Origin of the sequence: Pseudomonas fluorescens, assembly GCF_902498065.1 — a bacterium.
GTDB lineage: Bacteria > Pseudomonadota > Gammaproteobacteria > Pseudomonadales > Pseudomonadaceae > Aquipseudomonas > Aquipseudomonas fluorescens_BJ.
In genome coordinates this window covers 230069-343468 of the sequence record NZ_CABVIR010000006.1, presented here as the reverse complement: position 1 = coordinate 343468, position 113400 = coordinate 230069, and the positions used below count along the sequence as shown (strand labels likewise).

105 protein-coding genes, 1 tRNA gene and 1 pseudogene (1 of these 107 running past the window's edge) are annotated in these 113400 nt (G+C 59.9%); 54 read left to right on the top strand and 53 right to left on the bottom strand.

The genetic code is table 11. From position 1 onward, the window contains the following. From F8N43_RS21860 to F8N43_RS21845, 4 genes are all read left to right on the top strand, one after another. A protein-coding gene (locus F8N43_RS21860) for an HlyD family secretion protein (RefSeq protein WP_150654351.1) crosses the window boundary here: on the top strand, positions 1–167 show its end. Its footprint begins 895 nt before the window's first position; 167 of the gene's 1062 nt are visible here — the last part of the coding sequence; its start codon lies beyond the left edge, outside the window; its stop codon occupies positions 165–167. Between the two features lie 164 nt (positions 168–331). Then, the gene (locus F8N43_RS21855; RefSeq protein ID WP_412072596.1) at positions 332–1738 is read left to right on the top strand and encodes an efflux transporter outer membrane subunit; all 1407 of its coding nucleotides are present in this window, start codon (positions 332–334) and stop codon (positions 1736–1738) included. 114 nt (positions 1739–1852) lie between these two features. Further along, positions 1853–2443, top strand: a complete 591-nt coding sequence (locus tag F8N43_RS21850; RefSeq protein ID WP_150654349.1) for a hypothetical protein — start codon at positions 1853–1855, stop codon at positions 2441–2443. A gap of 466 nt (positions 2444–2909) precedes the next feature. Beyond that, positions 2910–3581 (top strand): hypothetical protein, encoded by a 672-nt coding sequence (locus tag F8N43_RS21845; protein WP_150654348.1) that lies wholly within the window; start codon positions 2910–2912, stop codon positions 3579–3581. On the opposite strand, the gene F8N43_RS21840 is transcribed toward F8N43_RS21845, so the two are convergent. Both F8N43_RS21840 and F8N43_RS21835 read right to left on the bottom strand, forming a co-directional pair. Next, positions 3578–4333 (bottom strand): slipin family protein, encoded by a 756-nt coding sequence (locus F8N43_RS21840; RefSeq protein ID WP_008034707.1) that lies wholly within the window; start codon positions 4331–4333, stop codon positions 3578–3580. The two genes, F8N43_RS21845 and F8N43_RS21840, sit on opposite strands and share 4 nt — an antisense overlap. A 2-nt stretch (positions 4334–4335) precedes the next feature. Beyond that, on the bottom strand, positions 4336–4866 hold the full coding sequence (locus tag F8N43_RS21835; protein WP_150654347.1) for an NfeD family protein: 531 nt from the start codon (positions 4864–4866) through the stop codon (positions 4336–4338). 259 nt (positions 4867–5125) lie between these two features. On the opposite strand from F8N43_RS21835, the gene F8N43_RS21830 reads away from it, so the two are divergent. The 9 genes from F8N43_RS21830 (at position 5126) to F8N43_RS21790 (ending at position 13648) form a co-directional block, all read left to right on the top strand. Further along, positions 5126–5587 (top strand): aminoacyl-tRNA deacylase, encoded by a 462-nt coding sequence (locus tag F8N43_RS21830; protein ID WP_150632935.1) that lies wholly within the window; start codon positions 5126–5128, stop codon positions 5585–5587. A 139-nt stretch (positions 5588–5726) separates the two neighbouring features. After that, positions 5727–5972 carry a DUF2789 domain-containing protein gene (locus tag F8N43_RS21825; RefSeq protein ID WP_150632934.1) on the top strand — a complete coding sequence of 82 codons (246 nt, stop codon included), beginning with the start codon at positions 5727–5729 and terminating at the stop codon, positions 5970–5972. 126 nt (positions 5973–6098) lie between these two features. After that, positions 6099–6527, top strand: a complete 429-nt coding sequence (locus F8N43_RS21820) for a MarR family winged helix-turn-helix transcriptional regulator (protein WP_150632933.1) — start codon at positions 6099–6101, stop codon at positions 6525–6527. Next, positions 6524–8596 carry an FUSC family protein gene (locus tag F8N43_RS21815; RefSeq protein WP_150654346.1) on the top strand — a complete coding sequence of 691 codons (2073 nt, stop codon included), beginning with the start codon at positions 6524–6526 and terminating at the stop codon, positions 8594–8596. Before F8N43_RS21820 ends, F8N43_RS21815 begins: the two co-directional genes overlap by 4 nt. Beyond that, positions 8593–8802, top strand: coding sequence for a DUF1656 domain-containing protein (locus F8N43_RS21810; protein ID WP_008034684.1), 210 nt, complete (start codon positions 8593–8595; stop codon positions 8800–8802). The genes F8N43_RS21815 and F8N43_RS21810 overlap by 4 nt, the downstream gene beginning before the upstream one ends. Next, positions 8799–9686, top strand: coding sequence for an HlyD family secretion protein (locus F8N43_RS21805; protein WP_150654345.1), 888 nt, complete (start codon positions 8799–8801; stop codon positions 9684–9686). The genes F8N43_RS21810 and F8N43_RS21805 overlap by 4 nt, the downstream gene beginning before the upstream one ends. Further along, complete coding sequence (locus F8N43_RS21800; protein WP_150654344.1) at positions 9683–11131, top strand: efflux transporter outer membrane subunit; 1449 nt, start codon at positions 9683–9685, stop codon at positions 11129–11131. Before F8N43_RS21805 ends, F8N43_RS21800 begins: the two co-directional genes overlap by 4 nt. Positions 11132–11224: 93 nt before the next feature. Then, the gene (locus F8N43_RS21795) at positions 11225–11860 is read left to right on the top strand and encodes an NADH:ubiquinone oxidoreductase subunit N (protein WP_150639960.1); all 636 of its coding nucleotides are present in this window, start codon (positions 11225–11227) and stop codon (positions 11858–11860) included. 282 nt (positions 11861–12142) lie between these two features. Continuing rightward, entirely contained in the window at positions 12143–13648 is a 1506-nt protein-coding gene (locus F8N43_RS21790; protein WP_150654343.1) for a YdgA family protein, read from the top strand. Between the two features lie 2 nt (positions 13649–13650). Here F8N43_RS21790 and F8N43_RS21785 read toward each other — a convergent pair whose 3' ends face one another. Next, on the bottom strand, positions 13651–15177 hold the full coding sequence (locus F8N43_RS21785; RefSeq protein WP_150654342.1) for an apoptosis inducing factor family protein: 1527 nt from the start codon (positions 15175–15177) through the stop codon (positions 13651–13653). Between the two features lie 139 nt (positions 15178–15316). Between F8N43_RS21785 and F8N43_RS21780 the strand changes: the two genes are divergently transcribed. From F8N43_RS21780 to F8N43_RS21760, 5 genes are all read left to right on the top strand, one after another. Beyond that, positions 15317–15877, top strand: coding sequence for a YbhB/YbcL family Raf kinase inhibitor-like protein (locus tag F8N43_RS21780; RefSeq protein ID WP_150654341.1), 561 nt, complete (start codon positions 15317–15319; stop codon positions 15875–15877). A gap of 87 nt (positions 15878–15964) precedes the next feature. Beyond that, on the top strand, positions 15965–17656 hold the full coding sequence (locus F8N43_RS21775; protein ID WP_150654340.1) for a vWA domain-containing protein: 1692 nt from the start codon (positions 15965–15967) through the stop codon (positions 17654–17656). A 1-nt stretch (position 17657) separates the two neighbouring features. After that, positions 17658–18224 carry an RNA polymerase sigma factor gene (locus tag F8N43_RS21770; protein ID WP_150632924.1) on the top strand — a complete coding sequence of 189 codons (567 nt, stop codon included), beginning with the start codon at positions 17658–17660 and terminating at the stop codon, positions 18222–18224. After that, positions 18221–18823, top strand: coding sequence for a hypothetical protein (locus tag F8N43_RS21765; RefSeq protein ID WP_150654339.1), 603 nt, complete (start codon positions 18221–18223; stop codon positions 18821–18823). Before F8N43_RS21770 ends, F8N43_RS21765 begins: the two co-directional genes overlap by 4 nt. A gap of 20 nt (positions 18824–18843) precedes the next feature. Beyond that, positions 18844–19110: a hypothetical protein gene (locus tag F8N43_RS21760; protein ID WP_224787847.1), complete on the top strand. Its 267-nt coding sequence runs from the start codon at positions 18844–18846 to the stop codon at positions 19108–19110. 139 nt (positions 19111–19249) lie between these two features. Here F8N43_RS21760 and F8N43_RS21755 read toward each other — a convergent pair. Next, positions 19250–19326: transfer RNA gene (locus F8N43_RS21755), tRNA-Arg, on the bottom strand. A gap of 348 nt (positions 19327–19674) precedes the next feature. Between F8N43_RS21755 and gabD the strand changes: the two genes are divergently transcribed. The 3 genes from gabD to F8N43_RS21740 all read left to right on the top strand — a co-directional run bounded on the left by gabD (position 19675) and on the right by F8N43_RS21740 (position 23936). Beyond that, positions 19675–21117, top strand: coding sequence for an NADP-dependent succinate-semialdehyde dehydrogenase (gene gabD / locus F8N43_RS21750; protein ID WP_150633171.1), 1443 nt, complete (start codon positions 19675–19677; stop codon positions 21115–21117). A gap of 185 nt (positions 21118–21302) precedes the next feature. Then, the gene (gene gabT / locus F8N43_RS21745) at positions 21303–22580 is read left to right on the top strand and encodes a 4-aminobutyrate--2-oxoglutarate transaminase (protein WP_090177104.1); all 1278 of its coding nucleotides are present in this window, start codon (positions 21303–21305) and stop codon (positions 22578–22580) included. A 141-nt stretch (positions 22581–22721) separates the two neighbouring features. Then, entirely contained in the window at positions 22722–23936 is a 1215-nt protein-coding gene (locus F8N43_RS21740) for a response regulator (protein WP_150654338.1), read from the top strand. A 38-nt stretch (positions 23937–23974) separates the two neighbouring features. On the opposite strand, the gene F8N43_RS21735 is transcribed toward F8N43_RS21740, so the two are convergent. Then, positions 23975–24964, bottom strand: coding sequence for a GGDEF domain-containing protein (locus F8N43_RS21735; RefSeq protein ID WP_150633169.1), 990 nt, complete (start codon positions 24962–24964; stop codon positions 23975–23977). Positions 24965–25107: 143 nt separating this feature from the next. Then, entirely contained in the window at positions 25108–26295 is a 1188-nt protein-coding gene (gene desA, locus F8N43_RS21730; RefSeq protein ID WP_150633168.1) for a delta-9 fatty acid desaturase DesA, read from the bottom strand. Positions 26296–26442: 147 nt separating this feature from the next. Between desA and dibA the strand changes: the two genes are divergently transcribed. The 6 genes from dibA to F8N43_RS21700 all read left to right on the top strand — a co-directional run bounded on the left by dibA (position 26443) and on the right by F8N43_RS21700 (position 32760). After that, positions 26443–28362 carry a phosphodiesterase DibA gene (gene dibA, locus F8N43_RS21725; protein WP_150633167.1) on the top strand — a complete coding sequence of 640 codons (1920 nt, stop codon included), beginning with the start codon at positions 26443–26445 and terminating at the stop codon, positions 28360–28362. A gap of 368 nt (positions 28363–28730) precedes the next feature. Then, on the top strand, positions 28731–28913 hold the full coding sequence (gene oscA, locus F8N43_RS21720) for a sulfur starvation response protein OscA (protein WP_007945260.1): 183 nt from the start codon (positions 28731–28733) through the stop codon (positions 28911–28913). A 69-nt stretch (positions 28914–28982) separates the two neighbouring features. Beyond that, positions 28983–29996, top strand: a complete 1014-nt coding sequence (locus F8N43_RS21715; protein WP_150633165.1) for a sulfate ABC transporter substrate-binding protein — start codon at positions 28983–28985, stop codon at positions 29994–29996. A gap of 70 nt (positions 29997–30066) precedes the next feature. Continuing rightward, positions 30067–30885 (top strand): sulfate ABC transporter permease subunit CysT, encoded by an 819-nt coding sequence (gene cysT / locus F8N43_RS21710; RefSeq protein ID WP_150633164.1) that lies wholly within the window; start codon positions 30067–30069, stop codon positions 30883–30885. A 12-nt stretch (positions 30886–30897) separates the two neighbouring features. Further along, positions 30898–31767 (top strand): sulfate ABC transporter permease subunit CysW, encoded by an 870-nt coding sequence (cysW, locus tag F8N43_RS21705; RefSeq protein ID WP_150633163.1) that lies wholly within the window; start codon positions 30898–30900, stop codon positions 31765–31767. 3 nt (positions 31768–31770) lie between these two features. Next, positions 31771–32760 carry a sulfate/molybdate ABC transporter ATP-binding protein gene (locus F8N43_RS21700; protein WP_150635953.1) on the top strand — a complete coding sequence of 330 codons (990 nt, stop codon included), beginning with the start codon at positions 31771–31773 and terminating at the stop codon, positions 32758–32760. Positions 32761–32864: 104 nt separating this feature from the next. Here F8N43_RS21700 and F8N43_RS21695 read toward each other — a convergent pair whose 3' ends face one another. Then, the gene (locus tag F8N43_RS21695; protein ID WP_150654337.1) at positions 32865–33383 is read right to left on the bottom strand and encodes a DUF962 domain-containing protein; all 519 of its coding nucleotides are present in this window, start codon (positions 33381–33383) and stop codon (positions 32865–32867) included. An 84-nt stretch (positions 33384–33467) separates the two neighbouring features. On the opposite strand from F8N43_RS21695, the gene F8N43_RS21690 reads away from it, so the two are divergent. Beyond that, positions 33468–34154: a Crp/Fnr family transcriptional regulator gene (locus F8N43_RS21690; protein WP_150635947.1), complete on the top strand. Its 687-nt coding sequence runs from the start codon at positions 33468–33470 to the stop codon at positions 34152–34154. A gap of 70 nt (positions 34155–34224) precedes the next feature. Then, positions 34225–34590 (top strand): response regulator, encoded by a 366-nt coding sequence (locus F8N43_RS21685; RefSeq protein WP_150633160.1) that lies wholly within the window; start codon positions 34225–34227, stop codon positions 34588–34590. Between the two features lie 153 nt (positions 34591–34743). On the opposite strand, the gene F8N43_RS21680 is transcribed toward F8N43_RS21685, so the two are convergent. Then, complete coding sequence (locus F8N43_RS21680; RefSeq protein ID WP_150635944.1) at positions 34744–35748, bottom strand: AraC family transcriptional regulator; 1005 nt, start codon at positions 35746–35748, stop codon at positions 34744–34746. A 100-nt stretch (positions 35749–35848) separates the two neighbouring features. Here F8N43_RS21680 and F8N43_RS21675 point away from each other — a divergent pair, with 100 nt between their 5' ends. The 5 genes from F8N43_RS21675 to F8N43_RS21655 all read left to right on the top strand — a co-directional run bounded on the left by F8N43_RS21675 (position 35849) and on the right by F8N43_RS21655 (position 41627). Then, a complete protein-coding gene (locus F8N43_RS21675) occupies positions 35849–36922 on the top strand; it encodes a fatty acid desaturase (protein ID WP_150635942.1) in 1074 nt (357 codons plus the stop codon). Between the two features lie 349 nt (positions 36923–37271). Then, positions 37272–37853: an alpha/beta hydrolase gene (locus tag F8N43_RS21670; RefSeq protein ID WP_150633157.1), complete on the top strand. Its 582-nt coding sequence runs from the start codon at positions 37272–37274 to the stop codon at positions 37851–37853. Between the two features lie 59 nt (positions 37854–37912). Continuing rightward, positions 37913–38842, top strand: coding sequence for a sigma 54-interacting transcriptional regulator (locus F8N43_RS21665; protein WP_150654336.1), 930 nt, complete (start codon positions 37913–37915; stop codon positions 38840–38842). Positions 38843–39102: 260 nt separating this feature from the next. Next, a complete protein-coding gene (locus F8N43_RS21660; protein WP_150633155.1) occupies positions 39103–39885 on the top strand; it encodes a MetQ/NlpA family ABC transporter substrate-binding protein in 783 nt (260 codons plus the stop codon). 608 nt (positions 39886–40493) lie between these two features. After that, positions 40494–41627, top strand: a complete 1134-nt coding sequence (locus F8N43_RS21655; protein WP_150654335.1) for an RHS repeat-associated core domain-containing protein — start codon at positions 40494–40496, stop codon at positions 41625–41627. A gap of 18 nt (positions 41628–41645) precedes the next feature. Here F8N43_RS21655 and F8N43_RS21650 read toward each other — a convergent pair whose 3' ends face one another. Continuing rightward, the gene (locus F8N43_RS21650) at positions 41646–42842 is read right to left on the bottom strand and encodes an AAA family ATPase (RefSeq protein WP_150654334.1); all 1197 of its coding nucleotides are present in this window, start codon (positions 42840–42842) and stop codon (positions 41646–41648) included. Between the two features lie 112 nt (positions 42843–42954). On the opposite strand from F8N43_RS21650, the gene F8N43_RS21645 reads away from it, so the two are divergent. The 3 genes from F8N43_RS21645 to F8N43_RS21635 are packed head-to-tail and all read left to right on the top strand — an operon-like array spanning position 42955 to position 48172. Continuing rightward, positions 42955–44058, top strand: coding sequence for an efflux RND transporter periplasmic adaptor subunit (locus tag F8N43_RS21645; protein ID WP_150633152.1), 1104 nt, complete (start codon positions 42955–42957; stop codon positions 44056–44058). Then, positions 44055–45122 (top strand): efflux RND transporter periplasmic adaptor subunit, encoded by a 1068-nt coding sequence (locus F8N43_RS21640; protein ID WP_150633151.1) that lies wholly within the window; start codon positions 44055–44057, stop codon positions 45120–45122. The genes F8N43_RS21645 and F8N43_RS21640 overlap by 4 nt, the downstream gene beginning before the upstream one ends. Beyond that, entirely contained in the window at positions 45119–48172 is a 3054-nt protein-coding gene (locus tag F8N43_RS21635; RefSeq protein WP_150633150.1) for an efflux RND transporter permease subunit, read from the top strand. Before F8N43_RS21640 ends, F8N43_RS21635 begins: the two co-directional genes overlap by 4 nt. A gap of 131 nt (positions 48173–48303) precedes the next feature. Here F8N43_RS21635 and F8N43_RS21630 read toward each other — a convergent pair whose 3' ends face one another. The 12 genes from F8N43_RS21630 to F8N43_RS21575 all read right to left on the bottom strand — a co-directional run bounded on the left by F8N43_RS21630 (position 48304) and on the right by F8N43_RS21575 (position 60700). Next, a complete protein-coding gene (locus F8N43_RS21630; protein WP_150635931.1) occupies positions 48304–48930 on the bottom strand; it encodes a class I SAM-dependent methyltransferase in 627 nt (208 codons plus the stop codon). 194 nt (positions 48931–49124) lie between these two features. Then, on the bottom strand, positions 49125–49769 hold the full coding sequence (locus F8N43_RS21625) for a methionine ABC transporter permease (RefSeq protein WP_150635929.1): 645 nt from the start codon (positions 49767–49769) through the stop codon (positions 49125–49127). Beyond that, positions 49759–50880: a methionine ABC transporter ATP-binding protein gene (locus tag F8N43_RS21620; RefSeq protein WP_150654333.1), complete on the bottom strand. Its 1122-nt coding sequence runs from the start codon at positions 50878–50880 to the stop codon at positions 49759–49761. The genes F8N43_RS21625 and F8N43_RS21620 overlap by 11 nt, the downstream gene beginning before the upstream one ends. Before the next feature lie 2 nt (positions 50881–50882). After that, on the bottom strand, positions 50883–51692 hold the full coding sequence (locus F8N43_RS21615; protein ID WP_150654332.1) for a MetQ/NlpA family ABC transporter substrate-binding protein: 810 nt from the start codon (positions 51690–51692) through the stop codon (positions 50883–50885). A 127-nt stretch (positions 51693–51819) separates the two neighbouring features. Next, positions 51820–53187 carry an LLM class flavin-dependent oxidoreductase gene (locus F8N43_RS21610; protein ID WP_150654331.1) on the bottom strand — a complete coding sequence of 456 codons (1368 nt, stop codon included), beginning with the start codon at positions 53185–53187 and terminating at the stop codon, positions 51820–51822. Then, entirely contained in the window at positions 53187–54380 is a 1194-nt protein-coding gene (locus tag F8N43_RS21605) for an SfnB family sulfur acquisition oxidoreductase (RefSeq protein ID WP_150654330.1), read from the bottom strand. The genes F8N43_RS21610 and F8N43_RS21605 overlap by 1 nt, the downstream gene beginning before the upstream one ends. A gap of 23 nt (positions 54381–54403) precedes the next feature. Continuing rightward, a complete protein-coding gene (locus tag F8N43_RS21600) occupies positions 54404–55645 on the bottom strand; it encodes an SfnB family sulfur acquisition oxidoreductase (protein ID WP_150635918.1) in 1242 nt (413 codons plus the stop codon). A 387-nt stretch (positions 55646–56032) separates the two neighbouring features. Continuing rightward, positions 56033–56797, bottom strand: coding sequence for a hypothetical protein (locus F8N43_RS21595; protein WP_150633142.1), 765 nt, complete (start codon positions 56795–56797; stop codon positions 56033–56035). Between the two features lie 468 nt (positions 56798–57265). Continuing rightward, on the bottom strand, positions 57266–58021 hold the full coding sequence (tcyN, locus tag F8N43_RS21590) for an L-cystine ABC transporter ATP-binding protein TcyN (RefSeq protein ID WP_150633141.1): 756 nt from the start codon (positions 58019–58021) through the stop codon (positions 57266–57268). Positions 58022–58025: 4 nt separating this feature from the next. Beyond that, a complete protein-coding gene (gene tcyL / locus F8N43_RS21585) occupies positions 58026–58691 on the bottom strand; it encodes a cystine ABC transporter permease (RefSeq protein WP_150633140.1) in 666 nt (221 codons plus the stop codon). Further along, positions 58691–59491, bottom strand: a complete 801-nt coding sequence (gene tcyJ, locus F8N43_RS21580; protein WP_150633139.1) for a cystine ABC transporter substrate-binding protein — start codon at positions 59489–59491, stop codon at positions 58691–58693. The genes tcyL and tcyJ overlap by 1 nt, the downstream gene beginning before the upstream one ends. A gap of 216 nt (positions 59492–59707) precedes the next feature. Continuing rightward, the gene (locus F8N43_RS21575) at positions 59708–60700 is read right to left on the bottom strand and encodes a D-cysteine desulfhydrase (protein ID WP_150633138.1); all 993 of its coding nucleotides are present in this window, start codon (positions 60698–60700) and stop codon (positions 59708–59710) included. A gap of 192 nt (positions 60701–60892) precedes the next feature. Here F8N43_RS21575 and epsC point away from each other — a divergent pair, with 192 nt between their 5' ends. Next, positions 60893–61819 carry a serine O-acetyltransferase EpsC gene (gene epsC, locus F8N43_RS21570; RefSeq protein WP_150633137.1) on the top strand — a complete coding sequence of 309 codons (927 nt, stop codon included), beginning with the start codon at positions 60893–60895 and terminating at the stop codon, positions 61817–61819. A 413-nt stretch (positions 61820–62232) separates the two neighbouring features. Beyond that, the gene (gene betT / locus F8N43_RS21565) at positions 62233–64188 is read left to right on the top strand and encodes a choline transporter BetT (RefSeq protein ID WP_191623730.1); all 1956 of its coding nucleotides are present in this window, start codon (positions 62233–62235) and stop codon (positions 64186–64188) included. Positions 64189–64190: 2 nt separating this feature from the next. On the opposite strand, the gene F8N43_RS21560 is transcribed toward betT, so the two are convergent. After that, a complete protein-coding gene (locus F8N43_RS21560) occupies positions 64191–64451 on the bottom strand; it encodes a hypothetical protein (protein WP_150633135.1) in 261 nt (86 codons plus the stop codon). Between the two features lie 137 nt (positions 64452–64588). Beyond that, a complete protein-coding gene (locus F8N43_RS21555; RefSeq protein WP_150633134.1) occupies positions 64589–65329 on the bottom strand; it encodes an SDR family oxidoreductase in 741 nt (246 codons plus the stop codon). Positions 65330–65456: 127 nt separating this feature from the next. On the opposite strand from F8N43_RS21555, the gene F8N43_RS21550 reads away from it, so the two are divergent. Both F8N43_RS21550 and mgrA read left to right on the top strand, forming a co-directional pair. Then, positions 65457–66347: a LysR family transcriptional regulator gene (locus F8N43_RS21550; protein ID WP_150654329.1), complete on the top strand. Its 891-nt coding sequence runs from the start codon at positions 65457–65459 to the stop codon at positions 66345–66347. 159 nt (positions 66348–66506) lie between these two features. Further along, positions 66507–67544: an L-glyceraldehyde 3-phosphate reductase gene (gene mgrA / locus F8N43_RS21545; protein WP_150654328.1), complete on the top strand. Its 1038-nt coding sequence runs from the start codon at positions 66507–66509 to the stop codon at positions 67542–67544. 164 nt (positions 67545–67708) lie between these two features. Here the strand turns inward: mgrA and tauD are convergent, their stop codons facing one another. The 7 genes from tauD to F8N43_RS21510 all read right to left on the bottom strand — a co-directional run bounded on the left by tauD (position 67709) and on the right by F8N43_RS21510 (position 76005). Next, positions 67709–68551, bottom strand: a complete 843-nt coding sequence (tauD, locus tag F8N43_RS21540) for a taurine dioxygenase (RefSeq protein WP_150654327.1) — start codon at positions 68549–68551, stop codon at positions 67709–67711. 54 nt (positions 68552–68605) lie between these two features. Further along, complete coding sequence (tauC, locus tag F8N43_RS21535) at positions 68606–69439, bottom strand: taurine ABC transporter permease TauC (protein WP_150633130.1); 834 nt, start codon at positions 69437–69439, stop codon at positions 68606–68608. Beyond that, complete coding sequence (tauB, locus tag F8N43_RS21530) at positions 69436–70230, bottom strand: taurine ABC transporter ATP-binding subunit (RefSeq protein ID WP_150654326.1); 795 nt, start codon at positions 70228–70230, stop codon at positions 69436–69438. The genes tauC and tauB overlap by 4 nt, the downstream gene beginning before the upstream one ends. A 16-nt stretch (positions 70231–70246) precedes the next feature. Next, entirely contained in the window at positions 70247–71224 is a 978-nt protein-coding gene (tauA, locus tag F8N43_RS21525) for a taurine ABC transporter substrate-binding protein (RefSeq protein ID WP_150654325.1), read from the bottom strand. A 217-nt stretch (positions 71225–71441) separates the two neighbouring features. Beyond that, the gene (gshA, locus tag F8N43_RS21520; protein WP_150633127.1) at positions 71442–73025 is read right to left on the bottom strand and encodes a glutamate--cysteine ligase; all 1584 of its coding nucleotides are present in this window, start codon (positions 73023–73025) and stop codon (positions 71442–71444) included. 272 nt (positions 73026–73297) lie between these two features. Beyond that, positions 73298–73681, bottom strand: coding sequence for a PaaI family thioesterase (locus tag F8N43_RS21515; protein WP_095127618.1), 384 nt, complete (start codon positions 73679–73681; stop codon positions 73298–73300). Further along, a complete protein-coding gene (locus tag F8N43_RS21510) occupies positions 73681–76005 on the bottom strand; it encodes a Tex family protein (protein WP_150633126.1) in 2325 nt (774 codons plus the stop codon). Before F8N43_RS21510 ends, F8N43_RS21515 begins: the two co-directional genes overlap by 1 nt. A gap of 360 nt (positions 76006–76365) precedes the next feature. On the opposite strand from F8N43_RS21510, the gene ompR reads away from it, so the two are divergent. Continuing rightward, positions 76366–77106 carry a two-component system response regulator OmpR gene (gene ompR, locus F8N43_RS21505; protein WP_008032260.1) on the top strand — a complete coding sequence of 247 codons (741 nt, stop codon included), beginning with the start codon at positions 76366–76368 and terminating at the stop codon, positions 77104–77106. 101 nt (positions 77107–77207) lie between these two features. After that, positions 77208–78521, top strand: coding sequence for an ATP-binding protein (locus F8N43_RS21500; RefSeq protein WP_150633125.1), 1314 nt, complete (start codon positions 77208–77210; stop codon positions 78519–78521). A gap of 156 nt (positions 78522–78677) precedes the next feature. On the opposite strand, the gene rimK is transcribed toward F8N43_RS21500, so the two are convergent. Genes rimK through F8N43_RS21485 form a run of 3 tightly spaced genes read right to left on the bottom strand, consistent with a single transcriptional unit; the run spans position 78678 to position 80855 of the window. Beyond that, positions 78678–79583 carry a 30S ribosomal protein S6--L-glutamate ligase gene (gene rimK / locus F8N43_RS21495; protein WP_007949201.1) on the bottom strand — a complete coding sequence of 302 codons (906 nt, stop codon included), beginning with the start codon at positions 79581–79583 and terminating at the stop codon, positions 78678–78680. Then, positions 79580–80041 (bottom strand): ATP-dependent zinc protease, encoded by a 462-nt coding sequence (locus F8N43_RS21490; protein WP_191623729.1) that lies wholly within the window; start codon positions 80039–80041, stop codon positions 79580–79582. The genes rimK and F8N43_RS21490 overlap by 4 nt, the downstream gene beginning before the upstream one ends. Positions 80042–80075: 34 nt before the next feature. Beyond that, the gene (locus F8N43_RS21485; RefSeq protein ID WP_150633180.1) at positions 80076–80855 is read right to left on the bottom strand and encodes an EAL domain-containing protein; all 780 of its coding nucleotides are present in this window, start codon (positions 80853–80855) and stop codon (positions 80076–80078) included. Between the two features lie 116 nt (positions 80856–80971). On the opposite strand from F8N43_RS21485, the gene F8N43_RS21480 reads away from it, so the two are divergent. Beyond that, entirely contained in the window at positions 80972–81379 is a 408-nt protein-coding gene (locus F8N43_RS21480; RefSeq protein WP_150633123.1) for an RNA-binding S4 domain-containing protein, read from the top strand. A gap of 112 nt (positions 81380–81491) precedes the next feature. Here F8N43_RS21480 and F8N43_RS29605 read toward each other — a convergent pair. Then, a pseudogene (locus tag F8N43_RS29605) lies at positions 81492–81719 on the bottom strand (phosphoesterase); the annotation flags it as partial. Between the two features lie 102 nt (positions 81720–81821). Here F8N43_RS29605 and hslO point away from each other — a divergent pair. Both hslO and F8N43_RS21465 read left to right on the top strand, forming a co-directional pair. Beyond that, a complete protein-coding gene (gene hslO, locus F8N43_RS21470; RefSeq protein WP_150633122.1) occupies positions 81822–82724 on the top strand; it encodes an Hsp33 family molecular chaperone HslO in 903 nt (300 codons plus the stop codon). A 182-nt stretch (positions 82725–82906) separates the two neighbouring features. Further along, a complete protein-coding gene (locus F8N43_RS21465) occupies positions 82907–84448 on the top strand; it encodes a phosphoenolpyruvate carboxykinase (protein ID WP_150654324.1) in 1542 nt (513 codons plus the stop codon). A 57-nt stretch (positions 84449–84505) separates the two neighbouring features. Here the strand turns inward: F8N43_RS21465 and F8N43_RS21460 are convergent, their stop codons facing one another. From F8N43_RS21460 to F8N43_RS21435, 6 genes are all read right to left on the bottom strand, one after another. Then, complete coding sequence (locus tag F8N43_RS21460) at positions 84506–85360, bottom strand: DMT family transporter (protein WP_150633179.1); 855 nt, start codon at positions 85358–85360, stop codon at positions 84506–84508. Between the two features lie 102 nt (positions 85361–85462). Continuing rightward, complete coding sequence (locus F8N43_RS21455; RefSeq protein WP_150654323.1) at positions 85463–86734, bottom strand: type II toxin-antitoxin system HipA family toxin; 1272 nt, start codon at positions 86732–86734, stop codon at positions 85463–85465. Next, positions 86731–87225 (bottom strand): helix-turn-helix domain-containing protein, encoded by a 495-nt coding sequence (locus tag F8N43_RS21450; protein WP_150635903.1) that lies wholly within the window; start codon positions 87223–87225, stop codon positions 86731–86733. Before F8N43_RS21450 ends, F8N43_RS21455 begins: the two co-directional genes overlap by 4 nt. 204 nt (positions 87226–87429) lie before the next feature. After that, the gene (locus F8N43_RS21445; RefSeq protein WP_150636417.1) at positions 87430–87783 is read right to left on the bottom strand and encodes a DUF1493 family protein; all 354 of its coding nucleotides are present in this window, start codon (positions 87781–87783) and stop codon (positions 87430–87432) included. 130 nt (positions 87784–87913) lie between these two features. After that, complete coding sequence (locus F8N43_RS21440; protein WP_150633118.1) at positions 87914–88210, bottom strand: hypothetical protein; 297 nt, start codon at positions 88208–88210, stop codon at positions 87914–87916. Between the two features lie 423 nt (positions 88211–88633). Next, a complete protein-coding gene (locus F8N43_RS21435) occupies positions 88634–88909 on the bottom strand; it encodes a hypothetical protein (protein ID WP_150633117.1) in 276 nt (91 codons plus the stop codon). Positions 88910–89204: 295 nt separating this feature from the next. Here F8N43_RS21435 and F8N43_RS21430 point away from each other — a divergent pair, with 295 nt between their 5' ends. Further along, positions 89205–89708, top strand: coding sequence for a polysaccharide deacetylase (locus tag F8N43_RS21430; protein WP_150633116.1), 504 nt, complete (start codon positions 89205–89207; stop codon positions 89706–89708). A 46-nt stretch (positions 89709–89754) separates the two neighbouring features. Here F8N43_RS21430 and F8N43_RS21425 read toward each other — a convergent pair whose 3' ends face one another. Continuing rightward, the gene (locus F8N43_RS21425; protein WP_150636415.1) at positions 89755–90819 is read right to left on the bottom strand and encodes a S8 family peptidase; all 1065 of its coding nucleotides are present in this window, start codon (positions 90817–90819) and stop codon (positions 89755–89757) included. Between the two features lie 272 nt (positions 90820–91091). On the opposite strand from F8N43_RS21425, the gene F8N43_RS21420 reads away from it, so the two are divergent. From F8N43_RS21420 to F8N43_RS21410, 3 genes are all read left to right on the top strand, one after another. After that, on the top strand, positions 91092–93026 hold the full coding sequence (locus F8N43_RS21420) for an ATP-dependent DNA helicase RecQ (RefSeq protein WP_150635896.1): 1935 nt from the start codon (positions 91092–91094) through the stop codon (positions 93024–93026). 220 nt (positions 93027–93246) lie between these two features. Beyond that, positions 93247–94473, top strand: a complete 1227-nt coding sequence (locus F8N43_RS21415; RefSeq protein ID WP_150635894.1) for a 3-hydroxyacyl-CoA dehydrogenase — start codon at positions 93247–93249, stop codon at positions 94471–94473. Positions 94474–94554: 81 nt separating this feature from the next. Then, on the top strand, positions 94555–94974 hold the full coding sequence (locus F8N43_RS21410; protein WP_150631863.1) for an acyl-CoA thioesterase: 420 nt from the start codon (positions 94555–94557) through the stop codon (positions 94972–94974). A gap of 69 nt (positions 94975–95043) precedes the next feature. Here the strand turns inward: F8N43_RS21410 and F8N43_RS21405 are convergent, their stop codons facing one another. From F8N43_RS21405 to F8N43_RS21390, 4 genes are all read right to left on the bottom strand, one after another. After that, the gene (locus tag F8N43_RS21405; RefSeq protein ID WP_150631862.1) at positions 95044–95529 is read right to left on the bottom strand and encodes a glycine zipper domain-containing protein; all 486 of its coding nucleotides are present in this window, start codon (positions 95527–95529) and stop codon (positions 95044–95046) included. 359 nt (positions 95530–95888) lie between these two features. Next, positions 95889–98237: an FdhF/YdeP family oxidoreductase gene (locus F8N43_RS21400; RefSeq protein ID WP_150635892.1), complete on the bottom strand. Its 2349-nt coding sequence runs from the start codon at positions 98235–98237 to the stop codon at positions 95889–95891. Further along, positions 98234–99073, bottom strand: coding sequence for a formate dehydrogenase accessory sulfurtransferase FdhD (fdhD, locus tag F8N43_RS21395; RefSeq protein ID WP_150631860.1), 840 nt, complete (start codon positions 99071–99073; stop codon positions 98234–98236). The genes F8N43_RS21400 and fdhD overlap by 4 nt, the downstream gene beginning before the upstream one ends. A gap of 94 nt (positions 99074–99167) precedes the next feature. After that, positions 99168–100055 carry a LysR family transcriptional regulator gene (locus F8N43_RS21390; RefSeq protein WP_150631859.1) on the bottom strand — a complete coding sequence of 296 codons (888 nt, stop codon included), beginning with the start codon at positions 100053–100055 and terminating at the stop codon, positions 99168–99170. Between the two features lie 137 nt (positions 100056–100192). On the opposite strand from F8N43_RS21390, the gene lysM reads away from it, so the two are divergent. Further along, positions 100193–100633 carry a peptidoglycan-binding protein LysM gene (gene lysM / locus F8N43_RS21385; RefSeq protein ID WP_150635889.1) on the top strand — a complete coding sequence of 147 codons (441 nt, stop codon included), beginning with the start codon at positions 100193–100195 and terminating at the stop codon, positions 100631–100633. Between the two features lie 126 nt (positions 100634–100759). On the opposite strand, the gene yrfG is transcribed toward lysM, so the two are convergent. Continuing rightward, a complete protein-coding gene (gene yrfG / locus F8N43_RS21380) occupies positions 100760–101422 on the bottom strand; it encodes a GMP/IMP nucleotidase (RefSeq protein WP_150631857.1) in 663 nt (220 codons plus the stop codon). A gap of 90 nt (positions 101423–101512) precedes the next feature. Between yrfG and nudE the strand changes: the two genes are divergently transcribed. Together nudE and cysQ are read left to right on the top strand one after the other, a co-directional pair. Next, positions 101513–102079 (top strand): ADP compounds hydrolase NudE, encoded by a 567-nt coding sequence (gene nudE, locus F8N43_RS21375; RefSeq protein ID WP_150631856.1) that lies wholly within the window; start codon positions 101513–101515, stop codon positions 102077–102079. Further along, positions 102076–102903 carry a 3'(2'),5'-bisphosphate nucleotidase CysQ gene (gene cysQ / locus F8N43_RS21370; RefSeq protein ID WP_150654322.1) on the top strand — a complete coding sequence of 276 codons (828 nt, stop codon included), beginning with the start codon at positions 102076–102078 and terminating at the stop codon, positions 102901–102903. Before nudE ends, cysQ begins: the two co-directional genes overlap by 4 nt. 111 nt (positions 102904–103014) lie before the next feature. On the opposite strand, the gene F8N43_RS21365 is transcribed toward cysQ, so the two are convergent. Genes F8N43_RS21365 through rfbB form a run of 7 tightly spaced genes read right to left on the bottom strand, consistent with a single transcriptional unit; the run spans position 103015 to position 110103 of the window. Then, complete coding sequence (locus F8N43_RS21365) at positions 103015–103470, bottom strand: thioesterase domain-containing protein (protein WP_150631854.1); 456 nt, start codon at positions 103468–103470, stop codon at positions 103015–103017. A gap of 40 nt (positions 103471–103510) precedes the next feature. After that, the gene (locus F8N43_RS21360) at positions 103511–104896 is read right to left on the bottom strand and encodes a sigma-54-dependent transcriptional regulator (protein WP_150635881.1); all 1386 of its coding nucleotides are present in this window, start codon (positions 104894–104896) and stop codon (positions 103511–103513) included. Next, the gene (locus tag F8N43_RS21355) at positions 104893–106701 is read right to left on the bottom strand and encodes a sensor histidine kinase (RefSeq protein WP_150631852.1); all 1809 of its coding nucleotides are present in this window, start codon (positions 106699–106701) and stop codon (positions 104893–104895) included. The genes F8N43_RS21360 and F8N43_RS21355 overlap by 4 nt, the downstream gene beginning before the upstream one ends. Positions 106702–106737: 36 nt before the next feature. Continuing rightward, positions 106738–107607, bottom strand: a complete 870-nt coding sequence (gene rfbD / locus F8N43_RS21350) for a dTDP-4-dehydrorhamnose reductase (RefSeq protein ID WP_150631851.1) — start codon at positions 107605–107607, stop codon at positions 106738–106740. Continuing rightward, the gene (gene rfbC / locus F8N43_RS21345; protein ID WP_150631850.1) at positions 107604–108152 is read right to left on the bottom strand and encodes a dTDP-4-dehydrorhamnose 3,5-epimerase; all 549 of its coding nucleotides are present in this window, start codon (positions 108150–108152) and stop codon (positions 107604–107606) included. Before rfbC ends, rfbD begins: the two co-directional genes overlap by 4 nt. Beyond that, positions 108149–109024, bottom strand: coding sequence for a glucose-1-phosphate thymidylyltransferase RfbA (gene rfbA / locus F8N43_RS21340; protein ID WP_150654321.1), 876 nt, complete (start codon positions 109022–109024; stop codon positions 108149–108151). Before rfbA ends, rfbC begins: the two co-directional genes overlap by 4 nt. Next, complete coding sequence (gene rfbB / locus F8N43_RS21335) at positions 109021–110103, bottom strand: dTDP-glucose 4,6-dehydratase (RefSeq protein ID WP_150635877.1); 1083 nt, start codon at positions 110101–110103, stop codon at positions 109021–109023. Before rfbB ends, rfbA begins: the two co-directional genes overlap by 4 nt. Positions 110104–110279: 176 nt before the next feature. On the opposite strand from rfbB, the gene F8N43_RS21330 reads away from it, so the two are divergent. Then, entirely contained in the window at positions 110280–113192 is a 2913-nt protein-coding gene (locus tag F8N43_RS21330) for an aminotransferase (RefSeq protein WP_150635874.1), read from the top strand. Positions 113193–113400 lie beyond the last annotated feature (208 nt).

The window sequence follows — 113400 nt, the reverse complement described above, 5'->3', positions numbered from 1 at the left end:
AACCGGACAACGCGACCGGTAACTTCACCAAGGTTGTGCAGCGGATTCCGGTGAAAATCGTCCTCGATCCGGGCCAGCCTCTGGCTGAGCGTTTGCGGGTGGGGATGTCGGTGGAGGCGAGTATTGATACGGCTGACACCGGTGAGCATGAGGTTGCTCAGCGATGAAAATGTTTGTTAACCGGGCTGGCCCCATCGCCGGCAAGCCGGTCTCGCTCCCACAGTGGATTTACGCAACGACCACAATCTCAGCACAAATGGAGATCCCCTGTGTGCGAACCTGCTCGCGAAGAGGCCGTCTGCCTCAACTGACCTTTTGTGCCTTGTTGGTCATGAGCCTCACCGCCTGCACAGTCGGCCCTGATTTTCAGAAGCCTCAAACCCGGCAAGTGGCCGGGTGGTCGAAACCGTCGAAAGCCGCCGCCAGCGAAGTGATAACCGCTGACATGGACGAACACTGGTGGGACGTTTTCCAAGACCCGAAACTGTCGGCCCTGACCCAGCGCGCACTGACCGACAACCTCGACCTGAAACTCGCCAGCAGCCGCTTGCAGCAAAGCCGCGCTGCGCGCCAGGTGATCACCGCCGAACGCTATCCCAACACCGCCGCCACCGGCAGCTACGGGCGCAAACGCAACAGCGGTGAAGGCCTGAGCGATCCGTCGGGGCACAACGGTGACTCGGCGTTTAACCTGTGGGACGCAGGTTTCTCGGCCTCCTGGGAACTGGATTTCTGGGGCCGTGTGCGGCGCGAAACCGAAGCGGCTGATGCCACCCTTGAGGTCGCGGAAAACGACCAGCGCGGTGTGCTGTTGTCGGTGCTCGCCGAAACCGCCCAGGACTACATTCAACTGCGTGGGGTGCAGAGCACACGAGCCGTCACCGAGCAGAACCTCGATGTCGCCCGCCATAGCCTGAAGCTGTCGCAACTGCGCCTGGCCGACGGTGTCGCCACCGACCTGGATGTCGCCGAAGCCGCCGCGCAAGTCGCGGCTATCGAATCGCGCTTGCCGGCGCTGGAGCAACGCCAATCGCAACTGATCAATGCCCTGAGCCTGTTAATGGGCGAACCGCCGCAAGCGCTGCACGTCGAGTTGTCCACCGACGCGCCAGTGCCACAAACCCCGCAGCAGGTCGCCATCGGCCTGCCGTCGCAACTGGCCGAACGCCGCCCGGACATTCGGCAGGCCGAAGCCCGTTTGCATGCCGCCACCGCGAACATTGGCGTGGCCAAGGGCGATTTCTATCCGCGTATCACCCTGTCGGGCAACCTCGGTTCGCAAGCCATGCAACTGAGCGATTTCGGCTCGTGGGGCTCACGTGCTTTTGGCATCGGCCCGCAATTCAGCCTGCCGTTGTTCGACGGCGGGCGCCTGCGCGGCGTGTTGAACCTGCGTGAAGCGCAACAACAAGAAGCCGCCATCGCCTACCAGCAAACCGTGCTGCGCGCCTGGCACGAAATCGACGATCAACTGAGCGCCTACAACGCCAGCCAACTGCGCCGCGACAGCCTCGCCGAAGCCGTGCGCCAAAACCGAATCGCCCTGCGCGCCGCGCAACAGCAGTACGTGGAAGGCGTGGTGGATTTCGTCAATGTCCTCACCGTGCAAGGCGAGTTGCTGGCGACGCAGCAGCAATGGGTCGAGAGCTCGACCGGGGTGTCGCTGGCGATGGTGGGGTTGTACAAGGCGTTGGGTGGGGGATGGGAGTCGGTGTATCCGCTGTCGGTGCAGCGCTGAGTGAAATAGGGAACCTGAAAGTAGGAATCGTCCTGTTTTTTTTGTGTGGGCATTGTCCAGGCCATTCGAGCGTTAGCATTTTCGCGAATTCCTTGAGCAAGGTTGCGCACTTCTATGATCGTCAGTTCCGGTAAGCCCTTTTCAGTTGAACTGCTGGAAACATCGCCAAAGCGTCCAGCCTTTTATGTCGTTGGCCAAAGCAAGTTTGCGCTGCTGTTTGTCTCGACATTCGGTTTGTACTGGACCTATTGGACCTATAAAAACTGGAGGCTTTACCGTGCTGCCACCGGCAATAAGGTTCTGCCATTGGTACGCACAGTTACGGGTGTTTTTTTTGTGTACTCGCTCTTTATGAAAGTCGACCGACGAATACTCGCTTCAGGCCGACAATACCGCTGGTATCCACGCAGCCTGGCGCTGGCTGTGATCCTGGCAGCGTGTGCGGGTGCAACGCGGGTATGGGTTCTGGACGCGCACGTCAGCTTCGCTTTGTTTCTATTGGTTTTGCTCTTGCTGACCTGTTGCCTCATGCGCGTGCAAGCGGCAATCAATTTCTCGGAGTATGGTGTTGAAGAGCCGGTTAACTCGACGCTGACGTTCGCTAACGGTATCTGGGTAGGTCTGGGATTGAGCTGGTGGGGGTTGGTGATACTCACCTTCTATTTTCTTGTGCAGGGCGGACCGTTAGAGGGTGCAACTCCGTGAAACTCCCTGAGGATGTGTGAACCTCGTGGGCAAGGAAGGGCGGATGGCTGCTGTGAGTCAGGTCAACTCGATGGCGCAGCGATGGCTCCGGTCGATGCGGGTTGTTGCCGATCCTGATCCTCGCCGCCGTCGTTCGTCTCTATGGCCTCACTGACTCGGCCATCTGGTGCGATGAAGGCTCCAGCCTGCTGTTGAGCCAATACTCACCCGCGCTGACCTGGTTTCACGCGCCCGGCGTGGTGGCTAGCCAACGTCGCCATCGTCGCGCTCTATATGCCGTGGATTCCCAGTCTGGTGGATCAACTGCAGCACCTGGAGCAACTCAAGCTCGGCGGGGATGTGGGCTGGATCGAGCCGGAAACCCTCACGTCGATGCCGTCGGTCCTCTGGCAATTTCTGACCTATGACGAAGGCCTTGGGCTCCCGGGGCTAGTCTTTGTCCTGTTGCCGCTGGTGGTGGGTGACGATGTTGATCCTTCGAGCGGACCGCAGCGAATACCGATTCAACGCACTGATTGCGGCGTACACGCTCGTCCCGTTGCTGGTGATTGCGCTGGCCTCGCTGGCGACCCCGCTGTTGGTGGATCGTTACCTGATGTTTGCGGCGCCGGGCTTGCCGATCATTCTGGCCATAGCGCTTGATCGGCTCGCCGAGCTCTACCGGGTGTGGGCGCTGGCGGGGTTGCTGCTGGTAATCGGCGTGCAAGGTGTCGGACTGAAGAACATTTACACCACCGCTCCGGATCGAATCGATCGAATGGTCGACTACGTGAACCAGCAGTACGTCGCCGGAGATCGCATCGTGGTCAGCGATCTGTTCTGGTACTTCAGTTACGTCTATTACAACCGCACGGCTGCTGCGCCGATGCTTTACACGCCGCCGCAGCCCGACGGACGCTCGGGTCGCCCCAATGCATACGGATTTGGCACGTTGGTCGAGGACAGTGGCGAAAAAATCTACCTCGATACACTGACGGACTTACCGCGTGGCACCGGGCGTGTCTGGCTGATCAGCAGCAGCGAAGCACCTTATGATTTCGCGCCGGTACCCAGTGGCTGGAAAGCCATCGATGAGCTGAAAGTCGACGACACGCTGGCGCGGCTGTACGCGATCTGTCCGGACGAGGGTTGTCCTTAAGGTTTCGACAAATCCGCCATGCCCTTGAGCAGCTCGATTGGCAGTGGAAAGACGATGGTCGAACTCTTGTCCCCGGCAATCGAGCTCAGGGTCTGCATGTACCGCAGCTGCATGGCGCCCGGCTGACGTCCGAGCATTTCGGCGGCCTGCATGAGCTTTTCCGAAGCTTGCAATTCGCCTTCGGCGTGGATGACCTTGGCCCGACGTTCACGCTCGGCTTCCGCCTGCTTGGCGATGGCGCGGACCATCGATTCGTTGAGGTCCACGTGTTTGATTTCGACGTTGGCGACCTTGATGCCCCAGGCGTCGGTCTGGGCATCGAGCACTTGCTGGATGTCGATGTTCAACCGTTCGCGTTCGGCCAGCAGTTCATCGAGTTCGTGTTTGCCGAGCACTGCGCGCAGGGTGGTCTGGGCCAGTTGGCTGGTGGCCATCAGGAAATCTTCGACCTGGATGATCGCTTTCTGCGGGTCGAGCACTCGGAAGTACAGCACCGCGTTGACCTTGACCGAGACGTTGTCGCGGGTGATCACGTCTTGCGGCGGCACATCGAGCACCACGGTACGCAAATCGACGCGAACCATTTGCTGCACCACGGGAATCAGCAGGATCAGGCCAGGGCCTTTGACTTGCCAGAAACGACCGAGCTGGAACACCACCCCGCGCTCGTATTCGCGCAGGATGCGAAACGTCGATCCCGCCAGCGCAATCACCAACAACAGCAGCGCGGCAAAACCCAATTGCAGGCCCATGGTTATTCTCCACCCGGCGCCGCGTCAGCCGCGGCCACTTTCAGCACTAATCCCTTGCGTGCCACCACCCGGACCTGTTGCCCGGGTTGCAGTGGCGTGGCGCTGAGTACTTGCCACTGCTCGCCTTGCAGATGCACCCAGCCGTTGCAGGCATTGCCCGGCTGCAACGACATCACCGGGGTCACGCTGCCAACCAGTCCGGCATCGCCGCTGACGGTCTGGCGCGGACGGGTCTTCAGCGCGTGGATGAGCAGGAAGATCAGCAGCAATGCACTGATCAGTCCCAGGCCGATCATCAATGGCACAGGCACCTCGGTGTTGGTCAGGATCACCGCGCCAATGACGAACATCACGATGCCACCCAAGCCGATCACGCCGTAGTTGGGCAAGGCAGCTTCGGCGATCAGAAACGCGACGCCGAAGGTGATCAGCCAGATCCCCATGGGGTTGGGAATCAGCACGATGGTGTCGGCCGCGAACGCCGATCCGCTCAAGGCCAACAGCAATGCAAGTGCACAGCAACGAATGTTCACTTGGCCCTCCTTGTAGGTGCGAGCTTGCTCGCGATGAACCTGAGAGCGCCTCGCCCATCCATTCAGTCCGCATTCCCGATAACGCCCATCGCTAAATACAGTCTAGTCGAGCAATGGGTTGTACGATTTTTAGTCAATTTTCGACATTGTTCCGGTGGGCAGATTTCCCACGCGGTGTCGTCATCAGGCCTAGACTTTTCAGTGGTGAGAAAAGGTTTATTCATCGTCCGCAACGTTGTCGCGGACACCGAGGTGCATCATGCGTATGGCAAGAACCGTGCAGAGAAGCCTGGAAAAGGCGCGCTGCGAATTTGACATCGTTACCCACCCTCACTCGGCCAGCAGCCTTGAAACGGCGCGTGTCGCGGGCATTCCTGCCGAACGGGTGGCCAAATCGGTGATTCTTGACGATCACCACGGCCATTACTTGATGGCCGTGCTGCCGGCGAGTCGTCACCTGGATCTGAGCAAAGTGCGCAGCAGCGGCGAATGGCAGGTCTCCCGGGAAAGCAATCTGCCGCACCTGTTCGATGATTGCGAACGTGGCGCGGTGCCGGCCCTGGGCGAGGCCTATGGGCTGGACGTGGTTATTGACCCACTGCTGACCCGGCAGAAAGACATTTATCTGGAAGCCGGCAACCACACCAACCTGCTGCACATGAACATGCCGGAGTTTCTGAAAATGGTGCCGCATGCCGAAGTGCGGGAGTTGAGCTATTAGTTTTTGCGGCGTCCGTTACATCGCCTTCGCGGGCAAGCCACGCTCCCACAGGGATCTCGCCATTCCTGTGGGAGCGTGGATTGCCCGCGATTGACTGCGCAGCAGTCGCCCATCCTTTGCCATTCCCAAGGAGCCCGACATGGAATCCCCAACCCACAGCCTCCCCTCCCTGTTCAAACAACTCGGCCTGCCGGATGACGCCGAAAGCATCGATAAATTCATCGCTACCCACTCACCGCTCAAACCGGAATTGCATTTGGCCGATGCTTTTTTCTGGAGCGAGAGCCAGGCGCAGTTTTTGCGCGACGATATTCTCGATGACGCGGATTGGGCGGAAGTGGTGGATCAGTTGGATGTGCTGTTGCGAAAAGGACGCGGTGGTTAAAAATCGATCATCTGCCTAAGAATTGTTTCAAAACTTGACCAACTTCCCCCTCCAATGACATATTGATAGTTAGCAAACTAACAGTGTGTCTTTTCTCTCGTGTCAAAAAACCTCGACGCTCTCCAGATGAACATCAGCAGCTCCATGGTGGTGGCCGCCCGGCATTGGCGGAAGATCTGCCAGACCACGCTGGTCAACTATGGAATCTCCGAAGCCTGCGCCGTCCCGTTGTTGATGATCGGCCGGTTAGGCGAGGGTGTGCGGCAGGTGACGGTGGCGCAGGCGGCCGGGATGGAGAGCCCGTCGCTGGTGCGGCTGCTCGATCAGCTGTGTCATGCCGGCTACGTTCGTCGCACCGAAGATGCGCAGGACCGCCGCGCCAAATGCCTGAGCCTGACTGACACCGGTCGGGAACTGGTGCAGGCCGTTGAAATCGAGTTGGTGCGCTTGCGCAATGAAGTGCTGGAAGGGATCGCCCCGAGTGATCTGGAAGCAGCGTTGCGGGTATTGAAAGCGTTTGAAGCGGCCGGTGCTCCGTCGTTGGTGAACCCTTGAGCGGATTTTTTACCGGCGTTCCTCCGGCGCGAGACTGGTTCTACGGTGTGCGCACTTTCGCGGCGTCGATGATTGCGTTGTACATCGCCATGCTCATGCAAATGCCGCGTCCGTACTGGGCGATGGCCACGGTCTACATCGTTTCCAGCCCCTTCGTCGGCCCGACCAGTTCCAAGGCGCTGTACCGCGCAGTCGGTACATTGATGGGCGCGGCGGCGGCGGTGTTTTTTGTGCCGATGTTTGTCCAGAGCCCTTATGTGCTGGTGGTGGTCATCGCGCTGTGGACCGGGATTCTGCTGTTCCTGTCGCTGCACCTGCGCACCGCCAACAGTTACGCATTGATGCTCGCCGGTTACACGCTGCCGCTGATCGCCTTGCCCGTGGTCGATAACCCCCTGGCGGTGTGGGATGTGGCTGAAGCGCGGACTGAGGAGATCTTCCTCGGCATCGCCGTCGCGGCAGTGGTTGGTGCGATGTTCTGGCCACGGCGGCTGGCGCCGGTGTTCAACGACTCGGTGAACAAATGGTTCACCGATGCCTCGACCTACAGTCTGCGATTCCTAAACCGCAACGTGCAGCCCGATGAAGTCAGCGCGCTGCGTTCGGCGATGGTTGCGACATTCAATACGCTGGAGTTGATGATCGGTCAGCTACCCCACGAAGGTGCGCGCCCGCAAACCGTGCGCAACACCAAGGAACTGCGCGGGCGAATGATTCATTTGCTGCCGGTAATCGATGCCCTCGACGATGCGCTCTACGCCCTCGAACGCCGCACGCCGGAGCTTGTGGATAAGTTCGCGCCGTTGCTGGCAGCGACCACTGAATGGCTCGACCACAAAGACGCCAGCCTCGACCGCTGGCAAACGCTGAAAGATCAACTCGAAGCGCTGCAACCGTCCGCCGAAGCGCTGGATGATCGCAAGCAACTGCTGTTCTCCAACGCGCTGTATCGCCTCGGCGAATGGATCGATCTGTGGCAAGACTGCCGCAGTCTGCAATGCGCGATTCAGTGCGAAAGCCAGGACAGCTGGCGCGCGGTGTATCGGCACTGGCGCCTCGGTCGCCTGTCGCCGTTTCTCGACCGTGGGCTGATGCTTTATTCGGCGACGTCCACCGTCACCGCGATCATCGTCGCCTCGGTATTGTGGATTCTGCTCGGCTGGACCGACGGCGGCGCTGCGGTGATTCTGGCGGCGGTGGCGTGCAGTTTTTTCGCCTCGATGGACGACCCGGCGCCGCAGATTTACCGGTTCTTTTTCTGGACGGCGATGTCGGTGCTGTTCGCCAGCCTTTACCTGTTTCTGGTGCTGCCTAACCTGCATGACTTCCCGATGCTGGTGCTGGCGTTCGCCGTGCCGTTCATTTGCATCGGCACCCTGACGGTCAAGCCGCAGTTTTACCTGGGCATGCTGCTGACGCTGGTCAACACCTCGTCCTTCATCAGTATTCAGGGCGCTTACGACGCGGATTTCCTGAGCTTCGCCAACTCCAACCTGGCGGGCCCGGTCGGTTTGCTGTTTGCGTTTGTCTGGACCCTGATCGCCCGGCCGTTCGGCGCGGAACTGGCGGCCAAGCGCCTGACCCGTTTCAGTTGGCGCGACATCGTCAGCCTGACCGAGCCGGCCTCCCTGGCCGAACATCGCCGCTTGGGTGTGCAGGTACTTGACCGTTTGATGCAGCATTTGCCGCGCCTGGCCATGACCGGCCAGGACACCGGCGTCGCGTTGCGCGAAGTGCGCGTGGCGCTGAACGTGCTCGACCTGCTGGCCTACACGCCGCGTGTGCTCGGCGTACCGCAAACATTGCTGCACCAAGTCGTGGCCGAGGTCGGCGAGTACTTCAAAGCCTGCCTCAAGGCCGGCGAGCGTTTGCCGGCACCGAGTGCGTTGTTGATGACGATGGACCGCGCGCGCCGCGCCCTGAACCCCGAGTGCGATGACGGCGCCCGTCTGCACCTGCTGCACGCCTTGAGTGGCTTGCGTCTGGCATTGCTGCCCGGGGTGGAATTCCTCGGCACCGGCGACCTCGAAGAACCGCTTCCCCATGGCATCGATGGAGCGCCTTTATGATCGGTGATCTGGATATCAGCGGGGTGTTCCTGCCTACGCTGCTGGTGCTGATGGGCATTACGTATGTGATTTACCTGCTGGTGCACGGGCTGCTGACGCGCCTGCACTTTTACCGTCTGGTCTGGCACCGGGCATTGTTCAACGTGGCTCTCTACGCCTTGCTGCTCGGCGCTGTGGACTCACTCAGTCGATACCTGATGACATGAAAAAACCTTTTTTGACCCTCGGCCGTGTGGTCCTGACCCTGTTGATCGTGACCTTCGGCGTGGTCGTGGTCTGGCGCATGGTGATGTATTACATGTTCGCGCCGTGGACCCGTGACGGGCACATCCGCGCCGACATCGTGCAGATCGCCCCGGACGTGTCCGGGCTGATTCAGCAAGTCGACGTGCGCGACAACCAATTGGTGAAACGCGGCCAAGTGCTGTTCAGCATCGATCAGGACCGTTTCAAACTCGCGCTGCGTCAGGCCAAAGCGGCGGTCGCCGACCGTCAGGAAACCCTGGCGCAGGCGCAACGCGAAGCCAAGCGTAACCGCGGCCTCGGCAATCTGGTGCCGGGCGAGCAACTGGAAGAGAGCCAATCACGAGTCGCCCGCGCCGAAGTGGCGTTGATGGAAGCGCAAGTGGCAGTGGATAGCGCCCAGCTCAACCTCGACCGCTCGACCATCCGCAGCCCGGTGGACGGCTACGTCAACGACCGGGCGCCCCGTACGCAGGAATTCGTCACCGCCGGGCGCCCGGTATTGTCGGTGGTGGACAGCAATTCGTTTCACATCGACGGCTATTTCGAGGAAACCAAACTGGACGGCATTCATGTCGGCCAGTCGGTTGATATCCGCGTGATTGGCGACCGCGCTCGCCTGCGCGGGCACGTGGAAAGCATCGTCGCCGGCATCGAAGACCGCGACCGCAGCAGCGGCAGCAACTTGCTGCCCAACGTCAACCCGGCGTTCAGCTGGGTGCGGCTGGCCCAGCGGATTCCGGTGCGGATCGCCTTCGATGACGTGCCGTCGGACTTCCGAATGATTGCCGGGCGCACCGCGACGGTGTCGATCATCGACGACCAGCAGCAGGAGCCGGGCAAATGAGCAGGGCCTCGGGTTTGGCGGTGGCCGGATTAGGCCTGCTGCTGTCGGCGTGTCAGGTGGTCGGGCCGGATTATCACCTGCCGGACGAGGCCGCCGTGCACCGGGAAGACGTTCAGGGTGACTTGGCGGTGAACGGCAAAAATGTCATTTCTGCGCCGGTGCCGAGCGATTGGTGGCGCCTGTATCAAGATCCGCGACTGGATCAGTTGGTGCAGCAAGCCATGGCGTCCAACACTGACTTGCGCGTGGCCGCCGCAAACCTGTCCCGCGCCCGCGCGCAGGTTGATGAAGCCCAGGCCGCAGGAGGCTGGAGTGGCGGCGTAAAGCTCGGCGCCCAGCGTTTGCAGGAGTCCGGCGAAGCCTTCCTGCTGCCGGAAAAAGTGCCGGTGGCTAACGTCGGCGACATCGGCATTACCACCTCGTACCAATTCGACCTGTTCGGCACCTTGCAGCGCGGGATCGAGGCCGCCAAGGCCAATGCCGATGCGACGCAAGCGGCGGCGGATACGGCGCGAATCACCTTGGTGGCCGACGTCGTCCGGGCCTACACCCAAGTGTGCGCGGCCAATGAAGAGCGGGAAATCGCACAGCATTCCCTCGACCTGCAAGCCCAAGGCACCTCGCTGATCCAGCGTTTGCGCGATGCGGGGCGTGGCGATGAAACCCAGGTCACCCGCTCGCAAACCCAATTCAAATCCCTGCGCGCCGACATGCCGCGTTATGAAGCGGCGCGTCAGGCGGGATTGTTCCGTTTGTCGATGTTGTTGGCCAAACCGGTCGACCAATTGCCGACCGGTACCGCCACGTGCGCCGAATTGCCGAAAATCGCGCAATTATTGCCGGTCGGTAACGGCGTTACCTTGCTCAAGCGCCGGCCCGATGTGCGTCAGGCCGAGCGCCGACTGGCCGCCGCGACCGCTGGTATCGGCATCGCCACCGGCGAGTTGTACCCGGACATCAGCATCGGCGCGACCGTCGGCACCGTCGGTATTCTGGAGAATCTCGGCAAACCCGCGACCAACCGCTGGGGCTTCGGTCCATTGCTGACCTGGACCGTGCCGTCCAATGGCTCCCGGGCGCGAATCCGCGAGGCAGAAGCGGCGACCCAAGGCGCCCTGGCGCATTTCGATGGCGTGGTGCTCAACGCCATTCGCGAGACACAAACCGGTCTGGCCCAGTATTCCGCGTTGCTGCAACGCCGCGATGCGTTGGCGGATGCCGAGCAGTCGGCGCAATTGGCTGCGGACCAGACCCACCGCTTTTTCACGGCCGGTCGCGAATCGTTCCTGGCCGATCTGCAAGCCACGCGCACCTACACCGATGTGCGGGCGCAACTGGCCTCTGCCAACACCCAGGTTGCCATGAGCCAGATCGATTTGTTCCTGGCTCTGGGCGGTGGCTGGGAAAGCGGACGAACGCAAGCGACGAACACCAGCAAACCCTGAGGCCGTTGCTATGCTTTGATGTGTTGGGCTGACGCGCTACGAGCCACGCCAGTCCGCAGATCAAGGCTCGCGTTGGTCATGGGGACTCTAATAATGAAAAACCCTTATGCTCCCGGCTTCTGGTGCGCTATTGCGGCGTTGGTGTTGCTGTCGGCCACCTATTTCTACGGCATCATGCTGGCTCACCAGATCGACAAGGCACTGGTGTTCCTCGACAGCGCATCCGCACTGATTGCCGTGATGGCCATCGTGGTGGTGGCCTGGGCTTCGTTCCAGGGCCAGCGCATCAAAAAAAGACATCTCGAACAAGGCAAGACGCTGGTGCTGATCTGGGACACCAAGGTCGCTCTGCGCCGGGTCGAAACGGTGTTCGATCGTTATTTCTGGGGCAGTTACTGGCAACCGGGGCGCACGTTCCAGGAAGTCATGGGCGAGCTCACCGGCACGCCGCTGGAAAAGAGCCTCGAAACGCTGAAGAAGCAATGTCTTGAGCTGGACAAGCAAATCGCCGAAGACGACTGGCACTGGCTGAACAACGCCCGAGAACTCTCTGATGTTGCCGCCGCCATGGCCCGCGAGCGCTATCAGCTGGATTTCTGCGACCCGCGCGCGGACGTGACGGGCGGGGCGGTGATCAATCGGGATTTCGAGGTGCTGGTGTATACGTGGACGGCGCGGCTGAAAAGCTTTGATCATCAGCTGGATGAGATGGAAGTGCAGTATTCCTGAATTGATGCCGTCGGCACTGACGCCATCGCGGGCAAGCCCGCTCCCACAAGGATCACGCTGAACCTGTGGGAGCGGGCTTGCCCGCGATGGCGATTTTATGTGCACCGAAACTCTCAACCCCTTCGCACGGTCCATAGACACTCTTTAACCTTTAAACATTGGGCCACCCGATGCGCCTGATGCTAATCTCCTTCGCACTTTCAGCGCAGTCGTGTCCGTACGCCGTCATGGGTTCAGGGAAGACGACCACACCTCAAACAACGGAAATTGAACGGGTCATTCATGAATAAATCAGCAGGCGTGCTTCTTGGAATTGTCGTGGCCATCGGTGCAATCAGCGCTGGCGGTGCCTGGTTCACCGGCACCAAACTTGAAGGGGTGCTGAACACCTCGATCGCCGACGCCAACAAAGAACTGCAAGCCGCGCTGGTCGGTTCCAACGGCACCGCGTCGCTGGAACTGGTGTCGCTTGAGCGCCACGTGTTCAGCAGCACCGCGCACTACCGCCTCAAGGGCGAGGGCGAGATGTTCGGCGAGGCGCCGGTCGAATTGCTCTTTGTCGATCACATCGAACACGGTCCGCTGCCGCTTTCGCGTCTGATGTCACTGAAGTTGTTGCCGGTCCTGGCCACCAGTCACTACGAACTGGAAAAGACCCCGATCACCGAGAAGTGGTTCGCCGCGGCCAAGGACAAATCGCCGCTCACCGGCGTGGTCAACATCGGTTACGACAACGCCACCAACGGCACCCTCGAATTGCTGCCGCTGGATGTGGCGCTGGACGACAAGTCCCACCTGAAATTCTCCGGCCTGAACCTCGATGTCTCGGCCAACGCCCAGGCGCAGAAAGTCAAAGCCAACGGCTACATGGACAGCTTCACACTCACCACCGTGGCTGAAGACCAGACACCGGTAAAAGTCGAATTGAGTGGCCTGACCCTGGCCAGCAATCTGGTCAAAAGCACCTACGGCTACTACACCGGCGAGAACACCGTCGAGCTGACCGACAGCAAAACCACGTTCGGCGCGCAACAGTCGGTGTTGGGCATCAAGAAATTCGAAATGAAGAACCAGACCGAGGAGTCGGGCACGAACGCTTCCGGGCGAGCCGATTACAAGATCGGCGAAGTGTCCTTGAACGGCAAGACGGTCGGCTCCGCGCAAATGGCCATGAGCCTGAAGAATCTCGATATTCCGTCGACGATGTCGTTGATGCAGATCTACCAGACCAAACTGCAACCCTACGAAAAAGCCGCCGCCGAAGCGGCTGCCGCTGGCGAGCCGGCACCCGAGCTGGTCTTGACCCCGGAGGAAGAGGCTCAGGTAAAAATGGGTCTGGAGAAACTGCTGGCCGCCGGCCCGCAAGTGGCTCTGGAAAACCTGTCGTTCACCACCGCCAACGGTGAAAGCCGCGCCAACCTGGTGCTCGACCTGACCAAACCACAATCCATGGACCTGCCGCCGGATCAACTGACCCAACAGCTGATCGCCCTGCTGGACGTCAACATCAAAGTGTCCAAGCCGATGCTGGTTGATTTGCTCAGCGTGCAGGGCCAAATCGACGGTCAGGCCGACGCCAAGGTCATTGCCGATCAAGCCACCGCCACCGCCGACATGTTCGGCGCCATGGCGGTCGGCACGCAATTCGCCAAAGCCGACGGCAATGACATCGTCAGCAAACTGCATTACGCCAACAATCAAGTGGAATTCAACGGCCAGAAAATGACCGTCGAAGAGTTTGTCGGCTTCGTGATGAGCAAACTCGGTGGTGCGGGCGTGGTCCAGTAACGCTAGACGTCCCGAATCAGCCGCCACGCCTCGTCAACCGGCAGCGGCTGTTTCATCCGCTCGGCCAGCATCGCCATCGCCCGCTCTTCATCGCAGGCGATGGCGGCGGTTACCACGCCATTCTTGCCAAACAGGCCGATAAAGGGTGGATGGTACGGATCGCCCTTGAACTCGACCTCGTCCCACGTTTCGGCATGACCGAGGTAGTCGTAGTTTTTGCCGAAGTGCCAGGTCCAGAAGTACGGCACATCCAGGTAGTGTTCATCACCGCCCAGCATGTTTGCCGCTGCAATCCGCGCTTGTTGTTGGGCCAGGCGCCAATGCTCGATTCGTTGCGGCTGGCCGTTGAGCGGGAAGGTCGCGATATCGCCGGCCGCCCACAGCCCCTCGGTCACGCGCATACCGCCATCGACCTTGAGTGAATGATCTTTTTCCAACGGCAGATCGTTGAACGGCCCGGTGGCCGGGCTGACGCCAATGCCGACCAATACCAGATCCGCCGGCAAACGCTGACCGTTATCCAGGCGCACCGCTTCGACTTTGTTCGAACCTTCGATTTGCGCGGCCTCGCCCTCCGTATGAAACACCACGCCGTGGGCCACATGGCGGGCAAGAATCGCTTTGCCGACCGTTTCGCCGAACTGCTTGGCGAAGGGCACCGCGTGGCGGGCCAAGACGGTGACATCCAGCCCGTATTCGCGTAAAGCCGCAGCGGATTCCATCGCGATAAAGCTGTCGCCGATGATCACTGCCCGCTGGCCGGGTTTGGCAGCGCTCAGAATTTTTTGTGCCTGATCTTTCGTGCGCAGCAAGAACACCTGCGGCAGGTCGGCGCCGGGCACGTCGAGGGCGTTCGGTGTGCCGCCCGTGGCGATCAGCGCGGCGTCATAGGTCAATGTTTGACCGTCCTTGAGCTGCAGGGTCCGGGTCTTGGCATTCAGGCTCGCCACTTCACCGTTGATGCGATCGATGCGCTGCTCGCGGTAAAAGCTGTCGTCACGCAGCGGTGGCACTTCGTCCGGCGGCATCTCCCCGGCAATCACGAATTTGCTCAACACGGTGCGGTCGTAACCGGCGTCAGCTTCGCGGTCGATCAGTAGCACGCGGCCACCGAAACCCTTTTCACGCAGCGCCGCTGCACCCGCCGTGCCTGCGGCGCCAGCGCCGATAATCACAAACGTGCGTTCATCATCGGCCGGGGGGGTGTGAGCATCCGCAAGCGGGTTTTCGTCGACCCAGACGTCGTCGTCGCGCACTTCCAGGGGATAGCGCTTGAGGCTGTCCAGCGACGGCGGTTCACACAACGCGCCGTCCTCGATCCGATATGCGGCCTTGTGCCACGGGCAAATCAGACGTCCGTGACACAGCGCGCCCTCCGCCAGCGGCGCCCCGGCGTGGGGGCATTCGCCCTGATAGGCGCGCAATTGCGCGCCGACCCGCAGCAAGACGATTTTGGTGTCCCCAATCCGAACTTCCAGGCCACGGTTATCGGGAACATCGGCAAAACGGGCAACGCGGTGCAGTGCCATGATCGCTCTCCAGGCAGGCGTTTCACTTAAGAGTTTGGCGCCTATCCCGTGGTTCAGCCAATTCCCACTGCCACCGCACGAACGGTTTGGCTATAGTTTGCACGCCGACCACGGCCTCACCCGCACAAGGTGCTCCGGTATGACCCGATTGACCTCTCTGAACCCTTGGCTGGCGGCCGTTGCCGTCGCCCTTTGCGTGCAGTTTCCGGCGCAGGCCGCAGAACGATTTACCGTCAGCATCCCCGGCGTTTCGGACAACCGGCTGTTCACTTCGGCGGCGGCCAGCGATGCTGCCGGTTGCGGCGGCAAGAACCAGTCTCCGGCCCTGAGCTGGACTGCCGCGCCGCCAGGCACCCAGAGCTTCGCCGTCGTCATGCATGACCCGGACGGCCAGAAAGGCCTCGGCGTCGATCATTGGGTTCACTACGGCATCAAGGCCGCAACCCGTCAGATTCCAGCCGGAGTGGGCGCCAAGTCCGCGTTCGAAGGCGTGGCTGGCAGCAACAGCAAAGGCACCACCGGCTACATCGGCCCTTGCCCGCCGGTCGGCGACAGCTCCCATCACTACATCATCCAGCTCTATGCCCTCGACCTGGCTCCGGACGCCTTGCCTGCCGGCCTGACCCGCGTGCAGTTGCTGGAAAAAATCAAAGGTCATGTGCTGAAAAACAGCAGCGTGGTGCGGCGTTATCACCGCTGAAGTTTTTTTCAGCGGGTTTAACCCGAACCGGTCGTGCTGCCCGTCTCAGAGGATGAATGGATCAATTTCCTCCTGAGGTCAGCCCCCATGTCCCTCCCTCTGCATGTCCTCCGCCCGGCCGCCCAGGGTTTCGCCGCCGGGTTGCTGCTGGCCGTTTCCGGTTGCGGTGTTTCGTCCAAGCCTGAATCTGCGGCGGTTCCGGTTTCGCCTCCGGCACAAAGTACGTTGGTGCGAAGTGAAGCCGTCATGGCCGATGCGACCCTGGCCAAACGCAGTGTAAGTCCGGCGCCCATGGCGGGTTTTGCCCCTGAATCTTCGCCCCCGGGTTATCAGGATGAACAGCGCGAGCAGTATCAAGCGCTGGCGGACAACCCGATTCACAGTGTCACCGAAGCGCCGGTCTCCACCTTCAGCGCCGACGTCGACACGGGCGCCTACGCCAACGTTCGCCGCTTGCTCAATCAAGGTCGCCTGCCACCCGAGGGTGCGGTGCGCCTGGAGGAGATGGTCAATTACTTCCCCTACGATTACGCCTTGCCTACCGATGGCTCGCCGTTTGGCGTGACCACGGAACTGGCACCGTCGCCGTGGAACCCGCACACCCGCTTGCTGCGCATCGGCATCAAGGCATCGGATCGCGCAGTGGCTGAATTGGCCCCGGCGAACCTGGTGTTTCTGGTGGACGTGTCCGGTTCGATGGACCGTCGCGAGGGGTTACCGTTGGTCAAAAGCACCCTGAAATTACTGGTCGATCAATTGCGCGAGCAGGATCGGGTGTCGCTGGTGGTCTATGCCGGCGATTCGCGTGTAGTGCTCGAACCCACTTCCGGACGGGAAAAGGCGAAAATTCGCACAGCCATTGATCAATTGACTGCGGGCGGCTCCACCGCCGGGGCATCCGGCATCGAACTGGCCTATCAAATGGCACAACAAGCCTTTATCCCCAAAGGCATCAACCGCATCCTCCTGGCCACCGACGGCGATTTCAACGTCGGCATCAGCGACTTCGACAGCCTCAAGCAAATGGCTGTGGATAAACGCAAGACCGGCGTATCCCTGACCACCCTGGGTTTTGGTGTGGATAACTACAATGAACACCTGATGGAACAACTGGCCGACGCCGGTGACGGTAACTACGCCTACATCGACAACCTGCGCGAGGCGCGCAAGGTGCTGGTGGATCAGCTCGGCTCGACCCTCGCCGTCGTGGCGAAGAACGTGAAACTGCAAGTGGAGTTCAACCCGGCGCAGGTCAGCGAGTATCGGCTGTTGGGGTATGAGAATCGCGCATTGAAGCGTGAGGATTTCAGCAACGACAAGGTCGATGCCGGTGAAATTGGCGCAGGGCATACGGTCACGGCGTTGTACGAAATCGTGCCGAAGGGTGAGAAGGGTTGGTTGGAGCCGTTGCGGTACGGCGGCGTCGAATCAACGGCTTCTGGTAAGTCTGGGGAATTGGCGATGCTGCGTGTGCGTTATCAACCGCCGGAAGGTGGGAATAGTCGGCTGATCGAGCGCCCGATTGCGGCTGGCTCTGAAGGCAAAGCCAGTGATGACCTGCGATTTGCCGCGGCCGTAGCGGCGTTTTCCCAGCAGCTCAAGGACGGGCGTTACACCGGTGATTTCAGCCTGAAGGACACTGAGGCATTGGCTCGCGGTGCGCGGGGTGATGATCGATTCGGTCTGCGTGCAGAATTCGTGCAATTGGTGGAGTTGGCGCAGAGCCTGCGAACCACGACCGCATCCAATAGTGAGCCGCATAAAGGAGGCTACAACTGACATGTCTGCTCCCGAATCGAGCGACGAAACTCTGCTGGCCCGCTATCGCTCAGGCGACGGCCCCGCGTTCGAGACGCTGTACGCCCGTCACCGGCAAGGTCTTTATCGGTTCCTGCTCGGCCTCAGCGGTAAGTCGGAACTGGCCGAAGAGGTTTACCAGGACACCTGGCTGAGCCTGATCCGCAGCACCAGTCAGCCACAAGGTCGGGCGAATTTTCGTACGTGGCTTTACCAGATCGCCCGCAATCGCCTGATCGATCACTGGCGCAAACACGGAATCCGCAGCCCCTTGCACGATAGCTATGACGAACAGACCCACGCCCTGGCCGATGACGCGGCCGATCCCGAGCAACTGCTGAGCTTGAGCCGCGATAACCAGCGCCTCGAGGCCGCCCTGCAAACCTTGCCCACCGATCAGCGCGAAGTATTCCTGCTACGCGCCCACGGCGATCTCGACCTGCCGCAGATCGCCACCCTCACCGAAACACCGCTGGAAACCGTCAAAAGCCGCTTGCGCTACGCCCAGCAAAAACTGCGTCGGCTGCTGGCCGAGGAGGTACTGACATGACTGACGCCCGCAAAACACCGGAAGACCAAGTGCTGAAGCACTTCCGCGAGCATTCGACCGGCGAACCACCGGCGCATCTCGATGCGTTCATCCTCGCTGCTGCACAGCGTGAAGTCTCCGCGCCGAAACCGAACCTGTGGCAGCGCTGGGTTCAGGCGTGCCAAAAACCCCGTTGGCAAGTGGCTTTCGCCAGCCTCGTCGGCGTCGCGTTGATGCTGGCGCTGGTGCAACGCACGCCGGAACAAGTGCCGAGCTATGACTTCGCTCCCAAATTGTCCGAGCCGGTCGCTAAAAAAGAGGCTGCACAAGCGCCGTCGTCGGTTGCGCGCTCTCTCGCGGCGCCAGCGCCGGCCGCACCGATGGCAGGTTTCACCGCCCCCGCGCAAAGCGAATCGATCAACGCCGAAATGGCCGATGAAGCAAAAGTCAGCAAACGTGCAACCGCCCCGGTGAAAACCCTGGATGAGCAATTGCTTGAAGTGATTCGCCTGCAGAACGCCGGTCAGACACACGCGGCGGATGGCTTGATGGCGACATTGCACAAACGCTTTCCCAAGGAAAACCTCAAAGCCCGACTCGAGGAATTGAAGAAAAACTGAGGACAACGGTGCTCCGCGATTTGGCATCAACACCTGAAAGCGCGCACTATCGACCCATAGCCGATGCGTTGGAGGATGCCGTGGCAAAAAAAATCGACCGCATCGCCCAAATGCTCAATTGCCCGGAAAAGGGTGAGGAACTTCGGCGAGCAGTGACGGAGAGTCGTAAGGAGTTTCTTCTGGCGAAGCAGGCGGAAGAAGCTCTGGAGGAGGACGTTCTTGATGATGAAGAGATTGAGGACGAAGAGGATGATGAGTACGACGAGTTTGATTGGACGACTGAATGAAAAAACCGCTTCGGCGGTTCTATCAGTGGAGTCGTTCGGTTAAACCGAACAACTGCATTTGTTGACTGCCCGTGACATAAAGAACAAGCACAAAAAAGCCCCAGACCCTAAGGCCTGAGGCTTTCTCGTTTCTACTATATGGTGCACCAGGCGGGATTCGAACCCACGACCCCTGCCTTCGGAGGGCAGTACTCTATCCAGCTGAGCTACTGGTGCAAGCGGGCGCCATGATACTCATATGCACTGCGGGCGTCCATGCTGCTGAATCGACAGCGCTTTTTCAAAGCGTAACCTGCATTTGCTACGTTGATCAGAAAAAAGCAGCAAATGCGGCGTTTTCGTTCTTTTTTTCGAACAGGCTATTGTCCTTTACCCCCTTTGATCCTAGGATTCGTTTGAGATTTCAAACGCTCTTGTCTGGGTGCTGAACCGCACGAGTTCATTCCGTGCGCTATTTATGTGCTTCAGCCCGGTGAATGATTTCCCTGACGGCAGCCTTTGAGGCGCCTTTCTACAATCATAATTTGCTCCGCGCCTGTCGCGGTGCTGTTAAGGAAAGCCGACATGCAGCTTAAAGACACCCAGTTGTTCCGCCAGCAAGCCTTTATCGATGGCGCTTGGGTCGATGCGGACAATGGTCAGACGATCAAGGTCAACAACCCGGCAACGGGCGAAATTCTGGGCACTGTGCCGAAAATGGGCGCTGCCGAAACCCGCCGTGCAATCGAAGCCGCTGACAAAGCGCTGCCGGCCTGGCGTGCACTGACCGCCAAGGACCGCGCCAACAAGCTGCGTCGCTGGTTCGAACTGATCATCGAGAACCAGGACGACCTGGCTCGCCTGATGACCCTCGAACAAGGCAAGCCATTGGCCGAAGCCAAGGGCGAAATCGTTTACGCCGCTTCCTTTATCGAGTGGTTCGCCGAAGAAGCCAAGCGCATCTACGGTGACGTGATTCCGGGCCACCAGCCAGACAAGCGCCTGATCGTGATCAAGCAGCCAATCGGTGTGACCGCTGCAATCACCCCGTGGAACTTCCCGGCCGCGATGATCACCCGTAAAGCCGGCCCGGCCCTGGCCGCCGGTTGCACCATGGTGCTCAAGCCTGCTTCGCAAACCCCGTTCTCGGCATTCGCTCTGGCTGAACTGGCCCAGCGTGCCGGCATTCCTGCTGGCGTGTTCAGCGTGGTGTCCGGCAGTGCCGGCGACATCGGTAGCGAGCTGACCAGCAACCCGATCGTGCGTAAATTGTCGTTCACTGGCTCGACCGAAATCGGTCGTCAGCTGATGGCTGAATGCGCCAAGGACATCAAGAAAGTGTCCCTGGAATTGGGTGGCAACGCGCCGTTCATCGTGTTCGACGACGCGGACCTGGATAAGGCCGTCGAAGGCGCGATCATTTCCAAATACCGCAACAACGGCCAGACCTGCGTCTGCGCCAACCGTCTGTACATTCAGGATTCGGTCTACGACGCGTTCGCCGAGAAGCTGAAGGTGGCTGTGGCCAAACTCAAGATCGGCAACGGTCTGGAAGAAGGCACCACCACTGGCCCGCTGATCGACGAAAAAGCCGTGGCCAAGGTTCAAGAGCACATTGCTGACGCGATCAGCAAAGGCGCTACCGTTCTGGCGGGCGGCAAGGTCATGGAAGGCAACTTCTTCGAGCCGACCATCCTGACCAACGTGCCGAAAAACGCTGCCGTGGCCAAGGAAGAAACCTTTGGTCCATTGGCGCCACTGTTCCGCTTCAAAGATGAAGCCGAAGTGATCGCAATGTCCAATGACACCGAGTTCGGTCTGGCGTCGTACTTCTACGCTCGCGACCTGGGTCGTGTGTTCCGTGTGGCGGAAGCCCTGGAATACGGCATGGTCGGCGTCAACACCGGGTTGATCTCCAACGAAGTCGCGCCATTCGGCGGCATCAAGGCGTCGGGCCTGGGCCGTGAAGGCTCCAAGTACGGCATCGAAGATTACCTGGAAATCAAATACCTCTGCCTGGGCATCTAAGCTCGGCAGACGGGAATGCAATAAGCGGAAAGGGCACGAGAGCGCTGACCCTTTCTGCGTTTCAAATGGAATTTTCTCTGCGGCCGGGAACGCTGTGGCAGTCGATCATCGCATGCTGCCGTAGTTGCCTCCCCGCCGCATTTTCCTTGAACCACGCCGCCCGATGAGCGGTGAATGAGGACTTTATGAGCAAGACTAACGCATCCCTGATGAAACGCCGCGAAGCCGCTGTACCACGCGGTGTTGGCCAGATTCACCCGATCTTCGCCGAGTCCGCGAAGAACGCCACCGTGACCGACGTTGAAGGTCGCGAGTTCATCGACTTCGCCGGCGGTATCGCCGTGCTGAACACCGGCCACGTGCACCCGAAAATCATCGCCGCCGTGACCGAGCAGCTGAACAAGCTGACCCACACCTGCTTCCAGGTCCTGGCTTACGAGCCGTACGTTGAAGTGTGCGAAAAAATTAACGCCAAGGTGCCAGGTGATTTCGCCAAGAAAACCCTGCTGGTCACCACCGGTTCCGAAGCGGTAGAAAACGCCGTGAAAATTGCCCGTGCCGCCACTGGCCGTGCTGGCGTGATCGCGTTCACCGGCGCTTACCACGGTCGCACCATGATGACCCTGGGCCTGACCGGTAAAGTCGTGCCTTACTCGGCCGGCATGGGCCTGATGCCAGGCGGCATCTTCCGCGCGCTGTACCCGAACGAACTGCACGGTGTGAGCATCGACGATTCGATCGCCAGCATCGAACGCATCTTCAAGAACGACGCCGAGCCGCGTGACATCGCTGCCATCATCATCGAGCCGGTTCAGGGCGAAGGCGGTTTCTACGTCGCGCCTAAAGAGTTCATGAAGCGTCTGCGCGCCCTGTGCGACCAGCACGGCATCCTGTTGATCGCTGACGAAGTGCAGACCGGCGCGGGCCGTACCGGTACTTTCTTCGCCATGGAACAGATGGGCGTTGCTGCCGACCTGACCACCTTCGCCAAATCCATCGCTGGCGGCTTCCCGCTGGCTGGTGTGTGCGGCAAGGCCGAATACATGGACGCCATCGCTCCAGGCGGCCTCGGCGGCACCTACGCCGGTAGCCCGATCGCTTGCGCCGCGGCCCTGGCCGTGATGGAAGTGTTCGAAGAAGAACACCTGCTGGACCGCTGCAAGGCAGTCGGCGAGCGTCTGGTCACTGGCCTCAAAGCCATCCAGGCCAAGTACCCGGTGATCGGCGAAGTCCGTGCCTTGGGCGCGATGATCGCGGTCGAGCTGTTTGTTGACGGCGACAGCCACAAGCCGAACGCTCCAGCGGTCGCTGCCGTCGTGGCCAAGGCTCGCGATAAAGGTTTGATCCTGCTGTCCTGCGGCACTTACGGCAACGTTCTGCGCGTCCTGGTACCGCTGACCTCGCCGGACGAGCAGCTGGACAAAGGCCTGGCGATCATCGAAGAGTGCTTCTCGGAGCTGTGATCTCCTGACTCTGATCGATCTGTGACCTGATTGACAAAAAAACCCGCTTCGGCGGGTTTTTTTTCGTGTCCGCGGAACACATGCACTGTTTCAAATGGCCTGCATTGACTAAGGTGCAAGCAGTGCGAATGGAGTATGCAGATGACCGCTGTCGTTTTACCCGCTGTACCGCGTGTACTGATTGCCGAAGCTGACCCTTGGTCTCGCGACTTGCTCAAGCAGGTGTTGTTGAGCGTGCGCTGCGATGCACGTCTGGATCTATGCGCCGACGGTCAGCAGGCGCTGGAGTTGCTGGCGGAAAATCCTTACGACCTGGTGATCGTCGATTGGGAATTGCCCGGCGTCGACGGTTTGAATATCTTGCGCTCTGTCCGCCAGCGCAAACGTAATCCGCCGTTGCCGTTTATTCTGATGAGCAGCCGCAACGACAGCGCCAGCGTGCGCGAAGCCTTGCCCCTGGCGCCCACGGCGTACCTGACCAAACCCCTGAACATGGAAAGCCTGACCCTCCGTCTGCAGGATCTGCTGCTGAACGCCGGTGAACAGGTTTCGTGTGACGTGCCGGCGTTGGCGCCCGGCATGACCTTGTCGGCGTACCTGGAGCGTTGTCGTGAATTTGCCGATGGTGCGCCGCTGATGACCGACGTGCAACTGGCGGTCAAGCGCAGCCTTAATCCCAACGGCCTCGACCTGAAACTGCTGGAAGAAGAAATCCGCGTTGATCCGCAGATCACCGCCGTCCTGATCGCCGCCGCCAACAGTGCGGCCCAGCATCACGGCGCGGCGGTACAAACCCTGGCCCAGGCGCTGCATCGGCTGGGCAGCGCGCAGAGCATGAATCTGATTCTGGGGTTGGCGCTCAAGCGCAGTGCGCGGCTCAGCGATCCGGCGCTGGCGGATTACGCCGAGCGTTACTGGAACCTGTCGCTGCACACCGCCGAATACGCCCGAACGCTGGCACGTCTGCTGGACCTGGACCAGGAGCGCTGTTACTGCGCAGGCATGCTGCACCGCTTGGGTGACCTCGCGTTGCTGCGGTGTCTGCAGGAATGGAAGCAGTCCGGCGGAGAGCTGGATGAGTGGGAGGAGGTCGGTGATGCACTGGCCGAGTTCGGCGCGGCCTATGGTTCGGCGCTGCGTACGCGCTGGCGCTTGCCCCTGGAGCTGCGAGAACTGATTGCGGCGGTCTTCCAGCTCGGTGGCGGGGTTTACTCACGCGAAGCGCTGGTGATGAACATGGCGGCGCAGATGGCGCGGTTGAATGAGCACGAAGGCCTCGAGGAACTGGCCAAGAGCCGGACGGCGCGGTTGCTCAAGATTGGTTTGCCGGAATTGATACGTTTGCGCAAAAAGTGAGTCCGACGCAGCCCCTTGTAGGCGCTGCGTTGATTGCATCAGCCGGAGATGATCCGGTTCTTGCCCTGGCGCTTGGCTTCGTACATCGCTGCATCCGCCCGGGAAAACAGACTGTCGACGTTTTCGTCCTCGGCAGTGAGGCTGGTCAGGCCCTGGCTGACGGTGATGCCGAACGTCTGGTCGGCATGGCTGAAGCTCAATCGCTGAATCTCCCGTTGCAGACGCTCCGCCACTTGCATGGCCATGTCTGGCGCGCAACCGGGGAACACGGCGGCAAACTCTTCGCCACCAATCCGTCCAAACACATCGCCGCGCCGTAAAGCCGCTTGCCCGCACTCGGCGATACGTTGCAGAACGTTGTCGCCTTCCGGATGGCCGTAGGTGTCGTTGATCAATTTGAAGTCATCGATGTCCAGCAACAGAAACGCCAATGGCGCGCCTTTTTGTCGCGCCTGTTCGAACTCAAGGCTGGCGCAGTCGAAGAAATGCCGGCGATTGCTGCTCTGGGTCAGGACGTCGGTAGTGGCCAGGCGATGCAACTCGCTTTCCATCTGCTTCTTGTCGGTGATGTCTTCGGCAATGCCGACGATGATCACCGGCTGCCCCGGCTCGGCTTGCCGGTTGATGAAGCACTTGTCGCTGAGCCAGCGCACCTGGCCGTCGGCGGCGATGATGCGGTACTCACGGTCTTCAACGGCACCTTTGACCAGCACTTCGGCGAGACTGCGCTCGGCGTACTCCAGATCGTCGGGGTAGATGCTGTCGCGCCACTGGTTGGCATCGGACAGCAACAGGCCGGCGGATCGGCCGAAAATCCGTTCGTAGGCGGGGCTCACGTAGAGCACTTGGCGGGTTTCCCAGTTGAACGCCCAAAGCACCGCGTTGACGCTCACCAGCAGCGAGCTGAATAGCTGTTCGCGTTCGCTCAGGCGCGCGACTTCGCCTTGGGCATGCATCAGCGCCATCAGGGTTTGCGCGGCTTCCGGCCACTGGGGCAGGGATGCGTCTTGCGGGTTCTTGTTGACCATCGACACAAATCTCAAGGACGTGCCGCGAGTTCGACAGCGGCCACAGCAAAGCCCGCCGTAGTGGCGAAGTGTCTTTGAGATAGGGGATTTGGAGCTAAGTTCCGAAGGGTGCGCCCGCAAACGGGGCGCACCGATCAACGGTGTCAGGCGGTAACGGCAGGTCGCAGGGAGTAGGTCTTCAATTGGTCAGCGAAGTCGCGCAGGGATTGAATTCCGCTGGCTTCGGCTTCGTGTACCCAATCCTTGATGGCGGCCAGCATGTCGTGACCATTTGAGCTGGTCTTGACCCAGATCTGCTGCAAGGCCAGTCGTTTCTCGTAAATTACCTTCAGCGCCTGACTGTGCTCGAGCATGGTCTGGATGCGCAGGTGGTGTTTGTCATCGAGCAGGCTGGTTTCCCGCGAGAGCAGGCGTTTGGCCCTGTGGAACTGGTGACGGACCGAGTGATCGACCTTTTCCAGCTCTTGCTTGACCAGCGGCGCGATCACCAATTTGCGGTACTGGGCCATGATCTGGAAGCGGTTGTTGAGGATGGCCATGGCGGTGTCCATGTCCAGGCTGCCTTTGCCTTCGACCCGGTGGGCAATCGGCGCAACCCGCTGAACCTTGGCCAGGCGCAGGAAGCTGAAGACCTGGATCCAGGCCCAGCCGAGGTCGAACTCCCATTTCTTCACCGACAGTTTTGCCGAATTAGGATAAGTGTGATGGTTGTTATGCAGTTCTTCGCCGCCGATCAGGATGCCCCAGGGCACCAGATTGGTCGCCGCATCGCGGCACTCGAAGTTGCGGTAGCCGACGGCATGGCCCAGGCCATTGACCACGCCGGCGGCCCAGACCGGGATCCACATCATCTGGATAGCCCAGATGGTGATGCCGATGGTGCCGAACAACAGCAGGTCGATGACGGCCATGATCGCCACGCCCAACAGCGGGTAGCGGCTGTAGAGGTTGCGTTCGATCCAGTCTTCGGGGCAATTCTTGCCGTAGATGCGCAGGGTCTCGGGGTTTTCCGCTTCGGCGCGGTACAGCTCGGCACCTTTGCGCAGAACGGTAGACAAGCCCTTGATCACCGGGCTGTGCGGGTCATCGACGGTTTCGCATTTGGCGTGATGCTTGCGGTGGATGGCGGTCCACTCGCGGGTGTTCTGCGCCGTGGTCAGCCACAGCCAGAAGCGGAAGAAATGTTTCAGGCCAGCATTGAGCTCAAGCGAGCGATGCGCCGAATAACGATGCAGATAGACCGTGACGCCGATAATCGTGACGTGGGTCATCAGCAGGGTGACTGCCACCAGTGACCAGGGCGACAAGCCGAGAAAACCTTCGTACCACATAGGCTATAGGGCCCTCGATAAAGAAAAAAACAGCCGTTGCATTATCACTAAGCCCACAGATAAAACCAGTCACCCTTTCAGATAAGAGTGGCCGGATGTTTCTTTACACTATAATTCCAACCCTTTTGTTGGGACATGGACGACCGAATGCCTGCCACCTATCGCGATGCCATGCGTGCAGCGCTGCTTTACCTGCTGCTTTCCGTCGTCTGGCTGAAGCTCAGCGGTTACTTATCGAACAGTTTCTTCGATAGCTCCGATGAGCGACTGCGATGGCAACTGATCAACGGTTACGTGTGGGTGGTGCTTAGCGCCGGGCTGATCTTTATTGCTCGGGCGCGATTGTTCCGTTGCCTGGGGATCGGCGCTGAATTGCGCGAGCGCAATGAAGACCGGGAACGTTTGCGTCAGGCGGCCGCTGTGTTCGATTGCACCCGCGAAGGCGTGTTGGTCACCGACCGTCATGGGATCATCGTCCATGTGAACCGGGCGTTCATGGAAATCACCGGCTATCAGACCGACGAAGTGCTGGGCAAGCAACCCAGTCTGTTCAAGTCCGGTCATCATCCGGCGAGTTTCTACCAGGCGATGTTCGCCACACTCACCCGTTGCGGCGAGTGGAGCGGTGAAATCTGGAATCGCCGAAAAAGTGGCGAAATCTATCCGCAATGGCAGACGATTCGCCTGATTCACGATGACCAGGGTCAGCTCAGCCACTACGTCGCGGTGTTCTCCGACATCAGCGCGATCAAGGATTCCGAGCACGAGCTCAAGTACCTGGCTCATCACGATCCGTTGACCGATCTGCCCAACCGCCTGCTGTTCACCGACCGTGCCGAGCAGGCATTGGCGTCGGCGCAAATCCACAAACGCGGCTGTGCGTTGCTGATGATCGATCTGGATCATTTCAAGATGATCAACGACAGCCTCGGACACACGGTCGGCGACCAACTGCTCAAAGCCGTGGCAGAGCGTTTGGAGGCCTTGCTTGGCCCGGAGATCACGTTGGCGCGACTGGGGGGGGATGAGTTCGCAGTACTCGCCGAAAGCTGTCCGCAGTTGATACAGGCTGCGGCGCTGGCGCAGCGGATCATTGACGGTCTCAAAGAGCCGTTCCTGATTGGCGGGCACCAACTGTTCATCAATACCAGCATCGGTATCAGCCTGTTCCCTGGCGATGCCTTGAGCGCTGAACAGCTATTGCGTAACGCTGACTCGGCGCTGTTCAAGGCCAAAAGCGCTGGTCGCGATGGCTACGCCCTTTATACCGAAGAGCTGACAGCCCATGCCCAGAATAGGGTCGAGACTGCTGTAGAGCTGCGCCAGGCGTTGGAACAGCAGGAGTTGCGCGTTTATTACCAGCCGGTTCATGACTTCAAGACCCGTCGCCTGGTTGGCGTCGAGGCGCTGGTGCGCTGGGAACATCCGAAGCGGGGGCTGGTGTCGCCGGCAGAATTCATTCCCATCGCCGAACGCACCGGATTGATCGCAGAAATCGATACCTGGGTGATGCGCCAGGCTTGTCAGCAAATGTGCTTGTGGCAGCAGGCAGGTGTCGCGCTGTCGTTTGTCGCAGTGAACGTCTCGTCACGATTGTTCGCTCGTCGTGAGCTCTTTCAGCAAGTGGCGAAAGTGCTGCACGAAACCGGGCTGGATCCGGCGTGTCTGGAGCTGGAAGTCACTGAGAGCGCGGTGATGGAAGACCCGGAGGTGGCGTTGGAGCAGATGCATCGACTGCGCGAGCTGGGTGTGCGGCTGGCCATCGATGATTTCGGTACAGGCTATTCGTCGCTGCTGCGGCTCAAGCGTCTGCCGGTGCAGAAACTCAAGATCGATCAGGGCTTCGTGGCCGGATTGCCTTGGGATGATGACGATGCGGCCATCGTGCGCGTGATCATCGCGCTGGCGCAAAGCATGGGCATGCAGGTGCATGCCGAAGGGATCGAGCAGGTCGAGCAGGCGCGGTTCCTGCTTGAGCAGGGTTGCGATCTCGGTCAGGGTTACTGGTTCGGCCGACCGGTGCCGGCGGAGCAGCTGGATTGGATGCGCACTCCGGAAATCCACTAATCCCCCCACTTTGTGCACAGCCAGCGCCCACAAGTTTGCGTACGAACAAACATCTCCGCCATGAACAGGCCTCTGTGGGAGCTGGCTTGCCAACGATGGCGGTCTCGAGTCCTGCGTAAATCTCAAGGGCCTCATCGCCCGCAAGCCCGGCTCCTGCAACGATTTCGCAGGGGCTGGAGAGGGGGCGATTTTTCGATCCCTGATCCGTCGCGCAGACGTAACTCCTCGCCCCGACAAATAATTTATTTTGGTTATATAAACATTCTTAAATAGTCTTTTTAAGAATATCCGCACCTATCTACTATTGGTCTCACGCCGCAAGCAGTGCCCCCTCTGCCAGGCAACCTCTCAGTCGAAGGAGCAGCACCATGAGCGCATCCCTACGTAGCGTTGACGGTCAAGACGAAGCCACCATTTTGCGTGAGATCCAGAGCGCCCTGCGCGATCTGCGGTTTGGCGCCGTGGAAATCACCGTGCACAACGCTCAAGTGGTCCAGATCGAACGTAAAGAGAAATTCCGTTTGCAGAACCCCAGCAACAAACCGAGCTAAGCAACCGGCAACCGATTCCAACACTCCATAAAAAAAGCCAACACACCAAGAATTCCAGGAGCTTTCACCATGTCGTCGATTCGTCATTTCGCTTTGGCCGCACTGGCCAGTGCCCTTTTTGCGGGCTCCGCGGTTGCCAAGGATTACGAGCTGCTCAACGTCTCGTACGACCCCACTCGCGAGCTGTATCAGGATTACAACGCTGAGTTCGTCAAGTTCTGGCAGAAAGACCATGCAGGCGACACCGTGAAAATCCAGCAGTCCCACGGTGGCTCGGGCAAACAGGGCCGTGCGGTGATCGACGGCCTGCGCGCCGACGTAGTGACCCTGGCGCTGGCCGGTGACATCGACGAAATCGCCAAGCTCGGCAAAACCCTGCCGGCGGACTGGCAGACGCGTCTGCCGGAAGCGAGCACGCCGTACACTTCGACCATCGTGTTCCTGGTGCGCAAGGGCAACCCTAAAGGCATCAAGGACTGGGGCGACCTGGTCAAGAACGACGTGTCGGTTATCACTCCGAACCCGAAAACCTCCGGCGGCGCTCGCTGGAACTTCCTCGCGGCCTGGGCCTACGGCCTGAAAGCCAACGGTGGCAACGAAGCCAAGGCCAAAGAATACGTACAAACCCTGTTCAAGCACGTGCCTGTGCTGGACACCGGTGCTCGCGGTTCGACCATCACTTTCGTCAACAACGGTCAGGGCGACGTGTTGCTGGCGTGGGAAAACGAAGCCTTCCTGGCGCTGAAAGAAGACGGCGGCGCCGACAAGTTCGAGATCGTCGTGCCTTCGCTGTCGATCCTTGCTGAGCCTCCAGTGGCGGTAGTCGATAAAAACGCCGAGAAGAAGGGCAACGAACAGATCGCCGAAGCGTACCTCAAGCACCTGTACAGCCCGGCCGGTCAGGAAATTGCTGCGAAAAACTTCTACCGCCCACGTGATAAGGAGGTCTCCGCCAAGTACGCTCAGCAGTTCCCGAAACTGGAGCTGGTCACCATCGACAAGGACTTCGGCGGCTGGAAAACCGCGCAACCGAAATTCTTTAATGACGGTGGCGTGTTCGACCAGATCTACCAGGCGCAGTAACCTGCTGTAGGTCATAAACGAGCCCCGATTTAACCGTCGGGGCTTTGCGCGTTCTCAACCAAGGACTTTTATGTCGCGTCGTATCTCCCCCGTCATACCCGGCTTCGGGCTGACGCTGGGCTACACCTTGGTGTACCTCAGCCTGATAGTGCTCATTCCGCTGGCGGCGATGTTTGTGCACGCCTCTCAACTCACCTGGGATCAATTCTGGGCAATCATCTCGGCGCCCCGCGTACTCGCGGCGTTGAAGCTCAGCTTCGGCACCGCGCTGTACGCCGCGATCATCAACGGCATCATCGGCACGCTGCTGGCCTGGGTGCTGGTGCGCTACACCTTCCCCGGTCGCAAGATCATCGATGCGATGATCGATCTGCCCTTCGCCTTGCCCACGGCCGTGGCCGGTATCGCGCTGACTGCGCTGTACGCGCCGAATGGTTGGGTGGGTCAGTTTGCGGCGGACCTGGGTTTCAAGATCGCGTATACCCCCCTCGGTATTACGCTGGCGCTGACGTTCGTAACCCTTCCATTCGTAGTACGTACCGTACAGCCAGTATTGGCCGATATTCCCCGTGAAGTCGAAGAAGCGGCGGCGTGCCTGGGGGCCAAACCCTTGCAGGTTTTCCGCCATATTCTGGTGCCCGCGTTACTGCCGGCGTGGTTGACCGGGTTCGCGCTGGCCTTTGCCCGCGGGGTTGGCGAGTATGGTTCGGTGATTTTCATCGCCGGCAACATGCCGATGAAAACCGAGATCCTGCCGCTGCTGATCATGGTCAAGCTCGACCAGTACGATTACACCGGCGCCACCTCCATTGGTGTACTGATGCTGGTGGTTTCTTTCGTCCTGTTGCTGCTGATCAATCTGCTGCAACGCCGTATTGAAACCCCATAAGGAGGCGCTGAAATGTCCCAATCATCTATTGCTGCTGCTTCCTCGAACGCTGCCCGCCGTGGCAGTGCCAGTTCACGGCGAATCCTGATCGGTCTAGGCTGGCTGGTGTTTGCCCTTTTCCTGTTGCTGCCGCTCGTGATCGTGGTGTCCCAGGGTTTGAAGAATGGCCTGGGTTCGTTCTTCACCGCGATCCTTGAGCCCGACGCGCTGTCAGCGCTGAAGCTCACGGTCATTGCCGTGTTGATTTCGGTCCCGTTGAACCTTGTGTTCGGCGTCAGCGCCGCGTGGTGCGTTAGCAAGTACTCGTTCCGCGGTAAAAGCATTCTGGTGACCCTGATCGACTTGCCGTTTTCGGTGTCGCCGGTGATCGCCGGTCTGGTCTACGTGCTGATGTTTGGCGCGCAGGGTTTTTTCGGCCCGTGGCTGCAGGATCACGACATCCAGATCGTCTTCGCGTTGCCGGGTATCGTGCTGGCGACGATCTTCGTCACCGTGCCGTTCGTGGCACGCGAACTGATCCCGCTGATGCAGGAACAAGGCACGCAGGAAGAAGAGGCCGCGCGTCTGCTCGGCGCCAATGGCTGGCAGATGTTCTGGCACGTCACCGTGCCCAATATCAAATGGGGCCTGATCTACGGCGTGGTGCTGTGTACCGCGCGGGCGATGGGTGAGTTCGGTGCGGTGTCGGTGGTTTCCGGGCACATTCGCGGGGTGACCAACACCTTGCCGCTGCACGTCGAGATCCTCTACAACGAATACAACCACGTGGCCGCGTTCGCTGTGGCGAGCCTGTTGCTGATCATGGCGCTCTTCATCCTGCTGCTGAAGCAGTGGAGCGAAAACCGTATTAACCGCCTGCGCGCCAGCGCCGCGGAGGAATAATTCATGTCGATCGAAGTGCGTAACGTCAGCAAGAATTTCAACGCGTTCAAGGCGCTCAATGACATCAGCCTGGACATTCAAAGCGGCGAACTCGTGGCGCTGCTCGGCCCGTCGGGTTGCGGCAAGACCACGCTGTTGCGGATCATCGCCGGGCTGGAAACCCCGGATCAGGGCAACATCGTGTTCCACGGTGAAGACGTGTCCGGCCACGATGTGCGTGATCGCAACGTCGGTTTCGTGTTCCAGCATTATGCGTTGTTCCGCCACATGACGGTGTTCGACAACGTCGCGTTCGGCTTGCGCATGAAACCGAAAAACCAGCGCCCGACGGAAAGCCAGATCGCGGTGAAAGTCCATGAGTTGCTGAACATGGTGCAACTGGATTGGCTGTCGGATCGCTACCCGGAGCAACTTTCCGGCGGTCAGCGTCAGCGTATCGCGCTGGCTCGCGCCCTGGCGGTAGAGCCGAAAGTCCTGCTGCTCGACGAACCCTTCGGCGCCCTTGACGCCAAGGTGCGTAAAGAGCTGCGCCGCTGGCTCGCGCGGCTGCACGAAGACATCAACCTGACCTCGGTGTTCGTGACCCACGACCAGGAAGAGGCGATGGAAGTGGCCGATCGTATCGTGGTGATGAACAAGGGCGTGATCGAGCAGATCGGCTCACCGGGCGACGTCTACGAAAACCCGGCCAGCGACTTCGTTTATCATTTCCTCGGCGACTCCAACCGTCTGCATCTGGGCGAAGACAACCACGTCCTGTTCCGTCCGCACGAAGTGTCGCTGTCGCGGCATGAACTGGACGATCATCACGCGGCCGAGGTGCGCGATATCCGTCCGCTGGGCGCGACGACTCGGGTGACGTTGAAGGTCGAAGGCCAGAGCGAGTTGATCGAAGCGGAAGTGGTGAAGGATCACGACAGCCTGATCGGCCTGGCGAAGGGCGAAACCTTGTTCTTCAAGCCGAAGGTCTGGCAGAAAGTCGCCAACATTTAAGAGCAAAAGCTTCGTCGGAACGCCGCCCGGGGCAAGCCCGCTCCCACAGTGATTTGCGTCGTTTACAAATTCCCTGTGGGAGCGGGCTTGCCCGCGATGGCGTCCTACGCCGCAGCGTTGTTCTGACGCAGACGTACCCCACCCACCCGCGCCTCGATCTGCTCCTTCAGATCCCGTCGCATCCCCAGCAAAAACGCCAGTTCAACCACTACAAACAACGGCCCGACAATCAACCCCGTCACATCATCGACAAACGCCGGTTTGCGTCCTTCGTAGTGATGCCCGACAAACTGAATCGCCCAACCGATCACGAACATCCCGATGCCGCTCGCCAGCCACACCAGCGTGCTTTGCTGTGCCAGCACGTGACCTGCCCAAACGCACAGACCCAGTAACGCAGTCATCAACACCCCGAGGCGTACTTCCAGGCGCACGTAAAACCACGCCGACGCCAGCGAGACCAGCACTGCCGGTGAAAGCCAGCCCCCGGCCCATTGCGGCCGCGACAGCAACACCGCGACAGAGACCACAATCAGCGGAATACCGATAAAGTGGCTGGCAATATTGCGTGGATCACGGTGGTAGGCGGCGTATTGACTGAGATGGTCAACGAGGCTTTTCATTGTTATTCCTCCTGTAGGGTGATTGATCATGCCCCGGGTTCACCGCTCGCTCTGTCAGCCAGGCGACAATCTCCAGGAGTTTTGATGGACAAGCAGGTTTGGCGTTCGCGCCTGGAAGCGGGGCAGTGGTTCAGTCATCTACCTGTTCCTTTACAGAATAGTCTGTTGGCCGGCGCCAAGGTGCGGCGCCTGGCGTCGGGGCAGCGGCTGTTCCAGCGCGGTGATCCGCCGTGTGGCCTGTACGCCGTGCTCGAAGGTGCGGTGCGCATTGGCGCCGTCAGTGAGCAGGGCAAGGAGGCGTTGTTGAGCCTCGTGGAGTCGCCGCACTGGTTTGGCGAAATCTGCCTGTTCGACGGCCAGCCGCGCACCCACGATGCGTTCGGCGTCGGCCAGTGCATCCTGCTGCACATCCCGCAAACCGCGTTGCTGGTCATGCTGGATGAGCAACCGGTGTACTGGCGGCAACTGGCATTGCTGATGAGCCAGAAACTGCGCCTGACCTTCATCAACCTCGAACAGTTGAGCCTGATGCCGGCGCCGGCTCGGTTGGCGCATCGTTTATTGATGATCGCCGACGGCTACGGCGAAATCGTCCCGCCGCGGCGTGTGCTGCAACTGCCGCAGGAACAGCTTGCTTCAATGCTGTCACTGTCGCGCCAGACCACTAATCAGCTCCTCAAGGAATTGCAGGGTCAGGGGATTTTGAATCTGAAGTACGGCGAGATCGAAATTCTCGATGCCGAACGGTTGCGGGCGTTGGCGATTTTTTGAAACACGGCGTTATTGATGGGCTTTGTCCGCGAAGGCGCCTAGCCTGTGACAACGACAATCGAGGTGTGCCATGCGTGTGCTGTTAGTGGAAGACGAACCGGAGACCGCCAAACTCCTGGCCAAGGGCCTGAACGAGGCGAGCTACTCGGTGGATGTGGCGCTCAACGGCATGGACGGCCGCCGCTTCATCGAGTCCGGCGAATATGAGCTGATCATTCTTGACGTCATGCTGCCGGGGTTGAATGGCTGGCAGTTGCAGCAACAGATCCGCAAGCTCGGCGAGACGCCGGTGCTGTTCCTCACCACCAAGGACGGCATCGAGGATCGCTTGCGCGGGTTGGAGCTGCATGAGGACGATTACTTGCTCAAGCCGTTTGCCGTGAGCGAGCTGGTGGCGCGGGTGCGCAAGTTGTTGCGGCGAGATCGCGGGCGTTAGGGATTACTGTGGTTTCTGGTCTGGCCCCATCGCGGGCAAGCCTGCTCCCACAGGTTCAGCGTCGTACACAGAATCATTTGCACACCCAAGATCCCTGTGGGAGCGGGCTTGCCCGCGATGGGGCCAGACCCGGCAACGGGCCTTCCGGACCTGTCACCGCAACCCATCCCGAAACTGCCCCGGCGTCATCCCCGTCCAGCGCTTGAACGCGCGGCTGAAGCTGCTCGTATCCGCAAACCCCAACAAATAACTGATTTCGCTCAACGAACATTGCGGGTCGCGCAGGTGCAGCAGCGCGAGGTTTTCGCGGCTTTCATTGAGCAGCGTGTCAAACCGGCAGCCCTCGTCTGCCAGATGCCGTTGCAAACTGCGCAAGCTCAGGTGCAAGGCCTTGGCGATGTGTTCGGCGCTGGGCTCGCCTTCGGGCAGTTGTTCTTCAATGGCGTCTCGGACTTTACGCTCCCAGGTCATGGGCTTGAGCTGCGCCAGCGTGCGTTTGAGCACGGTTTCGTTGTGTTCGGCCAGTTCCGGGTTGGCGTCGTCCAGGTGACTGTCGAAGTCCACCAGAGAAAACTCCAAGCGGTCTTCGTCGGCCGAAAAGTACACCGGTGAGCGGAAGACTTTGTGCCATTGATGGGCGTCGGCCGGTTCCGGGCGCCGCAGGTACACCGCCAGGGGCGCGTAGTCGCGGCCCAGTCGATTACGGCAGGTGCGCACGTAAATGGCGGCGAAGGCGTCGATGGCTTCGAACGCCGGCGCCGGGTTGCCTGGCGGGATTTTCAGGCGAAAGCGGTAGCGATCCTCGGTGCGGCTCAATTCAAGTTCCAGGGCATCGCTGACCACTTGGTGATATCGCACGATGCGTTCGAACACCTCGCGCAAACTGCCGCTGGCCACCAGTGCATAGCCGAGTGCGTGAAAGGTGGTCGGGCTGACGAATCGCGACACCCGCAAGCCGATCGCCGGATCGCCGCTGACCTGCACCGCGATTTCCCACAGCCGCGTAGTGCCCGACAACGGGTAACGGGCGTTCGGGTCGTCCATCAATTGCGGGTCGAGCCCCGCCTGGTGGCACAGGGCGGTGCTGTCGAGGCCCAGCGCATCGAGTTGCTTGCGCAGGGCGCGGGTCCAGCTGGCGAGGGAGGTCGGTTCAGTCATGCTGATTGGCGCTTCCGGTCAACAGGTTGGCGTCCACGGCTACCGCCTTGTGAGGGATCGCAAGGCAGGATGCGGACATCAATAACCAGAGGATGGAAGCATGGACGGTACTTCTGCAAGTCCCCAGCGACTGAATGCAGCTCAGCGAGCCGCGCATATTCGCGAAGTGGTGTTGGCCAAAGGGGTCGAACTGCGTAAACGCTACCCGATGCTCAACCATCAGGACGCCTTGGGCGCAGGCATTCTGGCCTTCGCTTTGGCGGGAATGATCGGGTCGGCAGCCCTGTACATCAGCGGGCACATGGCCTGGTGGGTGTGTCTGCTGCTCAACGCTTTTTTTGCGTCGCTGACCCACGAGCTTGAGCACGACCTGATTCATAGCATGTACTTCCGTAAACAACGCGTACCGCACAACCTGATGATGGGCCTGGTGTGGCTGGCGCGCCCGAGCACGATCAACCCTTGGATTCGACGGAATCTGCACCTCAACCACCACAAGGTGTCCGGCACTGAAGCCGACATGGAAGAGCGTGCGATCACCAACGGCGAGCCTTGGGGTTTTGCGCGGCTATTGATGGTCGGCGACAACGTAATGTCGGCCTTCATCCGCATGCTGCGGGCCAAGACCTGGGCTCACAAGTTCAGCATCATAAAACGCGCCTTGAAGGTCTATGCGCCACTCGCTCTGGTGCATTGGGGCGCGTGGTACGTGTTTCTCGGCTTCCACGCCGCCAATGGCATCGCGCATCTGCTGGGAGCGCCGATTGAATGGTCGGCGACCACGCTTTCGGTGATGCAGGTGATCGACATTGCGGCGGTGGTGATCATCGGCCCGAATGTGCTGCGCACGTTTTGCCTGCACTTCGTCAGCTCGAACATGCATTACTACGGTGATGTGGAGCCGGGGAATGTGATCCAGCAAACCCAGGTGCTGAACCCATGGTGGATGTGGCCGATGCAAGCGTTCTGCTTCAACTTTGGCAGCAGCCATGGAATCCATCATTTTGTGGTGAAGGAACCGTTTTACATTCGCCAGATGACCGTGCCGGTGGCGCACAAGGTGATGCGTGAGATGGGTGTGCGGTTCAATGATTTCGGTACGTTTGCACGGGCAAACCGCTTTGTTCGCAAGGAAACCGTCGAGCCGCAGGAAGTGCGCGCGGCTCGGGCGTGATCGATGCAGCCGGAAACTCAAACGCTGGTCATCAATTTGACCTAAAGGGACGCTAAGTTATGACTTGGTGAGTGAGCGGCATATGCGATTCAGGCCTAATAAGTTAATTAAATATTCTTTTATTAGATAACCGTTTCCGCCAATCATTGCGCTACAGATTTTGAGTTTCCGGGGCCGTCTCCTTGGCAGGGTGCGGCCCCTTTTTTATTCCTCAGGAAAAACACCAACCCTTTGTGGGAGCTACGCATATGCGATATTGGTCTTAATAAATAGCTTCTTATTCCTTAACGAATATAACTCTCCTCCCTATACTCGACCGGGAACAGACACGCAGCAGGAGAGCTCCCCCATGCGCAACGAATCAATTCGCTATCTGATTGTGCCGGGCTGGCAAGGATCGCCGGAAGATCATTGGCAAAGCCACTGGCAGAACAGCCTGCCGAACAGCGCGCGGGTGGAGCAGGCCGATTGGTTGACCCCGCGTCGTGAAGATTGGGTGGCGGCATTGGCCGAGGCGATTGCCGCCGACAGCACGCCGGTGATCTTGATTGCCCATAGCCTGGGTTGCATCACGGTCGCGCATTGGGCGGCCACTGCACCGCTGAATTTTCTGCGCCAGGTGCGCGGTGCCTTGCTGGTCGCGCCGGCGGACGTCGAGCGCCCGGCCTGCGCGCCGGCCCTGCGCAATTTTGCGCCGATTCCGACGAACCTTTTGCCGTTCCCGAGCCAGGTGGTCAGCTCCGACAATGACGCTGCTGTCAGCGCGCCACGTGCGTTGGAACTGGCACGTAACTGGGGCGCCGAGGCAGGCGTGCTGTCGGGTGCCGGGCACATCAACGTGAAGTCCGGTCATCAGCGTTGGGAGCAGGGTTTTGCTTATCTGTATCGCCTGCAAAACCGCATGGAACATCACGCCCTGCGCCGCGCTTGAACCTTTTTTCTTTTTAATATCGCCCCCCGTCTCCCGGCGGTTTTGGGCGGGAGTCTGCCATGAGTTTTGAAGCCTTCGGTCAGCCACTGCTGACCTTTCCCGACGCAGAAAAAAGTCCGCTGAGCATCCGCGCCAAGGCGCTGGTGTTCGTCGATCCGCGCTCGCGTCAATTGCGTGCCGAGCTGGAACAACTGGCCCCGCGTTCGATCTCCGTGTTGATCCGTGGCGAAACCGGCAGCGGCAAAGAACTGTTGGCGCGACACATCCACCGCGCCAGTGATCGCGGTGGGTTGTTTGTATCGGTCAATTGCGGCGCGATCAGCCCGACCTACGCCGACGCCGAATTGTTCGGCTATGCCGCCGGCAGTTACAGCGGTTCGGCGAGCAGTCGCGCCGGTTGGTTCGGTTCCGCCAATGGCGGCACGCTCTATCTGGACGAGATTGGCGACTTGCCGTTGCCGATCCAGATCAAGTTGCTCGCCGCACTGGAAAACCACGAAGTCACTCGCGTTGGCGCGCATCAACCGAGCCCGGTGGACGTGCGTCTCGTGGCTGCGACCAGCATTGATCTGGCGCAAGCCGTGGCTGCCGGTAAATTCCATGAGCGGCTCTATCACTACCTCAGCGAAGGTCAGCTGGAACTGCCGGCGTTGCGTGAGCGGGTGGGCGATATCCTGTCGTTGTCCGAGTACTTCCTGGGCATTTACAGCCAGCGCCTGGACCTGCCGGTGCCGCTGATCAGCGAGGCCGCGCAGCAGGTGCTGGAACAACACAGTTGGCCGGGCAACACCCGGGAACTGGAAAACGTCATTCACTTTGCGTTGCTGGTGAGCACTGGCGACGAGATCTTGCCCGAACATTTGAACCTGCCCGAAGCACCAGCGCCGCTGACGCAGATTGAGCAGCAACTTCAGCACATCCTCACCAAAGGCACTGCCAACGAACAAGCCGCCCTGAAACAACTCCTCAGAAACACCACGCTCTTGTAGGAGCGAGCTTGCTCGCGATCCAGGCCGCGCGGTGTGTCAGGGAAGACGCCATCGCCGGCAAGCCGGCTTCTACAGGGGGGGCAGGGGAAAGGGCGAGCTAGAGCTGTATGAACAAAATGGAATATGAAAGTGAATAAAAGATATTGTTCGGGAATAAAAAATCTCGGTATTGTCCGCATCACGCCAGCGATAGCACTTCACTGGCACTTGTACTCTTAGCCGTCGTCGATGACGACCGTGATTTTCGATAAGGACACTGCATGAAAAAGGTTCTGTTGTTCACCGCATTGGCGGCTGCCCTGGCCGCGGGCCTGGCCCAGGCTGGCGAGAAACTGGTGGTGGCGGCGACCCCGGTCCCACACGCCGAGATTCTCGAGCTGATCAAGCCAACCCTCGCCAAAGAAGGCGTGGACCTGGAAATCAAAGTCTTCACCGACTACGTTCAGCCAAACGTGCAAGTTGACCAGAAGCGTCTGGACGCCAACTACTTCCAGACCCTGCCATACCTGAAAAACTTCAACGAAGGCAAAGGCACCAATCTGGTGACCGTGATCGGCGTTCACGTTGAACCGTTCGGTGGCTACTCGAAGAAAGTCAAAAGCCTGGCTGAGCTGAAAGACGGCGCAACCATTGCAATCCCGAACGAAGGCAGCAACAGCGGTCGTGCTCTGCTGCTGCTGCAGAAGGCTGGCCTGATCGAGTTGAAAGACCCGAAAAACGCTCTGGCTACCCCGAAGGACATCGCCAAGAACCCGCACAACTTCAAGTTCAAGGAGCTTGAGTCCGCAATGTTGCCGCGCGTTCTGGACCAGGTTGACCTGGACATGATCAACACCAACTACGCACTTGAAGCCGGTCTGAACCCGGCCAAAGACGCGCTGGTAATCGAAGGTGCCGATTCGCCTTACGTGAACTTCCTGGTGGCTCGTCCGGACAACAAGGACAGCGTAGCCATCCAGAAACTGGCCAAGGCATTGACCAGCCCTGAAGTGAAGGCTTTCATCGAGAAGAAGTACAGCGGCGCGGTACTGCCGGCGTTCTGATTCGACGCAGCATCGAACCCTTCAAGGTTTCAAACGCCGACGGCTTGCAATAGCGTCGGCGTTTTTTATGACGCTTTGATCGCTCCCACGCTCCGCGTGGGAATGATCTACATCTCTCAGGCCACCCTGGCCTTCAACGCTCTGCGCAACGCCATCAGCAACTTCACGATGTCCTGTGGATCCAGTCGCTGCGGTACTTTTACGTCAGCCATGTTCTCTCCTTGTAATGGTTCGGCCGGGAGTCTGGCCAAAAGCTGTGGGTCCTTGGAGGGGCATTCTGAAAAAAAGATCCCTCCTACAGCGAAAAGGAAAATAGTCGTCATCCTCGGTCTCAGCAAATCCGCGGGATAGTTTTTTGCGTGATATCAATAGGCGTTATCGGTATTCAAAAACTTCTTTTTAAGCTTTTAAAGTCGGTGCCTGCCAGTGGTTATCACCGCCCATGGACTGCACCACCAAAAGCCAGCCAGACGCTGGGCGCCGAAGCGCCGATTGCACCGGCGATGAATAACTGCACATTGAAACCGCTCGTGCACCTAGCAGCTCTGCTAGGTGCACGACGCGCTGGATTGAGTGCAAGCTTGGCCTTCGATCAGGAGGCTTTATCCATGACAACTGCACCCACCCTTATGTGTCGGTATCACTATGACGCCCTGGACCTGATCGCAGGAATGGCGTGTGCCGGTCAGGCCAGCCTGCAACGCTTCTATCGCCGCCAGCATCTGGTAACGGAACGGCAGGGGCAGGCCAGTCAATCGGTTTTTCAGCACGGCGAGCAACTGCTCGCCGTGCAATCGAGCGAGAACGACATCCTCAAGAGCCAGTTGCTGGCCACCGATCAACAGCGCTCCGTTTTGCAGCTGATTGATTCGTTGGGGGCATTGCCAAAGGTCTACACACCTTACGGTCATCATCGGGCCGAAAGCGGTCTGAGCAGTCTTCTCGGCTTTAACGGCGAACGTCGCGACCCTGTCACCGGGTGTTACTTGTTGGGTAACGGGCGTCGGGGGTTCAACCCGGTGCTGATGCGTTTCAACAGCCCTGACCGGCTGAGTCCGTTTGGGCAGGGCGGGTTAAATTCGTATGCGTACTGTCTGGGGGATCCGCGGAATTTCAGTGATCCTACTGGCTCGTTTGCCGAAATAGGCCGATTAATCACAAGCATCCTGAGTGTGTCGAATACACGACTGGGCATGTCCCGTGCCATCCCTTCCTATAACTTGGCCAAGGACGCCTTGAGATTCGGTGCATTGAGGCATTTACCGGCCAGACAGTCCTTTGCGGCAGTAAGCACGGTAACGGCCAGTGGTGCGGTACTCACCACAGGCCTGGTTGGGGTTGCCAGTGCCGTGGTGGCAATCGTCGAGGATCCTGAGGCAGCCGCAATACTGGGGTATGTCGCTTTAGGGCTGACAACGTTGGCGATAGCCTCGAGAGTGGGCACTTACTGGGCTGTGAAAAAACCCGGGACTGAAGCTGCTTTGATGAGTTTTGTGAAGAACAAGGGGCAGATGAAAAGCGCGACACCGCCCTCGTCTTCCCGGCCTTCCTCGGCGTCTTCGATGTCTTTCGAGGCTTCGGCTCCGCCACAAACACCAGGTACGTTCAGGTCAGACCCAGTGACGATGGGCGGGAAGCGATCATACGACGAGATGATTGGAGTGGAGTTTGATCGGCCATTTCTGAAGGCCAGACGCCAGCGGGACCCCTTGAACTCGAACAAAAAAATTCGTAGGGCCTAAGAGCCCCATCAAGAAGTCCTAATCCGGCCAATACCACGCCGGCTCATCCAGCAGCCGCTGCCCGACAATCCCGGTCTGCCCAAGATTTTTTTCCAGCACGATGCAGTTGCATTCCGGGTCTTCCTGCAACGCCGAAATCAGCCGCCGCGCATGGGACACCACCCACACCTGACAGTGCTCCGACGCACGGATAATCAAGCGCGCCAACGCCGGCAACAGGTCCGGATGCAGGCTGGTTTCCGGCTCGTTCAGCACCATCAACGTCGGTGGTCGCGGCGTCAGCAAAGCCGCCACCAACAGCAAGTAGCGCAACGTACCATCGGACAACTCCGCCGCCGACAACGGCCGCAACAACCCTTCCTGATAAAACTCGATGGCGAACCGGCCGCCGGCCAGCGGCTCGATATGCAGCCGTGCACCGGGAAACGCATCGCTGATGGCGTTGCGCAAGGCGTCGGGGTCGCCAATTTCGATGATGGTCTGCAACGCCGCCGCCAGATCTCTGCCGTCGTGGTGCAGCACCGGAGTGCGGGTGCCCAGTTGTGGCTGACGCACCGGTGCGTCGGCGTCGCTGCGAAAGTGGTCGTAGAAGCGCCAGCGGCGGATGAACTCACGCATCTCCAGCACCTCCGGTGAGGTCCGCAAGCTGCCGACCTGATCGAACAGGCTGTCGAACGTCGGCGTGTGTTGAGCCAACACGTCCCAATTGCGGTTGGCTCGGGTGCGGATCATCGGACCGTCGCGATCAACCAGCAGACTTGCTGGACGATAGAACGCCCCGGCCCACAGGCATTCGCGCTTGATTTGCGGGTCGAGACTGAACCGTGACGGAATGGGTGAACTGTGCCCGGGTAACATGAAATGACCGTTGGAATCGGGCAGCCCCAGGCTGATCGAGTAACCGAAATCTTCGCCGGCAAACCCCAGGCGCAGGCGTTTGACGCCGTGACGCACCGTCGCCTCGATCGGTACTTCGCCGTTACGCATGCGCCGGGTGATGGTTTGCGGCCCGGCCCAGAAGGTCGAATCCAGCCCGCCTTCGCGGGCCAACGCATTGACCACGCCACCCTGAGCGGTTTCCGCGAGCAGGCGCAACGCGCGGTAGAGGTTGGATTTACCGCTGCCGTTCGGCCCGGTGATCAGGTTCAAACGACCCAGTGGGATCACCAGTTTATTGATCGAGCGGTAATTGGCCACCGCGAGGGTTTTGAGCATGGGAAGCTTCCTGATTGCTAAGCGTGCAGCAAACCTGTGCACCTGTTGAACCCTGTTCTAAGCTCACAGTCGTATCGACATTGGCACGTTCGTACAACGCAAAGGAGTCTGCATGGCTGGTCCCGGATTGAAAAGAGTGATTGGCCTGAGTCTTCTTGTGTTGCTGGGCGCCTGCGGGGAAAAACCTCAGGTCGAAAAGGATCGTCCGCGGGTGTTTGTGCAAGCGGTCAAAGCGGCGGATTACGCTGCGTCCGTGACCCTCACTGGTGATGTTCAGGCGCGCGTCCAGACCGAACTGTCGTTCCGCGTCGGCGGCAAGATCATCCAGCGCATGGTCGATGTCGGTGACCGGGTGTCAGCCAGACAAGTGCTCGCCAGACTCGATCCGAAAGACCTGCAGACCAGCCTCGACTCGGCCCAGGCACAGGTCGTCGCCGAACAGGCGCGGGTCAAACAGACCGCCGCCGCCTTCGTCCGCCAGCAAAAACTTCTGCCCAAGGGCTACACCAGTCAAAGCGAGTACGACTCGGCCCAGGCTGCGTTGCGCAGCAGCCAGAGTGCGTTGACTGCCGCCCAGGCGCAACTGGCCAACGCCCGCGAGCAACTGAGTTATACCGCGCTGATCGCCGACGCACCGGGGGTGATTACGGCCCGCCAGGCCGAAGTCGGCCAGGTGGTGCAGGCCACGATGCCGATTTTCAGCCTTGCCCGGGACGGTGAGCGTGACGCGGTGTTCAACGTCTACGAATCGCTGCTGGCAGAGGCACCGGGAGACAAAACGATCGTGGTCAGCCTGCTCGATAACCCGGCCATCAAGACCACGGGCACGGTTCGGGAAATCACCCCGGCCGTTTCCGCGCAGACCGGCACGGTTCAGGTCAAAGTCACCCTTAACGGATTGCCCGAAGGCATGCAGCTTGGCTCGGTGGTCAGCGCTACGGCGAAGACGCCGGGCAAATCGGCGGTTGAGCTGCCGTGGTCGGCGCTGACCAAAAACCTCAGCGACCCCGCTGTTTGGCTGGTGGACGACGAAGGCAAGGCGCAGTTGCGTACGGTCACGGTCGGTCGTTACCTGACCGGCAAAGTCATCATCAGTGATGGCCTGAAGGGCGGCGAAAAAGTCGTCATTGCCGGCGGTCAGTTGTTGCACCCCGGCGTCAAAGTGGAAATCGCCGAAAACACCTATAAAGACCTCGCCGAAGGAGCCCAGCCATGAAGCGCCTGTTGCTGGTGTTCGCTGGCGTGATGCTGGTGGCCTGTTCGGAAAAAGAGCCGCCACCGGAGCCGGTGCGCCCGGTTCTGTCGATCAAAGTGCTGGCGCTGGACGAGGAAGCTCTCGGCCGTTTCGCCGGCAGCATCCAGGCCCGCTACGAAACCAATGTCGGTTTCCGCGTGCCGGGGCGGATCGCCAGCCGTAACGTCGATGTCGGCGCCGAAGTCCAGAAGGGCGCCTTGCTCGCCACGCTCGATCCCACCGATCAGCAAAACCAGCTGCGCTCGGCCGAGGGCGATCTGGCGAAGGTTCAGGCGCAACTGATCAACGCCCAGGCCAACGCCCGGCGTCAGCAGGAACTGTTCAATCGCGGGGTCGGTGCGCAGGCACAGCTGGACATTGCCCAGACCGATCTGAAAACCACGCAGGCCTCCCTCGACCAAGCGAAAGCGGCGGTCGATCAAGCCAAGGACCAACTCGGTTACGTCGAACTGCGCACCGACCATAAAGCCATCGTTACCGCGTGGAGTGCCGAAGCCGGCCAAGTGGTGACCGCCGGCCAGCAAGTGGTGACGTTGGCGCAGCCCGACATCAAGGAAGCGGTGATTGACCTGCCCGATACGCTGGTCGATCAGTTGCCGGCAGACGTGGTGTTTCAGGTCGCCGTGCAACTGGACCCGAGCATCACCACCACCGCCATCGTCCGCGAAATCGAACCCCAGGCCCAAAGCGCTACCCGCACCCGGCGCGCCCGCCTGACCCTGACCGATACGCCCGCCGGTTTCCGACTGGGCACCGCCATAAGTGTGACCCTCAGCTCCGCCATCAAACCGCGTATCGAACTGCCCCTGACCGCGCTGCAAGAGGTCGATGGCAAATCGCGAATCTGGGTCATCGACCCACAGACCCAAACCGTTTCCCCGCGTGACATCAGCCTGATCAGCCGTACCGATTCCACGATGGTCCTGGCCAACGGCGTGAAATCCGGCGAGCGCGTTGTCAGTGCCGGTGTGAACAGCCTGAAACCAGGGCAGAAAGTGAAAATCGATGAGGACGGCCCACAATGAAAGGGAGTTTCAACTTATCCGAATGGGCCCTCAAGCATCAGTCGTTTGTCTGGTATCTGATGTTCATCGCGCTGCTGATGGGCGTGTTCTCGTACATGAACCTCGGCCGCGAAGAAGACCCCTCGTTCACCATCAAGACTATGGTGATCCAGACCCGCTGGCCGGGTGCGACCCAGGAAGAAACCCTCAAGCAAGTCACTGACCGCATCGAGAAAAAACTCGAAGAGCTCGACTCCCTCGACTACGTGAAAAGCTACACCCGGCCGGGCGAATCGACGGTGTTCGTCAACCTGCGCGACACCACCAGCGCCCAGGACATCCCGGAAATCTGGTACCAGGTGCGCAAGAAGATCAACGACATTCGCGGCGACTTCCCCAAAGGCCTGCAAGGGCCAGGGTTCAACGACGAGTTCGGGGATGTGTTCGGTTCGGTGTACGCCTTCACCGCTGACGGCTTGTCGATGCGCCAGTTGCGCGATTACGTCGAGCAGGTCCGCGCCGAGATCCGTGAAGTGCCAGGACTGGGCAAGGTCGAGATGGTCGGCGAGCAGGATGAGGTGATCTACCTGAACTTCTCCACCCGCAAACTGGCGGCGCTGGGCATCGATCAGCGTCAGGTGGTGGAGAGCCTGCAATCGCAAAACGCCGTGACGCCGGCCGGGGTCATCGACGCCGGCCCCGAGCGGATTTCCGTGCGCACCACCGGGCAGTTTGCTTCCGAGAAAGACCTGGAAAACGTCAACCTGCGGCTCAACGACCGTTTCTATCGCCTGGCCGACATTGCCGACATCAGTCGGGGTTACGTCGACCCGGCAACGCCGGAGTTTCGCTTCAACGGTCACCCGGGCATCGGCCTGGCGATTGCCATGAAGAAGGGCGGCAACATTCAGGTGTTCGGCAAGGCGCTGCACCAGCGCATGACCGACCTGACCGCTGATTTGCCGGTGGGCGTCGGCGTGCATACCGTTTCCGATCAGGCCGCCGTGGTGGAAAAGGCCGTCGGCGGTTTCACCAGCGCGCTGTTCGAAGCGGTGGTGATTGTGTTGGTGGTCAGTTTTGTAAGCCTCGGCGTGCGCGCCGGGTTGGTGGTGGCGTGCTCGATTCCGCTGGTGCTGGCGATGGTCTTCGTCTTCATGGAGTACAGCGGCATCACCATGCAGCGGATTTCCCTCGGCGCCTTGATCATCGCCCTCGGCCTGCTGGTGGACGACGCGATGATCACGGTCGAGATGATGGTCACCCGTCTGGAGATGGGCGAAACCAAGGAGCAGGCGGCCACATTCGCCTACACCTCAACCGCATTCCCGATGCTCACCGGTACGCTGGTGACCGTGGCCGGTTTCGTGCCGATTGGTCTGAACGCCAGTTCGGCGGGGGAGTACACCTTCACGCTGTTTGCGGTGATTGCCGTGGCGATGCTGGTCTCGTGGATCGTCGCGGTGTTGTTCGCGCCGGTAATCGGCGTGCACATCCTCAGCGCCAACGTGAAACCGCACAACGCCGAGCCCGGCCGCATCGGCCGAGCCTTCAATTACGGCATGCTCTGGTCGATGCGCAATCGCTGGTGGGCCATCGGCATCACCATCGCCTTGTTCGTGGCGTCGGTGTTTTCCATGCAGTTCGTGCAGAACCAGTTCTTCCCGTCTTCGGACCGTCCGGAAATCCTCGTCGACCTGAACCTGCCGCAAAACGCATCCATCAATGAAACCCGCAAGGCCGTGGACAAGCTCGAAGCGTCGCTCAAGGATGACCCGGACGTCGTGCGCTGGAGCAGCTACATCGGCGAAGGCGCGATCCGTTTCTACCTGCCGCTCGACCAGCAATTGCAAAACCCGTACTACGCGCAATTGGTCATCGTCAGCAAGGGCCTGGAATCGCGAGAAGCCCTGAGTCAGCGGTTGCGCGAGCGCTTGCGCAAGGATTTCGTCGGCATCGGCAGCTACGTCCAGGCGCTGGAAATGGGCCCGCCTGTCGGGCGTCCGATCCAGTACCGGGTCAGCGGCAAGGACATTGACCAGGTGCGCAAACAGGCCATCGCCCTGGCCACCGAGCTGGACAAGAACTCGCACATTGGCGAGATCATTTACGACTGGAACGAGCCAGGCAAAGTCCTGCGCATCGACATCGCTCAGGACAAGGCGCGGCAACTGGGGCTGTCGTCGGAAGACGTGGCCACCCTGATGAACAGCATCGTGGTCGGTGCGCCGGTGACGCAGGTCGATGACGATATCTACCTGATCAACGTCGTTGGCCGCGCCGTGGACGCGGAGCGCGGCACGCCGGAAACCTTGCAGAACCTGCAGATCGTCACGCCGAGCGGCACTTCGATTCCACTGCTGGCCTTCGCCACCGTGCGCTACGAACTGGAGCAGCCGCTGGTGTGGCGTCGCGACCGCAAGCCGACCATTACCATCAAGGCAGCGGTGCGCGACGAGATTCAGCCGACCGATCTGGTCAGGCAACTGAAGCCGACCATCGACAAGTTCGCCGCGGGTTTACCGGTGGGCTATCAGGTCGCCACCGGTGGTACGGTCGAGGAAAGCGGCAAGGCTCAAGGACCCATTGCCAAGGTTGTGCCGTTGATGCTGTTTTTGATGGCGACTTTCCTGATGATTCAGTTGCACAGCGTGCAGAAGCTGTTCCTGGTGGCGAGCGTCGCGCCGCTTGGTTTGATCGGCGTGGTGCTGGCGTTGATCCCGACTGGCACACCGATGGGCTTCGTGGCGATCCTCGGGATTCTGGCGCTGATCGGCATCATCATCCGCAACTCGGTGATTCTGGTGACGCAGATCGACGCCCTGGAGAAAGAGGGGTTGTCACCGTGGGATGCGGTGGCGCAAGCCACGGAACATCGGCGCCGGCCGATTCTGCTGACGGCCGCGGCGGCGAGCCTGGGGATGATCCCGATTGCGCGGGAAGTGTTCTGGGGGCCGATGGCGTACGCGATGATCGGCGGCATCATCATCGCGACGTTGCTGACGCTGCTGTTTTTGCCGGCGCTGTATGTGGCCTGGTACAAGATTCGCGAGCCGAAGAAAGAGGTGCATTGAGGCGAGCGCTGCGCGCTCATCGCTGGCAAGCCAGCTCCCACTTTCAACCGCGCTCATTCAAGAGAACACGGTCTACTGTGGGAGCGGGCTTGTCCGCGATGGCGTCAGTTCAAGCGCTACAAACCTGAGGTTTACGCTTTACGCCAGACACTCGCCAACCAGGGTTGCTGCTCCCGCGGCAGCCCCGCCGGCCGGTAGTAATGCTCCAGCTCCACAAACCCCGCCGCGGTCAGCAATTCCTGCCACGCCTGAAGATCGTGATACGCCCCATACCGCGGCCCATTCCAGCCTTCCTGATTCTCACCCCGCGGATTGGAACTGAACAACACACCACCCGGTTTCAAAGCTGCATGCAATTGCTTCAACACCCGAGGCAACTCCTGACGCGGAATGTGAAACAGCACGGCGTTGGCGAAGATCCCGTCAAAGCGCCCGGCCGGCAAATCCAGCTTGAGAAAGTCCTGCTGCCAGACCTCGCAACCACTGTCCTCACGGGCCATTTGCGCAAACTTCTCCGATCCGTCGAGGCCGACCGCGGTGTGGCCCATGCGCGTGAACGTCTGCAAATCCCGGCCCGGCCCGCAGCCAAAGTCGAGGATGTCGAACGGTGGTTCGCCCTGGATATGCCGCAGCAGCGCATCAATGTTCTGGCTGACATCGTGATCACGCGTGCCTTCGCGAAAATCTTCGGCCACCGAGTTGTAATGGCCCAGGGTGGTGGCAGTGATTTGCTTGAGGTCGTCGGGCGTTTGCTTCATGGTTGGCTGCATCGGTAATTGGGATTCGCCGAATATACGCCATCAGATCCGGGGCTGCTGCGCAGCCCATCGCGAGCAAGCTCGCTCTCACAGTTGATCTTCTGCGAACACAAAACTTGTGTACGACCCGATCATTGTGGGAGCGAGCTTGCTCGCGATGGCGGTATGACTGACGACCAATAGCTCAGATCTGCTTATCGCTTGTTCAACCCCCGAGCCAACCGATCCCCACCCAACTGAATCACCGCCACCAACACCACCAGCAGCACAATCACCGTGAGCATGATCTGGCTATCAAACCGCTGATACCCGTAGCGATACGCGATGTCGCCCAGCCCGCCGGCACCAATCGCCCCGGCCATGGCTGACGAGTTGATCATCGTCACCAAGGTGATCGTGAACCCCCCCACAATCCCCGGCAAAGCCTCAGGCAACAGCACATGCCAAACAATGTGCCAGCGCCGGCAGCCCATCGCCTGTGCCGCCTCGATCAAGCCGTAGTCCACCTCACGCAAACTGACTTCGGCGATGCGGGCAAAGAACGGCGTGGCCGCAATCGTCAGCGGCACCACGGCCGCCCAAACGCCATAGGTGGTGCCGACGATCAACCGTGTGAACGGAATCAACGCCACCATCAAAATCAAAAACGGAATCGAGCGGAACAGGTTCACGAATGCACCCAGGGCACGGTTCAGCGCCGGTGCTTCGTAGATCCCGCCCTTGGCGCTGGTGACCAGAATCACCGCCAGCGGAATCCCCGCCAGCAGCGCAATCAATGACGACACGCCGACCATCAAAAACGTGTCGATGAAACCTTGCAGCAACCGATCAAACCACATAACCCAGCACCTCTACCTGTTGTGCCCAGTGGCCGGCGCGCTGGCGCAGTGCTTCGGCGCCCAGCGACGATCCCGTCACCGCCAGCAGCAATTGCCCCAACGCATGACCCTGAATCCGCTCCACGCCACCTTGCAGCAAACGCACACGGCCACCGAGGGCAGCGAACAGCGCTGCCAGATCCGGTTCGTCGGTGGCACTGCCGGTGAATTGCAAACGAAGGACCACGGCGGCGTCGGACGACGGTGGTTGCGCCTGAAGACGACTTTGCAGCTCCTGCGGCAGGGCGTGTTGCAACGGCGCGAGCAAGGTCTTGCTGACCTCATGCTGCGGATTGCCAAAGACTTCCCAGACCGGGCCTTGCTCGACGATGCGTCCATGTTCCAGCACCACGACGCGGTCGCAGATGTCGCGGATCACCGCCATTTCGTGAGTGATCAGTACGATGGTCAGCCCCAGGCGCTGATTGATTTCGCGCAGCAGGCCAAGGATCGATTGCGTGGTCTCCGGGTCCAGCGCCGAAGTAGCTTCGTCGCACAACAGAATCTCCGGGTCGTGCACCAGCGCGCGGGCGATGCCGACGCGCTGTTTCTGTCCGCCGGAAAGCTGTGCCGGGTAGGCTTTGTGCTTCTCTTGCAGGCCGACCAGTTCCAACAGCTCTCGAACTTTGCGCTCGCGTTTTTCCCTGGGCACACCGGCGACTTTCAGCGGCAACTCGACGTTCTGCCAAACGGTTTTGGCCGACATCAGGTTGAAGTGCTGGAAGATCATGCCGATGCGCCGACGCAGCGTTACCAGGCGGTCTTCATCGAACTCACCGATGTCCACCTGATCGATCAACACGCGCCCGTTGCTCGGTTGTTCGAGACGGTTGATGGTGCGGATCAGCGACGACTTGCCGGCGCCGCTGCGGCCAATGATGCCGAACACTTCACCGCGTTGGATCGCTAGGTCGATGCCGTGCAACGCCGCCACCGGACCTTGCTGGCCGTTGTAGGTTTTGCCCAGGCCGATGAAGCGCACGTGAGCACGATTCAGGTCAGGATACAGTTCGGTTTGTTCGGCTTTCTGAGGCTCCGGAATATCCAGTCGCCGTTGGATCGCGGCCGTCATGTTCAGCTTTCCCAACCGGCTTGATAGAGCTTGCCGTGGGCTTTATCCAGCGCTGCACGAACGGCTGGCGAATGCTGGTAGATGTCGACGAACTTGATCAGGCGCGGGTCGTTTTTGCTTTTCGGCTGGATGACGAACTGGATCACGTATTCCTTGTGGTCGAGGCCATCGAACAGCAGCGCGGAACCGGCATCGAAGGTCTTCGCCAGGCGGATGTAGGCCGGGTAGCCCTGAACCAGATCGGCGTCGTCATAGGCGCGCACCAGTTGCACGGCTTCGACTTGCAGGATTTTGATTTTCTTCGGGTTGGCGATGATGTCTTCTTCGGTGGCCTTGTAGCCGACGCCCGGTTTGAGCGTGATCAGGCCAGCCTTGGCCAGCAGTTGCAGGCCGCGACCGCTGTTGATCGGGTCGTTGGCGATGGCGACGCTGGCGCCTTCCGGCAGCTCGTCGAAGCTTTTGTATTTTTTCGAGTAGAGGCCGACGTTGTTGATGATGCCCGGTGCGAACGGCACCAGGTCAAAACCGGCGGCGGCCTTGGCGTTTTCCAGGAACGGGACGTGCTGGAAGTAGTTCACGTCAATGTCGCCGGCGGCGAGGCTGACGTTGGGGGCGATCCAGTCGGTGAACTCGACGAGTTCGACGTTCAGGCCTTGTTTGTTGGCTTCTTCGACGGCGGCCTCCAGCGGGATGGCGAACGCGGCGGTGGTGCCAACTTTCAGCGGCGTGTCGGCGGCGAAGGTGATGGAGCTGAAGAGGCCGAGGGCCAGGACCAGTGCTTTGACTGGGTGAGAGAGGTTGGTCTTTTTCATGATGGGGTTTCCAGTCAGTGCATTAAATTTTGGGTGTCTGTTCGGGCCTCATCGCGGGCAAGCCCGCTCCCGCAGTGTTCTCGGGTGTTCACACAATCCCTGTGGGCGCTGGCTGCCAGCGATGCTTTTAGCGGCGAAACGCCGATCCGGTATGTTGCTCAGGCAAATGCGCTTCGCCTTGAAACAGCTTTTCCCGCAGGCTGCCCTCGTCATAAGCCGTCTTGTACGACCCACGCCGCTGCAACTCCGGAATCACCAGCTCAATGAAATCCACATAGCTTTCCGGCGTGACGATTCGCGTCAGGTTGAAGCCATCCAGCCCGGTTTCGGCGATCCACGATTCCAGCTCATCGGCCACTTGTTCCGGTGAGCCCACGACGGTGATGTAGCGGCCGCCGAGGGCGTGTTGTTCAAGTAATTTGCGCCGGGTCCAGTCGTTGTTTTGCAGGTTCTTGGTGGCCGACTGGATCGCGTTGCTCTTCACGTACTGGATCGGTTCGTCGATTTCGTACTCGGAAAAATCGATCCCGGTCGACGCCGAGAAATGCGCCACGCCGGCCTCGGCGCTGGCGTAGCTCAGGTACTCGGCATGCTTGGCCCAGGCCAGCTCTTCGGTGGCGCCGACGATCACGTTCAAACCCATGAACACCTTGATGTCCTCAGGATTGCGCCCGGCTTCAACGGCGCTGGCGCGCACTTTGTCCACCTGAACCTTGGTCGACGTTTTGTTCTGGCCGCTGATAAACACGCATTCGGCATGGCGCCCGGCGAACAGCAAGCCGCGATCCGAACTGCCGGCCTGGAACAGCACCGGCGTACGCTGCGGCGACGGCTCGCAGAGGTGATAACCCTCGACCTGATAGAACTCGCCCTTGTGCTCGACCTTGTGCACTTTTTCCGGCTGCGCGTAGATCCGTTGCTGCGGATCGTTGAGCACCGCGCCGTTCTCCCAACTGCCTTCCCAGAGTTTGTAGAGCACTTCTAGGTATTCATCGGCCTGGTCGTAACGACGGTCGTGTTCCACCTGCTCGCTCAGGCCCATGGCTTTGGCGGCGCTGTCGAGGTAGCCGGTGACGATGTTCCAGCCAACCCGACCGCGACTCAGGTGATCGAGCGTCGACAGGCGTCGGGCGAACAGGTACGGCGGCTCGTAGGTCAGGTTGGCGGTCAGGCCGAAACCGAGGTTTTTGGTGACGGCGGCCATCGCCGAGACCAGCAACAACGGGTCATTGACCGGTAACTGGATTGACTCTTTCAGCGGCACGTCCACCGAGTTCTGGTAGACGTCGTACACGCCGACGATGTCGGCGATGAACAAACCGTCGAACAGTCCACGCTCCAGCAACTGCGCCAGCCCGGTCCAATATTCGATGGTTTTGTATTGGGTGGAGGTGTCCCGTGGGTGCGTCCACAAGCCATGGTTGATGTGCCCGATGCAGTTCATGTTGAACGCGTTGAGCAGGATCTTCTTTTTCGGTTTTAAAGGCGTGCTCATCAAATGGTCCCCCGCAGCGGAGGGTTTTCATCGTTGAGGTAGTAGTTGCCCACGGCGTGATATTTCCAGCGCACCGGGTCGTGCAGCGTGTGCACCCGAGCGTTGCGCCAGTGGCGATCCAGTCCGTGTTCGATCAGGGTCGCCTGGCTGCCGGCCAGTTCAAACAGCGTGCTGCCGGCGGCGAGGGAAATTTCGGTGCTGATGGCGCGGGCTTCGGCGACGGCAATCGACGCGGCGGCAACGGTCTCGGCGTTAGTCTCGGCCTGGGCCTTGTCGAGGAATTCGCCGGCGCGCTCCAGCAGGGCTTCGGCGGCGTGCAGCCGAATGCTCAAATGGCCAAAACTCTTGATGGTCAGCGGGTCATCGACGGCTTTTTCATGCGTGGCGTCGATCCATGGCCGGGTTTTGGTCCGTACGAAATGCAGCGCGTCTTCATAGGCGGCGCGGGCGATGCCGGTGTCGATGGCGGCGTGAAGAATCTGCGCCAACGGGCCGACCGGGGTCGGGCGTTCGAAGGCACTTTGAAACGGGATCACGTCTTCGGCGGCGACGTAGACGTCTTCGAACACCACCGAACCGCTGCCGGTGGTGCGCTGGCCGAAGCCGCTCCAGTCGTCGATGACGGTCAGGCCTTTGCTGTCGCGCGGGACGAATGCCAGTTGCTGCACGCCGTGTTCATCCACTACCGAGGTCGGGATGCGTTGTGCGTAGATCGCGCCCGTGGCGTAGAACTTGCGGCCGTTGATGCGATAGCCGTCACCGTCGCGAGTCAGGCTGGTGACGCGGTCGTGGGCGGTTTTGGTGCCGAGTTCGGCAAGCGCATTGCCGAAGCGCTGGCCGGCCAGCACTTCTGCGTAGAGGCGTTTTTTCTGCTCTTCGCTGCCATTCACACGCAGCACTTCGAGGGCATAAAAATGATTCTGCGGAATTTGTCCGAGGGAGCCGTCAGCCTGGGCGATCAAAGCGATCACCTTGGCCAGTGTGACGTTCGAAACCCCGGCGCCGCCGAACTCTTTTGGCACGCTGATGCCCCACAGACCCGAGCGGGAAAACACTTCCAGCTCCGGGTGCGGCAAACGGCGCTCGCGGTCGCGCAGGGCGCTGTCGCGTTTGAAATCTTCGGCCAGGTCACTGGCGACGATCAGGGCTTGCTCATCGCTGGTGATGACCGCGACGTGGTGAGAAAGAGTCATAGGTTTCTCCAGATGTCTGGTCGTCAGATCCAGGAATGGCGAGCCGGCAGCGTGCCGTTCAAGTGATAGGCGCCGACTGCGTGATACTTCCAGCGCACCGGGTCGTGCAGCGTGTGCACGCGGGCGTTGCGCCAATGGCGGTCGAGGTTGAATTCGGCGAGGGTGGCGCGGCTGCCGGCCAGTTCGAAGAGCTTTTCGCTGGCCAGCAGCGAGATCTCGGTGGTCAGCACTTTGGCTTCGGCCACGGCAATCGAGGCTCGTGCGGCAGACTCGGCGGTGAGCGGCGCGGCGTTGACTTGATCAAGCACTTGCCCGGCCTTGCGCAGCAGCGCTTCGGCGGCGTGCAGTTCGATTTTCAGTCTGCCGATGTCGGCAATGACATAAAGATCATCGCTGGCGCGTTCGACCTTGGCGTCGATCCACGGGCGGGCACGGGTTTTCACGAACTCGATGGCGTCGTCGATGGCGCCGCGGGCGATGCCAGCGTCGATGGCCGCTTGAATCAATTGCGAGACGGCGCCCTGGATGTTCGGCTTGTCGTTGATCTTCCAGTTATCCACCACCAGTTCGGCGTCGACCCGCACGTTGTTGAGCAAAAGGGTGCCGCTGGCGGTAGTGCGCTGGCCGAAACCGGACCAGTCATCAACGATCCGCAAGCCCGGTGTGCCGCGACGGACGAAGGCCAGCACTTGCTTGCCGTCGTCGTTCAGCGCCTTGACTGCCACCCAGTGGGCGAAGAGGGCGCCGGTGGAGTAGAACTTCTGCCCGCTGATGACAAATCCGTCGCCGTCGGCGGTGATCCGTGCCTTGAGTTCGAGGGTGTTTTTGGTGCCGCGTTCTGGTCCGGCATTGCCGATACGCCAGCCTTCCAGCACGCTTTTGAACAACTGTTTTTTCTGCGCTTCGGTCGCGCTGCCAAGCACCAGGTTGAGAATGCCGAACTGGTTTTGCGGGATCTGTCCCAGCGCCGGGTCGGCTGCGGAAATGATCGCAAAAACATCGGCCAGGGTGACGAACGAAACTTGCGGGCCGCCGTATTCGCGCGGTATGGCAATGCTGCCCAGGCCGCTGCGGGTGAACTGCTCGATTTCCGACCACGGCAGCTTGCGCTGACGGTCGCGTTTAGCCGCTTGTTGGCGGGCGACGTGCGCCAGCTCATGGGCGGCCTTGATCGCTTGTGCGTCGTTGCGCAATACCTGTGCGGGCAACAACAACGGGGCGACGTCCAGGTCACTCTGGACGATTGCATCTGCCAGACTGGACATCAGTGCCGCTCCTTGGCTGCTGCACGCAATGCCCTGGCGATCTGCACTGGGGTGATTGTGTTCCGGACCATACCTACCTCACATCTCATGGGAACGCCGCGATGGGTGCGGCGAAGTAAAAACAAGAATGTCCGGTGGTCCGGTTTATATACCCTAAGCGTGTATAAAAATTAAATAAACTAACTTTTAGGAATATGGATAGAAGTGTGTCAGCAGCAACTGTACCCAGGGCAACAGTTGTTTCTGGAGCAACACCTGACTGTCTGATTCGGCATTTGTAGGAGCAAGCTTGCTCGCGGAAAATCTGAAAGCAACGGGCTTGTCCAGACAGCACGCGTTTTCGTTGACGTTCATCGCGAGCAAGCTCGCTCCCACAGGAAGGGTGTTTCAGTGTTTCCGGGGTTCTGCGGCCATGAGCATTTCCTTCGGCCGGCCCTTCAGATAAGGATTGGCACAACCAATTTTCAGCGTACGCGCCGGCGCCCAACGCGAGTTATTACCCACCCGGTCGAGGATGCAGTAAGTCACCTCCAGCCGCAGGTCTTCGCCTGCTTCGAGAATGATCGCTGGCGGCACCCAGACCTGAATCGGCTCACCCACCTCGTTCGCCTTGAGCCGTGGCAGGTCCATGCGTACATCACCCCAGCGCAGGGTGATTTCATCGTCGATCGCCATGTTCAGGTAGGGTTCGATGGTCAGGGGAACGCCGCGCTTGATCTGGTTCGGATTGACGCCCTGACGGCGGATGGTTTCAGGAATGCTCACTGGCGCCAGGCTCTGGTTTTCGTCACCGTACAGGGCCGAGGGTTGGCCTCCCGGGCAGTCGAGCTTGACCTGCACGCGGGTTGTCGGTGATAGCGCAGGCCCATGGCCGACCTGCATCAGCCGGTAGTGAATGCGTGAGGAGCCGTTGGCGATGAAGCTTTGCGGTACGCGCAGGCTGACGGCTTTGCCGACGTCCTGGGTGTTCAGCACCCTGGAGGCCACGTAGCAGTTGTCCCAGAACAGCTCGATCAAGTCGCCTTCATCCATGCCTGGGTAAGGCGCGACGTCGATCAGCAGATGAGCGGCCGAGGTGATGTTGATGCCGCTCTTGTGTGATTGCGCCACGGTCGGCGCCGCAAGTTCGGGTTTGTTCGAGGTATGTTTCATGGGTTTCTCCTTGAAGTCTTGCAGCGAAGTCCGTTTCTGAAAGAGCTGATTGGCGGTGCCACAAACGGCTCATTACTTCCGTATAAAAACAATGATTGAACGTGATGAGTTGCGTTTGCTGGAGACTAGATAAGAGTGCGCTTGAATAAGTGTCAATAGAGTGAGTTAGTTGATTAACGAATCTGTTGTTATTCAGAAAGTTCCTACGCTATCAGGTCAGGAAGCCGCAACGTGTTGTCGAACATGCCCACTGAATCAGCGGGTTTTTACGGTGGGAGGTGGCGGTTGTCCGCACAGTACGCTGAGGTGTTTCGTGGATTTTAGGCGAGGATAATCTGTCGCAGGACATATATATGTACCGCACACGATTATTGAAAGAGGCATACATTTTACGAATGGTTTGAGAGGGTGTTATCAGGTTTCAATGTAACTTCCATCCTTGGAAGTTGATCTCATTGTCATGGCTGCTCAGTGATGAGCATTGTTCAGGAACTTGCTGAGAAACTGCTTTGTGCGTTCTTCTTTCGGATTGGCAAACAGCGCCTTGGCTTCGCCTTGCTCGACAATGACACCCTTATCGAAAAACACCACGCGGTTGGCCACGTCGCGGGCAAAGCCCATTTCGTGGGTCACGATGACCATGGTGCGCTTCTCCTCGGCGAGGCTGCGGATGGTCGCCAGCACTTCACCCACCAGCTCCGGATCGAGTGCCGAGGTGGGTTCATCGAACAGAATCACTTCCGGCTCCATCGCCAGCGCGCGGGCAATCGCCACACGCTGTTGCTGTCCACCGGAGAGGCGTCGCGGGTACGCGTCTTCCTTGCCTGCCAGGCCAACCCTGGCCAACAACTTTTTACCCAGGGCGACGGCGTCGGCGTGCGGGATCTTCTTGACGATGATCGGGCCTTCGATGACGTTTTCCAGGGCTGTGCGATGGGGGAACAGGTTGAAGCTCTGGAACACGAAGCCGACGTGCTGACGCAAGCGCCGCACCAGGCTCTGTTGCTGGTTCAACGGGCGGCTGCCATCGATCTCGATGTCACCGACCTTGATCCGGCCGCTGGTAGGTTCCTCCAGAAAATTCAGGCAACGCAGGAACGTGGTTTTCCCCGAACCGCTCGGCCCGATGATCGCCACGACCTCGCCTTCTTTTACTTCCAGATCAATGCCGTTAAGCACCACTTGACCCTTGAACTGCTTTGTCAGTTTTTCCACGACAATCATGGGGTCAGGACTCCTGGTCGTGCCGATTGACCCGGGCTTCCAACTGGTTCTGCAGGTGCGAAAGCACCGTGGCCAGAATCCAGTAGATCAGCGCGGCGGCCAGATACATGGTGAAAATTTCGAAGGTCCGGGCGGTAATCAGCTGGGCCTGACGGAACAGTTCCGGCACCTGAATGGTGGCGGCCAGCGCCGTGTCCTTGACCAGCGAGATGAAGCTGTTGCCCAGCGGCGGCAATGCCGTGCGCATCGCTTGCGGGATGATGGCCCGGCGCAAGGTCTGCGCGCGGGTCATGCCGATACTGGCGGCGGCTTCCCACTGACCGCGCTCGATGGAGCTGATCGCGGCACGCAGGATTTCGCAAGCGTAGGCGGCCATGTTCAGCGAGAAGCCGATCAGGGCTGCTGGCAGTGGATCAAGTTCGATACCCAATTGCGGCAAGCCGTAATAGATCACGAACAGTTGCACCAGCAACGGCGTGCCGCGAAAGAACGACACGTAGATGCGGGCCAGCCAGCTCACCAGTTTGAAGCGCGACAGGCGCATCAACGCCAGGCCGAACCCCATCACCAGGCCGAAGAACATCCCGCCCAGGCTGAGGATTACCGTGTAGTACGCGCCCTTCAGCAGGAAGGGTGCGGAGTCCAGCGCAAGTTGGAAAGCTTCTTCCATTATTGAGTGACGTCAGCGCTGAAGTATTTTTCCGAAAGCTTTTTCAGCGTACCGTCGGCACGCAGCTTGTCGATGGCCTTGTTCACCGCTGCCAGCAACTCAGGCTCGCCTTTGCGCAAGGCAATGCCTGCTTCCTGGCGGGAGAACGCTTCGCCGGCGGCGGAAGTGTCCTTGGCCTTCTTGGCGTATTCCAGCGCGGCGAGGCGGTCGATCAGGATCGCGTCAATGCGACCGTTTTTCAGGTCTGCAAACTTGGTCGGATCATCGTCATAGGTGCGCACGTCAGCGCCCGGTACGTTGGCTTTGACCCACTGTTCGTAGTTGGTGCCCAGGCCTACGCCGACTTTCTTGCCCGTCAGATCGGCAGCGGACTTGATGTTCAGCTCCGCAGCTTTCTTGGTCTGCACCAGCGCCTGAATCCCGGAAACGGTGTAAGGCTCGGAGAAGTCATACTTCTTCTTGCGCTCTTCGGAGATGGTCACCTGGTTGATCACCGCGTCCAGACGCTTGGATTCCAGGGCTGCAAGGATGCCGTCCCATTTGGTCGGTTGCAGTTTGACCTTCACACCCAGCTCTTTGGCCAGGGCTTCGGAGAACTCGACTTCGAAGCCGGTCAATTTGCCGTCGGCGTCGACGAAACTGAACGGTGGGTAAGTACCTTCCAGACCGACGTTGATCACGCCCGCGTCCTTGATTTTTTGCAGTTGCTCACCGGCAACCGCCTGCCCCAGCAGACCGGCGCTCAGCGCCAGGCCCAGTGAACCCACCAGCAGATTTCGACGTAGTGCGGAAAAATTCATGACAAGCCCCTGTGTTTCTTATGAAGACGCTTTTAGGAATGTTGGCAAAATCGGGATTTGGACGACTGCAATATCCTGCCCTAAAGCAGCGTATGCGTCTCGCTGCAAATTCGCCTGCGGCGTGACTATATGATGGCGCTTTTAGATAGGAAAATAATAAATATTACGTTTGTTATTCTTTAATTGCATATGTGATCAGTAGAGCGCAAGGCGCTCTCAAAATGCCGAGTTGTAAGCAAACAACGCCGGCGCCCCACCGGTGTGCAGGAAGATGATTGGGCCTTCATCAAAACGCTGACGCCCGATACCGTCGAGCAACCCGGCCATGGCCTTGCCGGTATACACCGGGTCCAGCAGCAGCCCTTCCTGACTCGCCAGCAGCTTCACCGCTGACAGCGTTCCAGCATTGGGTTCGCCATAACGCGGGCCGAAATATTCGTCCCACAACTCAACCTTGAAACTGCTCGGCAGGCTGACACCCAACAGCGCCGCGGTACGCTCGGCCAGGCCCTGAACCTTCGGCCGCTGATCTTCTTCGCTGCGGGAAACCGTCACACCGATCACTGGCAAATCCGGCAATGCTTCACTCAACGCGAGAGCCAGGCCGCTGTGGGTCCCGGCGCTGCCCGAGGCCAGCACCACGGCGGCGAAGGTCAGGCCGGTGTCCTTGATCTGCTCGGCCAGTTCCAGGCCGGCGCGCACATAACCCAAAGCGCCCAGGGCATTCGAGCCACCAATCGGCACCAGATACGGTTTTTTGCCGTTGCTGCGCAGGCGAGCGGCCAGTGCTTCCAACTGCTCGTCAGCGTTGTCGAGGTTTTCCACCAACTCGACCTTGGTATCGAACAGGTCAAGCAGCAGCCGATTGCCGTTGCCGACATAGTTGGCGTCTTCGGTGCCCAAAGGATTTTCCAGCAACGCGACGCAACCCAGGCCCAGTTTGGCAGCGAGGGCGGCGGTCTGGCGCACGTGGTTGGATTGCAGCGCACCCGCGGTGATCAGCGTGTCCGCGCCCTGGGCCAGCGCATCGGCACCGAGGTATTCGAGTTTGCGCAGCTTGTTGCCGCCCATCGCCAGCGGCGTCAGGTCGTCGCGTTTGACGTACACGTCGCGGCCCAGCCAGGTCGACAGGCGTTCGAGTTTTTCCAGAGGGGTCGGGTGGCCGAGCAGATCGAGGCGGTCAAAACGGGCGAGCTGTTGTTTGATCATGGGTCCGTACTGGCGGTGGGAGATGTCAGGACTATAGGCACGCCTATATGCAGGGGCAACCGGCAAGACTACTTATAGCCAAAAGTGCTGAGCACAGCACAATCGGTTCTTAATTCGGTTTCCAGACCTTGCCGTAAAGTAATCGCCGTCAGTGCGGCCAGACAGTCCGGCCGCCCGTGTGGAGTTTTTACCGTGAGCGAGCGTTCCAGCCATTGGCAATTGCAGACCATCGTCAGCCAGTTGCGCACGGCGCGCGATCAGTGGCGTGCGCAAAACGGCCGTGCCAGCGGCGAGCAGGGCGGTCGTGAGCTGCCCTCCCGAGCGGCCATGGCGGAGATTCTTGAAGCGCTGTGCGGGGCATTGTTCCCGATGCGTCTGGGGCCGGTGGATTTGCGCGAAGAGAGTGAAGACTTTTACGTAGGCCACACGCTGGACGTCGCGTTGAATGCATTGCTGGGGCAGGCACGGCTCGAACTGCGTTACGCCGCTCGCCACAGCGCCTCGGCCGACACTGAAGTCGAAGCCAAAACGATCCAGATCATCCAGGAATTTGCCCTCGCCTTGCCGGGGCTGCGCAGCCTGTTGGACACTGATGTGCTGGCGGCCTATCACGGTGACCCGGCGGCCCGCAGCGTCGATGAAGTGTTGCTGTGCTATCCGGGGATTCTGGCGGTGATTCACCATCGCCTCGCGCACCATTTGTACCGCGCCGGGCTGCCGCTGCTGGCACGGATCAGCGCAGAAATCGCTCACTCGGCGACCGGTATCGACATTCACCCGGGTGCGCAGATTGGTCGCAGCTTCTTCATTGATCACGGGACGGGCGTGGTGATCGGCGAGACCGCCATCATCGGCGAGCGTGTGCGGATTTATCAGGCTGTAACCCTGGGCGCCAAACGCTTCCCGGCGGATGAAGACGGCCAGTTGCAGAAGGGCCATCCGCGGCATCCGATTGTCGAGGACGATGTGGTGATTTATGCCGGCGCGACGATTCTGGGGCGGATCACCATCGGCAAGGGCTCGACCATTGGTGGCAACGTCTGGCTGACGCGCAGTGTGCCGGCGGGGTGCAACCTGACGCAGGCGAATCTGCAGCATGATGATGGGACGCAGAAGTAAGCCCTGAAATCTCAGCTGACAGGCCCGGCCTCCCTTCCACAATGAATCTCTGTCGTTCACCGATTTTGTGTTCGCCCGAGATCCACTGTGGGAGCGAGCCTGCCCGCGATTGGTTTCAAGCCGAACCGAGATAATGGCATTCAGCCAATTCTCCACTGAACGAATCCCCCAAACCCCACGTCATACCCATCCTTGAGCTAGCGTACAAACAGTACCGCCGAGCCCTGCGATTAGTCCTTAGCACCCTATCCATGTTTAACTTGAACGCTCATTCAAGTTAAACCGCCGGTTTGCTGCCCGCTCACAACAGGAGGCTTGCCCTTGCCGAGTCCGTTATTGATTGCCCGGTTTCACCCCCTTGAGGTGCACCTTTCATGAGTGCATCGTCCACCCCCGCCAGCGGCCAGGTCCGCATGAATCCGCCGGTGTTTTACTTTGCGGCAACGTTTATCTTTCTGTTCGGCATTGTCGTTATCGCCATGCCTGAACAGGCCGGCGCCTGGCTGTTGCAAGCGCAAAACTGGGCGGCCAATACGGTCGGCTGGTATTACATGCTCGCGATGACGCTGTATCTGGTCTTCGTGGTGGTCACCGCCTTGTCCGGCTACGGCAAGATCAAGCTCGGTGCCGACCACGACGAGCCCGAATTCAGTTACCTGTCCTGGGCCGGCATGCTGTTCGCCGCCGGGATCAGCATCACCCTGTTCTTCTTTTGCGTGTCCGAACCGCTGACGCACCTGTCACAACCGCCGCAAGGCGAGGCCGGCACAGCGGACGCGGCGCGCCAGGCAATGCAGATTCTGTTTTTGCACTGGGGCCTGCACGGCTGGGGCGTGTTTGCCTTCGTCGGCATGGCGCTGGCCTATTTTGCCTATCGCCACAACCTGCCGCTGGCCTTGCGTTCGGCGCTCTATCCGCTGATCGGCAAACGCATCAATGGCCCGATCGGCTACGCGGTGGATGGCTTCGGCATCATCGCCACGGTGTTCGGCCTCGGTGCCGACATGGGCTTTGGCGTGTTGCACCTCAACTCGGGTCTGGATTACCTGTTCGGTATCGCCCATACCCAGTGGATTCAGGTCGGACTGATCACGCTGATGATGGGCGCGGCGATCATCGTCGCGGTGGCCGGCGTCGATAAAGGCGTGCGGGTGATGTCCGATATCAACATGCTGCTGGCCTGTGCGCTGCTGCTGTTCGTGTTGTTTGCCGGCCCGACTCAGCACCTGCTCAACACCTTGATCCAGAACATCGGCGATTACCTTGGCGCCCTGCCGATGAAGAGTTTTGACCTTTACGCCTACGACAAACCCAGCGACTGGCTGGGCGGCTGGACGGTGTTCTACTGGGCCTGGTGGATCGCGTGGTCGCCGTTCGTGGGCCTGTTCATCGCACGGATTTCCCGTGGCCGGACCATCCGTGAATTCGTCTTCGGCGTGCTGTTGATTCCGCTCGGTTTCACCTTGGCGTGGATGTCGATTTTCGGCAACAGCGCCATCGACCAAGTGCTCAACCACGGCATGAGCGCGCTCGGCATGTCGGCCATCGAAAACCCTTCGATGACGTTGTACCTGCTGCTGGAAACCTACCCGTGGAGCAAAACCGTCATCGCGGTCACAGTGTTCATCAGTTTCGTGTTCTTCGTCACCTCGGCCGACTCCGGCACCGTGGTGCTGTCGACGCTGTCCGCCAAGGGCGGCAACCCGGATGAAGACGGGCCGAAATGGCTGCGGGTGTTCTGGGGCGCGATGACCGCGCTGGTGACCAGTGCGCTGCTGTTTTCAGGCAGCATCGATGCGCTGAAGTCGGCGGTGGTGCTGACTTCATTGCCGTTCTCGATGATCTTGCTGCTGATGATGTGGGGCCTGCACAAGGCGTTTTATCTGGAGTCGCAAAAGCAGATTGCGCAGCTGCATTCCCTGGCGCCGGTGTCCGGGTCGCGGCGCGGCGGTTGGCGTCAGCGTTTGAGTCAGGCGGTGCACTTCCCGTCGCGCGATGAGGTCTATCGCTTCCTCGACACGACGGTGCGCCCGGCGATCGAAGAAGTGACGGCGGTGTTCGTCGAGAAGGGGCTGAACGTGGTCACTCAACCCGATCCGGCGAACGACAGCGTCAGCCTGGAGATCGGTCACGACGAGCAGCATCCGTTCATCTATCAGGTGCAGATGCGCGGCTACTTCACGCCTTCGTTCGCCCGTGGCGGCATGGGTTCCAAGGAGCTCAACAATCGCCGTTATTATCGAGCCGAGGTGCATTTGAGCGAGGGCAGTCAGGACTACGATCTGGTGGGCTACACCAAGGAGCAGGTCATCAACGACATCCTCGATCAGTACGAGCGCCACATGCAGTTTTTGCATTTGGTGCGTTGAGTTCAGGTCTCGCTGCTCAACGCCATGAACAGCACCAGCGCCGCCACCGGCACGCCGAACACAATGCTGCCGACCACCAGCTCCGTCGTGACGGGCTGGCCGGCAGTGACCACGCCGATGGCGCCGTTGATCATCGTCAGGGCCAGCCACAGAACGATGAAGCTGTAGGTCAGTGTCTGGCGGCTGAAGCCGATTTTCTCGCCGATGAACAGCATCAGCGCCAAGAGGACCAGGCCGAAGGTGATGATGATCGTGGTGTGCATGATGCGTTCCTCCCTTTGGACGTGTGTTGCCCTTGAAGCCGCTATCGCGAGCAGGCCCGCTCCCACAAGGAACATCGCGGTCCCTGTGGGAGCGAGCCTGCTCGCGATGGGGCGCTACGGTGTCAGTGTGAGCCTAGTTAAACCAACCCGCCATTCACCCGCAGAATCTGTCCATTGACCCAGGCCGAATCCGGCCCGATCAGAAAGGACACAACGCGGGAGATGTCTTCTGGCTGTCCCAGGCGTTCCAGCGGCGCCATCTTCGCGAAATTCTGAATCTGCTCCTCGCTCTTGCCGTGCAAAAACAGATCGGTCGCCACCGGGCCAGGGGCGACGGCATTGACGGTGATGTGGCGACCGCGCATTTCCTTGGCGAACACCTGCGTCAGGGATTCCACCGCGGCTTTGCTGGCGATGTACACGGCGTAACCCGGCAGGTTCATGCCGACGGTGCTGCTGGAGAAGTTGACGATCCGGCCACCGCTGTTCAAACGTGTCGCCGCTTCACGCAATGTGTTGAACGTGCCTCGAGCGTGGATGTTGAAGTTCTGGTCGAACAGTTCGTCGGTGTGTTGCGCCAGCGGCATCACTTTGAGAATGCCGGCGTTATTGATCAACACATCGACTTTGCCCAGTTGTGTTTCGGTTTCGTCGAACATCCGGCGCACGTCGTCGGCATTGGCCACGTCAGCCTTGATCGCTATGGCTTGATGACCGGCCTGACGCAGTTCAACGACCAGCTTTGAGGCTTCAATGGCGCTGTTGGCGTAGTTGATGGCGACGGCGAAACCTTCGCTGGCCAGTTGTTTGGCGATCACGGCGCCGATGCCGCGGGAGGCGCCGGTCACGATGGCCACTTTCGAAGTTTGAGTAGTCATGGCGTTGAATCCTTTGAAGGTGTCTGTTGGGGGTGACGCCAGACTCACATGTTTACTAAGGCCGATAAATGCACGAAAGTTGCCGTGACTGTTCAAGAATCGCCAACAATCGAAGGTGTGGAGCGCCATGGATCAAGTCAAAGCGATGAAGGTGTTCGTGCGGATCTACGAGCGCAGCAGCTTCACCCTCGCCGCCGAGGACCTGAATCTGCCGCGGGCAACCCTGACCCACACGCTGAATCAGTTCGAAGCCTGGCTGGGTACGCGTTTGTTGGAGCGCAGTACGCGTAAGGTGCGTCCTACGCTGGATGGCGAGGCGTACTACTTGCGCTGTGTGCAATTGCTGGCGGAACTGGAAGAAGCTGAACTGGCGTTTCGTAGCGTGGCGCCGAAGGGGCGGTTGCGGGTCGATTTGCATGGCACGTTGGCCAAGAGTTTTGTGATCCCCGCTTTGCCACAGTTCATGGAGCGTTATCCGGACATCGAGCTGTCGATCAGCGAGGCCGACCGCTTTGTCGACCTGATCGCCGAAGGCGTCGACTGCGTACTGCGCGCCGGCACCCTCGGCGACTCGGCGCTGATCGGCAAACGTGTCGCCAACCTGCGCCAGATCACCTGCGCCAGCCCAGCGTATCTACGCAAATACGGCGAACCGAAAACCCTCGAAGACCTGAAACACCATCGCGCGGTGAACTACGTCTCGCGCACCACCGCCAAGCTGTTTCCGTTCCAATTCATGGTCGATGGCGAGTTGAAGGAAGTGACCATCGAGGGCGCGATCTCGGTGTTCGGCGCAGAAATCTACGCCGCGTCGGCCATTGCCGGACTGGGCTTGATCCAGTGCCCGCATTACCGAATGGAAACGCAGATCGCCCAGGGCCTGGTGCAGGAAATTCTTACCGACACCCCACCGCCACCGATGCCGGTTTCAGTGTTGTATCCGCACAACCGACACATGTCGCCACGGGTTCGGGTGTTTGTGGATTGGTTGGGTGAAGTTTTTGCGCAGGCCGTTTGAAGAAGGCGATCCTGGCGAGAAAACCGACGCTGAAGATGAAAGTTGTGAAACGTTTCAGCATTTCCTCAAGTCCGAGGTTTATCGACGTTTGTCTGGGCGTATGCTGGGCAACTTGCGAAGCAGTCGATACCAACTTCAAGACAGACAAGAGAGGATTCGATGACCTACACCGCTGCCGAAAACCGCTACGACTCCATCCCTTACCGCCGCGTCGGTCGCAGCGGTCTGGTGTTGCCGGCTTTGTCCCTGGGCCTGTGGCACAACTTCGGCGACAGCACGCCGATCGACACCCAGCGTTCGTTGTTGCGCACGGCGTTCGATCTGGGGATCAACCACTTCGACCTGGCCAACAACTACGGCCCGCCGTACGGCAGCGCTGAAATCAATTTCGGCCGTTTGCTGCGCGAAGACTTCAAGCAGTATCGTGACGAGCTGATCATTTCGAGCAAGGCCGGTTGGGACATGTGGCCCGGTCCTTACGGGCAGGGCGGCGGTTCGCGCAAATACGTGCTGGCCAGCCTTGATCAGAGCCTGCAGCGGCTGGGTCTGGACTATGTGGATATTTTCTACTCCCACCGTTTCGACCCGGACACGCCGATGGAAGAAACCGCCAGCGCACTGGCCACTGCAGTGCAGCAGGGCAAGGCGCTGTACATCGGCATCTCGTCGTATTCCGGGGTGAAAACCCGTGAGATGGCGGCGCTGTTGAAAGAGTGGAAAGTGCCGTTGCTGATTCACCAGCCGGCGTACAACCTGCTTAATCGCTGGGTGGAAAAGGATCTGCTGGACGTTACCGACGAACTGGGCACCGGCGTGATTGCGTTCACGCCGTTGGCGCAGGGCCTATTGACCGACAAATACCTCAACGGCATTCCGAAGGATGCGCGGGTCAATCGTCCGGGCGGCGGCTCTTTGCAGTCCTCGCACCTGTCTGAGGCCAACATTGCCCATGTGCGTGGGCTCAACGAAATCGCCAAACGTCGCGGCCAGAGCCTGGCGCAATTGGCGTTGGCCTGGACGCTGCGCGATCCTCGGGTGACCTCGGCACTGATCGGTGCGAGCCGGCCGGAGCAGATCATCGAGAACGTCGGGGCGTTGAAGAGTCTGAGCTTCAGCGCGGACGAGCTGGCGGAGATTGACCGGTTTGCCCAGGAGGGCGGGATCAATCTTTGGGAGAAGCCTTCGACGGCGGAGTAAGTGTTCGGCGCCGGATGATCAGGCGCCTGCTTTGGCCTCATCGCGGGCAAGCCCGCTCCCACAGGATTATCGGTTGGCCACAGAATGTTGGTTCAACACATAAACCCTGTGGGAGCGGGCTTGCCCGCGATGGGGCCGTTACAAACAACAAAAAATTCAGGGACTCACCGGAAGAAAGGCACATCCCCCAACACCGTCGCCCGCTGCATCACCCGCCGCGCCGGCCGGTAGTCATCCACCGCGTAATGCTGCGTCACGCGGTTATCCCAGAACGCAATATCATCCTGCTGCCAGCGCCAGCGAATGGTGAACTCCGGCCGTGTGGCATGGGCGAACAGATACTTCAGAATCGCCTCGCTCTCGGTTTCCGACAGCTCATTGATCTTCGACGTAAACCCTTCATTGACGAACAACGAACGGCGCCCACTCACCGGATGCGTACGAATCACCGGGTGCGACAGTGGCGGATTCTTGCGGCGAGCTTCTTCCCACTGAGCCAGCGCTTCGGGCGTATTGCCGTAGCGTTCCAGCGGAAACGAGCGGGTGAAATCGTGAGTCGCCGTCAGCCCCTCGAGCAAGGTTTTCATCGGCGCCGACAGCGCTTCATACGCCGCAATGCCGCTGGCCCACAACGTGTCGCCACCAAACTCCGGCAGCAATTTTGCGCTGAGCACCGCGCCCATCGCCGGGGTCGGCAGGAACGTCACGTCGGTGTGCCAGATCGCGTTGTCGCGCACGTCGGTGACGGCGGTGTCGAGGATCAACACTTCGGGCTGTTCCGGCACATTGGGGTAGATCGGGTGAATGTGCAGGTCGCCGAAATTGGCGGCAAAACGCGCCTGTTGTTGCGGCGTGATCGGCTGGTCGCGAAAGAACAGCACCTGATGCTTGAGCAGTGCCTGTTCAATGGCATCGCGCTGTGCCAGGTTCAGCGGCTGACTGATGTCGATTCCGCTGATTTGCGCGCCGAGCGCGGAGCTGAGGGGGACGATTGTCAGGTGGCTCATGGTCTTTCTCTTAATCCGGGGTGCCGAACTGTCGGCTGGGTCAATGACAAGTCTTTAGTGAGCCTGGCCGTGCCACGGCACCAGTTTGCGTTGCAGGGCGCGCAGGCCCATTTCCATGGCAAAGGCGATCAGCGCAATCACCAGAATCCCCAGCACTACCACGTCGGTGACCAGAAACTGCGCGGCCGACTGCACCATGAAGCCCAGCCCGCTGGTGGCGGCGATCAGCTCGGCGGCGACCAGCGTCGACCAACCCACCCCCAGACCAATACGCACGCCCGTCAAAATGTCCGGCAACGCGCTTGGCAAAATCACATGGCGAATCAACTGCGCCCGGGTCGCGCCCAAAGACTGCGCAGCGCGCAACTTGGCCGGGTCGACGGTGCGCACGCCCGTCGCGGTGGCAATGGCGATCGGGGCGAAAATCGCCAGGTAGATCAGCAAGACTTTCGACAGCTCGCCAATGCCGCACCAGATAACGATCAGCGGCAAATAGGCCAGCGGTGGAATCGGGCGGTAGAACTCGATCAGCGGATCGAGAATGCCGCGAGCGATGCGGTTGGCACCGATCGCAATGCCGACCGGCACAGCAGTCAGCACGGCAAAACCAAGGCCCAGGCCGATGCGGCCGAGGCTCGCGCCCAAGTGCTGCCACAACGTCGAATCCATGTAGCCGGTGGTCACCAGCAACCAACCTTTTTGCAGTACGGCGGAAGGTGGCGGCAGGAACAGCGGTTCGATCATTCCTGTGCCGGTAACGGCCCACCACAGGGCAACCAGCGCGACCAGAGTCAGTACGCTGATCCAGCGCGTGCTGAGGCTGCGTCGAACCGGAATCACCGTCGAACCCGGTTTCACCGTCACGGCGGGAATTTCATAGCTGCTCATGCGCGCTCCTGCCGCGTGGCGGCGCTGCGTTGGGAGAACACTTTGGCGAGTACGTGTTCGCGGGTTTCGATAAAGCGCGGATCGGATTTGATCGACCGTGCGGACTCGCCGGCGGCGTAACGCTGACCGAAGTCCAGGCTCAGGCGTTCGACGATTTGCCCGGGGTTTGGCGCCAGCAGAATCAAGTCCGAGGCGAGAAACACCGCCTCTTCGATGTCGTGGGTAATCAGGAATACGGGTTTGGCGGTGCGCTGCCAGACCTGCAACAGCAGCTCTTGCATCTGTTCGCGGGTAAAGGCATCGAGGGCGCCGAAAGGTTCGTCCATCAGCAACACGCGAGGATCGGCGGCGAGCGCACGGGCCAGGCCGACACGCTGCTTCTGGCCGCCGGAAAGCTGCCAGATACGGCGATGTTCGAAACCGGACAGATCAACCAGGGCGAGCATTTCCCGGGCGCGGATTTCACGTTTGTCACGGGAAACACCCGCCAGTTCCAGACCGAAACCGACGTTGGCCAGCACGTCCTGCCAGGGCAACAAGGCATCGTCCTGGAACACCACACCGCGTTCGGCGCTCGGGCCTTTGACTGGCACACCATCGAGGGTGATGCGCCCGACGCTGGGTTCGACAAAACCGGCGATCAGGTTCAACAGCGAAGTCTTGCCACTGCCGGAAGGGCCGAGGGCCACCAGCAATTGCTGGGGCCCGAGGCTCAGGGAAATATCCGCCAGCACCGGTTCCGGGCTGCCGGGGTACTGTGCGCTGATGCGCTCCAGCTGTAGCAAAGCCATCGCAATGAACTCCCGATCAGTTGGTGATGAACTTGGCGCTGACGTACGGCGCGTAGTCCGGCAGCACGGCCTCGACCTTGCCTTGTTCCTTGAGGAACACGGCGGTGTCGGTGATGGCTTTGGTGGTCGGCGCGCCGAGGGTGTTCACCTGATCAGCCGCCAACGGGTAGACGTTGCCTTGCAGCAACAGCGGTATGTCGCTGGCCTTGGCGCCAGACAGCTTCACCAGTTTGTCGACATTGGACTGGTTGGCGAGCCAGGCTTTCGGGTCTTTGCGGTAATCTGCGTAGGCGTCGAGGGTAACTTTGGCGAACGCGGTGACGATTTCCGGGTGCTTCTCGGCGAAGTCTTTGCGCACGATCCATGCATCAAAGGTCGGCGCGCCGAACTTGGCCAGTTCGCCGGAGGTGATCAGCACTTTGCCGTTTTCCTTGGCCACGCCGAGCGCCGGATCCCAGACGTAAGTGGCGTCGATGTCACCGCGTTTCCACGCCGCAATGATGGCTGGCGGGGCGAGGTTGAGGACGGTGACTTTCGACGGGTCGATGTTCCAGTGCTTCAACGCGGCCAGCAGGCTGTAGTGACCGGTGGAAACGAACGGAACGGCGATTTTCTTGCCGATCAGGTCTTGCGGGGTCTTGATCCCGGAACCGTCGCGAGCGACCAGTGCTTCGGCGGCGCCGATCTGCGTGGCAATGAGGAAGGTTTCAACCGGGACTTTGCGGGTGATTGCAGCCGTCAGGGGGCTGGAACCGAGGTAGCCGATCTGCACATCGCCAGAAGCGATGGCGGCGATGATGTCGGCACCGTTGTCGAATTTGCGCCAGTCGATCTTGGCGTTGGTGGCTTTTTCGTACGCGCCGTCGGCCTGCGCGACTTTCGCCGGGTCTACGGTGGTCTGGTAGGCGACAGTCACGTCAGCCGCCTGGGCAAAGAAACTCGCCGCAGCCAAAGATGCGGCCGCCAGGAGGCGAAGAGGGACATTCAGTTTCATTGAGAAGCTCCTTGTCAGGCGACCGAGAGTCGGCGTGAAAAGGAGACTAAATGATATAAGAATCCGAAAATAAATAACTTTTTCGAATGAGCTTATGAGCGGAAAATTCTAAGTGCCATCACCGCGCACCCTGATCGTTCCCACGCTCTGCGCGGGAATGCAGTCGGTGAGGCATTACCCCGCGGAGCGTGGGAACGATCAGTCTTGCGTGGGAAGTTTAGTTGCTGATCGCCAGAATGCTCGCCTGATACGAGCCGACAAACACATCGAAATCGCCGACTTCGTTCTGTTCCAGCTCCACTTGCTCCGCCAGCGACGAGCGCGCCCGCGCTTCAAACGTCGCCTGATCGTCGCTGCTCAAAGGCTCGCTGCGGAAATATTCCGCATGGGCCTGACTCTGACGCAGGGAGAATTGACTGAAGCTCTCCTTGTGCTCGGCCATCGCCGCCAGCACTTGGGCCGATGGTGTCAGGGACGGATCCTTGACCTTGGCCAGTTGCACGTCCAACGCTTTGCTATGGGCATCGCCGCCATGGCTTTGATCCAGTAATGCCGCCAGTGGCGCAATCTTCTCCAGCAACTCGCCTGCCCACTCTTTCAGGTCAACCGGTTGACCGTCTCGTTGCAGTTGCAGGCCCGGTCGGCGACCTTCCTTGACCACGCTGAGGAAGTTCGAAGTGGCATTGCCGCACGAATTATTGGTCAGCAGCGGACTGTCGTTCAGCGCGCAGTACAGCAGGAATGCGTCGAGGAATCGCGACTCCGGCAGGTCAATGCCCATTGGCAGGAACGGGTTGATGTCCAGGCATCGCACTTCAACGTACTGAATGCCACGGGCCACCAGCGCCTGGATCGGCCGTTCGCCGGTGTAGGTCACGCGTTTCGGGCGGATGTTGGAGTAGTACTCGTTTTCGATCTGCAGGATGTTGGTGTTGAGCTGAACCCACTCACCGTCCTGATGCGTGCCGATTTCGACATATGGCGCATACGGTGTGGCGACTGCCTTGCGCAGACTGTCGGTGTAGCTCGCCAGGTCGTTGTAGCACGGCGTCAGACCGGCCTGGGCGTTGCTCTGGTAACCGAGGTCGCTCATGCGCAGGCTGGTGGCGTACGGCAGGTACAAAGTGTCCGGGTCCAGCTGTTCCAACTGGTGCGAACGACCACGCAGGAAACCGGCGTCCAGCGCTGGCGAGGCACCGAACAGGTACATCAACAGCCAGCTGTAGCGACGGAAGTTGCGGATCAGCGCGATGTAGGCCGACGACTGATAGTCGCGGTCAGTGCCGACAAAGCCTTCGGCCTCTTTGAGCAGCGGCCAGAGTTTTTCGGGCAGGGAAAAGTTGTAGTGAATCCCGGCGATGCACTGCATGGTCTTGCCGTAGCGCAGGGCGAGGCCTTTGCGGTAGACATACTTGAGTTTGCCGATGTTGGACGTGCCGTAATAGGCGATCGGGATATCTTCCTCGGCCGGCAACGGGCACGGCATCGACGGACTCCACAGGTACTCGTTACCGAGTTTGCTATAGGCAAAACGGTGAATTCTGTCCAGGCTCGCCAGCGTGTCAGCCGGGTCGGGCAAGGCGGGCGTGATGAATTCCAGCAGCGACTCGGAATAGTCAGTGGTGATTTGTTCGTTGGTCAGCGCGGAACCCAATTCTTCCGGGTGCGGCGTTTGCGCCAGGCGACCTTCGCCGGTCACGCGCAGGCATTCACGTTCGATGCCGTGAAGGCACTGTTCGAGCAGAGAGAGGTTAGCGCGCTCGCCGAGCAGAGCCAGGCGGCGGTTGAGAAGTTCGCTCAATTTGGATTCCTTCACGCGTCAGTCGCCCCAATATGGGGGTGGGCAAGACGGTCTACAAGGGTGAAGTTGAAACTGGCGTTTTCGCCTGGTTTTTGAGCCGCGTAGGCCTTATGCCGGTCAGTCAAGAACTGCACAATCCCTGTGGGAGCGAGCCTGCTCGCGATGGCGGTGTGTCAGACGACGAATATGTTGACTGACACTCCCTCATCGCGAGCAGGCTCGCTCCCACAGGTTGCTTTGCGCTGAAATTAACTCAAATCGATGACTTCTAGCTACAGGACAGCGAACGTGCCTTGTGCTTTTGCGACGAGTTTGTCGCCCTGCATCACGTCAGCTTCGACCACCAGCGTGCGGCGGCCCGGGTGGATCACCCGTGCCGTGCACATCACCTCACCGTCTGCGACGGCGCGAATGTAGTTGATCTTGCACTCGATGGTCGCGCTCTGCTGGTCAAAGCCGTGGGTGCTGGAACAGGCCAGCCCCATGGCAATGTCCACCAGGCTGAACAAGGCCCCGCCGTGAAGCTTGCCGCCGCGATTGCGCAGTTCTGGCTCCAGCGCCAGGGCGACTTGCGCCACCCCGGTTTCCAGGCTGTGCAAGCGACACCCCAGCAGCTTGAAAAAAGCGCTTTCGGTCAGCCCGGCCGGAATGTCCATCAGCGTTTCTTCAACTGCTTGGCGTTGGCGAACAGCGAAGCCATGGCGTTGTTGGCCGGGGCCGCTGCCGTGGTTTCCTTGCGCGGTGCCGTGTTCTGGGACTGGCGCGGTGCCGACCCCGGACGTGCACCACGGGCACCGTCGATTTTCTCGCCCGGAGTGTCGCTCATGCGCATCGACAGGCCGACGCGTTTGCGCGGGATGTCGACTTCCATGACCTTCACTTTCACCACGTCACCGGCCTTCACTGCCTCGCGTGGATCCTTGATGAACTTCTCCGAAAGCGCAGAGATATGCACCAAACCATCCTGATGCACGCCGATGTCGACGAACGCACCGAAGTTGGTCACGTTGGTCACGACGCCTTCGAGGATCATGCCCAGCTCCAGGTCCTTGAGGTCTTCGACGCCTTCCTGGAACTCGGCGGTCTTGAACTCCGGACGCGGGTCGCGGCCGGGTTTTTCCAGTTCTTGCAGGATGTCGGTGACCGTCGGCAGACCGAAAGTCTCGTCGGTGTACTTCTTCGGATCAAGGCGTTTGAGGAAGCTGGCGTCGCCGATCAGCGAGCGTATGTCGCGGTCGGTTTCAGCGGCGATGCGCTGCACCAATGGATAGGCTTCCGGGTGAACCGCAGATGAATCCAGCGGGTTGTCGCCGTTCATCACGCGTAGGAAACCGGCCGCCTGCTCGAACGTTTTCTCGCCCAGACGCGCGACTTTCTTCAACGCCGCGCGGGTTTTGAACGCGCCGTGCTCGTCGCGGTGGCTCACGATGTTCTGCGCCAGCGTCGCGTTGAGGCCGGAGATACGGGCCAGCAGCGCCACGGAAGCGGTGTTCACGTCCACGCCCACGGCGTTCACGCAGTCCTCGACCACAGCGTCCAGGCCGCGCGCCAGTTTCAGCTGCGACACGTCATGCTGGTACTGGCCGACGCCGATGGATTTCGGATCGATCTTCACCAGCTCGGCCAGCGGATCCTGCAAGCGACGAGCGATGGACACTGCGCCACGGATCGACACGTCGAGATCCGGGAATTCCTTGGAGGCCAGTTCCGACGCCGAGTAAACCGATGCACCGGCCTCGGAGACCATGACTTTGGTCATTTTCATGGCCGGGTATTTTTTGATCAGTTCAGCGGCCAGCTTGTCGGTTTCGCGGCTGGCGGTGCCGTTGCCGATGGCGATCAGGTCCACCGAATGCTTGGCGCACAGGGCGGCGAGAATCGCGAGCGTCTGGTCCCATTTGTTGTGCGGCACGTGCGGGTAAACCGTGGCGTGATCCAGCAGCTTGCCAGTGGCATCGACCACGGCGACCTTGCAACCGGTGCGTAGGCCCGGATCGAGGCCCAGCGTGGCGCGCGGGCCGGCTGGAGCCGACAGCAGCAGGTCGTGCAGGTTGTGCGCGAACACGTTGATCGCTTCGGTTTCCGCACCGTCGCGCAGTTCGCCCAACAGGTCGGTTTCCAAGTGAGTGTAGAGCTTGACCTTCCAGGTCCAGCGCACCACTTCGCCCAGCCATTTGTCGGCGGCGCGGTTCTGGTTCTGGATGCCGAATTGCTGGCCGATCATGCCTTCGCACGGGTGCATGGTGCCCGGCAGTTCGTCGCCGACTTTCAGCGCCGAACTCAGAATGCCTTCGTTGCGGCCACGGAAAATCGCCAGCGCGCGGTGCGACGGCATGCTTTTCAGCGGTTCATCGTGTTCGAAATAGTCGCGGAACTTGGCACCTTCCTCTTCCTTGCCGGCGATCACGCGGGCACTGAGGGTGGCTTCCTGCTTCAAATAGCTGCGCAGCTTGTCCAGCAGGCCGGCGTCTTCGGCGAAGCGTTCCATGAGGATGTACTTGGCGCCTTCGAGGGCGGCCTTGACATCGGCGACGCCTTTTTCGGCATCAACGAAGCGCGCGGCTTCGGTGTCTGGCGTCAGGGTCGGGTCGTTGAACAGGCCGTCGGCCAGTTCGCCGAGGCCGGCTTCCAGGGCGATCTGGCCCTTGGTGCGGCGCTTTTGCTTGTACGGCAAGTACAAGTCTTCGAGGCGGGTCTTGGTGTCGGCGAGCTTGATGTCACGTTCAAGTTGCGGGGTCAGCTTGCCTTGCTCTTCGATGCTGGCGAGGATGCTGATGCGCCGTTCGTCGAGTTCTCGCAGGTAGCGCAGACGCTCTTCCAGATGACGCAACTGGATGTCATCGAGGCTGCCGGTCACTTCTTTCCGGTAACGGGCGATGAAGGGAACGGTAGAGCCTTCATCGAGTAGCGCGACGGCCGCTTCGACCTGTTGTGGGCGTACGCCGAGTTCCTCGGCGATGCGGCTGTTGATGCTGTCCATAAAACCACCTGACAAATTGTGAAAGCAGGCTCGCGGGCGCACGGATAGTGGCTCGGCGAGTCTGGTTGAGCGGCCTGGCCTGCGCCGCTACCTGGGTCAACAGGCATCCCGTTGACCCGTGAAATCGAACAATTACTGCCGCGACGATGAAAATAAAAAGCCGCCGCCGGGGTAACGATCAGACGTTGCCTGACACAAAAGGCCGCGCATTATAACCAGCGTTCTATCATTCGGGGGCAACACAGGCTGTAGGCACAATGCCCGGATTCCTGGCGGTGAAGGAAAAATCTGCTAACAATGCACACGGTGCGTATAACGGCAGCTACGCCATAATGCGCGCCGAGATCAAAGGAGCATCCAATGAGCAGCACTGCAAACATTGCTGAAGGCGAAAAAATTCTTATCGTTGACGACGATCCGGGGCTCAGCAGCCTGCTGGAACGCTTTTTCGTCAGCAAGGGCTACCGTGCCCGCGCCGTACCGAACACCGAACAAATGGACCGCCTGCTGGCGCGTGAAGTGTTCAACCTGGTCGTCCTCGACCTGATGCTGCCCGGCGAAGACGGTCTGACCGCCTGCCGCCGTCTGCGCGGCGCGAATAATCAGATTCCGATCATCATGCTCACCGCCAAGGGTGACGAGCTGAGCCGCATCAAGGGCCTCGAACTGGGTGCCGACGATTACCTGGCCAAGCCGTTCAACCCGGATGAGCTGATGGCGCGCGTCAAAGCAGTCCTGCGTCGCCAGTCCGCGCCGGTGCCGGGTGCGCCAGGCAGCGAAGACGAAAGCGTGACCTTCGGAGACTACGAATTGTCGCTGGCGACTCGCGAACTGAAACGCGGTGACGAAGTGCACATGCTCACCACCGGCGAGTTTGCGGTGCTCAAGGCATTGGTCATGAACGCGCGTCAGCCACTGACTCGCGACAAACTGATGAACCTGGCCCGTGGTCGCGAGTGGGATGCGCTGGAGCGTTCTATCGATGTGCAGATTTCCCGTCTGCGCCGGATGATCGAACCCGATCCGTCCAAGCCGCGTTACATCCAGACCGTCTGGGGCGTGGGCTACGTGTTCGTTCCGGATGGCGCCGCCACCAAGTGATCGGCGATTTGTAGGAGCGGGTCGTGCGGACGATTGTCCGCAGACTCGCGATCCGCAATATGCGAGCATCGCTCGCTCCTGCAAGTGTGTAGCGGTTATCCATGAAAACCCCCGTGTGGTTCCCCCAGAGTTTCTTCTCCCGCACCCTGTGGCTGGTGCTGATCGTCGTCCTGTTCTCCAAGGCGCTGACCCTGGTTTATCTGTTGATGAACGAAGACGTGCTGGTGGACCGCCAATACAGCCACGGCGTTGCCCTGACGCTGCGCGCCTATTGGGCGGCGGATGAAAACAACCGCGACAAGATTGCCGAAGCGGCGACCCTGATCCGGGTGGTGGGCACCGGCGTGCCGGAAGGCGAGCAACACTGGCCGTACAGCGAGATCTACCAACGGCAGATGCAGGCAGAGCTCGGTGCCGACACCGAGGTGCGATTGCGTATGCACTCACCGCCAGCGCTGTGGGTTCGGGCGCCCAGTCTGGGCGATGGCTGGCTGAAAGTGCCACTGTACCCGCATCCTTTGCGTGGCCAGAAAATCTGGAACGTACTCGGCTGGTTCCTCGCCATCGGCTTGCTCTCCACGGCCTCGGCGTGGATCTTCGTCAGTCAGCTCAATCAACCTTTGAAACGTCTGGTCTATGCCGCGAGGCAACTTGGCCAGGGCCGTAGTGTGCGTCTGCCGATCAGCGATACGCCAAGCGAGATGACCGAGGTGTATCGCGCCTTCAACCAAATGGCTGAAGACGTCGAACAGGCCGGCCGCGAGCGCGAGCTGATGCTGGCCGGGGTGTCCCATGACTTGCGTACGCCACTGACGCGATTGCGCCTGTCACTGGAACTGATGGGCGACCACAGCGACCTGACGGACGACATGGTGCGCGACATCGAAGACATGGACGCGATTCTCGACCAGTTCCTCGCGTTCATCCGCGATGGCCGCGATGAATCGGTGGAAGAGGTGGACTTGACTGACCTGGTCCGCGAAGTCGCCGCGCCGTACAACCAGAATGAAGAGAAAGTACGCCTGCGACTGGAGCCGATTCAGCCGTTTCCATTGCGTCGGGTATCGATGAAGCGGCTGCTGAACAACCTGATCGGCAACGCGCTGCATCATGCGGGCAGTGGGGTCGAAGTGGCGGCGTATGTGTCCGGGGATGTCAGCGCTCCGTATGTGGTGCTGAGCGTCATGGACCGTGGGGCGGGGATTGATCCGTCGGAGCTGGAGGCGATCTTCAATCCGTTTACCCGGGGGGATCGTGCTCGAGGCGGGAAGGGGACTGGCTTGGGGTTGGCGATTGTGAAGCGGATTGCTTCGATGCATGGCGGGAATGTGGAGCTGCGCAATCGTACTGGTGGTGGTCTTGAAGCGCGGGTGCGGTTGCCGCTTGGGTTGATGTTGCCGCGGGATGCGGTTTAAAAACTGAAATCTTCGGTGGGGCTGGTGGCCCCCTTCGCGGGCGAGCCAGTTCCCACAGTGATTTATGGTGGATACAAAATTTGTGACCGACACCGAACACTGTGGGCGCGGGCTTGCCCGCGAAGGCGGCGTCCCTGCCGCCACATGATTCAGGGATTAACCCTTGCCTTTGGTCCGCGTCATGTTCGGCCCACCATTCTTCTCCAGATGCTCAATGATGATCCCCGCCACATTCTTCCCGGTGGTGGTTTCAATCCCTTCCAGCCCCGGCGACGAATTCACTTCCATCACCAACGGTCCGTGATTTGAACGCAGGATATCCACACCGGCCACCGCCAGCCCCATCACCTTGGCCGCGCGCAATGCGGTCATGCGTTCTTCCGGGGTGATCTTGATCAGGCTGGCGCTGCCACCTCGATGCAGGTTGGAGCGAAACTCCCCCGGCTTGGCCTGACGCTTCATCGCCGCAATGACCTTGTCGCCCACCACGAAGCAGCGAATGTCCGCGCCGCCCGCTTCCTTGATGTACTCCTGAACCATGATGTTTTGCTTGAGGCCCATGAAGGCCTCGATCACCGATTCCGCCGCCGTCGCGGTTTCACACAGCACCACGCCGATGCCTTGGGTGCCTTCCAGCACCTTGATCACCAGCGGCGCGCCGTTGACCATGTCGATCAGGTCGGGAATGTCATCCGGGGAGTGCGCAAATCCGGTGACCGGCAAACCGATTCCACGGCGCGACAGCAATTGCAGCGACCGCAGTTTGTCCCGCGAGCGGGCAATGGCCACCGATTCGTTGAGTGGAAACACCCCCATCATTTCGAACTGACGCAACACCGCGCAGCCATAAAACGTCACCGACGCACCGATCCGCGGAATCACCGCGTCGAAACCTTCCAGCGGCTTGCCGCGGTAGTGGATCTGCGGCTTGTGGCTGGCGATGTTCATGTAGGCGCGCAGGGTGTCGATCACCACCATTTCATGGCCACGCTCGGTACCGGCTTCGACCAGACGACGAGTGGAATACAGACGCGGGTTCCGCGACAGCACAGCGATCTTCATGCAACACCTGTGGAGGAGGTAGATACCGGGAACACCGGCTTGTCTTGTACATATTTGATTCCCGGATTGACCACCAACTGGCCGTCGATCAGGGCTTTGGAACCGAGTAACAGGCGATAACGCATGGACTTGCGGCAGGCGAGGGTGAACTCGACCCGCCAGACCCGATCACCGAGGGCCAGGGTGGTGCTGACCACGTAACGCTTTTGCGCATGGCCATTGGAGCTTTTGATGGTTTTCATCGTCACCAGCGGCGCTTCGCAACGTCGATGACGCAGTTGCACGACCGTGCCCAGGTGCGCCGTGAAACGCACCCAGCTCTCGCCATCGCGCTCGAACGGCTCGATATCGGTGGCGTGCAGGCTGGAAGTGCTGGCGCCGGTGTCGATTTTTGCCCGAAGGCCCGCGACCCCCAGATCAGGGAGCGCCACCCACTCGCGCAGACCGATAACGGTCAAATGGTCAAATGTCTTCAATAGGAAAAACCGGCGATTATCGCGTCCAGGCTTCAGGCGATACCTGAGCCAACGCTTTGAATGCAGGTTTGGCGAACCAGTAACCTTGCATCAGAAAAATTCCACAGTCCGCCAGGAAATCCCGTTCTCCAGCGCTTTCAATGCCTTCGGCGATGACTGTAACGTCCAACTCCGCACAGATTGTGACAATCCCCCGAACGATAGCCTGACGAACACGATCACGGTCGACATCGCGGATCAGTGCCATGTCGAGTTTGATCAGGTCCGGTTGGAAGTCAGCCAGCAGATTGAGCCCCGAGTAGCCCGCGCCGAAATCGTCGATGGCGGTCTTGAAGCCGAATTCGCGGTATTCACGCAGAATATTAGTCAAATGGCGATAGTTATCTACGTGCTCGCTTTCCAGTGTTTCGAAAATCAGGCGGTCGATGGGGAAGTTGTGTGTTTTCGCGGCCTCCAGCGTGCTGCGAATACACAGCTCCGGACGGTACACGGCGTTGGGCATGAAGTTGATCGACAAATGTGTCTGCATATTTAAATTCGCCGCACCTCCAATGGCGCGGGTCCGGCAGAGCTGGTCGAAACGGTAGCGATTCTCCTCGGTGATCTGATCGAGCACTGACAATGCCCCTTCTCCGGCAACCCCCCGTACCAGGGCTTCATGGGCGAAAATCGTCCGGTCTCGCAAGTCGACGATCGGTTGGTAGGCAAAGGCAAAATCGAAGCCCAGCGGCTCGCTTTGCTGGCAGCCCCGGCAACCGCTCTGGGTTGAAGTCAATGAAGACGGAAATATAGTCACTCGGTCACTCCATGCCGGTGGGCCGGCCAAGATCACATTCTATCTGGAGGGCCGAGTTCTTGCGCCCGACAGAAACGGTAGTACAGTTCCGACTATTGGCCGAAAGAGGAATTCATATGGCACAAAAACAGGAAGAAGACGACAGGGTCCGTCTCGATAAATGGTTGTGGGCTGCGCGTTTTTACAAAACTCGTGCTTTGGCCAAAGCCGCGATTGAAAGCGGCAAGGTGCATTGCCGTGGCGAACGCTGCAAGCCGGGCAAGGAACCGAGGGTCGGCGACGAGTTTCAGATTCGAGTAGGGTTCGAGGAGCGCACGGTGGTGGTCCAGGCGCTATCGATAGTGCGCCGTGGCGCGCCGGAAGCGCAGACGTTGTACGCGGAAACTGAAGCCAGCATCGCCAAGCGCGAAGCGGCTGCGGCGATGCGCAAGGCGGGCTCGCTGGGCGTGAGCACCGACGGCAAGCCAAGCAAGAAGCAGCGGCGGGATCTGTTTAAATTTCGTGGGAGCAGTAACGACGAGTGAGGTTGTTGCTTCTGTGTCGTTTGGGCTGACGTCTTCGCGAGCAGGCTCGTTCCCACATAAAAACGCGATCACCTGTAGGCGCCAGCCTTGCCCAGTGAACACCCTGACACCCTCCGACCACTGCATCGAATGGGCGCAGACTTGCATTTACCCGAATGCGCAGCCATATGGGGGGAGTCGCCAGCGGCGAATCGAGTGGATGGGAAGCCGCTCGTCGAAAATCCCACACAGCATCTGACCTGTAGGCCATAACCAGAAGGCCAGCAGCGCTGGTGGCACAAATTGCATAACGCCACCGGCGGACGTCCCACCTTGCTTGGAACAAATCCGGATTGTTCATAAAATGCCTCCATGGCTGAACAGTGCGCGCCAAAACGGTGCTGCAGAGGCGCAATTATCTTGTTTGTAACCTTTTTATCATTGACTTCAGATACCCAGACCTATGACCGATCTACCGGATACCGACTACACCCAACGCTTCATCTTCGATGACAGCGACACCCGCGGCGAGCTGGTTTCGTTGGAGCGCAGCTACGCCGAAGTACTGGCCAAACACCCGTATCCGGAGCCGGTTGCGCAACTTCTTGGCGAACTGATGGCCGCGGCGTCATTGCTGGTCGGCACCTTGAAATTTGATGGTCTGCTGATTCTTCAGGCACGGTCCGATGGCCCGATTCCGTTGCTGATGATCGAATGTTCCAGCGAACGTGAAATCCGTGGTCTGGCCCGTTATGAGGCGGACCAGATCCCCGCCGACGCAACCCTCGCCGACCTGATGCCGAACGGCGTGCTGGCGTTGACAGTCGACCCGACCCACGGCCAGCGCTACCAGGGCATCGTCGACCTCGATGGTGAAACCCTGTCGGAGTGCTTCACTAATTATTTCGTCATGTCCCAGCAGGTGGGCACGCGTTTCTGGCTGTACGCCGATGGCCGCCGCGCCCGTGGCCTTTTGTTGCAGCAATTGCCCGCCGACCGTCTGAAAGACGAAGAAGAACGCGCCGCCAGTTGGCAGCACATCACCGCGTTGGGCAGCACCCTGACGGCTGATGAATTGCTCAGTCTGGACAACGAAACCGTGCTCCATCGTCTCTATCACGAAGAGCAGGTCCGGCTGTTCGATGTGCAGAAGTTGCGCTTCCATTGCAGCTGCTCGCGCGAACGTTCTGCGAATGCTTTGGTCAGTTTGGGTCTGGAAGATGCGCAGAACCTGATCGTCGAACACGGTGGCAACATCGAAATCGACTGTCAGTTCTGCAATGAACGTTACCTGTTCGACGCCGCCGATATTGCTCAATTATTCGCCGGCGCGGGCGTTGAGACGCCGTCAGATACCCGTCACTAAAACGGTTCAGCGCAGGTAAATTCACTGCTTAACGCCGGAATAACGCCGTTACGACGGGAGGGCCCTACTATTTTTGGGCGTTTCTGGCATAATCCGGCCCACTTTTTGTCGCGGTAGTAGTGCACGACTTTCTACTACAAAACGTTTGGAGCACACTCGGCCACTGGCCGACGGGGAATCTCATGACGCAAGCCAATAACGCCGTGTACACCGATCTGAGTGTTGATGATCTGGTAAAAGAAGCTCTGAGTCGCGGTGAAGGCGAGCTTGCCGATACCGGCGCACTGGTTGTTCGCACCGGTCACCGTACCGGCCGCTCGCCAGTCGATCGTTTCATCGTTGAAGAGCCGACCACCCAGGCCTCCATCGCCTGGGGCCCGATCAACCGCAAGTTCCCGGCCGACAAGTTCGATGCCCTGTGGGCTCGCGTCGAGGCGTTCAACAACGCGCAAGAGCATTTCGTTTCCCACGTGCATGTAGGTGCGTCTGAAGACCACTACCTGGCCGTGAAGATGACCACCCAGACTGCCTGGCAGTGCCTGTTCGGTCGTTGCCTGTTCATCAACCCGGAAAAGTACAACCCGGCTGGCCGTGATGAGTGGCAAGTGCTCAACGTTGCCAACTTCGAATGCGTGCCAGAGCGTGACGGCACCAACTCCGACGGTTGCGTGATCCTCAACTTCGCACAGAAGAAAGTGCTGATCGCTGGCATGCGTTACGCCGGTGAAATGAAAAAAGCCATGTTCTCGGTGCAGAACTTCCTGCTGCCGGCCGCTGACGTGCTGCCAATGCACTGCGCTGCCAACATTGGCGAAGCGGGCGACGTGACCCTGTTCTTCGGCCTGTCCGGCACCGGTAAAACCACCCTGTCCGCCGACGAAAGCCGTTACCTGATCGGTGACGACGAACACGGCTGGGGCGAAGGCGTTGTCTTCAACATCGAAGGCGGCTGCTACGCCAAGTGCATCGACCTGTCGGAGAAGAACGAACCGGTCATCTGGAAAGCCATCAAGCACGGCGCAGTCCTGGAAAACGTCGTGATCGACGACGCCAAGCACGCCGACTACGCCGATGTCAGCCTGACCCAGAACAGCCGCGCCGCCTACCCGCTGGAGCACGTTGCCAAGCGTTCCGAGAAAAACCTCGGTGGCGAGCCAAACGCTGTGATCTTCCTGACCTGCGACCTGACCGGCGTACTGCCGCCAGTTTCGATCCTCAGCGAAGAACAAGCGGCCTACCACTTCCTGTCCGGCTACACCGCTCTGGTGGGCTCGACCGAAATGGGTTCCGGCAGCGGCATCAAGTCGACCTTCTCCACCTGCTTCGGCGCACCGTTCTTCCCGCGTCCGGCTGGCGAATACGCAGAACTGCTGATCAAACGCATCCGCGGCTTCGGCTCCAAGGTCTACCTGGTCAATACCGGCTGGACCGGCGGCGGCTACGGCGTCGGCAAACGCTTCAACATCCCGACCACTCGCGGCGTGATCGCAGCGATCCAGAGCGGCGCGTTGATCGGTGTTGAAACCGAGCACCTCGACACCATCAACCTCGACGTGCCACTGGCCGTACCGGGCGTTGAGACTGGCCTGTTGAACCCGCGTAATACCTGGGCTGACAAGGCTGCTTATGATGAAGCCGCTAAAGCACTGGCCGGGTTGTTTGTCGAGAACTTCAAGAAGTTCGAAGTGAGCGACGCGATCAAGGCGGCTGGGCCGAAGTTGTAAGATTGGTTTGATGTAATGAGAAAGCCGCCAAAAGGGCGGCTTTTTTGTGGGCGCGGTTTAGGTTTTCAGGTGTAAAACGAACGCGCCGACCAATACCAGAACCACGCCGAGCACCTGTATCTTCGCCAGTCTCTCCTTGAAGAACACATATCCGAGGATCGCCGCGATTCCTCCGGACAGCGTGCTGATCACCGTTACCACCGAAACCGATCCAGCCACCGCGCCCCAGGCGAATGAAGAAAATCCACCAAGATTCATCAGGCTGGCGCCGGTCAGCGTCATGCAGTTTTTCAACGGCGGAATTTTCAGACCGTCCTCGATTCTCAGAACGATGGCCACCAGCACGATCAGCCCGATCAGATACGCGAGCCAAAGCATCGTCACCGGTCCAAGCACTGGAAGAACGAAGTGACCTTGCAGCCAGAAACTGGTGCCGTAGAAAAGAGCGGCCAACAGCGCATAGGCAATGGAGCTGCTGGCTTGAGTCGTGTGTGGAATCTTCGAGTCGGAATGAATGCTGGAGAGAATGACCCCAATCACGCACAGGGCAATGCACAGCAGTTGCATCAGGCTGATCTGCTCACCGCCAGCCCAGGACAGCAACGTCGTCACCACTCCGTAAGAGGTCACCAGTGGCGCAACAATAGACGCTTTGCCGAGGGCGAACGCTTTGGATAAGGCGAGCGCACCGGACACGGTCAGCACGGCGGCGACAGTGCCAATCAGCCAGACAGTGAGTGACGCCGACATCGATTTGAGGATGAACGCGGGGAAGGCGATCAACAGTAGGCTCATGATGCTGAAACCCAAAGCCTGACCAAAGTACACCGCGCGTTTGACGCCCACTGCGCGGGCATTCAACCCCACCAGAAAATCCGTGCCGCCCCACAGTAAAGCGGCGAGTAAGCCCATCAATACGTCCACGCTATGTCCTTATAGGTGTGTGCTGCCGATGCTAGAGACGCTTCCAGCCATCGGAGTGTCCCTGCCTTCGGCGTTGATGGCCACAGAAAACTAATTTCCCGAAAGTCGGAATGCAGGCGCCATATTGTCCTGCTCGCGCTTCGACAGCCCCACCGCGTCGGCCACTTTTGGCCACTGGCTCACCACCCCCTGGAAACGCTCGATAATCTCTGCCGCATCATTGTGGCCAACCCGAAAGTATTCGGCTACTTCGCGAGCGAGTTCGAGATTCAGAGCATTGTCGGCATCGGTAATGTTTAGCTTCAGCCCATCAGCGTGTGCTACAGGGTTCATGTCGTAGGCATCAGACAGTCGCCATCCACGACCGGGATCAAGGAGGAATCCATGGTTACGCAGGTGGTCGTCGGTATTGGAGACCAGGATGTTGAACACGATGCGCGACCACAACTCTCGAAGATCCTTGTCGGTTTCCGAGCCGTGCTTCATGAGTACTTCTGCCAGCTCCAGATAGCTGGCACCTACGGATGCGTCGTCCCCGTCCACGCGATCGGTCATGGTCATGGCTGAGGCAAAATGTAGTCGGCCACCGGTTGCGGTGCGGTCGAAGCGCTTGACCATGTAGCAGTGATGGTCGCTTGCATAGCGTTGCGCAAGACCGTTCGCCACTCGCAGACCGCATTCATTGGCCAGGACATTCACCACGAATTCCCACCCGCCGATGTCATAGTCGTCTCGGGTGCTCGGAAACTTGGCGATCCACAGGTGACCATTTTTATCAGCAACGCTGGCCTTCGGTCTGGCACCGCCCAATGAGCCGCCGGGGGCGATCAACATTCTCAGCCGTTCGCGCCCATCGAGCGAGGTGTTGTCCGGGTCGTTTTCCAACGCTCGACTTGCCTGCTCCAGCGCACGCAGCTCGATAAAGGGTGGCGCTGCCAACCCATCTCGATCATCCAGAAAATGGCCTTCGTCATTGAGTTTGTAGCGGATAGCACCGACTCGATAGAGGTCGTGAACACCTAACAGGAAATCCGACTCGTACAGCTTGCTGCCCTTGGGCACAAAGCCGTCGCGAATATCTCTCTCCAGTCGACGCTTCATCAGTAATTGCCCCCAGCGATCCGGGCTTGAGTCCGCAAAAACACCGAAGCGGGTTTGGCGCTGCCCAGGGAATTGTCGCCCTTCGAAGAGCCTGATGCGGGGATCCAGCGTCGTGAAGTTCAACTCGGGATCAATCAATGCGGCAGCGTCGTACTCAAACTCGAACACGTTGGTAGCGCAAGCCTTGGCGGCATGCAGGAACCCAAGGCGCCTTGGCCCATTCAGAGATTCCCAATCGGCATACACCGCGATCAGTGTCATTTTTTCTCCGTCTTGGCCCTGGATTTTTTATCGGCAAACAAACTGGAAAAAGACTGGGTGTTCAATGGGAAATCAACCTCGATATCCAATTCGGAGATAGGGCTTTCCAGTGCTTCAGTCGTCTTGTCACGGATGGGGGAAGACGCTTTCGTTGAAGTCACGTTGCGCGCTCGTTGGCGTTTACTGGTTGCTGCGTTCGCTCGTGGAATCAATTGCGCATCTTGCAATTGGCGTCCCAACTCATCCGCTTCGGCGAGCTTGCTCAAGTCTTTCTCCAGGCCCAGCACCTGCATCACAGACACATAGGCCCCCATCGTCACACCTGAGCTTCCGGACTCTAGGGAACGAAGCGTTGTCAGTGACATGCCTGCTCTCTCGGCGACTTGCTTGGCTGTCAGCCTGCGACGTAAACGAGCGAGTTTCAGTCGTTCGCCAAACTCCGCGAGCAGTCTGGATGAAGCTGGCAGCAGGGGCGCTGTTTTCTTAGCCATGTGCCATTATTCCTTCGTTTTTAGGCATTAACTGCCAGAATAATAGCACTTATATTATGGCTTGCTGGACTTCCTCAATGAGTTTCAAGACTCTGTCTGGTAATACGGTGCTGCCGATACGCAAGGAGGGCAGTTTATTTAAACTGCCATTATTCCAATCATATTTGTGATAAACAGCCAGAATAATGCCACTTATACGTTCTGCTAGAGGCCTTCAAGCGTTTGGGTATCCCAGTGTTGCAACTTGACAGCTTGGTAGAGCATGCCGATGGTTAGTGGGACTTTATCGCCGCGACCTTTTGCCCTTCGCTTGAGAAGCAAGTCGAACCCTTCCGGCTGAAAGTAGCGATAGGCATCGTAGTCCACGAAGTCGACACCGAACTGTTCTTCCAGCGCTTCCATCAGATGCCGGGCGTCAGCGCCGTCGCAGCCCAAATCGAAGTTGATCGAGGTGCTGAGGCTGATGGTTTTACGTTCGGGCAGGCCGAGTTCTTCGTGTAGCAGCTGCATGAGCAGGTGCATGGTGTGGTCGTCGGGGAAGTTGGGGGCGAGGTTCATGGTGTGTTGCCCCTTATTGGCCTGATCAAAAGAAGTGCTCATGGTTATCTCCAGTGTTCGAAGACGGCTTCCACCGCTTTGTGTTGGATCGCTCCCACGCACAGCGCGAGAACGATCTGTTCACTCGACGTCAGGCAGGCGCTTTCCAGCCCATCATGCGTTGTTGGGCGACTTTTAGCAGATCGCAGCCGTCCTGGGTCAGGAGGTAGAGCGCGTGGGTGATGTGGGGGATGTCTTCTATATCGCCTTGCTCGAAGCTCTGGCAGTGCAGGGTTCGGAGTAGTTCGCTGGAGGCTCGGATGCGCTGGAGGGCGGCTTCGAGGATGTCTTGCGGGTTGGCTTCTGTGTCGATGATCAGGGGCGGGGAATCGGTGAGGTTGGTTTCGAGGGGGCGGTAGCGATCTGTGAGCGGGTTCCAAGTATTCATTTAAAATCTCTCTTTTATGTAGCTGAGGACCCGCCACTATCGTGACCAAACGATGGGTGGCGGACTGTGTTCAGGTTGGTCAACCAGGGAGAGAAAACCCGGGTACGCAGAAGCGTCCCAAACACAGCCGCCATAAAGCGTGCCGACACAAAAGAAGTCGGCAGCATACAAGGGCATGCGTAAGTTTTCTCTCAAATTCAGGTGACCAAACCCGAGTCGCTGATTTGGCAGCGACCATCCGACTATAGATACCAGTCGCCTGTTAGCGATAGGCGACAAGGTGTCTTCTTTTGTAGGACCGGGATGAAGCTTTGATAGGGCGTTGCCTACGGAGTTATCCCCAGCCGAAATTTTTAGTCAGGCACACCGCGTTATCGTTCATCGCGAGCAAGCTCGCTCCCACAGGGGATTGCGCCGGGGGCATTAACCCGCGGTGAGTTTCGGCAGACGTTGGTGGGCGATTTCGAGGAGTTCGTTGCCATCCTGGGTCAGCAGGTAGAGCGCGTTGACGATGTTGGGAATGTCGCTCGCGTCCGCCTGTTTGAAGCACAGGCAGTACAGCGTTTCGAGCAGGTCGCTGGCGGCGCGGATGCGTTGTCGGGCGGCGTCGAGGATTTCGTGCGGGTCGGCCTCGGTGTCAATGACCAGGACCGGGGTGTCGCTGTAGCTGCTTTTGAGGGGGCGATAGCGGTCTTGCATCGGGGCAGTCCTTTGGGAAGTCGGGCAGGCCGACACACTGTTTCAGCCGCGCCGAAAACTATGAAGGGGACGGCGTGCTGCGGCAATACAGCCGCAATCGACAGAGTGTGTAGGGGATTTACTGGTCTTCGGCATTGGCCCTACGCGTTTCCCGAGATTTTTTTGACCGAAACCCTTACAGGTGAAATTTCCTACGTGTTTATCAGGCGCGGCGTAGTAAACCTCTGTATGGTGCGCGCCAGAATCTGTAGGGCATTTCGAAAATGCCTGGTTAGGCACTTAAAGGGAATTAGGTATGCAGTGGTTACGTATGGCCTCGGTTTTGTTGTTGTGGGCGGGTGTTTGTCGTTTGACGGGCGCGGCCGACGCCGGTAGTTCGATGATGCTGGCCAACATGGACCGAACGGGCTGGCCGGACGCCCTCACCACTCAAGCGAACATGGACACCGCGTCCCGCGCTGAGGTGCTGATGTTTGGCAAGGCGTTGCTGGCCAGCGAATCGCTGGACGAACAGGGGCTGAAACAGCGTCTGGGCGTGCAGGCAGTGAAGCTCAAGTCTGTACGCCAGGTGCGTGATGGATTGTGGGATCGGTTGCTGACCACCTACCGCAACGCCAGTCAGAACTGCGATGGCGAACCGTTCTGCCCGCGTGTGCGAAGCGTCGCTGATTTGCGTCAGTTGGCCGCAGCGTTCACCGGCGAAATCAGCCCTGCCCACGCGGCGTGGGCGAGCAAGAGCCAGGTGTTTCATGAGCAGGCGTTGAATGAGCAACTTCGGGTGGCGGTTTTGGTGCCCTAGCGCTGTCGAGGGCAAAACCCGATGACGCTGTCCCACCCATTGCGGCTCAGTTGATCGTGGATTCCGGAGCCTGACGCGAAGCCGCCTCAAGATCCATCAAACCTCGACCGTATGCCTCGCTGTTGGCATAGATACCTGTTCGGTTCGCTGTTGCCAGCAGGCGTTCGCGTACTTGCTGCGCGGTAAGTTCGGGATATCGGCTTTGCAATGCTGCCAGGGCTCCGCTGACCATGGCGGCAGCAGGCGAGGTGCCGGCGGTCTGTGCGTATTTTCCGTCCTTGCTGGTGGTCAGCAGTCCTTGCCCTGCGCCGGAATCACCGCCAGGTACCGCGATGCACCAGGCTGCCGCCACGCCGCAATAGTTGGATTTGGCATTGATGGCGCTGCCGTCGTTTTTCAGTGCAACCACGGCGATCCAGCCCTTTTCCAGTTCGGGTATGGCGATCGGCAAGCCGGGTTCGGCCAGCGGTTCCCGTTTCAGTTCGTTACCCGTCGGGAACACAAAAACAGCGCCGTCCTGAACCAGTTTCCGGGCAGTCACCAACGACTCCGGCATGACCTGCTTGTAACGCGCCTCATTGATCTCTGTCGCCGGAATGGCATTGGCCCACGAGTTGTTGAGGATGCGCGCCCCCTTGTCGAAACCGGCCTGCCAGGATTGTGCAATCTCCGTGTCGAAGAAAAACGGCTCGTTATCGTCGCCGAAACGGAATGGGATCAGCTGTGCGTTGAATGCAACACCGTGCATGCCCTGGTCATCTTTGTTGGCGGCGAGAATGCCGGCCATCTGGGTACCGTGACCCACCCGGTCGAAGGTGCCGGCGCGATTCTCGACATAGTCAAAACCGGGGTCAGCGATTCTTCCCTGAAATTCCGGCAAGTTGCTGTTCAGGCCTGAGTCGACAAGCGCTACGGCCACCCCCTGGCCAGTGCCGCCGCGGGCATACAGGGTTGAAGCGTTAATGACCGCCAGGCCCTGCTGGCCCTGATATTCCAGCGTCTCGAACGGGGTCGGGTCGATGGACGGCTGCGTGGGGTTCGTCAGGCAGCCGCTTAACAAAAAGGGTAATGCAAGCACGGGGGGGAGTGAAAAAATGGGTCGTTGAAGCATGGTCGTTCCTTCGTAAATCTCCGCGTACATCAGGCTTTCCTGCCGTGTTGAACATTGCGCGGAGAGGGCATTTTTTTGAAGGTGAACCTTACCGGTGAAAAGGGGTGAAGCGTCAGGGAGGCAAAGTGCCCCGTTTGTTTCAACCTGTGGCGAAGGTTTGGGCTGATGGACGCTGTATCATCCCGTATCGTTTTTGCCCCCGACCTTTTCTCGACTCGCTGCGATCACCGGCTAGGCTTTGGGCTTCGCAGCGGTCAACGGAGTGACAGCTTATGCACAACACCCTGGAACAGGTTTTCGGTTATCCACAGTTTCGGCCAGGCCAGGAGGCGGTGGTCAGCGCAGTGATGGCCGGGCGCTCGGCGGCGGCGATTTTCCCCACGGGTTCAGGCAAGTCCCTGTGTTACCAGATGTCGGCAGTGCTGCTGCCGCACCTGACACTGGTGGTCTCGCCGCTGCTCGCCTTGATGCAGGATCAATTGGCATTCCTGCAACGCCATGGCATTTCGGCAGGCAGTATCGATTCGGCTCAAAGCCGCGATGACGCCAGTGATGTGATGGCTCGCGCCAAGTCCGGCGAATTGAAGATCCTGATGATTTCCGTGGAGCGCCTGAAGAACGAGCGCTTTCGCAACTTCCTGCAGCAGGTGCCGATCTCGCTGCTGGTGGTGGACGAGGCACACTGCATCTCGGAGTGGGGCCATAACTTCCGCCCCGACTACCTCAAGCTCCCGGACTACCAGCGCCAGTTCAACATCCCTCAGGCATTGTTGCTGACCGCCACCGCGACCCCGAAAGTGATCGCGGATATGGAAGCGAAATTCGCCATCGCGCCTGAAGACGTGGTGACCACCGGTTTCTACCGGCCAAACCTCAATTTGCTGGTGGAACCGGTGCGCGGTCAGGACAAACGCCGACGCCTTGTCGAATGGATGAGCGAGCGTCCCGACCAGCCGAGCATCGTCTACGTCACCCTGCAGAAAACCGCCGAGCACATTGCTGAACACCTGGGTCGTAACGGCATCCAGGCCGAGGCCTATCACGCCGGTTTACCTCACGAGCAACGCGAAGCCATTCAGAAACGCTTCATGGGGGGCCAGTCCAATTGCATCGTCGCCACCATCGCCTTCGGCATGGGCATCGACAAGAGTGACATCCGTAATGTGGTGCATTTCGACCTGCCCAAATCCATCGAAAACTACAGCCAGGAAATCGGCCGCGCCGGACGTGACGGGCAGCCATCGGACTGCCTGGTATTGGCCAACCGCGATAGCCTCAATGTGCTGGAAAACTTCGTTTATGGCGACACTCCGGAACTGGACGGCATCCGTCACGTGCTCGACGAATTGCAAGCTGCCACGCCCGAGGGGCAATGGGAGTTTTTGCTAGGGCCGTTGGCCGACCAGAGCAACATTCGCCAGTTACCGCTCAAGACCTTGTTGGTGCAGTTGGAACTGCGCAGGATCATCGCCCCGCGTTACGCCTATTACGCCGAATACCGCTTCAAGTATTTGCTCGAGCCGGAAGACTTGCTCGCCCGCTTCGAGGGTGAGCGCAAGGATTTTGTCGCCGCCATCATCCATACCTCCAGTCGCGCGCGGACCTGGGCGACGGTGAATTTCGATGCGCTGTACGAACAGCATCAAGCCGAGCGCAATCGGGTGGTCAAGGCGCTGGATTACTTCCAGGAAAAGGGTTGGGTCGAGCTGGAAAGCAAGCAGATGACCGAGGTCTACAGCCTGCTGCAAACGGATTTCGACAGTCAGGCGCTGAGTGCTGAACTGCATGAGTGTTTCACTCGGCACGAACGCACCGAGATCGCGCGGATTCACGCCATGCTGGATCTGTTTGCCACTGACCACTGCCTAGGTAAACGCCTGGCCGAGTACTTCGGTGATGAAAACGCGCCGCAGCAGTGTGGGCATTGCTCGGTGTGTCACGGGCATGTGGCACGACTGCCTGCGCCGCCAGAGTTACCGGCGCTTGTGGATAAAAACTTCGAGGCGCTGTGCGGTGGTTTTATCCACAAGCATGAACAGCACGTCGGCAGCGTTCCCTCAGCGGAGCGCGTGACTCGGTTTTTGTGCGGGATCAGCGTGCCGCTGTTTACCAAGCTCAAGGCGCGGTCGATTCCGGGGTTTGCCGCGCTGGAGGATTACCCGTATGGCGAAGTGCGGGGGTGGGCTGAACAACATCTTTCAGGTTGAACCGTGCCTCTGTGGGAGCTTGCTCGCGATGAGGTCATCACATTCAGCATCAATGTTGAATGTGAGTCCGCAATCGCGAGCAAGCTCCCACAGGGATCCCAGCGTTTGGCAGATGTAGATCCATCCGCTGAATGTCCCCCATCACAGGAATAAATTTCAAAAATGCGTGGTGGCTGACTATGGTGGGGTCTGTCTTTGGATCGCCCACAAGAGAACAACTATGAGCCAGACACCGTTCAACATTCAGCGCGCTGCCGTCATCGGTGCGGGCACCATGGGCCGTGGCATTGTCATGTGCCTGGCCAATGCCGGGGTGCCGGTGCAGTGGGTCGATAACAATCCGCAGATGCTTGAGCAGGCGCTGGTCAGCGTGGCGGAGACCTACACGCACAACGTGCGGCAGGGGCGGATTGATCAGACTGAAGCTGACGCGCGCCTTGCACGGGTCACGGCGGCTGCCGATTATGCGGCGATCCGTGAGGTCGATCTGGTGATCGAAGCGGTTTACGAAAACCTTGAACTGAAGCAGAAAATCTTCCGCGAACTGGATGGTCTGCTCAAGCCCGAAGCCATACTGGCCAGCAATACGTCGGCGCTGGATATCGACGCTATTGCTACCGCCACCCGCCGTCCGCAACACGTCCTGGGCCTGCACTTCTTCAGCCCGGCACACATCATGAAACTGCTGGAAATCGTTCGTGGTGCACAGACTTCGCCGGCGGTGCTGGATGCCGCGCTGGAGCTGGGCAAGCGCATGGGCAAGGTCAGCGTAGTGTCGGGCAACTGCGAGGGGTTCATCGGCAACCGTATGCTCAAAACCTACGTGCTGGAAGCGCGCAAGATGCTGCTTGAAGGTGCTTATCCCTATCAGGTGGATGCGGCGCTGCAGGGCTTCGGTTTCGCCATGGGGCCGTTCCGCATGTATGACGTGGTCGGTATCGACCTCGAATGGCGGGCTCGGGAGCTGGCGGGCAAGGGGCAGGATGCGCCGCAGGTTCAAGTGGATAATCGTCTGTGTGAACTGGGCCGTTTCGGGCAGAAGAGTGGCAACGGCTATTACCACTATGAAGCGGGCAGTCGCCAGGCTGAGCACGATGAGCAGGTGGATGCGCTGGTGCTGAAGGTCAGCGAAGACTTGGGCTTCCAGCGTCGCGAGATCGCGCCTGAGGAGATTCTGGAGCGCTGCTTGCTGGCACTGGTCAACGAGGGTGCGAAGATTCTTCAGGAAGGGATTGCGACGTCGGCGCATGACATCGACCTGGTGTACCTCAACGGGTATGGTTTTCCGGCGGACAAGGGCGGGCCGATGGCCTGGGCGGATCAGCAGGGATTGGCGGATATTCATCAGCGGTTGTTGGCGCTTGAAACCCGGCAGGGTGATCACTGGCAACCGGCGCGGTTGATTGGGGAGTTGGCGGCGGTGAGTAAGGGGTTTGCTGACCGGTGATTGATATAGCGCCTGTGCCAGCGATGAACGCGACTCGGTTTTCGCTTTAGACTGGCCACACAACTTCAGGGATTGACGCTCATGCCCCAACGCACCGACTACCCTCACTTCCAGCCCATTACCACGCGCTGGCACGACAACGATGCCTACGGTCACGTCAACAACGTCACCTATTACAGCTTTTTCGACACGGCAGTGAACACTTATCTGATCGAAGTCGGCGGTCTGGATATCCATGACGGCGAGGTGGTGGGTTTTGTCGTGAGTTCGGCTTGTGATTACTTTGCCTCCATCGCTTTCCCCGACCGAATCGAGATCGGTTTGCGGGTGGGCAAGCTGGGTAACAGCTCGGTGCAATACGAACTGGCGGTGTTCAAGGACGGTGAAGACGAAGCCTGTGCGGCGGGGCGTTTCGTGCATGTGTTTGTGGATCGGACGTCGAATCAGCCGGTGACGATTCCTGGCGGATTGCGCGGTGCGCTGGAGCGGTTGGTGGTTTGACCGGCAAAAAAAATCGCAGCCAGAAGGCTGCGATTTCTTGATCTACCGGTAAACGAGGCGATTCAAGCCTCAGTCGCGATAGCGATGGTGATGCTTGCGGTGGCCATAGGCGTGACCGCGACCGGGATGACCATCACGGTAGTAGCGACGATCGTCACCACGGCCGCGATAGGAGCGACGATCATCGTCCTCGTCGCTCTTGTTGCCCATGTAGTTACCCAGTGCGCCACCGGCGCCGCCGCCTGCTGCGGAACCGATCAGGCTGCCGGTGGTGCCGCCCATGCTGCGGCCGACCACGTTACCGCCCGCTGCGCCCAACGCACCGCCAATGGCCGCTTCGCCACGGCTGCGTTTGTCTGCGCCGACTGCGCTACCACCCGCACCGCCCAGGGCCGCGCCAATGGTTGAACCTGTGTTGCCGCCTAACGATTGACCGACGACCGAGCCCAAAACCCCGCCCAATGCGCCGCCCACACCTGCTTCGGTGGTGCCTCCGGCAGAAGCGAAGCCACTGACCAGGCCAAGGGACAACAAGAGAATCGAGGAGAACTTCATAGAGGAACCTCAAGGGGATGACGGCGCGATCCTGAGGCTGAGTCATGGGGCTTACAATCGAAATCCGACGAATGACACGACTTCAATAGATATACCTAAGTTACTGTTTTTTAGCCGGAACTTAACTGTTTTTCGCCGGTCTTTAGCTACTTCGGAATGGCCGTTTTTGTGAAAAAACGGCCTTTTTTGTGGACGATTGGAAAGTACTGGAACAGTGTCGAGACAAGAGTCGGCAGGTCAAACGCAATCGCGGGCAAGCCCGCTCCCACAGGATTTGTGTGTTGAGCACAATATCTGTGCCCAACAGAGATCTCTGTGGGAGCAGGCTTGCCTGCGATGAGGCCAGACCAGGCGAAGCGTTAAGCCGACTTCGCCAGAATCAACCCGGTCTCGCTCGCCATTTCCAATCGTATCGCCACAAACTTCGACGTCGGCGTATGGCTGCCATCCCCGGTGCTTTCCAGCGGTACCAGCGGATTCACCTCCGGGTAATACGCCGCCGCTTGCCCCGCGGGGATATCAAACGCCAGCAGCGTGAAACCCTTCACCCGACGCTCACGGCCATCGTCCCAGATCGAAACGATGTCGGCCTTCTGCCCCGGTTTGAACCCCAGGCGAATGATGTCTGCTTCATTCACAAACAGCACATCGCGCTGCCCTTTCACGCCACGATAACGGTCGTCGAGGCCATAAATGGTGGTGTTGTACTGATCGTGGGAGCGCATCGACTGCATGATCAGGTCCGGCAACACGCCTGTAGCGCGAGTGCGCTCGTGCACCAGATCCTTGGGCAGGACGTTCGCACGGAAATTGGCGCGCCCTGATGCCGTGTTCCAGCGACGAGCACCGGCACTGTTGCCGAGGTAGAAACCGCCCGGATTCTTGATCTTCTCGTTGAAGTCCTTGAAGCCCGGAATGGTGTCGGCGATCAGGTCACGGATTCGCCGGTAATCGGCCACCAGCCAGTTCCAGTCCACCGGTTTGCTGCCCAGGGTCGCGGCAGCGATACCGGCGATGATCGCAGGCTCGGAGCGCATCTGGTTCGACAGCGCCTGCAACTGGCCGTTGGAGGCGTGGACCATGCTGAACGAATCTTCCACGGTCACCGCTTGCGGGCCTTCGGTCTGGATATCGATGTCGGTGCGGCCCAGGCACGGCAGGATCAGCGCGTCTTTACCGTGAGCCAAATGGCTGCGGTTGAGCTTGGTGCTGATTTGCACGGTCAGTTCGCAATTGCTCAAGGCCTGGAAGGTGCGCGTGCTGTCCGGAGTGGCTTGGGCGAAGTTACCGCCCAGAGCGATGAACACCTTTGCACGACCTTCGGCCATGGCATGAATCGCTTCGACCACGTTGTGACCGTTTTCGCGCGGCACCTTGAACTGGAAACGACGCTCCAGGGAATCGAGGAACGCCACCGGCGGACGCTCGTTGATGCCCATCGTGCGGTCGCCCTGCACGTTACTGTGGCCACGCACCGGGCACAGGCCGGCGCCGGGACGGCCAATATTGCCGCGCAGCAGCATCAGGTTGGCGATTTCCTGGATGGTCGCGACCGAATGACGATGTTGGGTGATACCCATCGCCCAGCACATGATCACGTTCTTGCCTTTGGCGTACATGCGCGCCGCTTGCTCGATTTCCACGAGCGTCAGGCCGGACTGCGCGACGATCTGCTCCCACGGCGTATCGTCGACGGTGCCCAGGTATTCCAGCACGTTGACACTGTGTTCATTAAGAAAGTCGTGGTCGAACACGGCGGGCTCACCGGCATTCTGCGCGTTGCGCTCCCATTGCAGCAGGAATTTCGCCATGCCGCGCATGATCGCCATGTCGCCGCCCAGTGCCGGGCGAAAATACGCGGTGTTGGTCGGTTTGTCGCCGTTGGTGAGCATTTCGATCGGGTGTTGCGGGTGCTGGAAACGTTCCAGGCCACGTTCTTTAAGCGGGTTGATGCACACCACCTGCGCGCCACGTTTCACTGCTTCGCGCAGCGGTTCGAGCATCCGTGGGTGGTTGGTGCCGGGATTCTGGCCCCAGACGAAAATCGCATCGGCGTGTTCGAAGTCGTCGAAGGTCACGGTGCCTTTACCGACGCCAACGCTCTGCGCCAATGCGACGCCGCTGGCTTCGTGGCACATGTTCGAACAGTCGGGGAAATTGTTGGTGCCATAGGCGCGTACGAACAATTGATAGAGGAACGCCGCTTCGTTGCTGGCACGTCCCGAGGTGTAGAACTCGGCTTGATCCGGGCTCGACAAACCGCGCAAATGCTTGGCGATCAGGGTAAAGGCATCATCCCAGCTGATGGGCTGGTAGCGATCGGTTTCGGCGTTGTAGATCATCGGCTCGGTCAGGCGGCCCTGATATTCAAGCCAGTAATCGCTCTGTTCCAGCAGCGAGGTGACGCTGTGTTTAGCGAAGAATGCCGGGTTGACCGCCCGTTTGGTCGCTTCCCAGTTCACCGCTTTGGCGCCGTTCTCGCAGAACGCCACCATGCCGGCTTCATTGGAATCGCCCCAAGCGCAACCCGGGCAGTCGAACCCGCCATTCTTGTTGGTCTTGAGCATCATGCGCAGGTTTTTCAGCGCGTTGTCGCTGGTCAACCAGGCCCGGGCAACGCTGGCCAGCGCGCCCCAACCGCCGGCCGGGCCTTTATAGGGCTTGTAGCGAGGAACGGGTTTCTGGTCGGCTTGACGGTGTTGACTCACGCTTGATTCTCCAACGCTGGGCTGTAGACCCGCGGCGCATTCTTCTGGGGCAAATGGATAAGGTTTAAGTTGTGACGACGGGCCCATTGCACGGCAAGGCCGGTGGGCGACGACAGGCTGACGAGGGTCTGGATGCCGGCGCGCAACACTTTCTGGATCAATTCGAGGCTGCAACGACTGGTGACAATCGCCAGGCCGCCGGTGGTCGGGATCTTTTGCCGGATCAGCCCGCCGATCAGCTTGTCGAGGGCGTTGTGCCGGCCAATGTCTTCGCGGCCCAACAGCAATTCGCCCTGACCGTTCATGAACACCGCCGCATGCACCGCGCCGCAATGCTGGCCGAGCGGCTGGAACGCACCGATGCGTTGGCGCAAGCCATCGAGCCATTCGGCGGGCGGCAGCGGTGTGCCGGGCAGCACCTTGAGGTCCGGCAGGGCCTGCTCGACCGCTTCCACGCCGCAGAGTCCGCAACCGCTGGTGCCGGCCAGTTGCCGGCGCTGCTGCTTGAGGTTCCAGAAGGCGCGGTTGGCGATGGTCACTTGCGCGTACTGCGCCGATCCCGAACCGCTCAGTTGCAGGTCATAAATGTCGGAGGCGTCTTCGATGATGCCGCTGCCGAGGCTGAAACCGACGATGAAGTCTTCCAGGTCCGTCGGTGTCACCAGCATCACCGCTTGACTGATGCCGTTATAGGCAATCGCCAACGCGACTTCTTCGGCCAGCGCGGTGCTGGCCGATTCGGTGTATTGAAGGTCGCTGTAACTGTACGTTTGGCTGGCGGAGGGCGCGGGCGTTTCGAGGGCTGGCGCCGCGCAAACAGGGCGCTTGGCGTTCATGGGGCATCACCGACGGTTTAGTCAGCTTTAAGCCTATGCGCGTCAAAGTGTCGCGTCTAATCGCTATTACTGATCTACCGATAGATGGCGTCGATCAAGAGTTTGTCATTGATTGTTGATAAATCGCGAAACAGGCTTCCGCCAACGCCGAGCGTGGAGCACTGCGCCGCATGATCAGCCCCAGCCGGCCGAGGGTCTGGGCGTTTTCGATCGGTTGCAGGCGCAGATGGTCAGTCAGGTTTTCCAGGCCGCCTTCCAGCGGCATTACCGCACAACACAACCCGCCATGAACGGCTTGTAACAGTTGATGCACGGCGTCGGTCTGCAACAGCGGCTGCGGAGTAAGGCCGCGGCTGTGGAAATTGTGGTCGATGGACTGGCGAAAGTGCATGCCGCTGGTGAGCATGCCCAGCGGCAGTTCGATCAGCGACTCCCAACTCAGCGGCGCCTCCCCGAACGTGAAGAAGCGCTGATCGTAGAGCAGGCCCATGCGGGTTTCGCTGAAGGCCAGAGAGTCGAAACGTTCGGCATCCAGACGTTCCAGGTACGACACACCGAGGTCCAGGCGATTGTTCGCCAGTTGTTCGAGGATCTGCTCGGAGCTCAGCGCCGAGAGTTCGAAACGCAGGTTCGGGTGTTCGCCGTGCAAGCGTTGCAACAGCGGCAGCGGATCGAAACTCGACAGCGGCACTACGCCCAGACGCAGCGTGCCGACCAGATTCCCGCGGCAGGCAGCGGCTTCTGCCTGCAAACCGTCGTAAGCCGCCAGCACCGTGCGCGCCCAGGCCAGCACCCGCTCGCCCGGCGCAGTGAAACCTTCGAAACGCTGGCCACGGTTGACCAATGGCAACTCAAGTTCTTCTTCAAGGCTGCGCAAGCGCATGGACAGGGTGGGCTGGGTGATATGACAACGCGCCGCGGCCTGGCCGAAATGCCGGGTTTCGTCGAGGGCGATGAGGAATTTCAGCTGCTTGATGTCCATCTTCGCTCCAGGGTGCGGGGAGGTCGGGATTCTAGCGCCTGGGGGGCGGCGGCGTCATTGGTCGGGTGGGAGCCGGGTGTTGCAACCTTGGTCTAGGCTTTTGCGTCTGGAACCAAAAAAACCAAGGAGAGTGCACCATGAGTATTTTTAGCTTTGTGAAAGAAGCAGGCGAAAAGCTTATCGATCTGCTGACGCCGGGCAACGCCAATGCCAGCGAGCAGTTGAAGGAACACATCAGCAAGGTCGGCCTGGGTAATCCGAATGTGCAGGCGACAGTGGAAGGCGACAAAGTCACGGTGACCGGTGAGGTGGCAAGCCAGGAAGAGAAGGAGAAAATCCTGCTGGCCGTGGGCAATATCGCCGGTGTCGGCAGCGTGGATGACCAGATTACGGTGACCGGGCCGGTGGTGAAGGCTGCAACCTTTGTCACGGTTGTGAAGGGCGACACGCTGAGTGCGATTTCCTTGCGCGTGTATGGCGATGCCAACCAGTATCAAAAAATCTTCGAGGCCAACAAGCCGATGCTCAAGGATGTGAACAAGATTTATCCGGGGCAGTCGTTGCGGATTCCTGAGTAAGTCTCAAGACCGGGTGATGGCCATCGCGGGCAAGCCCGCTCCCACGGGATTTGTGTCGTTCACAAAAGGTGCGCACGACTCAGAACCTGTGGGAGCGTGGCTTGCCCGCGATGCAGGCGACGCGGTCTAAAGCCCGGCAATCAACTCCCGGTAATCAACCACCGCCGCAAACTCCGCCGTGTCTTTCGGCCCTTTGCGGCTGTCCGGTTCCCGCACCGCCAACAAATGCGCAACACCGAAATCCCGCGCACTGCGCAGGATCGGCACCGTATCGTCGATAAACAGGCTGCGCGCCGGATCGAAGCCGATGTCCGCCTGCAATGCCTGCCAAAACTGCGGATTTTCCTTGGGGAAGCCGTAATCGTGGGAACTGATCAACCGCTCGAAGTAAGGCGCCAGTTCAATCCGTTCCAGTTTCAGTGACAGCGAATCTCTGTGCGCATTGGTGATCATCACCACACGTTTTCCGGCCTGCTTGATCGCCTCCAGGAACGTATCCGCATCCGGGCGCAAAGCGATCAGGTGCGCGGTTTCCAGTTTCAGTTCGCGCACTGGCAGCTTCAGTTCGGCGCTCCAGAAATCCAGGCAATACCACTGCAACTGACCGGCGTTGCGTTCAAACAGCGGCTGCAATTCCATCTCGGCCATGGCCCGGCTCACCCCGTGCAACTCGGCGTAACGCTGGGGCAGATGTTCCAGCCAGAAATGGTTGTCGAAGTGCAGGTCCAGCAGCGTGCCGTCCATGTCCAGCAGAACGGTGTCGATGTCGCGCCACGGCAGCAGTGACATAAAAAACTTCTCCAACGGTAAAAAAGATATCCGAGGTCAACAATCAGGATAGGCCGGGTATAGTAACGCGTTCACGCCAAGGAGCTTTTCATGCGCCAGAAACCCACCATCCTCGCCCGCGAGATTGTCGCCACCAGCCGTTTGTTCTGCGTCGAAGAGCTGAAATTGCGCTTTTCCAATGGCGTGGAGCGCACTTATGAGCGACTGGTCGGCAAAGGCGCCGGTTATGGCGCGGTGATGATTGTGGCGATGCTTGACGCGGACCACGCGGTGTTGGTGGAGGAATATTGCGGCGGCACCGATGAATACGAGCTGTCGCTGCCCAAGGGCTTGATCGAGCCGGGCGAAGACGTGTTGGCGGCGGCGGAGCGCGAGCTCAAGGAAGAAGCCGGTTATGGCGCGCGACAGCTGGAGCATCTGACTGAGTTGTCCTTGTCGCCGGGTTACATGAGCCAGAAAATTCAGGTGGTGCTGGCCACGGATCTGTACGAAGAAAGGCTGGAAGGCGACGAGCCCGAGCCGATGGGCGTGGACAAGATCAATCTGCGTGAACTGTCCGGCCTGGCCCAGAACCCGCGATTCACTGAGGGCCGTGCCTTGGCGGCGCTGTACCTGGCCCGTGATCTGTTGACTCAGCGTGGGGTGTTCCTGCCATGAATTTCCCGCATCCCTTGATGGCGCCGGTGATTGAACTGGCATTGAAGGCTGGCGACGCGATCCTGCCGTTCTGGCGCACCGGCACGACCGTGACCGCCAAGGCCGACGACTCACCGGTCACCGCGGCCGATCTGGCCGCTCATCATCTGATACTGGCCGGGCTGACCGCGCTGGACCCGAGCATCCCGGTATTGTCCGAAGAGGACGCCAACATCCCCCAGAGCGTGCGCGCCGGTTGGCAGCGCTGGTGGCTGGTCGATCCGCTGGACGGGACCAAGGAGTTCATCTCGGGCAGCGAAGAATTCACCGTCAACATCGCGCTGATCGAGCAAGGTCGTGTGGTGTTTGGCGTGGTGTCGATGCCGACCAACGGGCGTTTCTACGTCGGTGGTGCCGGGCTGGGCGCGTGGCGTGGTGATGCCGGTGCGCAACCGTTGCCCATCCACGTGCGCGAGGTTCCGCCGCCAGGTGAGGCATTCACCGTGGTCGCCAGTCGCCGGCATTCGAGCCCCGAGCAGGAACGCTTGCTGGCGGGGTTGAGCGATAGTCTGGGTGAGTTGCAACTGGCCAATATCGGCAGTTCGCTGAAATTTTGCCTGTTGGCAGAAGGGGCGGCGGATTGTTATCCACGTCTGGCGCCGACTTCGCAGTGGGATACGGCGGCGGCGCAGGGTGTGCTGGAAGGGGCGGGTGGTGCAGTGCTGGATTTGAGCGGTGCGCCGTTTTGTTATCCGGCGCGGGAATCGCTGTTGAATGAATTTTTCCTGGCGCTGCCAGCGAAAGCGGCCTGGCGCGACAAGCTGCTGGAACTGGCGCGCAGCTAAGGTCGTTCCTTTTGGGAGCGAACCTGCTCGTAATGGCGGCGGGTCAGGCAACTATCACGTTGGCTGGTACTGCCTCATCGCGAGCAGGCTCACTCCCACAGGTTCTGTGGTTTACCGGTGCAGGACGTACTGCCCGGTAAACGTCACCGCATCGTCTTCACTTCCTGCATTCACAATCCGCGAATGCAGCGTCAACCTTGCCCGACCGTAGCGCTGATACATCGTCAAAAACTTCTTCCACACCGCCGCACTCGGCGCCTGGCAAATCGCGGTCGCGTCCAGGGTCACCGGCAGCGGATAGCTGATCTGTCCTTCCTGAATCACGATGTGCCCGTCTTCAATCCCTTCCTCACGCAAACGCAAATGCAGCCAGCCCCAACCCGCCAGCACCGCGCCGCAGTACAGGCTGCCGCCGAACATGGTGCTTTTGTGATTGACGTTGGCTTCCAGCGGCAAGTGCAGGCGCAGTTGCTGGTCGTGCCAGTCGAGCACTTTGACGCCCATGGCTTGCGTCAGGGGAATGTCGCGGTGGAGGACTGATTCCAGGTGACGACTGTCGCGGTTCATGAAGGGGCCTTTTGTTTGAAGTGTGCGGTTTGAAGGTCGATCAATCGAGTTCGTCGGTCGGGTGGTGATCGGCGAAATTCAGCCCGTGCTTGCGCAGTTTGTCGTGCAAGGTCTTGCGCGGAATGCCCAAGGCTTCGGCGAGGCTGCGCACCGAGCTGTGAGCGCGCGCCAGCTCAGCGGCAATCAACGACTTCTCGAAGTTTTCCACCTGCTCGCTCAAGCCGCCGCTGATCGCTTCAACCGTTGTGCTCGCCCCACCCTCCGGCGCGCTGTTGTCCAGTGCCAGTTCCAGGCCCAGGGCGAAACGTTCGGCGGCGTTCTGCAATTCCCGCACGTTGCCCGGCCAGGTGTGACGCAGCAGCAACGCCCGCTGCCCCGGTTGCAGTTCATGGGGCGGCAAGCCGTGGCGAGCGCTGGCTTCGTCGGCGAAGTGCTGGAACAGCATCAGCGCATCTTCACCGCGTTCGCGCAGCGGCGGAATGCGCAACGGGGCGACGTTGAGGCGGTAATACAAGTCGGCGCGGAAGCGGCCCTGATCGGCGGACTGGCGCAGGTCTTCCTTGGTGGCGGCGATGATGCGGATGTCCAGCGGGATCAGCTGATTGCCACCCAGGCGCTCGACCACCCGCTCTTGCAGCAAGCGCAGCAATTTCACCTGCACGTCCAGGCTCATGCTTTCGATTTCATCGAGGAAGACGGTGCCGCCGCTGGCGAATTCGAACTTGCCGATACGGCGCTTCTGCGCACCGGTAAACGCGCCCGGCTCATGACCGAACAATTCGCTTTCCACCACGGACTCGGCCAGGGCCCCGGCGTTGATGGCCACGAACGGGCCGTTACGCCGGTTCGACAAATCGTGCAGCGCCCGCGCGACGACTTCTTTGCCGGCGCCGGTTTCGCCGAGGATCAGCACATCGGCCCTGGTCGCCGCCAGTGCGCCGATCTGCTCGCGCAGACGCAGCATCGGCGCCGATTGCCCGACCAGTCGGGTGCTCAGTTCGTTGCGGTCGCTCAGCGCCAGACGCAAGCTGCGGTTGTCCAGCACCAGTCGGCGCAGGGCCAGCGCGCGACGGACGCTGTCGAGCAGGGCGTCGCTGGCGAACGGTTTTTCGAGGAAGTCATAAGCGCCGGCGCGCATCGCCTGGACTGCCAGTGGCACGTCACCGTGACCGGTGATCAGCAGCACCGGCAACTCCGGGTCCTGGGCGTGCAATTCAGTCAGTAACTCCAGACCGTCCATGCCGGGCATGCGGATATCGCTGACCACCACACCCGGCCAGTCACGCTCCAGTTGCCCGGCCAGGCCCTTGGCTTCGGCGAGTGGCAGGATTTTCAGGCCGGCCAGATCCAGCGTCTGGCTCAGGGCCTGGCGCAGGTGGGGATCATCGTCGATCAGCACGACCTGGATGCGGTTGTCGATGGTCATGCACTTCGGTCCTCGGACGGTTGCAGGCTCACGCCCGGTGCGCCTGCGCGCAGTTTCAGGGTGATCAGGGCGCCGCCTTCCTTGTGGTTGGCGAACGACAGTTCACCGCCGAAGGCGCGCATCAGGGTTTCGCAAATCGCCAGCCCCAGACCGAGCCCCTGCGTGCGGGTCTTGGTGGTGTAGAAGGGCTCGCTGGCGCGACCAAGGGCTTCCATGCAAAAGCCGGGGCCGTTGTCGCGAATGTACAGATTGACGCCGTCGGCAGTGGATTGGGCACTCAACCAGAGTTTACGCGGCGGGCCTTTTTCCGTCAGCGCGTCCAATGCGTTGGCCAGCAGATTGCCGAGCACCTGGCGCAGTCGGGTTTCCCCGGCCTCGACCCACAGCGTGGCGGCGGGCAAATCGCGGATCAGCTCGACTTCCATGCTGCGCCGCCGTTTGGCCAGCAATGCCAACGCATCGTCCAGCGCCGGTTGCAGCGCGACGCTCTCCGGGGCGTGGCGATCGCGCCGGGCAAAGGCACGCAGGTGCGCAATGATCGAGGCCATGCGCCCGGTCAGTTCACTGATCAGTTTGAGGTTGCCGCGTGCATCGTCGGTGCGCTGATGATCGAGCAGCACTTCGGCGTTTTCCGCGTAGCTGCGGATGGCGGCCAGCGGTTGATTCAGCTCATGGCTGATGCTGGCCGACATGGTCCCCAGCGCCGACAACTTGCCGGCCTGCACCAGGTCATCCTGGGCGCGTACCAGTTCCTGTTGGGCGTGCTCGCGCTCCAGCACTTCCTGTTTCAGTCGGCGGTTCAGGCCTTCGAGGTCGCTGGTTCGTTCGGCGACCCGGCCTTCCAGTTCCCGGCGGGCCTTGCCTTCGAAGGCGATTCGTTCGAGGTAGTGACGGCGGCGCTGCATCATCAGGCCGAGCAGCAGCATTAACACCAGCAGTGTCGCGCCGCCGATGGCAACCACCGTGCGCACCGGGCGATCGATCAAGGTGCGCGGCGCAAGGATGCTGACGCTCCAGCCGGTTTCGTCGATCTGCCGGGTCTGGGTCAGCCAGGCGTCTGGATTGAGATTCAACGGTTTCGGGGCGCGGGTCGGATAGGGTTGAATCGCGGTGATTGCCTCGCGCTCGCTTTCGCCCAGTGGCCGGGTCGCGCGGAATCGCCACTCTGGCCGCGAGGTGAGGATGACCACGCCGTTGTGGTCGGTGACCAGCAGTTGTTCCGGGGTTTTGCCCCAAAGGCTTTCGGTGTGGTCCAGGTCGACCTTGATCACCAGTACACCGAGGACTTTTTCGCCGTCGCGCACCGCCGCTGCAAAGAAGTAACCGCGTTTGGCCGACGTGGTGCCCAGCCCGAAAAACCGCCCGAGACGCCCGGCCATGGCTTCGCTGAAATACGGGCGGAACGAAAAGTTTCGGCCGACGAAGCTGTCGTGTTTGTCCCAGTTGGACGCCGCGAGGGTCTTGCCGGTGGTGTCCATCAGGTACATGACTTCGGCGCCGGTTTGCGCGCTGATGTTTTTCAGCAGCCGGTTGGCATTGCCTTGGGTCACACCATCGTCGGGGGCTCCGAGCGTGGCACGCAGCGCCGGCAGGTCGCCGAGGATCTGCGGCAACACTTCATAACGGTGCAGTGTGCCCAGCAGGTTGGCGACGTACAGGTCGAGGGTCTGTCGGTTCTGCCCGGCCAGTTCGCTGCGGTAGTAACGCTCGGCCAGATGCTCCAGCGGCCACAGCAACGGCGCCAGGCACAGCGCCAACAGTGCGAGGCTGCGCCAACGGGGTCTGCGGGGGAGGGTCGGAGTCATGAGCATCAGGCGCCTGAGGGTACAGGCGCATTATGCCTAGGCTTGCCCGGCAAGACACTCGCGCAGCGCGGTTTGCCAGTCTGGCTGGCTGACGCCCCATTCGCGGAGCAGGCGACTGCAATCGAGGCGCGAGTTCAACGGTCGGGCGGCAGGCGTCGGGTAATCGCTGGAAGGGATGGGCAACAGGTGCGCGCAAGGCTTGCCCTGTTCCCGCAGCGCTTCGCCGATGGCCTGGGCGAATCCGAACCATGAGGTTTCACCTTGGGCGCTCAGGTGATAAGTGCCCCAGGCGCCGCTCTCACCGGCCTGCCAGCGCTCGATCAGGGCAAGGGTGCTGTTGGCGATCGTACCGGCCCAGGTGGGCGCGCCGATCTGGTCCGCGACGATGCGCAACTCCGGTTTTTCTTGTAGCAGACGTTGCATGGTCAGCAGGAAGTTGTGGCCGTGGGTCGAGTAGACCCAACTGGTGCGCAGGATCAGATGTTTGCCTTGTACCGCCGTGATCGCCTGTTCACCGGCCAGTTTGCTCTCGCCGTAGACGCCAAGCGGGTTAGTCGCATCTGTTTCGGTGTACGGCGCGCCTTTGCGGCCGTCGAACACGTAATCGGTGGAGTAGTGGATCAACGGGATGCCAAGCGCCGCCGCTTCTTCAGCCAGAATGCCTGGAGCCTGCGCGTTGACGGCGAACGCCGCTGCTTTCTCGCTTTGAGCCTTGTCGACCGCCGTATAAGCCGCGGCGTTGATGATCAGATCGGGACGAACGCGCCGGACCTGCTGACGAATCTGCTCGGGTTGAGCCAGATCAAGTTGATCGCGACCTGGAACGACCAACTCGCCCATTGCACCCAGGCGCTTCTGCAATTCACTTGAGACCTGTCCATGTTTACCGCTGATAAGAATTCTCATGGAAACAGATCGATCTCTTGCAAGGTTTTACCAAGTTGGTCTTTGGCGGAAAGCTGAGGAACGGTACCACCCAGTTGCCAATCGATGGCCAGCGTCGGATCGTCCCAACGGATGCAACGCTCGGCGGACGGGTTGTAATAGTCCGTGGTCTTGTAGAGGAACTCGGCGAAGTCGCTCAGTACTACAAACCCATGGGCGAAGCCTTCCGGTACCCAGAGTTGTCGACCGTTTTCGGCGGATAAACGCACCGCCACCCATTGGCCAAAATTCGCCGAGTTGCGGCGAACATCGACGGCGACATCAAGTACTTCACCGACCGTCACCCGCACCAGTTTGCCCTGGGTGTTTTCCAGCTGGTAATGCAGACCACGCAGTACGCCTTTTTGTGAGCGCGAATGGTTGTCCTGAACGAACTGCCTGTTCAGGCCGGTCGCCGCTTCGAATGCCTTGGCATTGAAGCTTTCGTAGAAAAAGCCGCGCTCGTCGCCGAAGACCTTGGGCTCAAGGATCAACACTTCAGGCAGCGCGGTTTCAATCACATTCATTGTCCACCCTCAGCCAGTTTGGAAAGGTACTGACCGTAACCGGTCTTGCCAAAATACTGGGCGCGCTCAAGCAAATGCTCGCGATCGATCCAGCCTTTTTCGTAAGCGATTTCTTCGAGGCAGGCGACTTTCAGCCCTTGGCGATGCTCGATGGTCTGCACGTACTGGGACGCTTCGAGCAGGCTGTCGTGAGTGCCGGTATCCAGCCAGGCGAAACCGCGGCCGAAGCGCTCGACCTGCAGATCGCCACGCTTGAGGTAGGCATTGTTGACGTCGGTAATCTCCAGCTCACCGCGAGGCGAGGGCTTCACGGCTTTTGCGATCTCGATCACGTCGTTGTCGTAGAAGTACAGACCGGTCACTGCGTAGCTGGATTTCGGGGCTTTCGGCTTTTCTTCGATCGACAGGGCGCGGCCTTCGTCGTCGAAATCGATCACGCCGAAGCGCTCAGGGTCTTTGACCCAGTAACCGAATACAGTGGCCCCGGACGTGCGGTCCACGGCATTTTTCAACTGTTCGCTGAAGCGCTGACCATGAAAGATGTTGTCGCCAAGGATCAGGCACACCGGGTCCTTGCCAATGAATTCCTCACCAATCAGAAAGGCCTGGGCCAGGCCATCCGGCGAAGGCTGTTCGGCGTAGCTGAAATGCACGCCAAACTGGCTGCCGTCACCCAGCAGGTTGCGGTACTGCGGCAAATCCTGCGGAGTGGAGATCACCAGGATTTCCTTGATGCCGGCCAGCATCAGGACCGAGATCGGGTAGTAGATCATCGGTTTGTCGTAGATCGGCAACAGCTGTTTGGACACGCCCAAGGTGATCGGGTGCAGACGTGTGCCCGAACCCCCGGCCAACACAATTCCTTTCATCATGCGATCAACTCCTTGGTATTGATGGCGCCCAGTCGTTCACCCTGATAGCTGCCGTCCTGAACACGGCGGCACCACTCCAGGTTTTCCAGATACCACTGGACGGTTTTGCGCAGGCCGGTCTCGAAGGTTTCTTCGGGTGTCCAGCCAAGCTCGCGCTCAATCTTGCTGGCATCGATCGCGTAGCGCAGGTCATGGCCAGGACGGTCCTGGACGAAAGTGATCAGGTCGGCGAAATGCGCGACACCTTCAGGCTTGTTCGGCGCCAGCTCTTCGAGTAACGCGCAGATGCCACGCACCACATCGATGTTCTTCTGTTCGTTGTGACCGCCAATGTTGTAGGTCTCACCAACGACGCCTTCGGTGACCACTTTGAGCAATGCTCGGGCGTGATCTTCGACGAACAGCCAGTCGCGAACCTGCAGGCCGTTACCGTAAACAGGCAGTGGCTTGCCGGCCAGGGCGTTGAGAATCACCAGCGGAATCAGTTTTTCGGGGAAGTGGAACGGCCCGTAGTTGTTCGAGCAGTTGGTCAGCAACACCGGCAGGCCGTAGGTGCGTTGCCATGCACGGACCAGGTGGTCGGAGGCTGCCTTGCTGGCGGAGTACGGCGAACTTGGCGCGTACGGGGTCTTTTCCGTGAACAGGTCATCGACGCCATGCAGGTCGCCGTACACCTCGTCTGTGGAGATGTGGTGAAAACGGAAGCCGCTTTTCTCGGGCTCGGCCAGGCTCTGCCAGTAGGCGCGGGCGGCTTCGAGCAAGCTGTAGGTGCCGACGATATTGGTTTGAATGAAATCCGACGGACCGTCGATGGAACGGTCGACGTGGGACTCGGCTGCCAGATGCATGATCGCATGCGGCTGGAAACGTGCCAGCACGGCGCTGACGGCGGCCTGATCAACAATATCGGCCTGCACGAATTCGTAGCGTGTGTCGTTGGCAATGCTGGTCAGCGATTCCAGATTGCCAGCGTAGGTCAGTTTGTCCAGATTGAGCACTTCGTGCCCAGTATGCCGAATCAGGTGGCGAATCAGGGCAGAGCCAATGAAACCGGCACCGCCGGTGATGAGAATACGCATGTTGGCCAGCCTTTATCTGTAAGACGATTGAAGCAAATGAGCATAGCTTGTCGGCAGTAGACGGGTGGTGCAATAGGGTTGTGACGGCTATTTGGGTTTTGACGCATGAACAGGGGTTGATTATCGACCGATGCAGTGGCGATATAAGCGCCTAATAACATTTCAGGGGTTGTTGTATGCCGCTCGCCACGTTGATTCATCGCGCCAGTTTGCCCAGCCCGCAAGTGACTGCGGAGCAAGCGTTAGAGCTGCTCGAGGGGCATTACGGGCTGAGCGGCAGGCTGCAGGCGCTCGGCAGCCAGCAGGATCTCAACTTTCGCGTCGACAGCGAACAAGGGCGTTTCGTCCTGAAAATCTGCCGCGGCGACTATTCGGCTCTGGAGCTGCACGCCCAGCACGCGGGGCTCAAACATTTGGCTGAACACGCCTCGATACACGTGCCGCGAGTGATCCCTGCCAAAAACGGCGCAGACCTGCTTTCACTGACAGTCGACGGGCAAGCGGTGCATGTGCGCCTGCTCGATTACATCGAAGGTCAGTCGTTGACGCACCTCGATCATCTTCCGGGGTCCGTGGTGGCCGGTTTCGGACGGCTCTGCGGCGAAATGAACCTGGCGCTCGCCGCTTTCGATCATGCGGGCCTTGAGCGCACCCTTCAGTGGGACGCCCGCCACGCCAACGCGTTGATCGCGCATTTGCTGCCGGTGATTGCAGATGACCGGCAACGCGCGTTGATCGCAGAAGTGGCCGAACAGGCCGAGCGGCATTTGCAGCCGCTGGTGGACAAGTTGCCGGTACAGGCCATCCACATGGACATCACCGACGACAACGCGGTCTGGCAGCGTGATGCGCAACGTCAGTGGCAATTGCAGGGCGTGATCGATTTCGGCGATCTGGTCCGTACCTGGCGCATTACCGATCTGTCGGTGACCTGCGCGGCGCTGCTGCACCATGCCGGTGGCGATCCGTTCTACATTTTGCCGGCGGTTCAGGCTTATCACGCGGTCAATCCGTTGCAACACGAAGAACTGCTGGCGCTGTGGCCATTGATCGTTGCGCGGGCGGCGGTGCTGGTGCTCAGCGGCGAGCAGCAGGTCAGCATCGATTCGGGTAACCAATACAGTCGCGACAACCTGACCCACGAGTGGGAGATTTTCCGCGTGGCCACGTCGGTGCCGTTGGCGTTGATGGAAGCGGCGATCCTCGCGTCGGTCGGCCACAGCCTGCCGGACATCGGCAGCGAAGGCTTTGCACCGCTGCTGCCGAGCCTGGTCGGGCGGGAATTTGCCTTGATCGATCTGGGCGTACTGAGCGCGCATTTCGAGGCGGGCAATTGGGAGCAGGAGGGGATTGATCAGCGTCTGCTGAGCGAAGCGGCTGCTGCCCACGGTTTGGCGGCGAGTCGTTATGGACAATACCGTTTGTCCCGCACCCGCCCCGACAGTGCCAGCGAACCGGACACGTGCCCGCTGCATGTCGAGTTGCGAGTGCCCCATGGCACTGCGGTCGAATCGCCGTTCGCCGGGGTGGTTCATCAACCGGCGCCGGGCGTGCTGCAACTGGACGGCCCGCAGTTGAGCGTGCGGTTGTGGGGCGTGACGCCGTCATTGCACACCGGCGCCGCGCTGGTCAAAGGCCAGGTGTTGGGGGCGGTCAGTGGGCCGTTGCGGGTGCAGTTGTGCCGAGGCGCGTCGCTCGACGCGCCGTTGTTTTGCACGCCCTCCCGTGCGGCGGCCTGGCAAGCGTTGTGTCCATCGCCGGCAGCGCTGCTGGGGCTGGCGTGCGACGCTGAAGCGGAGCTTGATTCGCAGACCTTGCTGGCGCGCCGCGACGCCAGTTTCGCCCGGACGCAGAAGCACTATTACGTCGACCCGCCGCGCATCGAGCGTGGCTGGCGCAATCACCTGATCGACATGCAGGGCCGCTCCTACCTCGACATGCTCAACAACGTCGCGGTGCTTGGTCACGGACATCCGCGCATGGCCGCCGTCGCCAGCCGTCAATGGTCGTTGCTTAACACCAATTCGCGGTTCAACTACGCGGCGGTTGCCGAGTTCTCCGAGCGCTTGCTGAAACTGTCGCCGGAGGGCATGGACCGGGTGTTCCTGGTCAACAGCGGCAGCGAGGCCAATGACCTGGCAATCCGTCTGGCGTGGGCCTACAGCGGTGGCCGCGACATCGTCAGCGTGCTGGAGGCCTATCACGGCTGGACCGTGGGCGCGGACGCGGTCTCGACCTCGATCGCCGACAACCCCAAGGCCTTGAGCAGCCGTCCCGACTGGGTGCACCCGGTGACGGCACCGAACACCTATCGCGGCGAATTCCGCGGCCCGGACAGTGCGCCGGACTACGTGCGCAGCGTCGAACACAACCTGGCGAAAATCGCCGCGCAAGGACGCCAGTTGGGCGGTTTCATTTGCGAGCCGGTGTACGGCAATGCCGGCGGCATCTCGCTGCCGCCGGGGTATTTGAAACAGGTGTACGGCCTGGTTCGTGCCCAGGGCGGCGTGTGCATCGCCGACGAAGTGCAGGTCGGTTACGGGCGCATGGGTCATTTCTTCTGGGGCTTCGAAGAGCAGGGCGTGGTGCCGGACATCATCACCATGGCCAAAGGCATGGGTAACGGCCAGCCGCTCGGCGCGGTGATCACCCGCCGGGAAATCGCCGAAGCGCTGGAGGCTGAGGGTTACTTCTTCTCGTCGGCGGGTGGCAGCCCGGTCAGTTGCCAGATCGGCATGGCGGTTCTGGATGTGATGGAAGAGGAAAAACTCTGGGAAAACGCCCAGGTCGTGGGCGGGTATTTCAAGGAGCGTCTTGAGGCGCTGATCGACAGTCATCCGCTGGTGGGCGCGGTGCACGGCTCCGGGTTCTATCTGGGCGTCGAATTGATCCGCAACCGCGAAACCCTGGAACCGGCGACCGAGGAAACCACGGCGTTGTGTGATCGCCTGCGGGAGTTGGGCGTTTTCATGCAACCGACCGGTGATTTCCTGAACGTCCTCAAAATCAAACCGCCGATGGTTACCTCGCGCCAGAGTGTGGATTTCTTTGTCGACATGCTGGCGAAGGTGCTGGACGAAGGTTTGTAAGGTTTGAAATCGCTTTCGCGGGCAAGCCCGCTCCCACAGGTTTGGCGTCGTGCTCATTATCAGCATCCGACATAAAACCTGTGGGAGCGGGCTTGCCCGCGAAGGCGTCATCAAAAACACTCACTAAATATCGATTGTTATCGAGTTTAAGTGCCGTTGTTTTCGACAGAAGGAAGATTAATCGCTTTTAAAGCCGATTTTTATCGGC

Bases quoted from the DNA above. Each gene is read 5' to 3' on its own strand.
- F8N43_RS21785 (WP_150654342.1), bottom strand. From the start codon at position 15,177: ATGGCACTGCACCGCGTTGCCCGTTTTGCCGATGTTCCCGATAACCGT.
- F8N43_RS21480 (WP_150633123.1), top strand. From the start codon at position 80,972: ATGGCACAAAAACAGGAAGAAGACGACAGGGTCCGTCTCGATAAATGG.
- F8N43_RS21825 (WP_150632934.1), top strand. From the start codon at position 5,727: ATGGAATCCCCAACCCACAGCCTCCCCTCCCTGTTCAAACAACTCGGC.
- F8N43_RS21440 (WP_150633118.1), bottom strand. From the start codon at position 88,210: ATGAATACTTGGAACCCGCTCACAGATCGCTACCGCCCCCTCGAAACC.
- tcyL (WP_150633140.1), bottom strand. From the start codon at position 58,691: ATGGAAGAAGCTTTCCAACTTGCGCTGGACTCCGCACCCTTCCTGCTG.
- F8N43_RS21605 (WP_150654330.1), bottom strand. From the start codon at position 54,380: ATGACTCTTTCTCACCACGTCGCGGTCATCACCAGCGATGAGCAAGCC.
- F8N43_RS21655 (WP_150654335.1), top strand. From the start codon at position 40,494: ATGACAACTGCACCCACCCTTATGTGTCGGTATCACTATGACGCCCTG.
- F8N43_RS21445 (WP_150636417.1), bottom strand. From the start codon at position 87,783: ATGAACCTCGCCCCCAACTTCCCCGACGACCACACCATGCACCTGCTC.
- F8N43_RS21700 (WP_150635953.1), top strand. From the start codon at position 31,771: ATGTCGATCGAAGTGCGTAACGTCAGCAAGAATTTCAACGCGTTCAAG.
- F8N43_RS21425 (WP_150636415.1), bottom strand. From the start codon at position 90,819: ATGCTTCAACGACCCATTTTTTCACTCCCCCCCGTGCTTGCATTACCC.
- F8N43_RS21670 (WP_150633157.1), top strand. From the start codon at position 37,272: ATGCGCAACGAATCAATTCGCTATCTGATTGTGCCGGGCTGGCAAGGA.
- dibA (WP_150633167.1), top strand. From the start codon at position 26,443: ATGCCTGCCACCTATCGCGATGCCATGCGTGCAGCGCTGCTTTACCTG.
- F8N43_RS21810 (WP_008034684.1), top strand. From the start codon at position 8,593: ATGATCGGTGATCTGGATATCAGCGGGGTGTTCCTGCCTACGCTGCTG.
- F8N43_RS21330 (WP_150635874.1), top strand. From the start codon at position 110,280: ATGCCGCTCGCCACGTTGATTCATCGCGCCAGTTTGCCCAGCCCGCAA.
- hslO (WP_150633122.1), top strand. From the start codon at position 81,822: ATGACCGATCTACCGGATACCGACTACACCCAACGCTTCATCTTCGAT.
- F8N43_RS21420 (WP_150635896.1), top strand. From the start codon at position 91,092: ATGCACAACACCCTGGAACAGGTTTTCGGTTATCCACAGTTTCGGCCA.
- F8N43_RS21690 (WP_150635947.1), top strand. From the start codon at position 33,468: ATGGACAAGCAGGTTTGGCGTTCGCGCCTGGAAGCGGGGCAGTGGTTC.
- F8N43_RS21575 (WP_150633138.1), bottom strand. From the start codon at position 60,700: ATGATCAAACAACAGCTCGCCCGTTTTGACCGCCTCGATCTGCTCGGC.
- F8N43_RS21685 (WP_150633160.1), top strand. From the start codon at position 34,225: ATGCGTGTGCTGTTAGTGGAAGACGAACCGGAGACCGCCAAACTCCTG.
- F8N43_RS21800 (WP_150654344.1), top strand. From the start codon at position 9,683: ATGAGCAGGGCCTCGGGTTTGGCGGTGGCCGGATTAGGCCTGCTGCTG.
- F8N43_RS21620 (WP_150654333.1), bottom strand. From the start codon at position 50,880: ATGACGGCCGCGATCCAACGGCGACTGGATATTCCGGAGCCTCAGAAA.
- F8N43_RS21415 (WP_150635894.1), top strand. From the start codon at position 93,247: ATGAGCCAGACACCGTTCAACATTCAGCGCGCTGCCGTCATCGGTGCG.
- cysQ (WP_150654322.1), top strand. From the start codon at position 102,076: ATGAATTTCCCGCATCCCTTGATGGCGCCGGTGATTGAACTGGCATTG.
- F8N43_RS21840 (WP_008034707.1), bottom strand. From the start codon at position 4,333: ATGGGCCTGCAATTGGGTTTTGCCGCGCTGCTGTTGTTGGTGATTGCG.
- F8N43_RS21680 (WP_150635944.1), bottom strand. From the start codon at position 35,748: ATGACTGAACCGACCTCCCTCGCCAGCTGGACCCGCGCCCTGCGCAAG.
- rfbD (WP_150631851.1), bottom strand. From the start codon at position 107,607: ATGAGAATTCTTATCAGCGGTAAACATGGACAGGTCTCAAGTGAATTG.
- F8N43_RS21715 (WP_150633165.1), top strand. From the start codon at position 28,983: ATGTCGTCGATTCGTCATTTCGCTTTGGCCGCACTGGCCAGTGCCCTT.
- F8N43_RS21650 (WP_150654334.1), bottom strand. From the start codon at position 42,842: ATGCTCAAAACCCTCGCGGTGGCCAATTACCGCTCGATCAATAAACTG.
- F8N43_RS21830 (WP_150632935.1), top strand. From the start codon at position 5,126: ATGCGTATGGCAAGAACCGTGCAGAGAAGCCTGGAAAAGGCGCGCTGC.
- oscA (WP_007945260.1), top strand. From the start codon at position 28,731: ATGAGCGCATCCCTACGTAGCGTTGACGGTCAAGACGAAGCCACCATT.
- F8N43_RS21555 (WP_150633134.1), bottom strand. From the start codon at position 65,329: ATGACTACTCAAACTTCGAAAGTGGCCATCGTGACCGGCGCCTCCCGC.
- F8N43_RS21615 (WP_150654332.1), bottom strand. From the start codon at position 51,692: ATGAAAAAGACCAACCTCTCTCACCCAGTCAAAGCACTGGTCCTGGCC.
- F8N43_RS21455 (WP_150654323.1), bottom strand. From the start codon at position 86,734: ATGACACTGATCGCGGTGTATGCCGATTGGGAATCTCTGAATGGGCCA.
- F8N43_RS21500 (WP_150633125.1), top strand. From the start codon at position 77,208: ATGAAAACCCCCGTGTGGTTCCCCCAGAGTTTCTTCTCCCGCACCCTG.
- F8N43_RS21820 (WP_150632933.1), top strand. From the start codon at position 6,099: ATGAACATCAGCAGCTCCATGGTGGTGGCCGCCCGGCATTGGCGGAAG.
- lysM (WP_150635889.1), top strand. From the start codon at position 100,193: ATGAGTATTTTTAGCTTTGTGAAAGAAGCAGGCGAAAAGCTTATCGAT.
- F8N43_RS21665 (WP_150654336.1), top strand. From the start codon at position 37,913: ATGAGTTTTGAAGCCTTCGGTCAGCCACTGCTGACCTTTCCCGACGCA.
- F8N43_RS21365 (WP_150631854.1), bottom strand. From the start codon at position 103,470: ATGAACCGCGACAGTCGTCACCTGGAATCAGTCCTCCACCGCGACATT.
- F8N43_RS21360 (WP_150635881.1), bottom strand. From the start codon at position 104,896: ATGACCATCGACAACCGCATCCAGGTCGTGCTGATCGACGATGATCCC.
- tcyN (WP_150633141.1), bottom strand. From the start codon at position 58,021: ATGATTGTCGTGGAAAAACTGACAAAGCAGTTCAAGGGTCAAGTGGTG.
- yrfG (WP_150631857.1), bottom strand. From the start codon at position 101,422: ATGTCACTGCTGCCGTGGCGCGACATCGACACCGTTCTGCTGGACATG.
- desA (WP_150633168.1), bottom strand. From the start codon at position 26,295: ATGTGGTACGAAGGTTTTCTCGGCTTGTCGCCCTGGTCACTGGTGGCA.
- F8N43_RS21390 (WP_150631859.1), bottom strand. From the start codon at position 100,055: ATGGACATCAAGCAGCTGAAATTCCTCATCGCCCTCGACGAAACCCGG.
- F8N43_RS21765 (WP_150654339.1), top strand. From the start codon at position 18,221: ATGACTGACGCCCGCAAAACACCGGAAGACCAAGTGCTGAAGCACTTC.
- gabT (WP_090177104.1), top strand. From the start codon at position 21,303: ATGAGCAAGACTAACGCATCCCTGATGAAACGCCGCGAAGCCGCTGTA.
- cysW (WP_150633163.1), top strand. From the start codon at position 30,898: ATGTCCCAATCATCTATTGCTGCTGCTTCCTCGAACGCTGCCCGCCGT.
- F8N43_RS21550 (WP_150654329.1), top strand. From the start codon at position 65,457: ATGGATCAAGTCAAAGCGATGAAGGTGTTCGTGCGGATCTACGAGCGC.
- F8N43_RS21355 (WP_150631852.1), bottom strand. From the start codon at position 106,701: ATGACTCCGACCCTCCCCCGCAGACCCCGTTGGCGCAGCCTCGCACTG.
- F8N43_RS21850 (WP_150654349.1), top strand. From the start codon at position 1,853: ATGATCGTCAGTTCCGGTAAGCCCTTTTCAGTTGAACTGCTGGAAACA.
- gabD (WP_150633171.1), top strand. From the start codon at position 19,675: ATGCAGCTTAAAGACACCCAGTTGTTCCGCCAGCAAGCCTTTATCGAT.
- tauD (WP_150654327.1), bottom strand. From the start codon at position 68,551: ATGAGCCACCTGACAATCGTCCCCCTCAGCTCCGCGCTCGGCGCGCAA.
- F8N43_RS21510 (WP_150633126.1), bottom strand. From the start codon at position 76,005: ATGGACAGCATCAACAGCCGCATCGCCGAGGAACTCGGCGTACGCCCA.
- cysT (WP_150633164.1), top strand. From the start codon at position 30,067: ATGTCGCGTCGTATCTCCCCCGTCATACCCGGCTTCGGGCTGACGCTG.
- F8N43_RS21645 (WP_150633152.1), top strand. From the start codon at position 42,955: ATGGCTGGTCCCGGATTGAAAAGAGTGATTGGCCTGAGTCTTCTTGTG.
- tauC (WP_150633130.1), bottom strand. From the start codon at position 69,439: ATGAGCAGCTATGAAATTCCCGCCGTGACGGTGAAACCGGGTTCGACG.
- F8N43_RS21600 (WP_150635918.1), bottom strand. From the start codon at position 55,645: ATGTCCAGTCTGGCAGATGCAATCGTCCAGAGTGACCTGGACGTCGCC.
- F8N43_RS21780 (WP_150654341.1), top strand. From the start codon at position 15,317: ATGACCCGATTGACCTCTCTGAACCCTTGGCTGGCGGCCGTTGCCGTC.
- F8N43_RS21595 (WP_150633142.1), bottom strand. From the start codon at position 56,797: ATGAAACATACCTCGAACAAACCCGAACTTGCGGCGCCGACCGTGGCG.
- rfbC (WP_150631850.1), bottom strand. From the start codon at position 108,152: ATGAATGTGATTGAAACCGCGCTGCCTGAAGTGTTGATCCTTGAGCCC.
- fdhD (WP_150631860.1), bottom strand. From the start codon at position 99,073: ATGAACGCCAAGCGCCCTGTTTGCGCGGCGCCAGCCCTCGAAACGCCC.
- tauB (WP_150654326.1), bottom strand. From the start codon at position 70,230: ATGGCTTTGCTACAGCTGGAGCGCATCAGCGCACAGTACCCCGGCAGC.
- rfbA (WP_150654321.1), bottom strand. From the start codon at position 109,024: ATGATGAAAGGAATTGTGTTGGCCGGGGGTTCGGGCACACGTCTGCAC.
- rimK (WP_007949201.1), bottom strand. From the start codon at position 79,583: ATGAAGATCGCTGTGCTGTCGCGGAACCCGCGTCTGTATTCCACTCGT.
- F8N43_RS21625 (WP_150635929.1), bottom strand. From the start codon at position 49,769: ATGTGGTTTGATCGGTTGCTGCAAGGTTTCATCGACACGTTTTTGATG.
- F8N43_RS21410 (WP_150631863.1), top strand. From the start codon at position 94,555: ATGCCCCAACGCACCGACTACCCTCACTTCCAGCCCATTACCACGCGC.
- F8N43_RS21740 (WP_150654338.1), top strand. From the start codon at position 22,722: ATGACCGCTGTCGTTTTACCCGCTGTACCGCGTGTACTGATTGCCGAA.
- F8N43_RS21465 (WP_150654324.1), top strand. From the start codon at position 82,907: ATGACGCAAGCCAATAACGCCGTGTACACCGATCTGAGTGTTGATGAT.
- F8N43_RS21775 (WP_150654340.1), top strand. From the start codon at position 15,965: ATGTCCCTCCCTCTGCATGTCCTCCGCCCGGCCGCCCAGGGTTTCGCC.
- F8N43_RS21630 (WP_150635931.1), bottom strand. From the start codon at position 48,930: ATGAAGCAAACGCCCGACGACCTCAAGCAAATCACTGCCACCACCCTG.
- F8N43_RS21790 (WP_150654343.1), top strand. From the start codon at position 12,143: ATGAATAAATCAGCAGGCGTGCTTCTTGGAATTGTCGTGGCCATCGGT.
- F8N43_RS21675 (WP_150635942.1), top strand. From the start codon at position 35,849: ATGGACGGTACTTCTGCAAGTCCCCAGCGACTGAATGCAGCTCAGCGA.
- F8N43_RS21430 (WP_150633116.1), top strand. From the start codon at position 89,205: ATGCAGTGGTTACGTATGGCCTCGGTTTTGTTGTTGTGGGCGGGTGTT.
- F8N43_RS21635 (WP_150633150.1), top strand. From the start codon at position 45,119: ATGAAAGGGAGTTTCAACTTATCCGAATGGGCCCTCAAGCATCAGTCG.
- F8N43_RS21660 (WP_150633155.1), top strand. From the start codon at position 39,103: ATGAAAAAGGTTCTGTTGTTCACCGCATTGGCGGCTGCCCTGGCCGCG.
- rfbB (WP_150635877.1), bottom strand. From the start codon at position 110,103: ATGCGTATTCTCATCACCGGCGGTGCCGGTTTCATTGGCTCTGCCCTG.
- tcyJ (WP_150633139.1), bottom strand. From the start codon at position 59,491: ATGAATTTTTCCGCACTACGTCGAAATCTGCTGGTGGGTTCACTGGGC.
- F8N43_RS21795 (WP_150639960.1), top strand. From the start codon at position 11,225: ATGAAAAACCCTTATGCTCCCGGCTTCTGGTGCGCTATTGCGGCGTTG.
- betT (WP_191623730.1), top strand. From the start codon at position 62,233: ATGAATCCGCCGGTGTTTTACTTTGCGGCAACGTTTATCTTTCTGTTC.
- F8N43_RS21735 (WP_150633169.1), bottom strand. From the start codon at position 24,964: ATGGTCAACAAGAACCCGCAAGACGCATCCCTGCCCCAGTGGCCGGAA.
- nudE (WP_150631856.1), top strand. From the start codon at position 101,513: ATGCGCCAGAAACCCACCATCCTCGCCCGCGAGATTGTCGCCACCAGC.
- F8N43_RS21805 (WP_150654345.1), top strand. From the start codon at position 8,799: ATGAAAAAACCTTTTTTGACCCTCGGCCGTGTGGTCCTGACCCTGTTG.
- F8N43_RS21435 (WP_150633117.1), bottom strand. From the start codon at position 88,909: ATGCAAGACCGCTATCGCCCCCTCAAAAGCAGCTACAGCGACACCCCG.
- F8N43_RS21855 (WP_412072596.1), top strand. From the start codon at position 332: ATGAGCCTCACCGCCTGCACAGTCGGCCCTGATTTTCAGAAGCCTCAA.
- mgrA (WP_150654328.1), top strand. From the start codon at position 66,507: ATGACCTACACCGCTGCCGAAAACCGCTACGACTCCATCCCTTACCGC.
- F8N43_RS21845 (WP_150654348.1), top strand. From the start codon at position 2,910: ATGTTGATCCTTCGAGCGGACCGCAGCGAATACCGATTCAACGCACTG.
- F8N43_RS21460 (WP_150633179.1), bottom strand. From the start codon at position 85,360: ATGGGCTTACTCGCCGCTTTACTGTGGGGCGGCACGGATTTTCTGGTG.
- F8N43_RS21695 (WP_150654337.1), bottom strand. From the start codon at position 33,383: ATGAAAAGCCTCGTTGACCATCTCAGTCAATACGCCGCCTACCACCGT.
- F8N43_RS21450 (WP_150635903.1), bottom strand. From the start codon at position 87,225: ATGGCTAAGAAAACAGCGCCCCTGCTGCCAGCTTCATCCAGACTGCTC.
- ompR (WP_008032260.1), top strand. From the start codon at position 76,366: ATGAGCAGCACTGCAAACATTGCTGAAGGCGAAAAAATTCTTATCGTT.
- tauA (WP_150654325.1), bottom strand. From the start codon at position 71,224: ATGAAACTGAATGTCCCTCTTCGCCTCCTGGCGGCCGCATCTTTGGCT.
- F8N43_RS21770 (WP_150632924.1), top strand. From the start codon at position 17,658: ATGTCTGCTCCCGAATCGAGCGACGAAACTCTGCTGGCCCGCTATCGC.
- F8N43_RS21515 (WP_095127618.1), bottom strand. From the start codon at position 73,681: ATGGACATTCCGGCCGGGCTGACCGAAAGCGCTTTTTTCAAGCTGCTG.
- F8N43_RS21640 (WP_150633151.1), top strand. From the start codon at position 44,055: ATGAAGCGCCTGTTGCTGGTGTTCGCTGGCGTGATGCTGGTGGCCTGT.
- F8N43_RS21405 (WP_150631862.1), bottom strand. From the start codon at position 95,529: ATGAAGTTCTCCTCGATTCTCTTGTTGTCCCTTGGCCTGGTCAGTGGC.
- F8N43_RS21610 (WP_150654331.1), bottom strand. From the start codon at position 53,187: ATGAGCACGCCTTTAAAACCGAAAAAGAAGATCCTGCTCAACGCGTTC.
- F8N43_RS21560 (WP_150633135.1), bottom strand. From the start codon at position 64,451: ATGCACACCACGATCATCATCACCTTCGGCCTGGTCCTCTTGGCGCTG.